Source organism: Nonomuraea sp. B1E8 (assembly GCF_039871515.1).
Lineage (GTDB): Bacteria > Actinomycetota > Actinomycetes > Streptosporangiales > Streptosporangiaceae > Nonomuraea.
The window spans coordinates 454,957-535,746 of sequence record NZ_JBDPLS010000006.1; the positions used below are offsets into that span (position 1 = coordinate 454,957).

Sequence of the window (80,790 nt, forward strand, 5' to 3'; positions counted from 1 at the left end):
ATGCACATCAACTTACCATTACCGGCCGTAATCATTTGATTGTCTTCATGGTTCGAGGGCGGCACGATGGGAGCCGAGCACCGACACCGAGAAAGGGAAGGGGTGCACGGCTCATGAAGGCCCTCGCCCTGAGCGCTAGCCCCCGCAAGGACGGCAACTCCCGCCTGCTGGCGGAGACCGTTCTCAAGGGTGCGGCGAACCGCGGGCACGAGGTCGAGCTCGCCGATCTGACCGACGCGGTCGCGGCGCCGCTGCGCGACTGCCGCACGTGCCGGCAGGCGGACGGAGCATGCTCGATCGGAGACGGCTACGAACCCCTGCTGCGGCAGGTCCTCGCGGCCGACGCGCTCGTCCTCGCCACCCCGCTCTACTGGTACGGCATCGCCGGACAGCTGAAGATCTTCATCGACCGCCTCTTCTGCTACATCAAGGCCGACTATCCCGGCAGCGCGGAAGTCACGCGGCGACTGGTCGGCAAGCGGATGGCCGTCGTGGTGAGCTCTGAGGAGACCTACCCGGGCTCGATGGTCGGCGCCACCGCGCAACTGCAGGAACTCGCCCGCTATCTCCACCACGACCTGGTCGGCGTCGTGCGCGGCGTCGCCAACTCGCGCGGGGAGGTGGCGCGCGACCCTGCCGATCCGCTGGCCCAGGCGTACGGTCTCGGGACACGCCTGTTCGAAGGACACGTGAGCGACCACCGCATCGACACCGTGCGCAACGGTGTGGTGTGGCCCTGACCGCAAGGGAGTCACGATGCTCATCCGGACACTCGGCGACGTGCTGGGATCCGCGCAGGACGTCGACTGGACCAACGGCACGAGCCGCCGCCTCCTCGTCGCGGCGGACGGACGCGGCTACACGCTCACCGACACCCGCGTGCGTCCGGGCACGACCACCCTCCTCCGCTACGACCGGCATCTCGAAGCCTGCTACTGCGTCGAGGGCGAGGGCCGGGTCGAGACGGCCGGCGGGCTGTTCACCATCACCCCGGGCACGCTCTACGCACCGGACCCTGGCGAGGAACACCGCCTGACCTCGACCGGCGGGATGCGGCTCATCTGCGTGTTCAACCCCCCGCTCAAGGGTGACGAGAACCACGATCTCGCTCCGGGACGCCCCTCCGGATTCTGACGCTCGCTAGGCCATGCCGTTGGCCCGCAGGGTCCGCACGGCGCCGACCGTGGCGTCCCCGCGCCAGTCGAGTGCGCCGGCGGGCGAGATGCGCGCGAAGTCGACGACCCACCCGCCGTCGTCCTGCTGCTCCCCCGCCAGCCGTACGAGATCGGCGGCGATCACCTCGGGCTCGAACAGGCCGCGGACCGGCCTGCCGGGGAGGGGCGCGAAGTCGAGGGGCCGCAGCGCCTCATTCTCGGTGCCGCCCTCGACCGGCACCCGCCCGTCCGCGGGGATGTGGCCGCCCAGCCGCTTGAGCAGCCCGGCCGCCTCCGGCCGGCTGTCGTGGACGGCGTCGAGGAAGTGCACGGAGAACAGCAGCACGTACGCGTGCGGCATGCCCTCCAGCCGCTGGATCGCGTCGAGGCAGTAGCGGGTGGCCCGCTCCAGCCACGGATGCGCGGCGACGGCCGGGTCGTACGCGGCGACCCGGTGGGCCGCGGCCGCGGTCACGGAGGTGATCTGCAGGGACGAGACGGCCGGGTCGCCGCTCCGCCACCAGGGCGCGCTGGCCTCGGAGACCGTGAGCGGCAACGAGAACGGCAGCCCGCCGTCGGGCAGCGTCACCGAGTGCAGCCAGTCGCACAACGCCGCGGCGTGCGGAGAGGTGTGGGGCGCGACGTGCGGGGCGACGTCCCCGAACACCGCGAAGGCGTGCAGCGCCGCTCCCGGCTGGCTCTCGGGGGTGCGCAGGTCGGGCTCCAGGCCCCAGCCGTAACCGCCGTCGGGATTGCGGTAGGCGTCGAGGGCGGCCAGCACGGAGGCGGCGTCGCCCCCGCCCATCATCAGGTCGTAGCGGCGGCGGTCAAGGACACGCGCGTGCCCGGCCAGAAAGCCGGGGATCGCGGAGAGATTCACGTTCATACCGTCATCGTGCCCGGATCGCCGCCCTTGGTCTTGTAGCTTCCGGACACGTCACTCGCGGATCGTGACCGGCCGTTTGAGCAGCCACAACGCCGCCCGCTGGAGCAGCGTGCGGTGGATCTCGTTGTCGTAGGACCTGGTGTCGTGGCCCAGCGCGTCGTAGAGGACCCGGCCACGCCGGACCGGCCGCGCCCAGACGAGCGGCTGGCCGTTCGACGAGGCCAGCGGCCTGACGTCGGGCAGCACGTCGAGGTCGCTGTAGACCTCGTCGACCACGTCGAAGTCGCGCAGGCCCTCGACCACCGGATGCCCGCCGTGCACCCGCACCCCCGTCCACCCCAGCGGCGGATGGTGGGACTTGGGCCAGCTCCAGCAGCCGCCCAGGACCCGCGGCCAGCCCTGCCAGTCGTCGAAGCAGATCGACGCGGTGTGCATGCACAGCAGCCCGCCGCCCCGGTCGAGGTGGTCGAGAAGGGTGGTGCGGGCCTCGGCCGGTAACGAGAAGGCCCAGGCGGCCCGCTGGTCGGCGAAACGGTCGTGACCCATCTGCCAGCGCAGCGCGTTGACGGTGATGAGCTGGACCTCCGACGGCTCGCTCAGCGCGCCCGCGATGTCCTCGGTGATCTCCGACTCGACCCCGACCTCGGAGAGCACTCCGGCGAGCGCTTCCGACGTGGCGGCGAAGTCGTGGAACAGGCCTCCTGAGAGGATCAGATTTCTCGCCACCCGTCCAGCTCATCATGCTTGCCGCGGCATTACCACCCGTGAACCGTCACGTCCCCGCGCAGACGGCCCCCCGGCGCACCCCCCGCCGGGGCGACGGGGCATGATGCCACCGTGGACTTCGAGGAGCACCGGCCCATGTTGCTCGGGCTGGCCTACCGCCTGCTCGGCAGCATGTGGGACGCCGAGGACGTCGTACAGGAGGCGTGGCTGCGCTGGCAGGGCACCGACCACGACGCGGTCAGGGAACCGCGGGCGTTCCTCGTGACCGTGGTCTCGCGGCTGGCCCTCGACCAGCTCCGCTCCGCGCGGGTCAAGCGGGAGGCCTACACCGGGCCGTGGCTGCCCGAGCCGGTGCTGACGTCGGAGGCCGGCCCGCTGGACACCGCCGAGCTGCGCGACACCGTCTCTTTCGCCACCCTGCACATGATGGAGCGGCTCTCGCCGCCGGAGCGGGCGGTGTTCGTGTTGCGGGAGGCGTTCGAGCTGCCGTACGCCGAGATCGCCGAGATCGTCGAATCCTCCGTGGCCAACGCCAGGCAGCTGCACCACCGGGCGTCCACGCGGCTCGCCCAGGGGCGCGACAGGTTCCAGCCGTCGACGGCGGACCACACCGAGCTGCTGGTGAAGTTCATGGAGGCGGCGAAGGGCGGCGACATGGACGCGCTCACCGAGCTGTTCCACGAGGACGTGGTCTCGTGGAACGACGGCGGCGGCAAGGTCAGGGCGGCGCTGCGGCCGGTCGCCGGCCGGCGCAAGGTGCTGGCCTTCCTGTCCGCGCTGGTGAACCGCTACGCGTTCACGGACGTGCGGCTGCTGGACGTCAACGGCAGTCCGGCGTTCTGGACGCGGTCGGAGGAAGGCGACCAGATCGTGTTGGTGAACGTCCACGACGGCCGCATCAAGGACATCTACACCGTCCTGAACCCGGACAAGCTCGTACGCGTGCACAGGATGTGACGCCCGGCCTTGCCGGTCCGGGCGCCCGCACGACCTATAGTCACGCTTGTGACTCGTCCGCTTCCTCGGGCCCTGGCGGCCCTCCCGCTCCCGATTCCCCGATCGCCTGAAGGCGACGGTCCCCTCAGGAGGCTCTGATGGATCTCGGCATCTCGGGCAAGGTCGCCCTCGTCACCGGAGGCAGCGCGGGCATCGGGCTCGCCGCGGCCAAGAGCCTCGCACGCGAAGGCTGCGACGTCTGCGTCAGCGCCCGCAGCCCGGAACGGCTCGCGGACGCGGTGGTGGAGCTGCAGGAATACGGCAAGGTCGTGCACGCCGTGCTGGCCGACGTGGAGGACCCGGCGACCGCCAGGCGGGTGGTCGAGGAGACCCGCGACGTGCTCGGCCCGATCGACATCCTCGTGGCCAACGCGGGCGGCCCGCCGGCCGGCCGGTTCGACGAGGTGGGGCTGGAGGAGTGGGACGTCGCGATCCAGCGCAACCTGCTCGGCACCGTACGCCTCATCCACGCCGTCCTGCCGGAGATGCGCGCCCGCGGCTGGGGCCGGATCATCACGGTCACCAGCAGGTCGGCCCGCGAGGCGATCGACGGCCTGGCGCTGTCCAACGCCACCCGCTCAGCCGTGGCCGGCGTCGTTCGCACGCTCGCCCGCGAGGCCGGCCGCGACGGCGTGCTGGTCAACAACGTGATGCCGGGCCCGATCGAGACCGACCGGCTGCGGGAGCTGGCGGGCGGCGACGAGGCGCTGCGGCGGCGGGGCGAGTCCGTGCCCGTCGGCCGCATCGGGCGCGCCGAGGAGGTCGGCGACGTGGTGGCGTTCCTGGCCGGCGAGCGGGCGTCGTTCGTGAACGGGGTGTCGCTGCTGGTCGACGGCGGGGAGAGCCACGTCATCGCCTGACCGCCGTGGCCGTGGAAGGCCTGCTCGAAGGCCCTGACGCGGACTGGCGGAGCGGGTGCTCAGGCAGCGCTCAGCACATGACATCCTTCCCTTAAGGGACGGAGTGCGACAAGGCAGGGGCGTAACGGCATGGAGAAGCCGGTCATCGTGACGGTGGACGACGACCCGGGCGTCTCGCGGGCGGTCGCCCGTGACCTGAGACGCCGCTATGGCCAGGACTACCGGGTCGTCCGCGCCGAAGCGGCCAGGGACGGCATCGAGGCGGTCAAGGAGATGCGGCTGCGCGGCGTCGAGGTGGCGGCCATCCTGGCCGACTACCGCATGCCGCAGATGAACGGCGTGCAGTTCCTCGAGGCCGCGATGGACCTGTATCCGTACGCGCGCCGGGTGTTGCTGACGGCCTACGCCGACACCGACGCCGCGATCCAGGCGATCAACGTGGTCGACCTCGACCACTACCTGCTCAAGCCGTGGGATCCGCCGGAGGAGAAGTTCTACCCGGTGATCGACGGGCAGCTCGACGCCTGGCTGCGCACCGACAGGATCGAGCGGTCGGAGCTGCGCGTGGTGGGCGACCGGTGGTCCGCGCCGTCCTACAAGGTGCGCGACTTCCTGGCCCGCAACCACGTCCCGTACCAGTGGATGCTGGCCGAGGACCCGGAGGGCGCGCAGCTGGTGAGCGCGGCCGGCGAGGGCTGCCACCTGCCGCTGGTGGTGACCGCCGACGGCACCACGCTGGAGTCGCCCGACCAGTCCGAGCTGGCCACGGCGGTGGGGCTGTCCACCACTCCGGCCACCGACTTCTACGACCTCATCGTGGTGGGCGGCGGGCCGGCCGGGCTCGGCGCGGCCGTCTACGGCGCGTCGGAGGGGCTCAACACGGTGCTGGTCGAGGCGTACTCGTCGGGCGGCCAGGCGGGCCAGAGCTCCCGCATCGAGAACTACCTGGGTTTCCCCGACGGCGTCTCCGGCCAGCAGCTGGCCGACCGGGCGCGCAGGCAGGCGCTCAAGTTCGGGGCGGAGCTGCTGACCGCGCGGAAGGTGACCATGCTGGAGCCGCGCGGGCAGGCGCGGGTGATCGGGTTCAGGGACGGCGGGGAGATCGCGGCCCACGCGGTGATCCTGGCGACCGGCGTCACCTACCGCCGGCTGGAGGCGCCCGGGCTGGACGAGTTCGTGAGCCGGGGCGTGTTCTACGGCGCGGCCCTGACCGAGGCCCCGTCGTGCAAGGGCACCGAGGTCTACATCGTGGGCGCGGCCAACTCGGCCGGGCAGGCGGCCGTCTACCTGTCGGGATTCGCGAGCAAGGTCCACTTGTTGGTGAGGAGTGATGGTCTGGAGAAGTCCATGTCTCACTACCTCATCGAGCAGATCGCCGCGCTGCCCAACGTCGAGGTGCACCTCCAGACGGAGGTCGTCGGCGGTGGCGGCAGCGACCACCTGGAGCGGCTGACGCTGTCGTCCAAGGGCGAGGAGCGCGACGTCGACGCCCAGTGGTTGTTCGTGTTCATCGGCGCCGAGCCGTACACGTCCTGGCTCGGGGAGACGATCGAGCGGGACGCGCGGGGGTTCGTGCTGACCGGGCCCGACCTGGTGCAGGGCGGACGGCGGCCGCGCAACTGGCCGTTGCGGCGCGAGCCGTACTACCTGGAGACGAACGTGCCGGGGGTGCTGGCCGCGGGCGACGTACGCGCCGAATCGATCAAGAGAGTGGCCTCCGCCGTCGGGGAGGGCGCGATGGCCGTCGCGCTCGTGCACCGCTACCTGGAGAAGCAATGAGCTCGCAGACGAGCATCGACATCGACGAGCTGCGCAAACTCTTCCTGTTCGAGCGGCTGACCGACGAGCAGCTCACCAAGCTCGCCGGCAGCGGCGCGGTGCAGACGTACGCGCAGGACGAGGACATCGTGCGGCAGGGCGAGCCGGCGGAGTGCTTCGCGGTGCTGATCGAGGGGGAGGTGCAGATGATCAGCGAGACGGTCAGCGCCGGCACCGTCGCCATGCCCCGCACCTCGCAGCCCGGCGTCTACGGCGGCGCCACCTCGGCCTACCTCGGCGAGCGGGCGCCGCAGACCTACCAGCACACGCTGCGGGCCACGGCCCCCTCGCGGATCTTCATGCTGCCGGCCAAGAAGTTCGCCTACATCGTGGCCGAATGGTTCCCCATGGCGATGCACCTGCTCGACGGCCTGCTGTCGGGCGGCAGGATGCAGCGGGAGATCATCGACCGGCGGCAGCGGCTCACCGCGCTCGGCACGATCACGGCCGGGCTCACCCATGAGCTGAACAACCCGGCCGCGGCCGCCGTACGCGCGGTCAGCGAGCTGCGCACGCTGCTGCGGACCTCGCGGTTGCAGCTCGCCCAGCTCGCCCAGGACGGCATCGCTCCCGACAAGCTCCGCACGCTGGTCGAGGTCCAGGAAAGCTGCACCGAGGCCCTGGGCAGGCAGCAGCGCTCGCCGATGGAGATCTCCGACGCCGAGGACGCGCTCGGCGAGGAGCTGGACGAGGCGGGCGTCGAGGACGCGTGGGACCTGGCGCCGTCGCTGGTCAACGCCGGGTTCTCCAGCGACGACCTGAGGAAGATCCGCGGCAAGGTGGGCGAGGAGCACACCCCGGCCGCGCTGCGCTGGCTGGCCGACGCGATCGAGATCTCGCAGATGCTGAGCGAGGTGACCGAGGCGACCGAGCGCATCACCTCGCTGATCCGCTCGGCCAAGCAGTACTCCCAGATGGACCGGGCGCCGTTCCAGATGGTCGACGTGCACGACCTGCTCGACAGCACGGTCGCGATCTTCCGCGGCAAGATCGCGCCGGGCGTCACGGTGGTCACCGACTACGACCGCACGCTGCCGCTGATCCCCTGCTACGCGGGCGAGCTCAACCAGGTGTGGACCAACCTGATGCACAACGCGCTCGACGCCATGGGCGAGTCGGGCACGCTGACCATCCGCACCGCGTACGACGAGGACGAGGCGATCGTCGAGGTCGGCGACACCGGGCCCGGCGTGCCCGAGGCGATCAGGGATCGCATCTTCGAGCCGTTCTTCACCACGAAGACCGTGGGCGAGGGTACCGGGCTGGGTCTCGACATCTCCTACCGGATCGTGGCCGGGCGGCACGGCGGGGAGATCAAGGTGCGCTCGAAGCCGGGCGACACCTGGTTCGAGGTACGGCTGCCGTTGCGCGAGCCCGCGGCGGTCCCCGAGCCGTCCGTATGAGCCGGAGGATGCGGCCTACGCGGTGAACCACCGGCAATCTCGACTTGTCATGATGAGTCGTGACCCCGTGTAATGGTTGACCGTAATGCGCAGCCTTCGGAAGGACTTTTATCTTGATCATCGACTGGACCCGGCAGGCCCTACCGGCCATGCTCGACGACCTGAAGGCCGTGGTCGAGCTGGAGACCCACAGCTACGACAAGGCCATGCTGGTCAAGGGTCTGCGCGAGATCAGGGCCAGAGCCGTCGGGCTGCTCGGGACACCCGACGACGAGATCCTGCACGAGGGCGGGCAGCACGGCGACGTCCTGGAGCTCACCTACCAGGGCACCGCCCCGGGCACGGTGCTCATGCTCTGCCACTACGACACCGTCTGGCCGACGGGGACGCTGCGGTCCTGGCCGTTCGCGGTGGTGGACGGCAAGGCCACGGGGCCTGGCGTGTTCGACATGAAGACGGGGCTCGTGCAGTCGATCTGGACGCTGCGCGGGCTGCGGGAGCTGGGCCTGCCGCACCCGAGCGTGCGCTACCTGTTCAACGGGGACGAGGAGATCGGCAGCCCGGCCTCGCGCGAGCACATCGAGGCGGCCGGCATCGACGCGCTGGCCACCCTGGTCTTCGAGGCGTCCATGGACGGCGCGCTCAAGACCGCGCGCAAGGGCGTGGGGCTGTTCAACGTGAGCGCCACCGGGGTCGAGGCGCACGCGGGGCTCGACCCGTACGCGGGGGCGAGCGCGATCCACGCGCTGGCCGAGGTCGTCACCACGCTGGCCGCGGCGGGTTCACCCGAGCGCGGCACCACGGTCAACGTCGGCCTGATCGGCGGCGGCACCGGCCGCAACGTCGCTGCCGGGCGGGCGACCTGCGGCGTGGACGTACGCGTGAGCGACCCCGCGGAGATGGACCGGATCGACGAGGTGTTCGCCCGGCTGAGGGCATCGGACCCGAGGGTGTCGATCTCGGCGACCGGCGAGTGGAACCGGCCGCCCATGACGCCCAACCCGGCTTCCCAGCAGCTGTTCAAGGAGGCGCAGGAGGTGGCGGCCGGCTTCGGATGGCTGCTGGACGAGGCGGCGGTCGGCGGCGCCAGCGACGGCAACTTCGTCTCCGCGCTCGGGCGCCCGGTGCTGGACGGCATGGGGGCGATCGGCGACGGGGCGCACGCGCGGCACGAGCACGTGCTGGTGGAGCACGTCCCCGACCGCACGGCACTGGCGATCGGCCTGGTCAGCGCCCTGGCGTGACCGCGCTGAAAACGTTGTCACGGGCGCGGTCGAGCGCTGTGAGCACGGCTCCGTGCAGCACGGCGCCGCCCTCGACCGTGGTGGCGCGGATCTCGGTGGGCGCCGGTGAGCTGGACCGCAGGTGCTCGGCCACCTGCTCGGCCAGCGCATCACCTCCGTGCTGTCCCAGCTCGCCGCCGAGCACGATCAGCCCGGGGTCGAGGATGGTGACGAAGGCGAAGGCGCCCCTTGCGATGCGCGTGGCCAGCTCGGCGCGGTCGAGCCCCTGGACGGCCTCGGCCGACACGAGGTGGCAGAAGTCGGTGCCCCCCACGTCCAGGAAGCCGATCTCTCCCGCGCCGCCCGACGCCCCCCGCCGCAGCCTGCCGCCGAGCACGACCGCCGCGCCCGTGGCGTCGCCCAGCCAGAGCAGGACGAAGTCCTCGCTGCCCTGCGCCGCCCCCATGCGGAGCTCGGCGACGGCGGCGAGGTTGACCTCGTTCTCCAGGAGCACCGGTGCGCCCAGGCGCCGGGACAGCGAGGAGATCAGCCCCGGCCGCCACCCCGGCACTTCATTGCCGGACACCAGTTCCGCGGTGCGCGGGTCGACCAGCCCCGGCGCGCCCACCACGACCGTGTCAAGCGTGCGGCCGGCCGCCGCCTCCCCGACCGCTGCGGCGACGACGTCGACAAGCTCGCCGGTGAGCTCAGCGGTGAGCGCTCTCGAAGCCGCGCCGACCGGCCGGCCCGCGAGGTCGGCGACCGTGACGTGCACGGCCGAACGCCGCAGGTCGACGCCCGCCACGTGGGCGCGGCCGGCGACGAGGCCGTAGAGCCGGGCGTTCGGCCCGCGTCGTTCGGCGCCGGATTCGCCGGTGACCTCGATGAGGCCGTTGCCGGTCAGCCGCTCGATCAGGTCGGACACGGTCGGCCTGGACAGGCCGGTCAGCGCGCGTAGCTGGGGCGCGGTCAGCGGGCCGCGTTCGAGCAGCAGGTCGAGCGCCAGCCGGTCGTTGATCGTGCGGGCCATGGACGGGGTCGCGGTCTTCACCCCTCCATATTAATCAGGAAGGCTGCCTAAAACTTCTTTTCATCAGGAACCCTGCCTGATAGTTTCCTCGGCATGAGACCCCAACGGGCCATCGCCGCCGTCTTCGCCATTCACGGTGCCGTCGGCGGCAGTCTGGCCACCCGCATCCCGTGGCTCCAGGACCACCTGGACCTCGGCCCCGGCCTCCTCGGCCTCGCGCTGCTGTTCCCGTCGATCGGCGCCATCGCCGGCCTGCCGCTCGCCGCCCGCCTGGCCCACCGCTTCGGCGGGCGCGCCGCCACCCGCGCGCTGCTCGCCGCGTGGTGCGCGAGCGTGATCCTGCCCGTGCTCTCGCCCGCGCCCGGGTGGTTGTTCGCGGCGTTCCTGCTGTACGGCGGCGCCGCCGGCATGTGCGACGTGGTGATGAACGCCCACGCCGTCGTGCTCGAACGCCAGCTCGGCCGCTCGATCATGTCCGGCCTGCACGGAATGTGGAGCGTAGGCAGTCTCACCGCGGGCGGCGTCGGAGCCCTGGCCGCGCAGGCCGGCATCGACGCCAGAATCCACCTGCCGGCGGTCTCCCTCGTCCTGATCGCCCTGGGCGCGGCGGCCGGGCGGAGCCTGCCGCCCGGCGAGGCGTCCGCGCACGCGGCCGCGCCCCGCCGCCTCGTCCTCCCCTCCCGCGGCATACTGGCCATCGGCGCCGTCGGGTTCTGCGCCACGTTCGCGGAAGGCGCCGGCGCCGGCTGGGCCGCCGTCTACCTCTCCGAGATCGCCTCCGCCGGCCCGGGGGCGGCCGCCGCCGGATACACCGTGCTCATGGTCTCCATGGCGGGCGCCAGGCTGGCCGGCGACCGGGTCATCCGCCTGCTCGGGCCCGCGACCGCCGTCAGGGCGGGCGGCGTCGTGGCGACCGCCGGCTGCGTCATGGTGGTCGCGGCGCGCTCACCCGCCCTGGGCATCACCGGGTTCGCCCTGCTCGGGCTGGGTGTGGCTGTGGTGGTACCGCTGGTGTTCGCGGCGGCGGGCAACGCGGGGACGACCCCCGGAGCGGGCGTCGCGGGCGTGGCCACGATCACGTACGTGTCGGGGCTGTCGGCGCCCGCCGTGATCGGGTGGGTCGCGGACTGGCTGTCCTATCCGGCCGCGTTCGTCATGATCACTGGCGTGGTGGCGCTGCTCATCCTGCTGGCCCCCGTTCTGCGACCCGCGCCCGCGTCCACCCCGTCGCGGGAAGAAGCGCTCAGCGCCCACTGACCGGAGACCCGGCTCCGGGACGCGGGCCGGAAGGCTTTGTGTCCCGGCGCCGGGATTCGCCGGCAGGTCCCGGCCTGGACGGTGGCGGCCTGTCGCGTATACGCTCCCAAGCGAGCGCTTGGTTTATCACTGAGGGGCCGCCGCAATGAAGTTCTCGACCTTCCACCTCTTCCACCGCTTCGACGGCCAGAGCTTCAAGGACGTCTACGACCACCACCTGGAGCTCATCGAGCTGGCCGAGGAGCTGGGGTTCGACGGGGTGCGGCTGGCCGAGCACCACTTCCGCGACTACGGGGTCGTCCCGAACCTGTTCACCATGCTCGCCCACGCCGCCGCCCGCACCACCCGCCTCAGGCTGGGCACCGGCATCGTGGTGCTGCCCCTGCACGACCCGATCCACGTGGCCGAGGAGGCCGCGCAGGTGGACGTGCTCTCCGGAGGGCGGCTGGACCTGGGCATCGGGCGCGGATACCAGAGCGCCGAGTTCGAGGGGTTCGGGATCGACCTGGCCGAGGCCCGCGACCGCTTCAACGAGGCGCTCGAGGTGATCGTCGGCCTCTGGACGCGGGAGGCGTACCAGCACGAGGGGAAGTTCTACCGGACCGGCGCCGAGGTCTCGCTCGTGCCCAGGCCGCTGCAGACGCCCCACCCGCCGCTGCACGTCGCGGCCGTCTCGCCCGAGACCGTCACCATGTACGCCGAGCGCGGGCTGCCCATCCTGGCCGACCCGGCGGCGACGTTCCGCAAGGTCTGCGCGGCGGCGGGCACCTGGCGGGAGACGGCCGCGCGGGCCGGCCACCCGGACGGAGCCGAGCTGGTGGTGGCGCGCAGCGTGTACGTGGCCCCGACCCTGGAGCAGGCCCGCGCGGACCAGGAACGCTTCGAGGCGTCGTTCGACCGGTCGCGCATCTTCAACGAGCGCAGCGCCCCCATCGACCCGAAGACCGGCCGCGCCGCGCAGGGCTTCGAGTACTACCAGGACCGCTACCTCAAGGGCGGCTCCGTGTCGGCCGGATTCCGGTGGGAGCAGCTGGAGGTCATCGGGGATCCGGCACGGGTGATCGAGCAGATCACGCTGCTCGGGGACGCCGGCTTCACGAACCTGCTGTGCGACTTCGGCAGCACCCGGCCGATGCCCCTGGAGGAGATGAAGCGGGTCATGCGCTTCTTCGCCGCCGAAGTGATGCCCGCGTTCCGGAGGTCCTCATGATCCACAGCCTGTCCCTGTCGGACGTCCTCGCCGACCACGCCCGCAGCCGCCCGGGAATCACCGCGGTGGTGGACGGCCCGACGCGGCTGACGTACCCGGAGCTCGACGCCCGCGTGACCCGCCTGGCCGGCGCCCTGGCCGGGCTGGGGGTGGGGAGCGGTGACCGGGTGTTGTGGCTGGGCCAGAACTCCCACGCGGTACTGGAGCTGCTGCTGGCCTGCTCGCGCCTGGGCGCGGTGTGCTGCCCGGCCAACTGGCGGCAGTCGGAGGACGAGCTCCGGTTCGTGCTGACCGACCTGGCGCCGTCGGCCGTCGTCTGGGAGCCGTCGGACACGACGGCCGCGCTGTGCGGCTCGGGCCCGGGGACGTGGGTGCGGGCAGGCGACGAGTACGAGGGGCTGATCGCGGACGCGAGCCCCCGGGAGTTCCCCCAGGTGGCCGACACCGAGCCGGTGCTGGCCCTCTACACCGCCGCGTTCGGCGGCCGGCCGTGCGCCGCCCTGCTCGGCAGCGCCGCTCTCATCGCCCACGCGACGTCGTTGCTCGTTGTCCGGCAGATGGAGCCGGGCTTCACCTTCCTCAGCAGCGGCCCGCTCTACCACGTGGGCACGATGATGTTCTGCCTGGCCACGTTCCAGATCGGCGGCACGAACGTCTTCACCCCCGCGTTCGACGCCGAGGAGGTGTGCCGGCTGGTCGACGCCGAGCGGGTGACGCAGGCGTTCCTGTTCGGGCCGATGATCGACGCCGTCACGAAGGCGAACGCGGACGGCGCGTACGACCTGTCGTCCCTGCGCTTCGTCGCCCACTCGGCCGAGTGGGACGACATGATCACCGTGGACGGCTCGCCCTGGTGCCGGTCGAAGATGGGCGGGTACGGGCAGACGGAGGTGGGCGGGATGCTCACGTTCCTGGGGCTGGCCGAGGGCGGCGCGGGGTTCGCGGGGCGGCCGAATCCGCTGGTCCAGGTACGGTTGCTGGCGCCGGACGGCGTCGAGGTGCCGGTGGGCGAGGTGGGGGAGATCTGCGCGCGGGGCAAGACCCTCTTTTCCGGATATTTCGCCCGACCCGACTTAAATGCAGTTAAGTCGGCGTACGGCTGGCACCACACCGGCGACCTCGGCCGCCGCGAACTCGACGGCACCATCACCTTCATCGGCCCCAAGCTGCGCATGATCAAGTCAGGGGCCGAGAACATCTACCCCGCCGAGGTGGAACGGGCGCTCGCGTCACATCCCGCGGTGGCCGGCGCCGCCGTCATCGGGGTGCCCGACCCCGTCTGGCACCAGGCGGTCAAGGCCGTCGTCGCGCTCCACCCCGGCGGAACGGCGACGGCCGGGGAGCTGATCGAGCACGTCAAGGCGTCACTGGCGTCGTACAAGAAGCCACGGGAGGTCGTCTTCGTGGACGAGATCCCCAAGCGCGGCCCCGGCCCCGACTACGACGCCCTGGACGCCGCGCACGGCGGCGGAGGCTACCCGGGCGACTGAATATGCGAGCCAACTATCTACTGATGGTCCACTCTCATATTTATGAAACTTCCCATCGAACGTCACCCGGACCGGCCCTTCGACCCTCCCGCCGGGCTCCGCGGGCTCCCGGCGATGAGCCGGCTGGAGTTCGCCGACGGCCACCTCGGCTGGCTGGCCACCACCACCGTCGCGGCCCGCGCCGTGCTGGGCGACCCGAGGTTCAGCGCCCGCCAGGAGATCAAGCACGTCGTCATGCACTCCTCACGTCCCGGCGAGCCCGGCCAGGAAGCCCCGCCAGGTTTCTTCGGCAGCATGGACCCGCCCGAGCACACCCGCTACCGACGGCTGCTCACCGGCCAGTTCACCGTGCGCAGGATGCGCCTGCTGGAGCCGCGCGTCGAGCAGATCGCCGCCGGCCTCCTCGACGCCATGGCCGCGGCCGGGCCGCCCGCCGACCTCGTAACGGCGTACGCGCTGCCGATCCCGTCCACGGTGATCTGCGAGCTGCTCGGAGTCCCGTACGCCGACCACGAGTTCTTCCAGGAACGCAGCTCCCAGCTCGTCATCCCCGGCGGCGACCCCGCGGCGATCGGCGACCTGACCGCCTACCTGCGCGAGCAGGTACGGCGCAAGCGCCAGGCGCCCGGCGACGACCTGATCAGCGGCCTCATCGCCGAACTGACGGACGAGGAGCTGGCCAACGTCGCCCTGCTCCTGCTCGTCGCCGGCCACGAGACCACCGCCAACATGCTGACCCTCGGCGTGTTCGCGCTCCTGGAGCACGGCGCTCCCCTCGACGAGGTCTCGGACGATGCCGTCGAGGAGTTGCTGCGCTGGTTGTCGATCCTGCACCTGGGCGCGCCCCTCCGTACGGCGCTGGAGGACGTCGAGGTCGCGGGCGAGCTGGTCAGGAAGGGCGAGACCGTCGCCGTGTCCCTCCCCGTCGTCAACCGCGACCCGTCCGTCCACGACGACCCGGAAACGCTCCGCTTCGACCGGGGAGCCTCGAGCCGGCACCTGGCGTTCGGCCACGGCGTGCACCAGTGTCTCGGGCAGCAGCTGGCCAGGATCGAGCTGCGCATCGGCTACCGCGCCCTGTTCGAGCGATTCCCGGGGCTGCGGCTGGCCGTCCCCGCGTCCGCGGTGCCGCTGAAACCCGACGCCACGGTGTACGGCGTCACGAGCCTGCCCGTGACCTGGTCCACGGGCTGACGCAGGGCGCTCACAGGATGGCCAGCGGGGTGAGAGGGCTGCCGGTGCCGCCCTCGATCCTGAGCGGCGCCGCCACGAACACGAACTCCGTACGCCCGGTCGCGCCCAGCTCCTCCAGCCAGAGCATCTCGATCAGGTGGATGCCGTGCCGGTGCAGGAGAACGAGGTGCAGGTCGTCGGCGAGGCTCTCCTCCGCGCGCCCGCGCGCGTCGAGCCCGCCGATCGCGGCGTTGTCCGCGGCGACCGCCGCGACGTCGTGCGCGGCCAGCCACCGGCCCGCCGCGGCCGACAGTCCCGGCTGGCCCGACCAGTAGTCCTCGCGCGACCGTTCCCACACCCGGGGCCAGCCCGTACGGATGACCGCGACGTCCCCCGGCCGCGGGGTGGCGATGTCCGCCAGCAGGCCGGCCGTGATGCGATGATCGGCCGGCAGATGGTCCAGGCCGAGGTGACCCGGCACGTCGAACAGCACGCCCCTGGCGACCACCCCGCCCACCCGTTCGATGCCGCACCGGGTCGCGCCGTAGGAGCGCACCCTGGCCGCGGGGTGGCCGTTGTAGAGCTCGTCGCCCGACCACATGTGGCACAGCGCGTCCATGTGGGTGGTGGTGCCGTGGTGGGTGACGAGCAGCGCGTCGTCGGCCACCCGCAGGCCCTCGCCGATCGGCCGCGCCCCGGCCGCGTAGTCGCCGCCGTCCACGGACATGAAGTGCTGCGGCAGCGGGCGGCCGGGCAGATGCGGGACGGTCGTGGGCGCGGGCGAGGAGGTGGCGCCCCTGATCGGCATGGCCAGGCTCAGCACCTCGCCCGTGGTGGCGCTGCGCAGCGCGTCGAGCACCACGGCGGGGGTGAGGAGGTTGAGAGTGCCACGCTGATCATCTGGGCCGAATCGTCCCCAGTTGTTAGGCTCGTCTACCACTGAGCTCCCCTTTCTCCGCGGAGGTCTGATGCACTGCGATCCCCGGTTCTCCGGCGTACGCGAGGTCTTCGAACGGCACTTCTCCGACGGCGAGGAACTGGGCGGCGCCCTGGCCGTCTACCTGGACGGCGAGCTGGTCGTCGACCTGTGGGGCGGGGTCGCCGACCGGCACACCGGGCGGTCCTGGCAGCAGGACACGCCCGCGTTCGTCTACTCCTGCACGAAGGCGGTCACCGCCACCGTGCTGCTGCAGCTGGCGGAGCGGGGCCAGGTGGACCTCACCGCGCCGGTCGCCGACGTGTGGCCCGAGTTCGCCGCCGAGGGCAAGGCGGCCATCACCGTCGAGCAGGTGCTCACCCACCAGAGCGGGCTGCCGGTGATCGAGGAGCCGGTGCCGGTGGAGGAGTTCGAGGACCACGCGGCGATCGCGGCCAGGCTCGCCTCCCAGGCGCCCCTCTGGGAGCCGGGGAAGGCGCACGGCTACCACGCGCTGACCTACGGTTTCCTGCTGGGCGAGGTGATCAGGCGGGTGACGGGCAAGAGCGTCGGGGAGCTGGCCGCCGCCGAGATCGCCCGCCCGCTGGGGCTGGAGCTCTGGGTGGGGGCGCCGGACACCGTGATCGCGCGTACGGCCCGGCTCCAGGCAGGCGAACGCGCCCGGCCTCCCGCACCCACCGAGGCCGTGCCCGAGGGCGGGCGGGCACGGGACGTGCTGGCCGAGGTGGCCAGGGCGGCCCAGGACCCGCGGAGCCTGATGAACCGGGCGCTCGGCAACCCCGGCATGCACCTGCTCAAGGGCGGCGCGAACCATCCGGTCATCCTGCGCGCCGGATGGCCGGCGGCCGGGGCCGTCGCCACCGCGCGGGGGCTGGCCGGGTTCTACCGGGCGCTGATCGCGGGCGAGCTCCTGCCCTCCGGCGCGCTGCGCGAGGCCGTACGCCCGCGCGTGAGCGGCCCCGACCGCGTGCTGCTCCTGGACACCTCGTTCGGGCTCGGCTTCATGCGGCCGTCGCTGACGTTCTTCGTGCCGTCGGAGACCGCCTTCGGCCACACGGGCCTGGGAGGGTTCATCGGCTTGGGCGACCCCGAGCGCGGCCTGGCCGTCGGCTACGTCATGAACCGGATGGCCGCCGCGCTCTCCGGCAACCTGCGCGGCATCCGCCTGGTGGAGGCCGTCTACCGGGCCCTGTGACCGCATCGGAGCTCAGTGCATGGTCACGCCGCCGCTCACCGACAGGATCTGCCCGGTGATGTAGGCGGCGCGATCCGTGCACAGGTAGGCGACCAGGCCCGCCACGTCGGCGGGCGTGCCGAGGCGGCGCAGCGGGATGCCGCGCGCGATCTTGCCGACGAGCCCCGGCTCGGCCTCCGACACCCTTCGCAACATGGGCGTGTCGGTGGGTCCCGGGCAGACGACGTTGGAGGTGACCCGGGCTCTGGCGGCCTCGCGGGCGAGCGTCTTGGCCAGCCCGAACAGCCCGGCCTTCGTGGCCGCGTACGCGCCTTCGCCTCCTGAGCCGGCCCTGGCGCCGTCGGAGGAGACGAACACCAGCCGTCCCCAGCCTCGCTCCAGCATGCCGGGCAGCAGGAGCTTGGTGAGCAGCATCGGCCCGCGCAGGTTGACCTGCCACATGAGGTCCCAGCTCGCCGGGTCGCTCTCGGTGAACGGCCGCACCACCGACACCCCGGCGTTGTGCACCAGGATGTCCACCGGCCCCACGGCGCCGGCGAACGCCTCGACGGACGGGGGCGCGGCCAGGTCGACGCCCAGTGCCCGCGCGCCGGGCAGGCCTGAGGCGACCTTCCCGGCGTTCGGCAGGTCCACGTCGGCGATCACCACGCGGGCGCCCAGCGCGGTCAGGTCGGCGGCGATGGCCGCGCCGATCGCGCCCGCTCCCCCGGTCACGACCGCCGCGCGCCCGTCCAGGCGCAGCCCGTCCATCATGCCGCGCCCTTCATCCGGGTGCTCGCCTCGTCCACGCCCGGGCCAGGTCCGCCGCGGCGGTGCGGGTGGCGAGCAGGCCGATCGTGTGCTTCAGCACGGCCCGCGCGTAGTCGTCGGGGATGCCCGCCACCGCGTCCTTGACCACCGTCACCCGGTAGCCCAGGTTGACCGCCTCCAGGGCCAGCCCGGGGATGCCCAGGTTGAGCGAGACCCCGGCCGCGACGACGGCGGTGACGCCCATCGAGCGCAGCGTCATGTCGAGCGAGGTGCCGGTGAACGGGGAGAAGCCGTGGTAGCGCCGGCTCTCCAGGTCGCCGCCGTCCCGCAGCTCGGGGATGACCTCGGTGGCGGGCGTGCCGTCCAGCATGTGCCCGGGATCGTTGAGCAGCGAGATGATGAACGGGCAGTTGCCCGTGTGGGAGCCGGCCCGGTCGGGGCGGAAGGCGGCCGTGCAGTGGATGACCGGGAGCGCCGCGGCCCTGGCCGCGTGGAGGACACGGGCGGCGTTGGCCACGACGTCGTGCCGGACGCACGCATCCACCAATTCTGGAAATTTCGTGAGATCGCCGACGACGCCCCGCTGCATCTCCATCACCAGCACGGCTACCCGCTCCACCGGCGACCTCCGCCTTCCTATTAGCCGAGCGCTTGCTTGGTAACGTCGATCAGCATAACACCTGCCATCAGCCGTCATCCCCGATTGACGCTGGGCGAAATTTCTGGACTCGTGACAACCGGAACCCCGGGTGAGACCGTCCAATCGAAGACGGCTGCCTGATGGGGGTAGGACTTGGTCCCTGGTTACCGTGAAGTACGCCAGCTCGGCGCCGGCCGTACCGGCCGCGTGTTCCTCGCCACCTACCAGCAGACCGGCGCCTACGTCGCGATCAAATACCTGAACGCCACGCTGCGCCGGGACGCCGAGTTCATGGACCGCTACCGGACGGACACCCACGAACTCGTCGAGATCGACGACCCGAACGTGGTCAAGCTCTACGAGTACGTCGAGACGCAGAGCAGGGCCGCCATCGTCATGGAGCTGGTGGACGGCGTCACGCTGCGCACCCTGCTTGCCGAGCACCACAGGATCAGCACCGAGGCGGCCCTGGCCGTGGTGAAGAGCACGCTGCTGGCCCTGGCCGCCGCCCACGAGCGGGGCGTGCCGCACCGCGACGTCAAGCCGGACAACATCCTCGTCCAGGCCGACGGCACCACCAAGCTGGCGGACTTCGGCGTCGTGGTGCACGCCGAGGAGCCGGGCGTGCCCGCCGGAAGTCCCGAGTACATGGCGCCCGAGCTGTGGACCCAGGGCAGGACGGGCCCGCCCGCGGACGTGTACGCGGCCGCGTGCGTCCTGTTCGAGGCGGCCAGAGGGCGGCCTCCCTACCGGGCGTACAAGGAGGGCGAGGACGGCGGGCCGGACGTGCCCGCGCTGCGCGACAAGCACCTGGTGGAGCCGGTGCCCGTGGAGGTCGCCCCCGACACGCTGCGCGACCTGCTCAGGCGGGGGCTCGCCAAGGACCCCGCGCTCCGGTACGCCTCCGCCCGGCAGTTCGCGGCGGAGCTGGAGGAGGACGCCGTCGCCGCGTACGGCCCCGACTGGGAGAAGCGCGGGCGCCGCCACCTCGCCGAGCTGGCCACGCTGCTCGCCCTCCGTTTCCCGCTGGCCAGGACCGGCCACGCCGCGACGACCGCCTCCCGCATCCGCGACCGCGTGCCGAGGGTGCCCCGGCTGCCTCCGCACCTGTGGGTGGCCGGCGCGACGGTGGTCGCCGTGTCGATCACGCTCATGATGTCGGGCGGCCGGCTGCCCCCCGGACCGGGGGCCATCCTCATGCCGCCGCCCGAGACGCAGAGCGAGCCGGAACCGACCCAGGCCGACGCCCGCACACCCGGCCCGACCAGGACGGCGGCCACACCCCGGCGCACGACCGCCGAGCCGGCGCCCACGCCTCCCGCCCGCAGCGCCTCACAGTCCCTCCCCACCGCCCGGCGGCCCTCCGCCCCGGCCCTCACCGTCCAGGAGGTCGGCATCGTGCGGTGGAGCGGCACGGCCGGCGCGATCAGGGTGTCGGCGAACGGCACCGGGCCCGTGCGGCTGCGGATCTCGTACACGCGGAGGGACGGGGACGCCGGCGCGGCCAGGACGGTCCGCCAGGAGTTCCGCACCTTGCGCGGTCAGACCGCCTACACCAGCGTCGTCACGCACGATCCCGGGGGCGTGGCGTGCGGGCGGCGGGCGTACGTAGGAATCCTCGTGATGACGGAGCCGGCGGCGGGCAACGGGCCGCAGGTGAGCGAGGTGCTCGTGGACGGCCCGAGCTGCGCCGCCCCGACGCCGACCTCGTCCGGGTCCGCCGTCCCGACGCCCACCCGGGAACCGACCGCCTCGGCCCGCACCACCCCCGCGCCCTCTACGGCCCGCACCACCTCGTCCCCGCCCGCCCGCATCGCGTCGCCGACCTCCACCACCGACGGGTCTTCACGCCTCGCACCGCCACATCCGGCCACGGACCCCGGCACAGCACCAGCCACCGTGGAACCCGGCACCACGCCGCCTCCCACCATCGACCACGACGCCGCCACTTCCGCCACTTCCGCCACTTCCGCCACGGAGCCCGGCCGGCGGGGTCTTGTGGGGCAACCAAGCGTTCGCTAGCTTGGCTAGCGATGAGCGGTGACACCTGTGCCCACCGGGCCGCCCACGGCGAACTGGTCATCCAGCGCTGCACCGGCTGCGACCGCCGCAGCCACCTCCCGGAACCGGCCTGCCCCCGGTGCGGCGGCCGGGACCTCCGCGCCGAGCCGGCCTCCGGCGAGGGCGTGGTGCACACGTTCACGATCGTGCACCGCTCCTTCGCCCCCGGCTACCAGGGCCGCGAGCCCTACGTCGCGGCCTGGGTGGATCTGCGGGAAGGCCCCAGGGCGTTCGGGCACGTGGTGGGGTGCGCGCCAGAAGAGGTACGCGTCGGCATGCCGGTACGCGTGACGTTCATAGACGATCTCCCCCATTGGAGGCCCGCGTGAAGCTGGGCAACGTGCTGATTCCCGTGGCCGACCTGGACGAGGCGATCGCCTTCTACGGGCTGCCGGTGAAGTTCCGCGACGGCGACAGGTTCGCGGCGCTCGACGGGGGCGGGGTCACCGTGGCGCTGGCCGGGCCCGCCGAGCACGTCACCGCCTCGGCCGCGCCGTCGTACAAGGTGGACGACGTGGTGCGGGTCGTGCGGGAGATGGAGGGACGCGGCGCCGAGGTGGTGCGGGCGCCGGAGGACGGGCCGCACGAGAGGCGGGCCGTGCTGCGCGATCCCTCAGGCAACGTCTTCGTGCTCTATTCGCCCCTCTGATGTGGAGGCACCCCCCATGGCACGATCACCCTACGGCAACTACGGCCACGCGGTCCTGACCGCGGGAGCGCTGCGCACGCCCGGCCGGGTGGCGCTGACGTACTGCGGCGAGCGGAGCTTCACCTACGACGAGCTCAACAGGAGCGTCAACCGCCGCGCGAACGTCCTGATCGCGGCCGGGATCACGCCCGGGCGGCGGGTGGCGGTGCTGCTCAACGAGACGTTGCGGGTGGCCGAGGTCTACCTCGCGCAGGCCAAGATCGGGGCGGTGACGGCGGCGCTGAACCCGTACTGGCCGGTGGAGACGGTGCGGGACGTGGTGGCCGCCTCGGGGTGCACGGCGCTGGTGCACGACGCGACGGTCGAGGGAGTGGTCGAGCAGATCAGGGACGACCTGCCGGCGGTGACCACGTGGATCGACGTACGCGAGCCGGCGGAGGGTCCGGACGCCGAGCCGCCGCTCGGCGGGTTCCACGACGATCCGGTGGCCCTCTACTACACCTCGGGGACGACAGGGCTGCCCAAGGCCGTCGTGCACACGCACGCGTCGTCGCTGGCCACGGCGCGGATCTGGCTGGACGTCCCGCGCGGGCCCGACGCGGTGTTCGGCACGGGCGCGATCATCTGGGGCATCGGCTTCCCCGCCATCGCCGGGCCCGCCCTGTACGCCGGGATGCGCCTGGTGCTGGAGCAGGACTGGGGCCCGGCGAACTTCCTGCGCGTCGTCCCCCGCGAACGGGTCACGCACGTGTCGCAGATCCCCTCGTTCTACGCGGCGCTGCTGGGGTCGCCCGACCACGAGGGTGTGGACCTGTCGTCCATCCGGGTGATCATGCTGGGCGGGGAGCCGCTGACCGCGACCATGCTCGACCGGATCAGGGCCAGGCTGCCGCAGGCGGCGGTGTTCTCGTACTACGGCCAGACCGAGGCGCCGTACACGTGCATGGGGCGGGTGGACGACGGCTCGATCCCCCTCGGGTCGTCCGGGCGCGCCCGCACGGGCAACGCGGTACGGATCACGAACCAGCGCGGCCACCGCGTGGTCGACGAGGTCGGCGAGATCAACCTGGCCGGGCCGCACCGGATGGCCGGTTACGACGGCCTGCCGGACCGCACGGCGGAGGTGCTGCGCGGCGAGTGGTACGTCGGGGGCGACCTCGGGACGCTCTCGGCCGACGGCGTGCTGCGCGTGCTCGGCCGGCGGGAGGACGCGATCATCAAGGGCGGCGTCTGGACGCAGCCGGCCGTGATCGAGGAGGCCGTTTCGGCCCTCGACGGCGTGGCCGAGGCGGGCGCGGTGGGCGTGCCGGAGGGCGCGGCGGACCAGCGGGTCCTGCTGGCCGTCGTGCCGCGCGCCGGGCACTCGCTGGACGCCTCCAAGATCGCGCTGTCGCTGGCCGACACGCTCCCCGCCCACCAGCGCCCCGACCACATCGTGGTGGCCGCCGAACTCCCGCACGCGCAGGACGCCTCCGGCGGCCCCGGCAAGCTGCTGCGCAGGAAGATCCGCGAGCTGTACGGGTGAGCGCGTACGAGCACGAGGTCAAGGCGCTGCTGCGCGAGGCGGGAGTGCCGGTGCCGCGCGGGGTGGTGGTGGGCGACGGCGACTTCGGCGCGGCCGGCGAGCTGGCCGCGCCGCTGGTGCTGAAGGCGTTCGGGCCGGGGCTGGTGCACAAGTCCGAGGCCGGGGCCGTGGCGCTGGGCCTGCGGCACGGCGAGCTCGCAGCGGCGGCCGCCGCGATGGCCTCCCGGCTGGACGTCGCGGGGTTCCTCGTGGAGGAGCAGGCGCAGGCCGGGGTCGAGCTCATCGTGGGCCTGGTGCGCGACCCGGGGTTCGGGCCGGTGGTGCTGGCCGGCCTCGGCGGGGTGTGGGCGGAGGCGCTGGGTGACACGGCGCTGCGGCTCTGCCCGATCACGGAGGAGGACGCCCGGAGCATGCTGGCCTCGCTGCGCGGGGCCGCGCTCCTGCGCGGGTGGCGCGGCGGCCCGCCGGTGGACGTGGACGCGGTGGTCGAGCTGCTCGTGACGGTCGCCGGCCCCGGCGGGCTGTGGGAGCGGCTGGAGCTGGGCGAGTTCGAGCTGAACCCGGTCATCGCGGGACCGTCGGGCGTGGTGGCCGTCGACGCCCGCCACCTGCCCGCCGCGGCCCCCGCACGGTCGGCGGCGGGACCGCCCGCGGACTTCCTGCCGCTCTTCGAGCCCAGGGCCGTGGCGGTCGCCGGCGCGTCCACGACCCGGCCGAACTTCGGCAACATGTTCCTCGGCTTCTACCGCGAGGCGGGCGTCCCGCTGGTGGCGGTGCACCCCGAGGCGGACGAGGTGTCGGGCGTGCCGGCCGTACGCTCCCCCGCGCTGGCGGAGGTGGACTACGCGCTGGTCGCCGTGCCGGCCGGGCGGTGCGCCGACGTGGTGCGGCAGGCGGCGGGGATCCCATTCGTGCAGGTGATGAGCGGCGGGTTCGGGGAGGCCGGGCAGCACGGGCTGGAGCGGGAGCTGGTCGCGGCGGCCCGGGCGGCGGGCACGCGGCTGCTGGGGCCCAACTGCATGGGCGTCTACTGCCCGCGCGGCCGGCAGACGTTCGTCGGCGGCGGGCTCGGGCCCGCGGGGTCCGTGGCCCTGATCTCGCAGAGCGGCGGCCTGGCGGGCGAGGTGATCAAGGTAGGGGAACGGCGGGGGCTGGCGTTCAGCCGGGTCGCCACGGTCGGCAACGCGGCCGACGTGACCCCGGCCGAGCTGCTGCGCTGGCTCTCGGGCGACGAGGAGACGCGCGCGGTCGGGCTGTACCTGGAGGATCCGCGCGGCGGGCGGGAGCTGTACGAGGCGCTGCGGGCGACGGACCTGCCCGTGGTGCTGCTCGTCGGCGGGCGCAGCGGGCAGGGGCGGCGGGCGGCGGCCTCCCATACGGGCGGCATGGTGAGCGACCGGCGGATCTGGGAGGCGGTGGCCGAGCAGGCGGGCGTGGCGCTGGTGTCCGGCCAGGACGACCTGATCGGGGTTCTGGCGTACTTCCAGGCGCACGGCTCGCGGGTCACCTCCGGGGACGGCGTGCTGGTGGTGGGGCCGAGCGGGGGCGCGAGCGTGCTGGCCGCCGACGCGTTCGACGGCGCGGGTGTGCGGCTCGATCCGCTGCCGGACGACGCGCTCGACGCGCTGCGCGGGCTCGGGGTGGCCGCGGCGGGCAATCCGCTCGAGGTGCCCGTCGGGCCGCTCGGTCGTGCCGGGCTCGTGCCCGAGGTGATCGACACGATCATGTCGCGGCGGCCGTACCGGGACGTCGTGGCGCACGTGAACGTGCAGGCCTTCTTCACGTACGGCGACGCGGCGGAGCCCCTTCACGCCTACGCCAGGGCGGTCGCGGGAGCCCAGGACGCGCTGCCGGGCACCCGGATCACCCTTGTCACCAGGAACGGCGACTGCGCCCCCGAGGGCGTCGAGGACGAGGTGGGACGGATCGCGGCGGCTGCGGGTATCCCCGTCTACCGCTCCATGGAGGCGGCCGCAGCGGCCATCGCCGGAGGAGGACGTCATGAGGTTGCTTGACGGCAGGGTCGCGCTGATCACGGGCGGGGCCCGGGGCATGGGGGCGGCGCACGTGCGGCTCTTCCTGGAGGAGGGCGCGCGGGTGGTGTTCGGCGACGTGCTGGACGACGAGGGCAAGGCGCTGGCGGAGGAGACGGGCGCGGTCTATGTCCGGCACGACGTGACGAGCGCGCGGGAGTGGGAGCGCGCGGTGTCGATGTCCACCGACCTGTACGGCAAGCTCGACGTCCTGGTCAACAACGCAGGGATCCTGAAATATCGGCGCATTGATGAGATGTCACCCGAGGACTTCGACCGGGTGATCGACGTCAACCTCAAGGGAGCCTGGCTCGGGATCAAGTCGGTGATCGACCCCATGAAGGCGGCCGGGCGCGGCGCCATCGTGAACATCTCCTCGATCGAGGGCTTCATCGGCGCCGAAGGGCTGTCGGCGTACTCGGCCTCGAAGTTCGGGCTGCGCGGGATCACCAAGTCGGCGGCGCGGGAGCTGGCCAGGTTCAGGATCCGGGTCAACTCGGTGCATCCTGGCGCGATCAACACCGCGATGGCCATGAACCCCGACATGGCGAACGAGGTGGACGCCGACACGTTCGTGAAGTCCATGGTCATCAAGCGGTTCGCCAAGCCGGTCGAGGTGTCGCACGTGGTGGCGTTCCTGGCCTCCGACCGGGCGAGCTACTGCACGGGCAGCGAGTTCACGGTGGACGGAGGGCTGCTGACCGGGGCGGGATACTAAGATCTCACCCCAAGGTAGATCTTTTAGGTTTAAACCACCTGGATCGGACATTTCTGGCAGCATCCTGACCTGCGGATCTCTCCCAAGAAGAGTCGACTCTCTCTTGGGGCGTGCTTGACCTGGGGTTACCAGACGGTAACCTCGCTCATCGCAGGAGATGACAAGCCGCCGGTTTCGTCACACCAGTCACAGGGGTATACCCAGGTCTGCGTGGACAAAACCGGTCTTGCCCGGAAGGTTTCCCCACGCCTCCATGACGCCAGAGATGAAGAAGTTCATCGAGCTGCTCGAGCGCCAGCTCGGCTACTCGGAGAAGGCCGGCGCGTACACCAAGTTCGGCTCCTGGTACGGCAAGAACGTCGAGTTCGACGCCGACTACACCTCTGCCCCGTGGTGCGACATGATGTTGTCCTGGGCGGCGCACAAGCTCGGCTACGAGGAGTGGATCGGCCAGTTCGCCTGGACGGTCGCCCACGCCAAGTGGTTCAAGGAGCAGGGCACGTGGGGGAAGAAGCCCAAGCCCGGCGCGATCGTCTTCTACGACTGGAGCGGATCCAACAAGATCAGCAGGATCGACCACGTCGGCGTCGTGACGCGGGTCGAGGGCGACACGATTTACACGATCGAGGGCAACATCGACGGCGGCGTCGCCAAGCGCAAGGAACGCGACACGGGCAAGGTCGTCGGCTACGGCTACCCGGAGGAGATCAAGGCCCGCCTGGACGAGGAGGCCGCCCAGCAGGCCAAGGAGGCCAGGAAGAAGGCGGAGGAGCGGGCGGAGGAGCCGTCGAGGCCCGGCAACGACGTCGGCGTGCTCGAGCTTCCCGCGGACGAGGCGCTGTCCGGCATGATCCCCCGCGCAAAACGCGACGAGCCCGCCCGCGCCCCGCACTCCGGCGGCCGCGACGCCGCCGCACCCGCCCCGTCGAAGAAGGCCGAGCAGGAGGCCACGGTCCACGCCTCCGCGAGCGCCACCGGCAAGGAGCCCGCCAAGAAGGCCAAGCACGCCAAGCCGTCCACCGCCGACACCACGGCCGCGACCGCCGACCCGGTCCCCACCCACATCGACGCCGCGGCCACCGCCCCGATGCCCGCCGTGTCGACGCCGACGCTGGTCGGATCGGCGCTGGTGGCCGCGCTGGCGCTGCTCGCCGTCGCCAAGACCCGCCGGCTGCGGGCCGCCGCGTCTTCGGCGTCCGCCGCGTCCGGCACGCCCGCCCGCCCGGCCCGCTCGAACGCCGGCCGCCGTCGCCGCCGCAACGCCGCCCCCGCGCCCCTGCGCCGGCTCGCCACCCGGCCCTTCGACCTCGCCACCGACGCCCCCGAACTCCGTACCACGGACACCGCCGTCCTCCGCTCCCCGCGCCACACCACGGCGCTCGCCTCCGCCCGGGACGCCTCCGACACCACCGTGCTCCGATCGCCGTACGCCGCCGAACTCCTTCCCTCTCGTCTCCGCGCGAGTGCCCAGGACCGCCGCGCGGCGGACACCGGGCCCTTCACGCCCGCCTTCGACGACACGGCTCCCGCCGAGACGGGGCCGCTGGAGATCGTCCTCGACACCGGCCCGCTCGATCGGGTCGTGGACACGGGACCGTTCGAACGCATCGTCATCCCCGGCGCGTCGAGCAGCTTCGACGCCTTCGCACCCACCCGCACCACCGGCGCGGACGCCTTCGGCCCGCTCGTCACCGTCGACCACCCCTCCGGCGGCCCTTACCGCGGACGGCGGCGGCGGCACGAGCGGCTGGCCGAAGAGCCCGCGTTCGCGTCCGACCTGCCGTCGCGCGGCCGCCGCCACCGCCGCGCCCAGCCCGGCTCGCCCGACGTCCAGGGGCCTCGCCCCGGCAACGCGCCCCAACCCGCCGGAGCACCGCACGCGGGCCGCCAGGAGCCCGGACAGCCCGCGGGACGCGCGCAGTCCAGGCGGTCCGGCGAGGGGCGCGGTGCCGAGGGGTTCGTCCAGGACCTCCCGCTGAAGGGCCGCAGGCACCGCAGGACGACCCGCCCCGACGACGGCCGCCGGCTCGCCGGCGCAGCCACCACCCGGCCAGGAAGGGGACGCCACCGCGCCTGACCGGCCTCCCGGCCCGTGCCGACCGCATCGCGACGCCACCGCGCCCGACCGGCGACCCCCACCCACCACGCCCGACCGGTCTCGGGCCCTTGGGCGCGACGCCGGGGGCGTTCGGAGGGGCGTCCCTAGCCGAGCCCGTGCTCGGCGGCGAAGGCGGCCAGCCGGGAGACGGCGTCCCGTCCGCGCGTCCACGGCCGTACGATGAGCCGTTCCACGCCGAGCGCCTCCCACGCGGCCACCTCGTCAGGGGAGACCGGCGCGTAGGCGTGCACCGTCACGGGAACCCCAGGCCCGAGCCGGTCGAGCTGCGGCCTGATCGACTCGATCGTGTGCGGCATGCTGATCCACCCGTCGCAGAGCCGGGCCGCCCTGCGCAGCGCGGCGCCCGACTCCCCACCCGCGAGCACGGGCAGCCGCCGCTGCACCGGCTTGGGTTCGAACGCGACCTCGGGGAACGAGTAGAACCTCCCGGAATGGGCCACCACCGGCTCGCTCCAGAGCCGCCTGACCACCTCGATCGCCTCGTCCAGCCGCGCCCCGCGCGTGCCGAACGGGATGCCGGCCGCCTCCCACTCCCCCCGGTACCAGCCCGCGCCGACCCCGCAGATGGCCCGTCCCGACGAGACGACGTCCAGCGTGGCGAACGCGCGGGCCGACACGAAGGGATGTCGCAGAGCGAGGAGCTGCACCGCCGTGCCGAGCCTGACACGGGAGGTGAAGGCGGCGAGCCAGCACAGGTACGCGGGCGCGTCGAACAGCGGCGTGCCGGGCTTGATCCCCGGGCCGGTGGCGCCCGGGTAGCCGGCGAGCGACAGGTCGGTGGTGAACACCAGGTGCTCGGGCAGCCACACCGACTCGAACCCCAGCTCGTCCGCGGCCACCGCCACGTCCTTCCACGCGGCGGGATGCAACAGCCCGAGCGGCACTCCGAACTTCACGGATACCGTCCCGGGCCGCCGTCGATGACGGCGGCGCAGAGGCGTTCGCGGTGAGCGGCCGCGGTGCCGTACGCGGACGAGAGCGACCAGGCCCGCGCGAGCCAGAACCGCAGATCCAGCTCCTCGGTGTACCCGATCGCCCCGTGCACCTGCAGCGCCGCCCGCGCCGCGAGGTCGGCGGCCTCCCCCGCGGCGGCCTTGGCGGCGCTGGCGTCTCGTCCGGCGCTGGGCAGCGGCCGGCTCCTGGGCCCGCCCACCGACAGGGCCGCCCGGTGGACGAGGGGCGCCGCGAACTCGACGGCCACGGCGACGTCCGCGAGCCGGTGCTTGACCGCCTGGAACGACCCGATGGCCGCCCCGAACTGCGTCCTGGCCCGCGCGTACGCGACGGTGGCCGCGAGCAGTTCCCTGGCGACCCCGACGAGCTGCGCCGCCGTGGCGACGGTGGCCGCGAGCACCACGGCGTCCATCGCCGGCTCGACGGCCCCGCCCAGATCCTCGGACACGTCGAAGCCCACCTCGAACAGCGGCCGGCACGGATCGACGCCGGGGCGGGGCGCGAGGCGTACGGACTCCTTGCGGACCAGGTGCCAGCCGCCCGCCCGCGCCACCACCAGCAGGTCGGCCAGGTCGGCGTCCGGCGCGTACGCCTGCCCCGGCGGCAGCACGCTCACGCACACCGCGCCGGAGGCCAGCCCGGGCAGGCCGGCCGGCAGGTACGCCGCCGCCACGGCGGTCTCGACGACCGGCCCTGGCAGGCACGCCCGCCCGGTCTCCTCCAGCGCCGGCAGGATGTCGGCCGGCGACAACCCCAGGCCGCCGGACCCGGCGGGCAGCAACGATCCGAAGAGGCCCAGGCCGGCGAGCTGCTTCCAGGCGGGCCGCCGCTCGGTGCGCAGCGCGGCCGGCGGGCAGTGCGCCCGCAGCACGTCGCGCACGGTCGCGCCCAGGGCGAGCTGGTCGGAGGTGAAGCCGAAGTTCACGGCCGCACCCCCGCCCTGGGCAGCCCGAGGACGCGTTCGGCGATGATGGTGCGCTGGATCTCGTTCGTGCCCGCGTAGATCGGGCCCGCCAGCGCGAAGAGGAACCCGTCCAGCCAGCCCGTGTCCCCCGCCCGGTCTCCGAGCAGTTCCATGGCGAGGGCGTGCATGCGCAGGTCCAGCTCGGACCAGAACACCTTGCCCATGCTGGCCTCGGGCCCGAGCTCCTCGCCGGTCATGAGCCGCCGCACGGTGGCGTACGTGTGCAGCCGGTACGCCTCCGCGTCGGCCCAGCATCGGGCGGCCCGGTCGGCGAGGGCCGGGCCGGCGTCGCGGGCGAGCGCGACGAGCCGGTCGGCGGTGGCGAGGAACCGTCCCGGGCTGCGCAGGGTCAGCCCGCGTTCGGACGAGGTGGTGGCCATCGCGATCCGCCATCCGTCGCCCGGCTCGCCGACCACCATCGACTCCGGCACGAACACCCCGTCGACGTGCAGCTCCGCGAACCCGGGCAGCCCGTCGAGCTGAGCGATCGGCCGGACGGCGACGTCGTCCATGGGGAACATGACGTACGTGAGGCCGTGGTGGCGCATGCCGGAGGTGCGGAAGAGGCCGAACCCGTGGGTGGCGTGGGCGGCGCGCGAGCTCCACGTCTTGTGGCCGTACAGCCGCCAGCCTCCGGGGGCGGGCTCGGCCCTGGAGGTCAGCGCGGCCAGGTCGCTGCCCGCCTCGGGCTCCGACCAGGCCTGCGCCCACACGTCGTCGCCCCGGGCCATCCGCGGCAGCCAGCGGTCGCGCTGTTCCGGCGTGCCGAACCTCATGAGTGACGGCGCCAGCAGGAAGATGCCGTTCTGCGTCACCCGGGCGGGGGCGCCGGCGGCCCAGTACTCCTCCTCGAAGATCAGCCACTCGACGAGGGAGGCGCCGCGCCCGCCGTAGTGCTCGGGCCAGGAGACGACGGACAGCCGCGCGCCGGCGAGCAGTGCCTCCCAGGCGCGGTGCGCCGCGAAGCCCTCCGCGGTGTCCATGGGCGGGAGCGGTCGCGGCACGTGCGCGCGCAGCCAGTCACGAACCTCGGCTCGGAAGTCCCGCTCGGCCGGGGAGAAGTCGAGATCCACGCAACCAACCTAGCGCACGCTTGGTTCACGCACCATAGGGTCCCGGCGCCGGAGCGGCCGCTCCGCCCCGCGCGACCATCGCCGCCGCCGAGCACGTGGATATCCGGGAACGCCCCGGGCAGGTTCTCCGGCATGTGCCATTCCACCGACAGCAGACCGCCCGCCCCGCCCGTCCAGGGGGAGGTGGCCTGGCATGAGCAGATCGAGCTGACCGCCGCCGACGGCAACCGCTTCCTCGCCTACCGGGCCGAGCCCGCCGAGCCGAACGGCCGCAGCGTGGTGATCCTGCCCGACGTACGCGGCCTGCACCCCTTCTACCGCGACCTCGCCGTGCGCTTCGCCGAGGCGGGATTCTCCACGATCGCGATCGACTACTTCGGCCGTACGGCGGGCCGCGGCGAGCGCGGCGACGACTTCGACTTCATGACGCACGTCAACCAGCTCACCAACGAGGGGATCAGAGCCGACGCGAGGGCGGCGACCGAGGCGCTGTCGGGCGGAGGGCCGGTGTTCACGGTGGGCTTCTGCATGGGCGGCGCACAGTCCTGGCGGCAGGCCGCCGAGGGCAACGGCCTGGCCGGCGGCATCGGCTTCTACGGCGCGCTGCGCTTCATCGAGCCGCCGGGCTCAGGCCCGGGAGCGCCGCTCCTCCTGCTCAGGGGCGGGGCCGACACGGTCTCGACGCCGGAGCAGTTCGAGGCGTACGAGGCCGCTCTCGACCAGGTGGGCACAGAGCACGAGACGCACGTCTACGAGGGCGCGCCGCACTCGTTCTTCGACCGCGCCTACGGCGAGTGGGCCGAGGCGTGCCAGGACGCCTGGAGGCGCATCCTGTCCTTCACCGAGCGCCACGCTCAGCCCAGATAGGCGGCCCTGACGACCGGGTCCTGCCTGATCTCGGCGGGCGTGCCGTTGTGGCGAGCGTGAATTCGCCTGGGAGGGGTGTCAACGGGGTCCCTAACAACCGCTTGCTCACGATTTCGGCACCGGGTTACCGTTGGGCGCATGCTGATGCGCGCGGCCGTCCTGACCAGGTTCCACGCCCCCCTGGAGGTCCGCGAGGTCGAGATCGCCGACCCCGGCCCCGGCGAGGCACGCGTGCGGATCATGGCGTCCGGCGTGTGCGGCTCCGACCTCAAGGCCATCGACGGCAAGAGCCCCGTGGCGAGCCGGCCACCGTTCATCCTCGGACACGAAAGCGCCGGAGTGGTGGAGAGCGTCGGCACGGGCGTGACCACCGTCAAGCCCGGCGACCACGTCATCATCGCCATGAACGGCCCCTGCGGCCGGTGCCGCCCGTGCGGCGCGGGCCAGTTCCACCTGTGCTCCGGCCCCGCCAGGCTCCCCACCATCATGGGCGGCCCGCCGCGCGTCACCCTCGACGGGCAGGAGACCCGCCGCTTCATCGGCATCGGCTCGTTCGCCGAGTACACCGTCGTCTCCGAGGCGATGTGCGTACGGATCGCCGCGGACGCCCCCTTCGCCGCCATGTGCCTGCTGGCCTGCGGCGTCGTCACCGGCGTCGGCGCCGTCACGAACGTCGCCAGGGTGCCCCCCGGCGCCACCGTCCTCGTCGTGGGCTGCGGCGGCGTCGGACTCAACGTCATCCAGGGGGCGGTGCTCGCGGGCGCGACCACGATCGTCGCCGCCGACACGGCCGAGCCGAAACTCAAGCTGGCCGGACGCTTCGGCGCCACCCACACCCTCCTCGCCGCGGACCTGCCCCGGCAGGTGGGCGAACTCGTGAAGGGCGGCGTCGACTACGCCTTCGACGCCACCGGCGCGCCCGGCGTGCTCTCCCAGGCGTTCGCCGCCACCCGTCCCGGCGGGACCGCGGTCATGGTCGGCAGCCCGCCCCAAGGCCACCCCGCCGAGGTGGACACCGGCCTGCTGTTCGCCTCCCGCCGCCTCATGGGCACCCAGGGCGGAGACGCCGCACCGCACCGCGACCTGCCCATGCTGGCGGCGCAGTACCTCCGGGGCCGCCTCGACCTCGACGGCCTCATCACGGAACGCCTGCCCCTCGACCAGATCAACGAAGCCGTGAACCACGTCCGCCAGGGCACCGTCGCCCGCACGGTCATCACCTTCTAGAACCCATGGCCTTGTCAGGCCGCGTCAGGGCCACGCTGCGACCACCCGGCCGCAGGGCCCTCGCGTCGGCTCAGTCCTCGTCGAGATGAGCGCGATCGGCGCGGTGGGCGCGCAGCTCACGGCGCGCCTGGTGCCGGCTGCGACGGCGCTCCTCACGGCGGATGTAGTACCACTCCCGGTTGGCGCCTTTGGTGTCGCGAACGAGCACGTGGTAGCCGGGGGCGCCCCAGAAACAGCCGTCCCTGCGCCAGTTCGCGCTGTCGGCGGTGATCTCGTCCGGCAGCGTGCACGGCCCGAAACGATGATCATGCACGGGCACGGAGGTCATCGGCGGCGCGTCGGCCATCCGCACCCACCAGGGCCGGGTCCTGTCGGTCTTGCTCATACGGTCACCTTTCGGCTCCGTGACGCCCCTGGATGGGGCCGTCGCTAGACCGGGTGCACCGTGATCACCTCCGACTACGCACACAACAAAAAGGGACCGAAAGCGACGAAGCCGCCCAGAGACCCTGATCCACACTACCCACGACCGGCCGCCGGTGGCGGGTTTCGGTCTTCACGATCGAGACTCTGGGCCAGCCGCCCCAGCGGATGCCTTTCTCGTTTCGGGCTCGGGCGCGGTCGCGACGTCGTGCCCCTCGACGGACAGCCTTGCCTTCAGGAATCGTCCCAATTGAGGTCAGTTTTCGCCCCAAACGATGAGGTCGCCGACGAAGCCTTCCCCGGAAACTTCCTTCACGTGGAAGGCGTGAGCCAGGGCAAGGGTGTTCGCTAGTTCACGGCGGAGTAGCGCGACCGTGTCGCTCATGGCACCACCCTTCGAGCACCCCGCGGTGCTGGTGTCCTGCGGCCAGGTCGAGCCACGCTGTGACTGCCTGGCCGTAAGGCCCTCGTGCCGTCTCCTCATTGCTGCCGTCCTCGGACTGGCGGACGACAAGAAACTCCCCGCCCTCGGAGACAAGGTCGTACTCGCCGCAGCAGGACGTGTCATGAAAACGCGTGCGCGGAGTTCGGGGGATGTGTGGTCTCCAGGTACGCATGTCGCTCTTCTCAGGTGTGGTCCAGGCCCGCCAGGCCCTCTTGGATGCGCAGCCGAACGGTCAGAGCCATGGCGTCATCGGCGTCCACGGTCTGAGCGAGACCGACGGCTATCTCGGCGGCGCGGAGCCTGCGACGGCGTGTCGCGTAGCACGCACCCGTGTTGCTGCTCCAGATGGTCCAGTCGTCGCCGTACGCGGAGCGTAGGCTGGCCAGCGTTTCGGCGGTGATCCTGCTCATGCCACGCATCATCCTGCGTTACCAGAGGACAGCGCACCGTCACCCCAGGACACCTGAGGACATCTTGCAGACCACTAGATGGCCTCAAAAGTCCTGCGGAAGGATGCCGCCATGGTGAACGAACGCCTGCGCCGGACCATGCTCCGCGCCGGCCTCGATCCGCAGCAGCTCGCGGATTCGGCCGAGGTCAGCGTCAAGTCCGTCGAGCGCTGGCTTACCGGCAGGGTCATCCCCTACCCCAAAACTCGCTACCGGGTCGCAGCCATCCTCGAAGAGGACGAATCGTACCTGTGGCCCGATGCCATCGACAGGACGTCGCTTGGGGGCGCCGAGCTGGTCACCTCCTACCCGCGGCGCAACGACGTACCCCGCCATCTGTGGACGGAGGTGCTGCGCAACGCCGAACGCAACATCGACCTGCTCGCGTTCGCCGGTCTGTTCCTGACAGAGGAACACCCGGACTGGCTGCCGACGCTGGCCGGCAAGGCGAAGGCGGGGGCGCGGGTACGGCTCCTGATCGGCGACCCGAACGGCGCACAACTCGCGGCACGGGACGCCGAGTACGAGATCGGAGGTGGCGTCGCCGGGCGAGTCACGTCGGTGATGGCCTACTACGGCCAGCGCATGCCACCGTCCGTACAGATCAGGCTGCACGACACGCCCCTCTACAACAGCATCTACAGATTCGACGACGAGATGCTGGTGAACGTGCACGTGTACGGGCTGCTCGCCGCCTACACACCTACGTTCCACCTCCGGCGGATGGATGGGGCCTGGTTCAACACCTACCTGGAAAGCTACGAGCGAGTGTGGGCGTCAGCCCGGCCGTGGGATCGAGGGGCAGCGGCATGACGAAACGTGTCGATTATTGGCGAGATCCAGACGCACCCAAGCCGACCAGCCGTAAGGCGTCCGCGTCTGTGTTCGTCCGCGACGAGGCCGGGCGCCTGCTGCTGCTGCGCCGTACGGACAACGACCTGTGGACGATCCCCACAGGCGGCGTGAAGAGGGGAGAGACGGTCGCGCAGGCCGGGGCGCGGGAGTGCAGGGAGGAGACGGGTCTCGACGTCGAGGTGATCGGCCTCGTCGGCGTGTTCTCCACCCCGGATCACGTCATCGTGTATTTGCACGGCGACCAGGTGGACGAGGTACGACAACCCATCAATATCTGCTTGCGCGCCCGCGTCGTCGGAGGCGAGGTGCGGCCGGAGCCGTCCGAGGCGCGGGAGGTGCGGTGGGTCGAGTCCGCCGCCCTCGACGACTACCCGATCCACCCGGCGATCAGGTTGCGGATAGACCGGGGTCTTGAGAACGCGGAGCCGTACATCGGCTAGTGACCGTCTCTGCCGTCCGATGTTGTGGTGTCTCAGAGGTTCGGCAGGGTTTTCTAGACTTCCTCCAAAGATCAGAGGAGGCGGTATGTCCTATCCCGAGCCCCGCTACTTCGGCGAGACCGGTGAGCACAGCGGCACGTTCCAGCTGGCCGGCCGGGAGCCTGACCTGTCCATGGGCGTGGGAGGCACGCAGGTGCACTATCTCGCGACGGGCGGCTCCACGAACGGCGCGTACGGCCTCTACCGGTGGGAGATGGGCCCGCGCCCGGGCGGCCCTGATCCGCACTTCCACCGGACCATGACCGAGTCGTTCTACGTGTTGTCGGGCACGATCCGCCTCTACAACGGCGAGAAGTGGGCCGACGGCAAGCCGGGTGACTTCCTGTTCCTGCCCGAGGGCGGTGTGCACGCCTTCAAGAACGAGTCGGGCGAACCGGCCTCGATGTTGATCCTTTTCACGCCGGGCGCGCCCCGCGAGGCGTATTTCGAGGAGCTCGCCGGCATCGCCGCCACCGGCCGGCAGCTGAGCCCGGAGGAGTGGACGGAGCTGTACCTGCGCCACGACCAGTACATGGTCTGACGCCGCCGCTCCACAGGCACGCTGACCGGCTGAGGCCGACGACGTGAGCCGAACCACTGGAACGATGAGCGACCGATCTCTTACCGTGGGTTACCGACACCACGGGGAGGAGAGACGGTGCACATGAAGAACGTCACCATGGCCGGGGCGCTCACCGGGCTGGTCATGACGGGGGTCCAGGCCCAGTCCGCCGTGGCCGGAGACGTCCACGACTTCGGCGCCCTGGGCGTGGTCATCTGGAGCGAGCCCAGGGCGGGTTCGGGCCGCGCCGGCGTCGGCTACGCCGGTCAGGGGTTCGAGTCCGACCGGTCGGAGGAGCACGGCCTCTACCGCTGCGACTTCTTCGAGAGCACCCTGTGGCACCACGGCCGCAACGTGGCGACCGGGGTCGTCGGCTGGGTTCCCGCCTGCAACCTGACCGACTCCGACTGACCAGGCGTCCTTACACGCCGGCCTTGGCGGGCTCGCGGCGCGGCGGGGCCGGGGTCTCGTCCTCCTCGTGGCCCTCTACCGACAGGTTCGGCAGGATGCGGTCGAGCCAGCGCGGGCACCACCAGTTGAGCCGCCCCAGCAGCACCATGGTGGCGGGCACGAGGAAGCCCCTGATGATCGTGGCGTCCACCGCGATGGCCACCGCCAGCCCGACTCCGAACGTCTTGACCATCGGATCCGGGTACGCGATGAACGCCACGAACACCGCCACCATGATGAGGGCGGCCGACGTGATGACGCGGCCCGTCGACCCGAGCCCCTGCGCCACCGACCGGGCGTTGCCCCGGTGCCGCTGGTACGCCTGCCGCACCGCCGTCAGCAGGAACACCTCGTAGTCCATCGACAACCCGAACAGCACCGCGAACAACATCAACGGCACGTAGCTCTCGATCGGCACCGAGAAGAAGATGGTCTGCACGTACGATGCGCTGGCCGGCGGGTCCATGCCCACCAGCCCGCTGCCCACGCCGATGGAGAACACCAGCGCCAGCGCCCCGAACGCGGCCCCGAGCGAGACGAGGTTCATCACCGCGGCCTTGATCGCGACGATGGGCGCGCGGAAGGCGAGCAGCAGGAGCAGCGCGCTCAGCAGCACGACCACGCCGATGACCAGCGGGGTGCGCTCGGCCATGCGGTCTCCCGCGTCGGTGAGCCCCGCGACCTTCCCGCCGACGTGCACCTGCACGCCCGGCAGCGCGAGTTCCCTGATGTCCCTGACCACGTCGGCGGCCCGGGCGTCGCTCGGGGCGTAGTCGGTGACGACCTGGAGCAGGACCGACCGGCCGGAGGTGTTCACCTTGGGCTCGCCCACGTGGGCGGTGCCTTCGACGTCGTCGATCGCGCGGGTGAGGTGGTCGACGACCGGGTCTCCCGAGTCGGCTACCTTCGAGGGCAGCTCGGCGACCACGATCAGCGGCCCGTTGGCGCCGGGCCCGAAGCCGGTGGCCATCAGCTCGTACGCCCGCCGCGAATCCGAGCCCTGGGCGCCGTATCCCTCGTCGAGGGGCCCGAGCTTCAGCGCAAGCGCGGGCGCGGCCAGCGCTCCCAGCACGAGGGCGCTGGCGAACAACACCCGCCACGGGCGGCGGGCGACCCACGAGCCGAGCCCGGCCCATCCGGCGCCGGACCCGCCGGCGCCCTTCAGGAACGGCACCTTGAGCGCGTTGACGCGGTGGCCGAGCAGTCCGAGCAGGGCCGGGACGAGCGTGACGGAGGTCAGCACGGCGGCGACGACCGAGATGCCGGTGACCCAGCCGAGCGTGGCCAGCAGCGGGAAGCCGGCCAGCATCAGCGCGCTCAACGCGATGATCACGGTGCCGCCGGCGAACACGACGGCTCCGCCCGAACTCGACACGGTGCGGCGTACGGACTCCACGACCGGCACCCCGTCGGCCAGCAGCCGGCGGTGGCGGGACAGCAGGAACAGCGCGTAGTCGATGCCCACGCCGAGCCCGATCATCGTGGCCATGATGCCGGCCTGCTTGGGCATGTCGACCACCCACCCGAGCAGGCCGATCACGCCGAGCCCCGAGGCCACGCTGACCAGCGCGGCGAAGATCGGGATGAGCGCGGCCACCAGCGTCCCGAACGCGAACACCAGCACGAGCAGCGCGCAGAGCACGCCGATGATCTCGCTGGGCCCGGTCTTGATCTCCTTGTCGGCGGGCGTGGAACTGTCCGCGGGCACTACCTCGAGCCCGGCGGCCCGCGCCGGGTCCGCGGCCTTGGACAGGCTCTGCGTGAGTGCGGCGATCTCGTCGCTGTCGTGGCCCTCCATGCGGATGCCGATGAGCCCGATCCGCAGATTGGAGGCGATGCCGCCCACGCGGTACGGCGAGTCCACCTGCACGACGTGCGGCATGGTGCGCAGCCGGTCGACGGCCCGCTCCACGGCGCGCTTGGGCGCGTCGTCGGTGAGGGGGCCGTCGGCGGAGTAGACGACGAGCTGCACCGTGCCGCCCCCGGCGTAGCCGGGCCCGAAGCCGGTCTTCATCAGGTCGTGCGCGCGTTGCGCGTCGGTGCCGGGGATGCTCGCGTCGTTGCTGGTGGGAGCGGCGAACACGAGGCTGCCGCCCATCAGCGCGGCGGCCGCGACCACCCAGAGGACCAGCACGATCCGCCCGTGCCGCGCGCACCAGCCGCCCAGCCGTCCCAGCAACCGCGTCATCGCAAAGCCCCCACTCGACGGCCGTCCAGTACGGTCGTACAGGACATACGATAAAGCGGGAAATACTGGGAAGGCTGTCTCCTCTAGAGAATTGAGACGATGACCACAGCCGACGACACCCGCACCCGGATCCTGGCCGCCGCCCGCGAGTTGTTCGCCGAGCGCGGCTACGCGGCCACGTCGCTGGCCGACATCGCCGCCGCCGTCGGGCTGACCAAGACCGCCGTCGCCTACCACTTCCACCCCAAGGACCGCCTGGCGGCCGAGCTCCTCTCGCCGGCGGCCGGCGAGATGCTGGCGCTGCTCGACGCCGGCCACGAGAGCCGGGACGAGTTCGTCGAGGCCCTGGTCGGGTTCGCGGTGCGCTACCGCTCGGTGATCCGCCTGTTCATGGAGGACCTGGCCGGAGACGACTCCGTCTCCCCCGTCCCGCCCGGCTCGGAGCGCGCGGTGATCAGGACGTACAGGGACGAGATCTTCACCAAGCTCGTGGGCGAGGATCCGGGCCCGGAGACCCGGCTCAAGGGCTGGGCCCTGCTCGGCGCGCTGCAGTGGGGCACGGTCAAGACCATGGACCTGCCGGAGGAGCAGGTCAGAGCGGCCATGCTGGAGTCGGCCAGGGCGATCTGGCACGACCCGCGAGGCGGCTAGAGGCCGAGGATCTCGCGCTCGACGTGGGAGAGCGCGAGACGTACCGCGCCCAGCGCCACCCCCTCGTCCCCGAACGTGGACGCCACCACCTCGGGCACGCTCAGGCACAGCTCGGCCAGGTGCCGCCTGACCGGTTCGAGCAGCACGTCGCCGGCCCGCACGTAGCCGCCGCCCAGCACCAGCAGGTCGGGGTCGATGGCCAGCGCGAGCGCCGAGGCGCCGATGGCGAGGGTCTCGGCGTAACCGTCGACCCGGCGCCGGGCCTCGCGGTCGCCGCGCAGCGCCGCCTCGAACACCTCGGCCGCCGAGGCGTCCTTGACCAGGTCGCGGGCGGCGTCCTCCCAGCCGACCTGGCGCAGCGTGCCGATCTCGCCCGCGGCCCCGCCGCGCCCCGGGTGCAGCCGGCCGCCGATCAGGATGCCCGCGCCCACCCGGCGGCCCATCATGACGTACACGACGTCGGAGGCGTGCTGGGCGCTGCCGCGCCAGTGCTCGGCGAGCGCGGCGAGGTTGGCGTCGTTGGCCGCCAGCGCGGTGCAGCCGAACCAGTCTCCGGCCAGGCTCGCCAGGTCGACGCCCGTCCAGCCGGGCAGCGTGATCGACAACGACACGCGCCCGGTGCGGTCGACGATGCCCGAGGTGCCGGCCGCCACGGCCCACACGCGGGTGCGCGCCACGCCCGCGCCGTCCACGCAGGCCAGGCAGGTGCGGCGGGCGGCGGCCAGGCGTTCGTGGGCGGCGGCGTCGATGCCGACCTCGGCCCGCTCCCAGGCGATCACCTCGCCGCCGAGGTCGGCCAGCGCGGCCACGATGGTGTCGCCGCCGACCTCCACGCCCACCACGTAGCCGGCGTCCGCTCGGAACCCGAACCGCCGCGCGGGCCGCCCCATCGCGCCCTCGTCGGGCGGCACCTCCTTGACGTAGCCGCGCTCGCCCAGCTCGTCGAGGGCCGCCTCGACCGTCTGCCTGGACAGCCCGGTGATGCGGCCGAGCTGTGTCAGCGTGGCCACGCCCTCGCGGCGCAGGGCCCTGAGCGTGGCCTGGGTGTTCACCTTACGCAGCAGCGACGCGTCACCTGGCCGAAGCTCGGTCACTTATGAGACCTTTCCCCATAACTTCCCTATTGACGTCTACCAGCCCGGATCTTAGCATCAGCCGACATACGTGAATTGGTTACATAAGTAGAGGAGTTGGATGATCACGCTCGCCATCGTCGGCGCGGGCTCGCGGGGCGCCTCCTACGCCGACCACGCCGTCGAGACCGGCCGGGCCCGCGTGGTCGCGGTGGCCGACCCGCTCGCCGGCCGCCGCGCCAGGTTCCCCGACGCGACGCCGTACGCCGGCTGGCGCGAGCTGGCCGCGCTGCCCCGCCAGGCGGACGCGGTCGTCATCGCCACCCAGGACCGCGAGCACGTCGAGCCGGCCGTGCGCTTCGCCGAGCTGGGCTACGACATCCTGCTGGAGAAGCCCATGGCGGTGTCGGAGGACGACTGCCACGCGATCGTGGAAGCCGCCGAGCGCTCCGGCGCGGTGTTCGCCGTCTGCCACGTGCTGCGCTACACGCCGTACACCAAGGTGCTGAAAGAGCTGCTCGACGAGGGCCGGATCGGCGAGATCGTCAACATCCAGCACCTGGAACCGGTCGGCTGGTGGCACCAGGCGCACTCGTACGTGCGGGGCAACTGGCGGCGGGCCGACGAGTCCACGTTCATGCTGCTCGCCAAGTCGTGCCACGACCTCGACTGGCTGGTGCACCTGACGGGCCGGCAGGTCACCCGCGTGTCGTCGTTCGGCGGCCTCCAGCACTTCCGCCCGGAGAACCGGCCGGAGGGCGCCGCCGACCGCTGCCTCGACTGCCGGGTCGAGCCCGGCTGCCCCTACTCCGCCCGGCGCATCTACCTGCCGCTGGCGGGCACGGACGAGTGGCCGCTGTCCGTGCTCACCGACGACGTCTCCGAGCAGGGGGTGCTGGAGGCGCTGAGGACCGGCCCGTACGGCAGGTGCGTGTACGCCTGCGACAACGACGTGGTCGACCACCAGGTCGTGAACCTGGAGTTCGAGGGAGGAGCGACCGCCTCGTTCACGATGACGGCCTTCACGCCCGCGCTCCACCGCCAGACCCGGATCTTCGGCACCCGAGGCTCCATCGAGGGCGACGGCGACCGCCTGACCGTGACCGACTTCGTCACGGGCCGATCCGAGACCGTCGACACCAGTCCGACCGGCGACGCGACGGCGAGAGGCGGCCACGGCGGCGGCGACCAGGCGCTGGTCGAGGCGTTCCTGACCGCTGTGGCCACGAGAGACCGCGCCCCGATCCTCTCCTCCCCCGGCGAGAGCCTGCACAGCCACCTCATCGCCTGGGCGGCCGAGCGGTCGCGGCTGCGCGGCGAGACCGTAACCCTGGAAGGAACCCCCCGATGAAGGCAATCCACATCGCCGCCGCGCTGGCGCTCGGCGCGGGACTGGCCGGCTGCGGCTCGACGACCCCCGCGAGCGCGCCGGCCGCGCAGGAGAACGGCGGGCGCGGGCCGATCACGTTCCTCGGCGGCAAGTTCGAGGCCGAGTCGGTGCAGAAGATCGTCGACGCCTGGAACGCCGCGCACCCCGACGAGAAGGCGACCGTCGTGCTGCTCCCGGAGAGCGCCGACGAGCAGCGCCGCAAGCTCATCCAGAGCGCGCAGACCAAGTCGGACACCGGCGACGTCATCCTCATCGACGCGGTGTGGACCAGCGAGTTCGCCGCGAACCGGTGGGTGGACGAGCTGAAGCTGGACACGACCGGCCTCCTCCCCACCACCATCGAAACGGCGAAATATCGCGACAAGCTCTATGCGATGCCGCTGTTCACCGGCACCGGCCTGCTCTACTACCGCACCGACCTGGTCAAGGAGCCGCCCAAGACCTGGGACGAGATGAAGAAGATCTGCGCGGACGTCCTGCCCGAGCAGAAGGGCATGAGCTGCTACGCCGGCCAGTTCGACAAGTACGAGGGCCTGACCGTGAACTTCGCCGAGGCCGTCTCCTCCGCCGGCGGCCGGCTGCTCGACGAATCCGGCAAGCCCCAGGTCACCAGCGAGGCGGCGAAGCAGGCCGCGCGGTTCCTCGCCGACGGGTTCGACAGCGGCATGATCCCGAAAGAGGCGATCACGTACAAGGAGGAAGAGGGACGGGTCGCCTTCCAGGAGGGCAAACTGCTCTTCTACCGCAACTGGGCCTACGGCTACGAGGCCGCGCAGAAGACCGACGGCTCCAGCAAGGTCGCCGGCAAGGTCGACGTGGCGCCCATCCCCGGGCTGACCGGCCCGGGCGCGGGCACGCTGGGCGGCAACAACCTGGCCGTCTCCGCCTTCTCCAAGCACAAGCAGAGCGCCAGGGACTTCGTCGCGTTCATGACCAGCGCCGCGCAGATCAAGGCGTTCGCGCAGACCAGCTCGATGCCGGTGGCGCGGGCCGCGATCTACGAGGATCCCGAGCTGATCAAGAAGTACCCGTACCTGCCGGCGCTCAAGGAGGGCATCCTCGCCGCCGTGCCGCGCCCCGCGGCCGTCAAGTACGGCGACGTGACCGCCGCCGTCCAGGAGTCCGCCTACGCCATCGTCACCGGCGCCAAGCCCGTCGACCAGGCGCTGACCGAGCTGCAGTCAGCCCTCGGCCCGCTGCTCACGTGAGAGTGCGCCCGGCCGCCCCGCGCGGCCAGTCGTGGACGGCCGCGGCCATGTTGTCGCCCACCATGATCGTGCTGGCGCTCGTCGTCTTCTACCCGCTGGTCGCGGCCATGCGAGAGTCGTTCTACGAGAGCGGGCAGCGGCTCGACGCGGACGGGTTCGTGGTGGAGGGCGAATGGTTCGCCGGGCTCGCCAACTACGCGGGCGTGGTGGAGCAGCGCTTCGTGAACGCCGCGTTCAACACCACCCTGTTCACCGTGGTGACGGTGGCGCTGGAGGTCGTGCTCGGTGTGGCCATGGCGCTGGTCATGCGGCGGGCCTTCAGGGGACAGGCGTTCCTGCGGGCCAGCATCCTGATCCCGTGGGCGGTCCCGACCGCGGTCGCGGGCCTGATGTGGAAGTGGATCTTCCAGGCGGACGGGGTGGCCAACGCCCTGCTCGGCACCGACATCCTCTGGACCGCGGACGGCCCCTGGGCCAAGCTCGCCGTGATCATCGCCGACACCTGGAAGACCGCCCCCTTCGTCGGCCTGCTCGTGCTGGCCGGCCTCCAGATCATCCCGTCCAGCGTGTACGAGGCCGCCAAGGTCGACGGCGCCACCCCCTGGCAGACGTTCTGGCGGATCACGTTGCCCCTCGTCAGACCCGCCCTGCTGGTGGCCGTGCTGTTCCGGCTGATGGACGCGCTGCGCATCTTCGACCTGCCGTACGTGCTGGTCGGGCCGCGCAAGCAGTCGGTGGAGACGTTGTCGGGGCTCATCTGGGACGAGGCGACACGGGTGCACTACGGGCCCGCGTCGGCGTACGGGACGGCGTTGTTCGCCTACATCGCGGTCATCGCGTTCGTGTTCGTCAGGCTGCTCGGAGCCGATCTGCTGAGCGACGTGCGCTCGCGCAGGAAGGAGGCCCGCGATGTGGCGTAGGGCCGCGATGACCGGCATCGCGCTGTACTGCCTGGTGCCGTTCTACTGGATGGTGGTGTCGAGTTTCCGCCGCACCGCCGACATCCACGACAAGTCGCCGCTGCCCGCCCCGTGGTCGCTGGAGAGCTACGACGCGGTCTTCGCCGAGGGCATGGGCTTCGGCCGGTCGCTGGTCAACAGCCTCGTCGTCGCGGGCACCACCACGGCGGTCACCCTCCTGGTCGGCACCATGGCCGCGTACGCGCTGGCCCGGCTGGCCTTCCGCGGCAAGAACGCCGTCCTGGCCCTCGTGATCGCCGTGTCCATGTTCCCCGGCGCACTTTTGATCGTGCCGCTGCTCAAGTTGTTCACGACGATCGGCTGGATCAACAGCTACCAGGCGATGATCGTCCCGTCGATGTCCTTCGCCCTGCCGCTGACCATCTGGAACCTGACGACGTTCTTCCGGCAGCTGCCGTACGAGCTGGAGCAGGCCGCCATGATCGACGGCTGCACCGCCTTCGCCGCCTTCCGCCGCGTCATGCTCCCCCTGGCGGCGCCGGGAGTCTTCACCACGGCGATCCTGGCCTTCATCGCGACCTGGAACGAGTTCATCATCGCCGTCACCATGGTCAACGACCAGTCCCGCCAGACGGCCACGGTCCGGATCGCCCAGTTCACCGGCGCGGCCAAGTTCGACACCCCGTTCGGCACGCAGATGGCGGCGGGCGTGCTGGTGACGATCCCGCTGGTGCTACTGGTGCTGTTCTTCCAGCGCCGCATCGTCGCCGGGCTGACGGCGGGAGCCCTCAAGTGACCACGCCACCGCGCGGGTGCCGGACAGTGGCGATGATGTCGCGGCGGTGGACCAGTCCCAGCTGGCGGGAGTCCTGGGAGCGCGGGTTGTCTCCGGCCACCGCGACATATCCGGCCGGCACGTGGGGCACGTCCGGCATCGAGGGGGCGAGCCAGTCGGGCAGCGGGTCGCCGGCGATGGCGGATACCCGCTTGATCCGGTGTGGCAGTTGATCGTCCGCGACCCGGAAGACGATGATGTCGTCGCGCCGGGGGTCGCGGCGTAAGCGCCGCGCGAGCAGGCGCTGGCCGTTCCGCAGGGTGGGCGCCATGCTGTGGCCGCGCACGGTCACCCTGATCCAGCCGATCATCGCACCCTCGCGTCCTGGTAGCCGCCGGCCTGGAGGCGGAACAGCCGGGCGTACTCGCCGTCCGCGTCCATCAGCTCGTCGTGGCTGCCCCGTTCGGAGGTCCGCCCGTCGACGAGGGTGACGATCAGGTCGGCGCCGCGCAGCGCGGACATGCGATGGGAGATCAGCAGCCGGGTACGGCCCTGCGCGTGCCGGCGCAGGGTGGCGTGCACACGGTGCTCGCCCTCGGCGTCCAGTCCCGAGGTGGGCTCGTCGAGCACGATCAGCTCGGCGTCGGCGCGCATCAGGCAGCGAGCCAGGGCCATCCGCTGCCACTGCCCGCCGGACAGCGTCACGCCGGCCCGCTCACCGTCGTCGTCGGTGTGCGTCCGGGACAGTACGGTGTCGTAGCCGCTGGGCAGGGCCGCCACCGTGTCGTCGGCGCCTGCCGCCCGCGCGGCCGCGACGATCCGCGACCGGTCGCCGAGACGCTGGACCTGCCCGATGCCGATGTTCTCGGCCGCGGTCAGGTCGTAGGTCATGAAATCCTGGAACACCACGCCGATCCGCGCGCGCAGGGCCGCGACGTCCAGCTCGCGGATGTCCACACCACCCCAGGTGATCGTGCCGCGCTGCGGGTCGTAGTACCGGCACAGCAGTTTCACCAGCGTGCTCTTGCCCGCCCCGTTGACACCGGCCAGCCCCACGGCGGCCCCGGCGGGAATGGTCAGGTTCACCCCGCGCAGCACCCACGGGCCTTCCTCGCCATACCGGAACCAGACGTCCCGTACCTCGATGGTCGCCGACGGAGGTGGCGTGCCCATGCCGTCCGGCAGGTCGTCACCGGTGTCGAGGACGTCGAGGTAGTGCACGAACAGCCGCGCCGCGCGGATGGCCTCGCCGAGTTGGAGCACCACGCCGGACAGCCCGGTCTGCACTCCGGCCACCGCACCGAGGAACAGCACCAGGTCGCCGACCGGCGCGCCACCGGTGGCGACATTCGTGGCGACCACGACCGTGCCCACCCCTGTGACGGCGGCGCCGAGCAACGCGAGCCCGCTCTGCACCAGCGCGCCGCGGCGTGCCACGGACAGCCGTGCGTGCGTTACCGCCGCCAGTGAGTCGATCATTCTGGTGTGCAGCAGCGTGCCGAGGCCGAACAGCCTGATCTCCTTGGCGGCGCGCACATCGGTGAGCAGTGCCCGGTAGAACAGGCGGCGCCGGTCGGTGGCCACCCACGCCTCCTCGACGGCCACCTCGCGCCGCGCGGTCGCCAGCCTGGCGAGCACGGCGGTCAGCACGGACGCGAGCAGCAGCAGGGTCATCGGCGGCCACACCGCCAGGAGCACGCCCGCGAAGCCGGTGAGCACGATCACCGAGTGGACCAGTTCCTGCGCGAACTGCGAAACCGTGCCGGGCGCTTCCTGCGCGGCCTCCTCGGCGAGCCGCAACCGGTTGTGGAACGCGGGATCCTCGATGTGTCGCAGCCCCGGCAGAGTGGCGACCCGCTGGAACAACCGGCTCTCCACGGTCAGCGTGACCCGGTGCCGGACCACCTCGCCGAGATAGCCGGCGAGATAGAGAAGAGCGATGGCCAGCCCTCCTGCGAGCGCCGAAGCGATGGCGAGGAACACCGCCCGGCCCGTGCTCGCTGTACCCGTGGTGAGCTCGTTGACCAGCAGCATCGTCAGCCATGCCCCGCTCGCGGGCGCGGCGCCCGCGAGCACGGTCAGCCCCAGTGCGGTGGTGGCGGTCACCGGCACGGACCGGAACGGCAACGCGAGCGCCACCACGCCGGCACGAGCGGCGGACCGGGTCATGCCACCTTCGCCGGAGCGCCGGTGACCTCCGCGAAGTCGTCGAGCCGGGTGCCGGACGCGGTCACCACGCCGCTGTGCGTGTGCAGCAGCGTCGGGAACGCGACGATCTCGAACGCGCTCAGCACGGGATCGTCGACCCCGATGAGCGCGACCCGGCCCAGCACGCCGAGCTTGGCGACCAACCGCTCCGTCGCCTCAGGAGCATCCGCATCACCTTGCACCATCGACACGAACCGCGCCTCCGGCGGAGCGGCGACCAGCGCGTCCGACAACATCCGGCACGGCCCGCAACCGACCTGGAAGAACCCCACCTGGACCGGGCCGTCCAGATCGGCCTGGGAGATCGTGACGCCGTCCACGCCGGTCACCGAGAACGGGCCGACGACCGTACCGGGACTCGGCACGCTCGTGTGTCGGGCGGGCGCGCCGCCGTGCTGCTGCAACTCGCGGACCCTGGCCACCAACCCGAACGTGAACAGCAGATGCACCACGACCACGGCAGCGAGCAGCACGACGGCGGTGGTGAGCAGGGTCAACGGTTCCTCCCGGCGGGAACGAGGAGGAACGCGACGTCCTCCCAGCGGATCGTGAGCAGACCGGCGAACGCTCCGGCGACCACGGCGACCAGCACGCCCGGAGCGGACGCGGGCACGCCACCGGCGAACGCACCGGCCACGGCGACAGCCACCAGCAGACCGTTACGGACCAGATGCCGCGGGCCGAGCAGACCACCACCGGCGCCGAAGCACTGACAACGCACTGGGCGCCTGGCCAGAACCGCACGCGCGATCCCAGCGCAGAACACCACGAGAAGCACGGCCGCCGCGGCATAGCCGGCCGGCCGCATGCCGGGAACAGCGAGCAGCACCACAGTGGCGGCCTCCCCCGCCACGACCACGCCGGCGACCGGAGTGGCGGGCAGCCATCGCGGCCCGACCGCCGCGACCAGGTCACGGAACTCAGCCAGTCCCTGCCGGGAACGCACCTTCCCCACGACCGCCGCAGAGAAGACAACGGCGAGCAACACGCGAGCGAACAGGTCAAGCACCTCGGCCTCCGGGTGGGCACGGTTGCCTGCGGGGGCACGCGGAAGCGTCCCCCGCCGGCCGCTCCGGTGGTTAGTTGTTCACTTGCAGGTGGACGACTTGCTGGTGCAGCTGCCCAGGCAGCTGAAGCGGTAGCCCTTCTTGCAGCACTGGCCGTGCTCCGGCACACACGCACCGGCTTCCACTCTCGGCAACACCGCTCCGACGAGCCGCTCGCCCGCCCGCCGCATGAGTCCCTTCATGACAACCCCTTCCGTGACCAACGACGCGGACGCCGACCAGAAGATGTGCGTGCGATGCCTCCCCTGGCGGTGCCGACCAGATTGCCCCGATTCCCACGCGATGTCCTTAGCAGGCAGTCCACATTTCTTCGCGCCGCGTCCACTGAATCGCGGAACCTAGCGATGGGCCGTCACCGGCCGCCGCTCCGGGGGCCGGGCGCCCTCCTGTCGCTGCCTGCGCCGCCTGCTCAGGAACCAGCCCAGCCCCAGCACGGCGAGTCCGAGCGGCGTCCGGGTCAGCCACTTCGCGGCGAAGAACATGAAGAGCTTTTTCATGAGCTGCACCTGCCCCGGGAACGGCGCGGCACGCGTGGGTCCGTGCGAGGCGCCCGAGCGGTCACTCGCCGGGGATCTGGCCGCTCGGGGTCGGCGAAGGCTGCTCGCCGCCGGGGTCCGGAGGGCCTGACTGGCCGGCCACGCCGACGACGATCAGGACCGTGGCTCCCGGCTTGGCGCAGCTGCCCGCCTGGAGACTCTGGCGCAGGATCGTGCCCGCCCGCGACTCGTCCTCCACCACCTGCCCGCGCTGCCGCACCCTGAGGCCGGCGGCCTCCAGCGCCGCCCGCCCGTCCGCCCTGTCCCGGCCGACGACAGGCGGCACGGCCGTGCCGTGGCGGGACAGGGTGAGGTTCACCGAGGTGCCGCCGGCGACGCGGCTGCCCGCTTCGGGGTCGCTGCCGAGCACCCGGCCGCCGGGCTGGTCGGAGCAGGTGTGGCTGATCGTGCCGACCTCGAGGCCCGCGCCGGTCAGGGCGTTCTCGGCGGCCTGGCGCGGCTTGCCCGTGACCGCGGGCACCGCCACCCCCTTCGACACCTGGAGCGCGACCTTGCTGCCCTTGGCCGCCTCCGCGCCGGAGGCGGGCTCGCTGCCGAGCACCTGGCCGATCTTCTCCGGCGAGTCGGCCTCGGTGACCGCGCCCAGTGCCAGCCCGGCCTTCTTGAGCACCTTGGTCGCCGCGCCCTTGCTCATCCCGACCAGGGAGGGCACCGGCACGGTGACCGGGCGGGTCGCCGGGGGTGGCTTCGCGGTGGGCTCGCGCTGCTCCTGCGTCTCCTTCCTGGTCCTGATCGGGATGGACTCGCCGATCGGCGACTGGGTGATCACGGGCGGGTACGGGTCCGGCAGCCGCGGTCCCGCCTGCGCGCCCCGTTGCTCGTCGAACGTGGGGATGAGCACCGTGAGCAGCACGGCGGCGGTCACCGTGAGCGCCGCGCAGACGGCGATGGCCGCCCTCGGCCAGCCCCGTTCCGGGGGCTGCGTCAGCTGCGTGCCGGGGTGGGGCCCCGACGTCTCAGGCGGGCGCCCCACCCGCCCCCACCCGGTGGCCCCCGACCCGCCGCCCACGCCTGCGGGGGAATCCACCGAGGCGTGACCTCCGGACGTGCCCCGCTCCCTGCCGGGCTCTCCAAGAGCGGACCCGGACCCCGCCGGCTCCCGCGACTCGGGCAGCACGTAACCGCAGGACGCCCCCGTCTCCTCCGGCTCGGCCATCGGGGGCCGCGGCTCGGGGATCAGCGGCGGCGTGGCCCGCAGGATGGGGGCGGGTGGCGAGCTCAGCACACCGTCCGGCACGTCGCCCGCGTCACCCAGGAGCGCGAGCAGCAGGTCCCTGCTGGTGGGCCGGTTGCGGGCGTCCTTGTCCAGGCACGACTCCACCAGCGTGCGCAGCCGGCCGTCCAGCAGCCCGAGTTCGGGCGCCGCGGTCAGGATGCGGTGCAGCACCGGCGCGACGGAGTCCTGCCCGAACGGCGCGCTCGCGTTGGCCGCGAAACACATCGTCGCACCCCACGAGAACACGTCCGCCGCCCCGGTGACCGCCGACGCGGTGATCTGCTCGGGCGCCATGTACGCGGGCGTCCCCACGCCTCTGCCGCTCACCGTGGCCGCCGCGTCCAGCGCCTTGGCCAGGCCGAAGTCGATCACGCGCGGCCCGTCGGGGCCGAGCAGCACGTTCTGGGGCTTGAAGTCGCGGTGCACGATCCCGGCCCGGTGGATCGCCGCGAGCGCGGTCGCGGTGCCAACCGCGAGCCGCTCCAGTGCGCCGCCCCGCCGCGGCCCGGTGAGCGCGACCTCCCGCTGCAGCGAGGGCCCTTCGACGTATTCGCTCACGATGTAGGGCCGGCCCTCGTCGAACCCCGCGTCGATCACCTGCGCCGTGCAGAACCGCGCCACGTGCTTGGCCAGCTCGACTTCCCGCAGGAACGCCCCCCGCTCGTCGCCGACCGGCCCATGCAGCAGCTTGACCGCGTATCTTTCCCCGCCCCTCGTGCCGAGGAACACCGCACCCTGACCACCCTCGCCCAGGCGCCCGGAGAGCGTGTACTCCCCGAGCCGCTGCGGGTCCCCCGTCCTGAGCGGCTGCGCCGTTGGCACGGGCACCCTCCCCTCGCCGCCTGCTACCTACTGAAGGCAACGGGCCGCCCGCAGTCAACCGTGCGCAGGCCAATCGCTGCCTGACCGTGATACAGCAGGTCAGGAGGTACGGGCGACCTTGCCCGAATACGTAACCTGGTCCTCACCGTGGCGGGTGACCTTGATGGCCATCTGGTTAGTGTCGGCGGTCGGGAGCATCCTCAGCGTCCCCGGATAACACTCCTCGCCCTCGACCTGATCGAGAGTGAACACCAGCTGGGTGCCGGTCTGCCCGATCTGTCCGGAACAGTGCAGATCCGCTCCCCATCGCATGGCGCCGCCGCCGTCGGGGTGCACGTGCAGTTCGATGGGGAAGACGCGCTCGGCGGTGAAGTGCTCGGCCGACCCGGTCCACGTGCCTTCGAGGCCGGGGCCCTGGGCGCCGCGCAGCCAGAACACGAACCCGGCCACCCCCATGGCGAGCCCGGCCACCGCCACGACGACCTGCCAGGGCCGCACCCGCTCCCGCGCCGGCCGCGTTCCGGGGAGCCGCCCGTCACCGTCCGCGCCCTCGCCAGCCGTGCTTCCGCCGGCCTCCCGGCCCGCGCCTTCCGACGTGCTTCCGGTCCTTTCCGGCCCGGCCGCACCGGAGGGGGTGCCGGCGTGCCGGTGCGCGGAGGTGGCGGCCGTCTCGCGGACGCGTACGACGGGGAAGCTCGTCGTCGGGTCAGGGTCGGTGATCACGATCTCGTCCCGCTCGGCGGCGCCGACGGCGGCCATGGCGCCGGACGTCAGCACGTCCTGCTCGCCGGCCGCCTGCTGCCCCAGGAGCCGCAGCAGCACCTCCTCGGCGCTCGGCCGGTCGCCGGGCTCGGGTGCCAGGCACGCCTGCACGATCTCGCGCAGCGGCCCGCGCAGCGGTCCCAGGTCCGGCTTGCCGTACAGGATCCTGGCCAGCACCTCCCGGTGCGTCTCCGCCGTGAACGCGTGCCGGCCGCTGGCGGTGTACGCGACGGTCAGCCCCCACGCCCACAGGTCGGCGGACGGCCCGGCGGGCTCTCCGTGGATGCGCTCGGGCGCCATGTAGGCCGGGGTGCCCACGGGGATGTGGCCGGTGGTCGCCTCGGTGTTCACGAGCCTGGACACGCCGAAGTCGATCACGCGCGGCCCGTCGAGCCCGAGCAGCACGTTGCCCGGCTTGAAGTCGCGGTGCACGACGCCGGCGCGGTGGATGGCGCCGAGGGCGGTGGCGGTGCCGATGGCCAGGCGGTCGAGCGAGCCGCCCTGGCGGGGCCCCTCCGCGACGATGTGCTCGCGCAGCGAGGGGCCTTCGACGTATTCGCTGACGAGGTAGGGCCGGTCGCCTTCGAGGTCGGCCTCGATCAGCTGGGCCGTGCAGAAGGCCGCCACCCGGCGCACGGCCTCGACCTCGCCGAGGAACCTGCGCCGCACGTCGGGGTCGCTCGACAGGCTGGCGCGCAGGAGCTTGACCGCGACTTTGGCGCCTTGCGGGGACTCGCCGAGGTACACGACGCCCTGGCCGCCCTGGCCGAGCCTGCGTGTCAGCCGGTACGGCCCAAGTCGCAGCGGATCATCGGCACGAAGCTCGGACATATACCGCCATTATGCCCGTCGTCAGTGAAGGGCCGCGTACTGATCAAGAAAGCGCAGCACCTCGTCCGCGGGCCCGCTCGGCAGCGTGGCCACGGCTTCCTCGATGCCGAGACCGGCGAAGTAGTCGAGCTTCTCCTTCGTCGGCCGTGTCCCGAACGGTATCACTTGGGCCATCGGCCGCCCGGCCTTTTCGCACGCTTCGCGCAGCGCGGGCAGCGCCGCCCTGATCCCGTGGCCGCCGATCGGCATCCAGCCGTCGGCGTACTCGGCGACGTGCGCGAACACCTTCGGCCCGGCGGCGCCGCCCACGTACACAGGCGGGACCCGCACCGGCTTGGGCCAGGACCAGGACGGCTCGAACCCGTCGAACGCGGCCACCTCGTCGCGCCACAGGGCCCGCATCGCCAGCACGTTGCGCCTGGCGACCTCGCGGCGGCGGCCGTACGGGACTCCGTGGTTCTCGATCTCCTCGACGTTCCAGCCGAACCCGACGCCGACCACCACGCGCCCGCCGGAGAGGTGGTCGAGGGTGGCGACGGCCTTGGCGGTCACGATGGGGTCGCGTTGAGCGGCGAGCAGGATGCCGGTGCCCAGGCACAGCCGCTCGGTCGCGGCGGCGGCGAAGGAGAGGGCGACGAGGGGGTCGAGGGTGCGCTTGTACTCCTCGGGCAGTTCCCGCTGCCCGCCCGCGGGTGGGGTGCGGCGCGAGACCGGGATGTGGGTGTGCTCGGGCAGGTAGAGCGAGGAGAAGCCGCGTTCCTCCGCCGCTCTGGCGAGGTCGTGGACCGGCATGGCCAGGTCCGTCGCGAACATCGTGACCCCGAGCCTCATGGGGACCTCCCATCATGACCAAGCGATTGCTCGGTTAAGATTTCCAGAGTACCTTGCAGAAGACCATCCGCGGAGAGAGGCCCAACGGTGAAGTTCTCTATCTTCCTGAATCCGCAGATTCCCGGCTCTGGCTACGCGGCCGAGGAGAACGCCAAGGCCAGGCGGCCCATCGGGCGTGACACGGAGTCGTACCAGAGGTTGCTGCACGAGGTGCGGGAGATAGCCGTCCACGCCGACCAGGTCGGGTTCGACGCGCTGATGATGACCGAGCACCATTTCCATTCGGAGGGCATGGAGTTCTCGGTCAACCCGCTCATGTTCCTCACCGACCTGGCCGCCAGGACCGAGCGCATCCTGCTGGCGCCGCTCGGCCTGGTCCTGCCCGCCTGGGATCCGATCAGAGCCGCCGAGGACGTGGCGCTGCTCGACCAGTTCTGCAAGGGACGGCTGCGCCTCGGCGTCGCCCGCGGCTACCAGAACCGCTGGATGAACGTGCTGGGCCAGCGCTGGCACGCCGCCGCTGCCCGCTCCGACGGCTCGGCCTCCGACACCCGCAACTTCGACGTCTTCGGCGAGGTGCTGAAGATCATGAAGCTGGCGTGGACCCAGGAAACGTTGCGCTACAAGTCCGACGTGCTGGACTACCAGGTGCCCTTTCCGTACGAGGGCATCGAGGGCTGGCCGGCACAGGAGTGGACCAGGACGTTCGGCGCGCCCGGCGAGCTCGCCGACGACGGCACGGTGCGGGCCGTCTCCGTCTGCCCCAGGCCGTACCAGAACCCGCACCCCGAGCTGTGGCAGCCGTTCACGATCTCCGACCGGTCGGTCATCAGGGCCGCCCAGGAGGACATCATGCCGTGGATGTTCACCCCCAACCCCGACGACCACGCCCAGAAGGCCAGGCTCTACCAGGAGGAGTCCGCCAAGCAGGGTCGCCACTACAAGCTGGGCGAGCACACCGGCATCCTCAAGATCGTCGGCATCGCCGACACCACCGAGGAGGCCATCAACACCTTCGGCCGCGGCATCCCGAAGGACTTCGCCGCCTTCTTCGGCCCGTTCGGCTACCTCGAGGTGCTGCGGAAGAAGGAGGACGAGAAACACCAGCCCATCTCCCCGGAGAAGGGCGACGCCAAGCGCATGAACGACGTGGAGATGGCGCTCTTCGGCACCCCGGACGACGTCAAGCGCGGCATCCAGCGCATGCTCGACCGGATGCCCGACCTGGAGTGGTTCGGCCTCTACATGCAGGGCCAGCAGGGCGTGCTGCCGCTCGACACGGTCAAGCGCAACCTGGAGATGTTCGCCACCAAGGTCGCCCCGGAGTTCCGATGAAGATGTGGCTGGGGGCCTCGTTCTCCGACACGGACCAGTTCGTGGAGCTGGCACGGGCCGCCGAACGGTGCGGCTTCGACACGCTGACGCTCTCCGACCATCTCTTCTACGCCGATTATTTCGGGACGCCGTACCCGTACTCGAAGTCGGGGCGGCCGCGCTGGAACGCGCGGACGCACTGGCCGGACGTGTGGGTGACGATCGGGGCCATGGCGGCGGTGACCACGTCGCTGCGGTTCGCCCCCAACGTCTACGTCGCCCCGGTCCGCGACCTGTTCACCGTGGCCAAGCAGGTGTCCACGGCGGCGGTGTTGTCGCGGGATCGGGTGACGTTCGGGGTGGGGGTGGGCTGGTGCAAGGAGGAGTTCGTCGCGACCGGCCAGGACTTCCACACGCGGGGGCGGCGACTGGACGCGATGCTGCCCGTGCTGCGCTCGTTGTGGGCGGGCGAGACGGTCACCCTTGACGGCCTGCCCGCCCTGTCGATCTCCCCGGTCCCCGCCGGGCGCATCCCCGTCCATGTGGGCGGTGACAGCGAGGCCGCCCTGCGCCGGGCGGCCCGGCTGGGCGACGGCTGGATCGGCAACCGCATCTACACCGAGGAGCAGCTCGACCCCGTGCTCGACACGCTCCGCCGGCACCTCGACGCCAACGGCAGGAGCGGGCAGCCGTTCGACATCATCGCGCCGCTCGCGGTGCTGCCGGACGCCGGCACGTACCGGCGCTTCGCCGCCAAGGGCGTGACGGGAACGCTGGCCGCGCCCTGGTGGCTGGCCACTCCGGAGGAGAAGGCCCGGTACGGCGAGGACACCCTGGAGCTCAAGATCGCCACCATGGAGCGCTTCGCCGAGGAGGTCATCGCCAAGCTCTGACCCGCCCGCCAGGCCGCCCGGCCCGGGGTGGCGGGAGAGGGCGATAACCTCGTCACGTGCTGGAAAGGATCGCGGCCACGCGCTACGTGACCCCGCTGCGCGAGGGCGGGTCGCTGCCGGGCGTCGTCGAGGCCGACGACCTGGGCACCTACGTCGTGAAGTTCCGTGAGGCGGGCCAGGGCCGGCGGGTGCTCGTCGCCGAGATCATCGCGGCCGAGCTGGGCCGCCGGCTGGGCCTGCGGACACCCGAGCTCAAGCTCATCGACCTCGACCCCCAGCTCGGCGTCAGAGAGCCGGACGAGGAGGTGCAGGACCTCCTCAAGGCCAGCACCGGCCTCAACCTGGCGGTCGACTTCCTGCCGGGCGCGCTCGGGTTCGACCCGCTGGCCTGGTCGGCCGATCCGGTGTTCGCGTCGAGGGTGGTGTGGTTCGACGGCCTCATCCACAACATCGACCGGAGCTGGCGCAACCCCAACCTGCTGGTCTGGCACGGCGACACCTGGCTGATCGACCACGGCGCGGCGCTCTGGTTCCACCACAACTGGAAGACGGCCGACCCGCGGCGGCCGTTCGACGCCGGCGACCACGTGCTCGCGCCGTTCGCCGGCGACGTGGCGGCGGCGGGCACCGAGCTGGCCGCGAGGATCACCCCTGGGCTGCTGGAGGCCGTGACGGCGCTGGTGCCCGGCGAGTGGCTCGACGGCGAGCCCGGGTTCGGCTCGGCCGGCGCCGTCCGCGAGGCCTATGCCGATCACCTGCTCCGGCGGGCCCGCGAGCCGCACGACTGGCTGGTGTCCACCGAGCAGAGGGCGCCCAGGCAGGGGCCGGGGTCCGTCGGCGAGTTCTGGCGGGGAGGCGGCCGGTGACCAGGGACGTCTACGAATACGCGGTGATCCGCGTCGTGCCCAGGGTCGAGCGGGGCGAGCTGATCAACGCGGGCGTGCTGCTCTACTGCCAGCCGCGCGCCTACCTGTGCGCGCGGGTCGAGCTCGACGCCGGCCGGCTGAGGGCCGTCGATCCCGGCGCCGACCTCGACGGCGTACGCCGGGCGCTGAGCGCGTACGAGCTGGCCTGCGGCGAGGAGGCCGGTCCGCTGGAGGGCGAGTCGCTCGGCGGCAGGTTCCGCTGGCTGACGGCCCCGCGCAGCACGATCGTGCAGGCCGGGCCGGTGCACGCGGGGCTGACGAGCGACCCCGACACCGAGCTGGCCAGGCTCTTCGACAAGCTCGTACGCCTCTGACCGGGGGCGGGCTCCCGCGCGCTAGAACAGCACCGACATGAAGGTGTCGACCTCGTGGAAGCCGACCTTGCGATAGACCGCGCGCGCCGATCGGTTGTAGTCGTTGACGTAGAGCGTGACCACGGGGGCGAAGCAGCTCAGCGCGGCCTCCACCGTCGCGGCCATGCCCGCCACGGCGTGACCCCTTCCCCGCAGCTCGGGGGCGACCCAGACACCCTGGATCTGGCAGGCGTGCGGCGTGACCGCGCCGATCTCCGCCTTGAACACCACCCGCCCGTCCTCGATGCGGGCGTAGGAGCGGCCGATCCTGATGAGCTCGGCGACCCTGGTGCGGTAGAGGGCGCCGCCGTCGCCGATGTTCGGCGACACCCCGACCTCTTCGGTGAACATGGCCACGCACGCGGGCAGCAGAATGTCGAACTCCTCCGGCCGCACCCGGCGGACGAGCGGGTCGGCGGGCACCGGCGCCTTGTGCGAGGTGGCCATGACCGGCTGCGCCCAGCGGATCGCGCGGGCCCGGCCCCAGTGCGGCTCCAGCCGCTCCCACAACAAGGAGACAGCGTCGGCGGGACCCACGATGGACGAACACCGGCGCCCCTGCTTGCGGGCGCGGTCGGCGAACGCGTGCACGGCCTCAGGACCGGCGTTGACCGGCACCATGTTGGCCCCGGCGTAACAGAGTGACACGAGGCCACCGCGCGGCCCGAACCCCCACATCTGCCCGCCCAGCCTCGCCGGATTGAGTCCGACGGCCCGCACCCGGGAGGAGACGAAGACGTTGGCGACCGGATCGGAGTCAAGCATGGCGAGAACTTCGTCCCGGTCGCTGTCATCGAGCACGCGCGACGCCGATGTACGCAGCATCACACGGTCAGACTACGCGAAGGGTTACCGATTAGCTCATCTGGCGATGCCCGCGGTAACCGATTCTTGACGTCATCCTCCGCCGAGCAGCCCCAGCAGCCCGAGAGCGCCCAGCAGATCGTGCCGCTCCGGCGGGTTCGCGGCCATGCGGGCGGACGCGTTCGGCTCGGGCAGCGCGCGGCACCCGGCGTCCCGCGCCGGCAGCGAGCCGTCACGCAGGTACGCCGCCAGGTGCCCGTCCACGCACTGGTTGCCCCCCAGGGACACGCCGTGGTTGCCCCCCTGCTCCACCACCAGGCGGGAGCGCGGGAAGAGGCGGTGCACCGTCAGCGCCCCCCGGTAGGGTGTCGCGGCGTCGTCACGGGACTGCAGGATGAGGATGGGCGGCAACTTCGGCGACCCGTGCACCTTGACCGGCTCGCCGCCACGCACGCGCCAGAACGCGCACGGGGCGTTGTACCACGCGTTCGGCCACGTCAGGAACGGCGCGCTGCGGTGCGACCTGGTCATGTCGGCCCGCCACCTGTCCCAGTCGCGCGGCCAGCGGGCGTCGCGGCACTGGACGCCCAGGTAGACGGCGTAGCTGTTCTCGTCCGCCGCGTCGACCTTGCCGTGCTTGTCGTAGAGGTCGACCAGGCCCTGCACCTCGCCCTTCCGGACGTAGGCGGACCAGGCCGCGGCGAACGCGGGCCAGAGCTTGTCGCTGTAGCCGGCGATGGTGAACGTGTCGTCGAGCTCGCTCGGCCCCACGATGCCGCCTGCCGGGCGATCGCGCAGCCTGTCACGCATCGCGTAGTAGGCGAACGACGTCTGCTTCGTGGTGGCGCCGAGCGCGTAGACGGAGTTGTGCTCGGCGACCCAGCCGAGGAAGAGGCGGTGGCGGCGTTCGAAGGCGGCGTTCTGCCTGAGGTTGGCCTCGTACCACACCGCGGTGGGGTCGACGACGCTGTCCAGGACCAGCCGCTTGACACGCTGCGGGAAGAGCGTGGCGTAGACGGCGCCGAGGTAGGTGCCGTACGAGTAGCCGAAGTAACTGATCTTCTGCTCTCCGAGGGCGGCGCGGATGGCGTCCATGTCCCTGGCGGAGTTCTCGGTGGTGAGGTGCGGCAGCAGCCAGGCCCAGCGGTTGCCGCACGCGTTCGCGTACGATGCCGCCCGGCTGAGCAGCACCCGCTCCTCGGCCCGCCCGCGCGGCACGGCGTCCGGCCGCGGCGCCTTGTAGTAGGCGTCGGGGTCGACGCAGCGCATCGCCGGCTCGCTCGCGCCGACGCCGCGGGGATCGAAGCCCACGATGTCGTAGCGGTCGCGCAGGTCGCCGGGCAGGTTCCTGGCGACGTACGAAGTGAGGTTGCGGCCGGACGCGCCAGGGCCGCCCGGGTTCACCAGGAGCGTGCCCAGGTGGTCGGCGTCCCGCGACGTCTTGGCCTTGATCCGGTTGATCGCCACCTTGATCGAATGTCCGAGCGGCTCGCGGTAGTCGAGCGGCACGCGCACGGTGGCGCACTCCAGGCCGGCCGGCGCCGGCTTACCCGACACCTGGGGACACGGCCCCCAGGCCACCGCGGACGGCGCGGCCGGCGCGCCCCTCGCTCCGCTGGCCACCGCCACCCCGTCCGCGCTGACGATTACGGCGACGAGCACCGCCGTTCCGGTGACAATCCCGACTACCCGTTTCACCCGGTCCCCTCCCATGTCATAGGCCTTGCGATGCTCCCGTACGTGACCAGGCCATGACGCTGGGTATGGGCAAATGCTTGCCATCATGTAATGGATCGGTTGCAAAGAGTGAACGGTGGCGGGCGGCCCGCGGACGCCGGAGGCCCCGGGCCGATGGCGGACCCGGGGCCTCCGTGTACGTCTAAGGGCAGGTCAGCCGACCGTGACCTGAGGGCCGGCGTCGTCGTCGAGACCGATCTCGACGCCCATCTCCTCGGCCAGCCGCATGGCCTCCTCGATCAGGGTCTCGACGATCTGCGACTCGGGCACGGTCTTGATGACCTCGCCCTTGACGAAGATCTGGCCCTTGCCGTTGCCCGAGGCCACCCCGAGGTCGGCCTCACGGGCCTCGCCCGGCCCGTTGACGACGCAGCCCATGACGGCCACCCGCAGCGGGACCTTCATGCCCTCCAGCCCGGCCTGCACCTGGTCGGCCAGCGTGTAGACGTCGACCTGGGCCCGCCCGCACGACGGGCAGGACACGATCTCGAGGCCGCGCTCGCGCAGCCCGAGCGACTCCAGGATCTGGGCGCCCACCTTGACCTCTTCGACCGGCGGCGCCGACAGGGACACCCTGATCGTGTCGCCGATGCCCTCGGCCAGCAGCGCGCCGAAGGCGACGGAGGACTTGATCGTGCCCTGAAAGGCCGGCCCCGCCTCCGTGACGCCCAGGTGCAGCGGGTAGTCGCACTGGGCGGCCAGCAGGCGGTACGCGTTGATCATCACGACCGGGTCGTTGTGCTTGACCGAGATCTTGATGTCCCTGAACCCGTGCTCCTCGAACAGCGAGCACTCCCACAGGGCCGACTCCACCAGCGCCTCGGGCGTGGCCTTGCCGTATTTCTGCAGCAGCCGCGGGTCGAGGGAGCCGGCGTTGACGCCGATCCTGATCGGCACGCCGTGCTCGGAGGCGGCCCGGGCGATCTCACCGACCTTGTCGTCGAACTTCTTGATGTTGCCCGGGTTGACGCGCACGGCAGCGCAGCCCGCCTCGATGGCCGCGAACACGTATTTCGGCTGGAAGTGGATGTCGGCGATGACGGGGATCTGCGATTTCCTGGCGATGACGGGCAGCGCGTCGGCGTCGTCCTGGGACGGCACCGCGACACGCACGATCTGGCAGCCGGAGGCCGTCAGCTCGGCGATCTGCTGCAGGGTGGCGTTGACGTCGGCGGTCACCGTGGTCGTCATCGACTGCACCGAGACGGGGGCGTCGCCGCCCACCGGCACGCTGCCGACCATGAGCTGGCGGGAGTGGCGGCGTTCGGCGAGCGGCTTGGGGCGCACCGCCGGAATGCCGAGAGCTACAGATGACATTTCAACCCTTACTGTGACGACGCTTTCAGTCTAGGTAGTCAGCGGGACTGCCCCGCTGTGAGTTCGGCCGCACGGGCACGGGCCCAGGCGTCGGCCGCCAGCACCTCGTCGACCGAGCCGGCCGGGGTGACGTCGTGCTCCTCGACGACCTGGGCGACGGTGTCGACGATCGCCAGGAACGGCAGGTCGCCGCGCATGAACGCGTCGAGGCAGGCTTCGTTGGCGGCGTTGTAGACGGCCGGCGCGGTGCCGCCAGCGCCGCCGACGTGCCTGGCGAGCGCGACGGAGGGAAACGCCTCGTCGTCGAGCGGCTCGAACGTCCACGTGTGCGCCTTGGACCAGTCGATGGGCCGGGCCGCGCCGGGGATGCGGTGCGGGTGGCCGAGCGCCAGCGCGATGGGCAGCCGCATGTCGGGCGGGCTGGCCTGGGCGATGGTGGAGCCGTCGACGTATTCGACCATGGAGTGGATGATCGACTGCGGGTGCACCACGACCTCGATGCGGTCGAAGCCGAGGTCGAAGAGCAGGTGCGCCTCGATCACCTCCAGCCCTTTGTTGACCAGGGTCGCGGAGTTGATCGTGATGACCGGCCCCATCGACCAGGTCGGGTGGGCCAGTGCCATCTCGGGGGTGACGTCGGCCATCTCGGCGCGCTTCATGCCACGGAACGGGCCGCCGCTGGCGGTGACCACGAGCTGCTTGACCTGGGCGGGGTCGTAGCCCTCGGGCCCCGAGGCCCACAGGCACTGCTGCAGCGCCGAGTGCTCGGAGTCGACCGGCAGGATCTGCCCCGGCTTGGCCAGCCGTTTGACCAGGGGACCGCCGATGATGAGGGACTCCTTGTTGGCCAGCGCGAGCGTCCTGCCCGACTCCAGGGCGACCAGCGTGGAGGTCAGGCCGAGCGCGCCGGTGATGCCGTTGAGCACGGTGTCGCACGGCCACGCCGCCACCTCGGCGACTCCTTCAGGGCCTGCCAGCACCGTGGGCTGCGCGCCGTGCGCGGCCAGCGCCTCCTTCAGCGCCGGCACGGCCGAGGCGTCGGCCACCGCCACGACCTCGACGCCGAACTCGGCCGCCTGCCTGGCCAGCAGGTCGACTTTGCCGCCCCCCGCCGCCAGCCCTGAAACCGTGAAGCCGCCGGGGTCGGCGGCGATGACGTCGAGTGCCTGGGTGCCGACCGAGCCGGTGGAGCCGAGCACGACGACGGAGCGGAGGGTCTGTTCATGCACCCGTCCATTGTCCCCGCTGCGTGGCGTACTCGGGCACGAGACCCCGGTCAGCCGCAAAGTGCCTTACGTATGTGACGCGAGATAACACAGTAGATTCGTGCCGGAATGTCGTCATATCGGATCGCGCAAATCTTGAGAAAGCGGGATATCGATGCCACTACCTTCCGAAGCTCACGTTCACTTTCGGGAGGTACGTAATGCATCGCAAAGTTGCTCTGATTTCCGCCCTGGCCCTCGCCGCGGGGAGCGCCGCCCTGCTCCCGGCGAGCGGGGCGCAGGCCCACGTACGGGTGCGGCCGGAGCCCGCGCCCGCGCAGAAGGCGGCGGCGGATTCGGCGTCCGAGCGGCGCCAGGTCCTGACGTACTGGACGGAGCGGCGCATGGAGGCAGCCAAGCCGCTGAACGCCCCCGGACCCGAGACCGGGGCGAAGAAGACCATGGCGGAGCCCGCCGAAGGCACCCCGTGGACCGCCCCGCCCAGCGGCGCGCGGAAGAACGGCGCCACGTTGCAGGCGGCCAGGTCGTCCGGCACGCCCTGGACGCGCGGCGGCTCCGTCGTGAAGACCACGGGCCGGGTCTTCTTCACCACGCAGGGGCGCAACGCCTCATGCTCGGGCTCGGCCGTGACCAGTGCGAACAAGAGCGTGGTGCTGACCGCCGGCCACTGCGTGAAGATGAACGGCGCCTTCCACACCAACTGGGTCTTCGTGCCCGGCTACGACAACGGCAAGCGCCCCTTCGGCACCTGGGCCGCCACCCGGCTGCTGACCACACCCCAGTGGAACGCCCGCGAGGACATCAACTTCGACATCGCCGCCGCGGTGGTCGCGCCGCTGGAGGGCAGGACGCTGGTGGACGTCGTGGGCGGCCAGGGCGTGGCCTTCAACCAGCCCAGACGGCAGCAGATGTACGCCTTCGGCTACCCGGCGGCGGCGCCGTACGACGGCTCGAAGCTCATCCACTGCAGCGGCCGGACCTTCGACGACCTCGCGATGTCGAAGGACCACGGCCTGACCTGCAACATGACCGGCGGTTCGAGCGGCGGTCCGTGGATGCTGAACTTCAACGAGTCGACCGGCCTCGGCACGCAGAATTCGGTCAACAGCTTCAAATACAACTTCGCCCCGAACTGGATGTTCGGCCCATATTTCGGAAATGAGGCTCAGGCCGTCTACCAGACGGCACAAAACACCAACGCCCTCTGAGCAACTCACCGAAAGTAGTCACAAGAACACATCTCGTGGTGCAGACTCGGGGGGCATGACCCTGAGCACCCCCATGCTCGCGGGGGCCCCGCTCCTCGCGGGGCTGATCGGCTCCGCGCTCGTCGGCGCGGCCCCGGCACCGCAGCAGGCCGCGCCCCCCGTCACCGCACCCGTCACCGCACCCGTCACCGGGTCCATCAGCAGGTCCGGCACCGGGTCCCTCTCCGGGACCGCCTCCGTGGCACGGCTGGGCGGGATAGTCGAGCACGTGGCCGCGCGCACGCCCGCCGACCAGCAGCGCGTGCTCGACTACTGGACGCCGCGGCGCATGGCCAAGGCCCTGCCGATCGGGCTGCTCGGCCTCGTCACGCGCGACAAGGGCCTGCTGGGCGATCTGCCCGGCGGGCGGTCGCTTCCCGCCCTCACCGGCCAGGCCGCCGGTCAGGCCCCTCCCGGCCACGCGGCGAGCACCGTCGTGCGCCGCCACCACGCGGCCGCCGCGCCGAGCACCAGCACCGTCGGCACCCGCTGGGCTTCCGGCGGCCTCGTCGCCAGGACGACGGGCCGCGTGTTCCTGACCGTGGCCGGCGCCGACTTCGTCTGCTCGGCCAGCACGGTCAGGAGCGCCAACAAGGACCTCGTGGTCACCGCCGGCCACTGCGTCAAGGACGGCGCCGGCGAGTGGGCGGCGAACTGGACGTTCGTCCCGGGCTACGGGTCCGGCGGGCGGGCGCCGTTCGGGCAGTACGCCGCCCGCCGCATGTTCGTCGCCGGCCCGTGGGCGCGCGGCGGCGACGACAACTACGACGTCGGCATGGTCGCCCTGGCCACGTCACGCGGCAGGCACGTGGCCGACGTGGTCGGCACTCAGGAGATCGCCTTCAACGCGCCACGCGGCGGCCAGGCGTTCGGCTTCGGCTATCCCGCCGACCCGCCGTACAACGGCGGGCACCTGGTCTACTGCGCGGGACGGTTGCGGGACGACCCGCACAAGCAGACCCGCGACCAGGGCCTCGGCTGCGCCATGACCGCGGGCTCCAGCGGCGGCCCCTGGATGACCACGTTCAACGCCGCCACCGGCAGGGGCACGATCACCTCGCTGAGCAGCTTCAAGTACAGCGACGACCAGCGCACGATGTACGGCCCCTACCTCGGCGACGCCGCCAAGGCCCTCTACACCATGGCAGGACGCGCCTGACCGGCGTGCCGGCTCACTTCAGCTCCGACTCCAGCAGCCCCATCATGAGGAAGTCGTGCCGCTTCCCCTTGGTGCGGAACGACTCGCGCCGCCGCCCCTCCTCGACGAACCCCACCCTGGTGTACGCCCGCACCGCCGCCGTGTTGTCGGCCACCACCCAGAGCGTCACCCGGTGCAGGCCCATCTCCTCGAAGGCGTACCTGCAGATCACGCGCAGCGCGTCCGTCGCGTAGCCGCCTCCCTGGTGATCACGGTCACCGATGGCGATGCTCTGGAGGGTGGCCTCGCCCTGGATGAAGTCGGTGTCGCCGAGCGCGACATAGCCGATCAGCCTCCCGCCGTCGAGCGTCTCGATGCCCAGCAGCATCTGCTCGAAGGTGTTGCGCGGCCGGTTGGCGCCCTTCTCCATGTTCTGGGCGAGGGAGATGGGCGGCGAAGCGTCCATCCACCGCCCCACCTCCGGATCGTGATACCACCGCCACAGTGCTTCGCTGTCGGCGGGTTCGAGGGCGCGCAGGTGCACGCGGTCTCCGGTCAGCATGAGATCTCCCGATGAGTAGACCGGACACCTCTATCAGGGTGCCGACAGGCGGAGCAACGCCTTTTCCTGGCCCTCAGAGTGGCAGCCCGGTCAGCACCATGACCTTCTCGTACGTGTAGTCCGTCATCGCCGAGCGCAGCCCCTCACGCCCGACGCCCGAGTCCTTGACCCCGCCGTACGGCATCTGGTCGGCCCGGTAAGACGGCACGTCGCCGATGATCACGCCGCCCACCTTCAGCTGCCGGTTGGCCAGGAAGGCGGCGTCCAGCGACCGCGTGAACACCCCGGCCTGCAGGCCGTACGCGGAGTCGTTGACCATCGCGTAGGCCTCGTCGGCGGAGGCGGCGGGCTGGAGGATCATGACGGGCCCGAAGACCTCCTCGCGGGCCACCTTGGCGTCGTGGGGCACGCCGGCCAGCACCGTCGGGGCGTACGACGTCCCTTCGCGGACGCCGCCCGCGAGCACCTCGGCGCCGGCCGCGACGGCCTCGTCGACCCACCGCTCCACGCGCTCGGCGGCGGCCTCGGAGACGAGCGGGCCCACCTGGGTCTTCTCGTCCGCGGGGTCGCCGGTGACGAGCCCTTTGACCGCCGGGACCAGGCGCTCGACGAAGGCGTCGTAGACCGGCTGCTCGACGATCACCCGCTGCACGGCGATGCAGCTCTGGCCGCCCTGGTAGTTGGAGTAGAGGGCGATGCGCCGCGCCGCCCAGTCGAGGTCGGCGTCGGCCAGCACGACGGCCGCCGCGTTGCCGCCCAGTTCCAGCGTGACGTGCTTGCGCGGCACCTGGTCGGCGATGGCGTACCCGACGGGCGCCGAGCCGGTGAACGACACCACGGGCAGCCTCGCGTCCCGCACCAGGCCGGCGGCGCGCTCGTTCGGGACCGGCAGCACCGAGAACATGCCCGCGGGCAGGTCGGTCTCGGCCAGGATCTCGCCCAGCAGCAGCGACGACAGCGGCGTGGCGGGCGCGGGCTTGACGATGACGGGGGCGCCGACGGCGATGGCCGGGGCGACCTTGTGCGCGACGAGGTTCAGCGGGAAGTTGAACGGGGTGATCGCCAGCACAGGCCCGTACGGGACCCGCGACACGTACGCCAGGCGCCCGGCCGCGGCCGGCTCGGTGTCGAGCCGCTGCGCCTCGCCGGACCAGCGGCGGGTCTCCTCGGCGGCGAAGCGGAACGTGGCGACGGCCCTCGTGACCTCGCCGCGCGCCCAGAAGATCGGCTTGCCGTTCTCGGCGGTGATCAGGCGGGCGATCTCGTCGGCCCGCTCCTCGATGCGCCGCGAGACGTGGGCCAGCGCCTCGGCCCGCACGTGCACGGGCAGCGCGGCGGCCTGATCCGCGACCGCGTGCGCCGCGGCGACGGCCTCCTCGACCTGCGCGTCCGTGGGCACGGAATGCCTGCCGACCTCGCGGCCGTCGTGGGGGTTGGTGACAGTGAGCTCGGAGTCCCCGGTCGCTGGGCGGCCGGCCAGCCAGAAGGTACGCACGTCCATAGTTCAGACGTTATGCGAAGCGGACGTTCGGGGATTACACCACGGTGCACAAGACTCTCGCGGGACCCCACCGTTAAGTACAAGCTCTGTTGTATACCCATGATGTAACGGAACTAGACCCAATTCGGGATGTTTACCATGCGGAGTGGTTTGAGCAATCGTCGCTCTGGCTAAGTCATCGGATGCGGGTCTACAGCGTGGTGGGCCCCCGATCAGAAAGGCGTGGGCCCCGTGACCGAACACCGTGAGGTCACAAGGACACATAGCTCCTTGGCCGCTGAGGAGGTCTCATGACCTCGGCGCCGCTGGGGCTCCAGGGTGCTTACCTCAAGGGAGAGCGCGCCAGCCACGACGAACTCCGCTCCCACCTCCTCGACGTGGCCGTCAACCTGCTCGAGACCGACGGCCCCGACAGCCTCACCATGCGCAGGATCGCCGCGGAGGCGGGGTGCACGACGACCGTCATCTACACGATGTTCGGCAACCGGGAGGGCCTGGCGGAGGCGCTCTATCTGGAGGGGTTCGAGCGCTTCCGCCGCTGCCTGGAGTCGGTGCCGCAGCGGCGCAGCCCGTTCGAGCACCTGACCGCTCTCGGGCCCGCCTACCGTCAGGCGTGCCTGTCGGAGCCCGGCTACTACAGCCTGATGTTCGAGCGGGCGATCCCCGGCTTCGAACCCAGCGAGCGCGCGAGGACCCTCGCCCGCGCCGCACTCAACATCCTCGACCGCGTGATCGCCGACTGCATCTCCGCCGGCTACCTCATCCCGACCCAGCCCCGCAAGATCGCGGACGCGCTGTGGGCGGCGGCCCAGGGGGCGATCAGCCTGGAGCGCGCCGGACATCTGCGCGACGGGCGCACGTTCGAGGCGGTCACCATGGCCACCATCTGCTGCTACCAGGTCGACAAGCAGGCCTGACCGGTTCTCCTGCCCCGCCGCCGACACTCAACGGGCGCGCCGGGCTCCGCCTCTGACACGCAACGGCGCGCCGGGCTCCGCCGCCGACGCTCAGCGGCGGGCCGCTTCGAGCGCGAACCACAGCTCGGCGCGGACGCCCGGATCGTCGAGGTCGCGGCCGAGCAGCTCGGCCACACGTTTCATGCGGTAGCGCAGCGTGTGCCGGTGCACGCCGAGCCGCTGCGCCGCCGCGTCCCAGTGGCCGTTGTTCTCCAGGTACGCGCGCAGGGACTCCACGAGGCCGGCCCGGGAGCCGTAGCCGGTGAGCGGAGCCAGCAGCGCGGCCGAGAACGCCTGGGCGTCCGCCTGGTCGAGCAGGCCGAGCACGCCCTGCCCGGCCAGCTCCGCGAACCGCACCACCCGCCCCCCTTCCCTCCCCGGCCCCAGGCCCTCTTCCCCAGCCTCCGAACCACCCCCACCGCCGCTGCCGAGCACCCTGGATCCCGACGTTGCACCGCCCTTTCCCGCGCTCGACCCGGCTGCCTCAAGAGCTCGTCTCGCCTGGTCGAGCGCGCTTCGCAGGGCCGCAGGGTCATCACCGCACGGCAGGCTGATCCCCACGGGTGCGTCCGCCTCCAGGGCCACCCTCTCCGCCATGCGCATCGCGACGTCCTCCGCCGGACCTCCCGCCCGGCTGTCCACAGTGCCGGCCGCGACCAGCGCGATGGCCACCTGCCCCGTCGCCCGGGTGCGTGCCGCCCGGGCCTGGGAGCGGCTCCCGCGTGGCTGTCGCGCGCCCTCCCACGTGTCCGTGTCGTCGTGCAGGGCCGCGAAGGCGTACGTCTCCAGCACGTCCAGAGCCTCGGGACCTGTCGCGAGCACCGCCAGCGGCTCCTCGGGCAGCCGGCGGCCGAGCGGCTCCAGCACCACACGAGCCTGCTCCCGGGCACCCTCCAGCAGCAGCCGCAGCACCGCGGCGTGCACCCGGCGCTCGGCTTCCAGTTGGGACCTGCCCTGCTCCATGGCCAGCGTGAGCAGGGAGGCCGCCGCGTTGATCACCGTGTGGGTGATGGGCGAGTACGCCTCTTCCGCCCCCACGGTGAGGAACCCGCGCGGCCGCGCCCCGCCGCCCACCGGCTGCGCCACGATGTGTTCACCCGGCCCCGACAGAGCCAGGCTGGCGGGAAACCCGGTGGGCGGCTGGAGGGTGGCGGACGGGTCCTGGTGGCGGGGGCCACGGAGGCGGCCGAGCTCGGCGGTCACCGCGCCCGTCCTGGCGCCGCGCGTGGCGTGACGCACCTCGCCCGACTCGTCCAGCAGCGCGGCCCAGCCGCCGACCTCCTTGGCGAGCCGGTCGATGACCGCGTACATGCCCTCGGGTTGCAGCGCGGCCCGCGTGAGCCGTCCCTGGGCGTCGAAGGCGCGGGTGATCTCCTCGTACTGCTCGGCGGCCAGGAGTTCGCTGACGGCCTTGCCGATGGCGATGAACGGGGTCTCGCGTGGCACCTCCAGCAGGGGCAGCCCGTGCTCCTCCGCGGCGGCGACCAGGGCGGCGGGCACCTCCTCGTGCGAGACCCCGACGCCGAAGCCGAGGCCGGCCACGCCGCGAGCGACCAGTCGGGCGACATATCCGGATAGGTCGCCCGCCATCCGCATCCCCGTCGTGAGCAGCAGTTCCCCACCCTCCAAGTACGGAGTCGGGTCCGCAAGCTCGCTGACCGCCACCCACCGCACCGGCACGTCCAGGACGGAGCTCGGGCGGGTGGTGGTGCCGGCGAGGGGACGGAGGTGCATGCGGCGCACCACGGTCCGCAGTGAAGGCGGCATGCGGCTTTTGTCCATTCTGGCGAATACGACCTCCTTCAGTTTGACATATCGACATATCGGCGCAGGTGAGAGGCCGCCGTAGCGTCGGAGCATGAGCATTCCCCAAGAGCGACGCGTCGTGACCGCGATCCCAGGCCCCAAGTCGCAGGAGTTGCTGGCCCGCAAGCAGGCCGCAGTCCCGCCCGGCATCGGCACGACGCTGCCGGTCTTCGTCACCCGCGCGGGCGGCGGCGTGCTCCAGGACGCCGACGGGAACTCGCTGATCGACTTCGGCTCCGGCATCGCCGTGACCAGCGTGGGCAACGCCGCGCCCAAGGTCGTCGAACGCGTGCAGCGGCAGGTCGCCGACTTCACCCACACCTGTTTCATGGTCACCCCGTACGAGTCGTACGTGCGGGTGTGCGAGAAGCTCAACGAGCTGACCCCCGGCGACCACGACAAGCGCACCGTGCTGGTGAGCTCGGGCGCCGAGGCCGTGGAGAACGCCGTCAAGATCGCCCGGCACGCCACCGGCAGACCGGCCGTCGTGGTTTTCGACCACGGCTACCACGGCCGCACGCTGCTCACGATGACGCTGACGGCCAAGAACATGCCGTACAAGGAGGGGTTCGGCCCGTTCGCGCCTGAGGTCTACCGGGTGCCGCTGGCGTACCCGTTCCGCTGGCCGTCCGGGCCGGACAACTGCGCCGAGGAGGCCGCCGAGCAGGCCATCGACATGATCACCAAGCAGGTCGGCCCGGGCAACGTGGCCGCCGTGGTGATCGAGCCGATCGCGGGCGAGGGCGGCTTCATCGTTCCCGCCAGGGGTTTCCTGCCGCGCATCGCGGAGTTCTGCAAGGCCAACGGCATCCTGTTCGTGGCCGACGAGGTGCAGACCGGGTTCGCGCGCACCGGCACGCTGTTCGCCTGCGAGGACGAGGGCATCGTGCCCGACATCATCACCACCGCCAAGGGCATCGCGGGCGGCCTGCCGCTGGCGGGCGTGACCGGGCGCGCGGAGATCATGGACAAGGTGCACGCCGGCGGCCTCGGCGGCACGTACGGCGGCAACCCGCTCGCCTGCGAGGCCGCTCTGGGCGTCCTGGAGACCATCGAGGAGGAGGATCTGGTCGCCAGGGCCCGCCGCATCGGCGACATCATGCTGCCCCGGCTCAGGTCGCTCCAGGAGCGCTTCGACGTGATCGGCGACGTGCGCGGACGAGGCGCGATGATCGCCATCGAGCTGGTCGAGCCGGGCACCAAGGAGCCGAACCCGGCCGCCGTCCAGGAGATCGTCCGGCGCTGCCACGCCGAGGGCCTGCTGGTGCTCACGGCGGGCACGTACGGCAACGTGCTGCGCTTCCTGCCGCCGCTGGTCATTCCCGAGCACCTGCTCGAGGAAGGGCTCGGCATCCTGGAGAAGGCGATCGCCGAACTTTAGAGCAAACCCATCCGAATCGGGCATCCGGCTTGTGACTGGATGTCCGATTTGTTGGTGTAACAGCCGTCAACCGGGTAGAGAAATCACCCTGACTTGACGCTCTGCTAGACGATCACAGCCACGGTCAGGGTTATAACGGTTCCGGTATACGGATGGGCGATGGCTGCGGGAAGCGTAATGAACTGGGGTTCCAGCAAAACGGCGGCGCGAAGCATGGTGACGTTCGACCCTGAGGGACTGTCCTGGGCCCAGCGTGACGGCGACGCCTGCGTCGTCTGCCACAAACGCTGGCCCCGGCCGCGCGTGAGGGTCGGCCGGCTCCCCGACGACGCTCCGGTGCTGGCCTGCGGCGACTGCGCCGAAGCGCTCCTGCCCGCTCCCGCGGCCACCGTCGTGGCCTTCCCGTCCCGCTGAACTCTCGCCGGGCAGCGAGACGCCCCGGGACAGAGGGGGAAGGCCCAGGGCGTCTCTGCAGGTCACGCCCTGCGGGGGGAGGGGGCGCGCCCGCGGCACATCACGTCAGGTCCGGCGCCTGCGCTCCTCACTCGGCGAGCTCGCGCCACCGTTCGGTCCAGGCGTCATAGTCCGTACATTCCCCGCAAGCGGGCGGCCGTACCGCGAAGGCGATGTGGTCGAGCTTCTTGTCCTCGCCGGCGCCGTACGCCTCGCACATCTGCCTGGCCCGCCCCTTGCACGCCTTGTCGTTGGCCGGCGCCAGCCCCACCCACGCGGCGGCGTCGCGCTGCGCGTCGGGCGCGGTCACCCAGTTGAGCCACCGGTAGGCGCAGGTGGTGTCGGGCACGTTCGCGCCGAGCATCCAGGAATCGACCCATCCGGTGGTCTCGCGGGTGTGCACGGCCTTGATCGGCTTTCCGGCCTTCTGCAGCAACATCCGGTAGTAGGGGGTGGCCTGGGCGTAGTCGAGGGACCCGGTGGCGAACCCCTTGACCAGGTCGATCGGGTTACGCCAGTAGACGCGGTCCTTGTTGCGTTCCAGCATCGTCATCGTCTCGTCGAGCTGCTTCTCGGTCAGCTCGTACGGCTCGTCCGCGGAGCCGCCGGCCATGGCAGCGTCGGCGATCGTCAGCGGGGTGTCCCTGAGCGCGACCCGCTCGGAGGCGAACACCTGCCCGAGGTCACCGCCCTCGACCCGGCCCGAGTCGTAGATGAACTCGTGGTATCCCCACAGGTAGGGCACGCCGTAGACCTTGCCCGACACGGTGGACATGTCGCGGAAGCGCTCGTCGATGTCGTCGTAGCCGGCGACCTTGGCCGGGTCGATTGCCTGCACCTGCTTCTTCGCGATCAGGTCGGCCGCCAGCACCGGCCCGGCGGAGATCACATCGTAGGGCCGCTCGGTGACCTTCTCGGCCATCTCCTCGGAGGTCTGCACGGTGTCGAGCTTGGCGATCCGGCAGCCGGTCTCCTTCTCGAACGCGCCCGTCCAGTCGACCTTGGGGCTGGTGCCGCCGTACTCGGCGTAACCCCGGTAGGTGAGGATCTGCAGCGTGCCGTCGCTCTGTGTCGCCGTCGGGCTGGCGGTGGGGCTCGGCGAGGAGCTCGGCGCCGGTGTGGGCCTCGCCGCTCCCATGCCGACGACCAGCGCCGATGCGGCGATCGCCAGGGCATAAGTGCGACGACGATCCACGATGTCCCCCCTTGTCCGTCTGCTGGGAGCTTACCGGGGAGCGGGACGGGAGGGACGCGCATCCCTCCCGTCCGGAATCGCGGGTTACCGGTTCGTGGGGAAGCCCAGGTTCACGCCGCCGTGCGACGGGTCGAGCCAGCGGGACGTGACGACCTTGCCGCGGGTGTAGAAGTGCACACCCTCGGTGCCGTGCACGTGCGTGTCGCCGAACAGCGACGACTTCCAGCCGCCGAAGCTGTAGAAGGCCATCGGCACCGGGATGGGCACGTTGATGCCGACCATGCCGACCTCGACCTCGTTCTGGAAACGCCGGGCGGCGCCGCCGTCGTTGGTGAAGATCGCGGTGCCGTTGCCGTACTCGCCGCCGTTGATCAGCTCCAGGCCCTCCTCGTACGAGCCGACGCGCACGATCGACAACACCGGGCCGAAGATCTCGTCGTGGTGCGTACGCGAGCCCGGAGGCACGTGGTCGAGCACCGTCGGGCCGAGCCAGAAGCCGGGCGTCTCAGCGGCCCTGCCGCCGCCGAGCACCGCCGTCTCGCGGCCGTCGACGACCAGCTTGGCGCCCTCCTCGACGCCCAGGTCGAGGTAGGAGGCGACCTTGTCGCGGTGCGCCTCGGTGACCAGCGGCCCCATCTGCGACTTCGGGTCGTCGCCTGGGCCGATCACCAGCCGGCCGACCCGTTCGACGATCTTCTCCACCAGCTCGTCGCCGACCGGGTCGACCGCCAGCACGACCGAGATCGCCATGCAGCGCTCCCCCGCCGAGCCGAACCCGGCCGACACCGCCGAGTCGGCCACCAGGTCGAGGTCGGCGTCGGGGAGCACGAGCATGTGGTTCTTGGCGCCGCCGAGCGCCTGCACCCGCTTGCCGTGCGCGGTGCCCGTCTCGTAGACGTAGCGCGCGATCGGGGTGGAGCCGACGAAGGAGACGCCGCGCACGCCGGGGTGCTCCAGCAGCCGGTCCACGGCCACCTTGTCGCCCTGCACGACGTTGAACGCGCCGTCGGGCAACCCCGCCTCCTGCCAGAGCCTGGCCATCAGCAGCGACGCCGAGGGGTCCTTCTCCGACGGCTTGAGCACGAACGTGTTCCCGCACGCGATCGCGATCGGGTACATCCACATCGGCACCATGGCGGGGAAGTTGAACGGCGTGATCCCGGCCACCACGCCCAGCGGCTGGCGGATGGAGTAGGAGTCGACCCGGGTCGAGACGCCCTCGGAGAAGCCGCCCTTGAGCAGGTGCGGGATGCCGCAGGCGAACTCCACGACCTCCAGGCCCCTCGCCACCTCGCCGAGCGCGTCGGAGTGCACCTTGCCGTGCTCGGACGAGATCAGCGCCGCCAGCTCGTCGCGGTGGGCGTACATGAGCTCACGGAAGCGGAACAACACCTGCGACCGTTTCATGAGCGACGCGTCCCGCCAGGCGGGGAACGCGGCCGCGGCGGCCGCCACGGCCGCGTCCACGTCGGCCGCCGACGCCAGCGCCACGTGCCCGCTGACCTCGCCGGTGGCGGGGTCGAAGAGCTCGGCGGTACGGTCGTCGCCGTCCGCGAGCACCCCGTTGATCCAGTGCTTGACCGACTTCACTGAGCTGCTGCCTCCGCGTTGATGGTTTCCAGTGCGGTGACGATGATGCCGAGCCCTTCGACGGCCTCGTCCACCGTGAGGGTGAGGGGCGGCGCCATGCGGATGGCGTTGCCGTACAAACCGCCCTTGCCCGCCAGCAGGCCCGCCCTCTTGGTCTCCTCCATGAAGCGCGACGCCTGCGCGGGGCTCTCGAGCTCGACGGCGAACATCAGGCCCTTGCCCCGCACCTCCTTGACCACGGGCAGCCGCTCGGCCGCCTCCTTGAGCCCCTTGATGATGATGGCGCCGGTACGCGCCGCGTTGGCCTGCAGGTCGTGATCGAGCACGAAGTCGAGGGTGGCGTTGGCGGCGGCCATGGAGATCGGGTTGCCGCCGAACGTCGACAGGCCCACCGCGTGCGGGGCGTCCATCAGGTCGCCGCGCGCCACGACGCCGCCGACGGCGAAGCCGTTGCCCAGCCCCTTGGCGAACGTGAGCATGTCGGGGGTGACGCCGTGGTTCTGGATGCCGAAGAACGCGCTGCCGGTGCGGCCCCACCCGGTCTGCACCTCGTCCGAGATGAACAGGATGCCCTGCTCGTCGAGCACCTCCTTGTACGCGGCGAACAGCCCGTCGGGGGCCATCGTGAACCCGCCCACGCCCTGGATCGGCTCGGCGATCAGCGCGGCCACGTCGTTGGAGACGGAGGTGGCCAGCACGTGGCGCAGGTCGTCGACGCACGCCTTGACGTAGTCGGCGTCCGACAGGCCCGCGAACTGGGTGAGGTGCCGGTCGGCGCCGTGCAGGAAGTGCACGTTGAGCGGGGAGAGCGAGTTGTTCTTCCACGCCCGGTTGGCGGTGACGCTGATCGCGCCGAAGCTGCGCCCGTGGTAGCTCTGCCGCATCGCGAACACCTGGTCGCTCTTGCGCGCGTACGTGGCCAGCAGCAGGGCGGTCTCGTTGGCCTCGGTGCCGGAGTTGGTGAAGAAGACCTTGGCGTCGGGGATGCCGGAGAGCCGCGCGATCTTCTCGGCCAGCTCGACCTGGCCCCGCAGCAGGTAGGCGGTGCTGGTGTGCACCACGCCCGTGGCGAGCTGGCGTTCGACGGCTTCGCGCACTTCGGGCACGTCGTACCCGATCATGTTGGTCAGGATGCCGGCGAAGAAGTCGAGATAGCTCTTGCCGTCGCCGTCGATGACGCGGTTGCCCTTGCCGCTGACGATCTCGATGGGCTCGGTGTAGTTGAGCGCCAGCCAGGCAGGCATCACTGCCCGATGGCGCGCGAGAAGCTCCGACATGCTCCCGAGTATTCCTTTTTCGCCCTCATCCTCCTATCTCCAGAGTGTCGGCGTAGGAGAAAATCGAGTTACACAGTGTAACCGCGAGCAGCCGATGGAGGCAGAGGCGGGCCGGCCCCTGCCTCCGCGCGGGTCAGCGGCCCAGCAGGAGCGGCAGGCTGCCCCAGCCGTGCGCGATGAAGGACGGGACGTGGGGCACCTCGCTCTCCTTCACGGCCAGCCGGAGGTCCGGGAACCGGGCGAACAGCGCGGGCAGGGCGGCGAGCGCCTCCTGGCGGGCGAGCGGCGCCCCGATGCAGCGGTGCACGCCGATGCCGAACGCCAGGTGCTCGCCGTGTTCCTTGGTCGGGTCGAACCGGTCGGCCTCCGGGCCGTGCTGGTCGGGGTCGTGCCCGGCCGCCATGTAGCTGGTGATGATCGCGTCGCCCGCCTCGATCCGTACCCCGCCGATCTCGATCGGCTCGATGGCGAACCGCAGCGGCAGGTTGGCGATCGACGGCGACCAGCGCAGCGTCTCCTCGATCACCGCCTCCCAGGAGATCTCTCCCGACAGGACCCGCTCCAGGTGGTCCGGATGGGTGAGCAGGGCGTGCACCGCGTTGCCGATCAGGTTGACGGTGGTCTCGTGCCCGGCGGCGATGAGGAGCAGCAGGGTGTCGCGCAACTCGTCGTCGCTGAGCGAGTCGCCGCTGTCGCGAACGTTGATCAGCTCGGTGGTCAGGTCGTCGCCCGGGTGCTCCCGCTTGTAGGCGACCAGGCCGGGGAGCACGGTGCCGATCTGGACGGCCGTGGCCTCAGCCTGCTCCGGGGTGGCGGTGGTGTCCATGATGGCCTCCATGATCCGGGCCATCTCCTCCCGCATGTGCGCGGGGACGCCGAACAGTTCACAGATCACCCGCATCGGCAGCGGGTGGGCGTAGGCGCCGCGGAGGTCGACGGGGCGGCCAGGCGGCTGCGCGGCCATGGCGTCCAGCAGCTCCGCCACGATGCCCTCGACGATCGGCTGCATGGCCTTGGTACGGCGCGCGGTGAAGCTCGGGGCGATCAGCTTGCGCAGCCGCCGGTGCTCCTCGCCATAGGCGCTGAGCATGTTCGACACGCCGATCCAGGTCATGATCCACCTCCAGCCGGGCTCGGAGAGCGCCTGGGGCAGCAGCCGCCAGTGCCGCTTGTCCTTGCTCACCAGCGGATCGAGGATCAGCTGCTTGAGCAGGTCGTGCCGGGTGACCGCCCAGGCCGGGATGCCTCCGGTGAGCTCTACGAGGACCAGGGGGCCGAGGTCACGTAGTCGGCGGACCTCGCCGGAGAGGTCGGTGCCGAAGGGGTCGAGGACGACAGGGGCTGCATTGCCCACGGAGAATCTCCTGGTTGGTCGGGGCGGATCGGGGTGAAGCTCACCGGCAGGTGCGCCAGCGCGCGATGGAACGGGCCGGGTCGCCACGACAGCTCCTCGCGGGGCACGGTCAGTTCGAGGTCGCACAGGTGAGAGGTCAGGCGTTCGATCGCGGTCATGGCGATGAGCACGGCCGGATCGCTGGCCGGGCAGCGGTGCGCCCCGGCGCCGAAGCCCAGGTACGCGCCACCGTCGGAACGCAGCTCCTCGGGAACGTTGGTGGGCTCGGTGTTGGCCGCGGCGTAGGAGACGAGGACCAGCTCGGCCGGCTGGATCCAGGTGCCGTGGAAGTGCACGGGCTGGCGCACGAAGTACGGGCCGTAGTTCGACATCGCCGGCTCGGCGCGCAGGGCCTCCATGAGGGCGTCGTACGTGCTGAGCGCGCCGTTGGTGAGCGAGCTGAAGTAGCGGTCGTCGCTGACCATCCGGGAGATCGTGTTGGAGATCAGGTTGGCCGTGGGCTCGTAGGCGGCGGCCACCACCAGCACGAGGGTCTCCCCCAGCTCGTCGGGCTGCAGCGCGGCCGGATGGTCGATGAGCCAGGAGGTCAGGTCGTCGCCCCGCTGGGCGTGCTTGGTCTGGATCAGCTCGCCGATGTAGCGGCTGAACGCCTCGCTGCCCCGCGCGCCCGTCTCTCCGTCGGCCTCCATCATGTCCGACAGGGCCTGGGTCAGGCCGGCGCTGTCCGCGTCGGGCCGCCCGAAGAGCCGGTTGAAGATGCGGACCGGGATGAGCCGGGCGAATTCGGCGACCAGGTCGGCCTCGCCCTTCGCGGCGAACTGGCTGATGAGCGAGTCCGACACCTCGCTCACCATCTGGCGCAGCTTGTGCGGCTGGATCTGCTCGAAGCAGTCGGAGATCACCTTCCGGTAACGGGCGTGCTCGGCGCCGTCGGAGAACAGCGCGTTCGGCCGGCGGCCGAGCATGGCGATCGCCCCCGCGGCCTCCGGGGTGTCGGGTAGGCGCGCCTGCCAGGCGCTGGAGTTCTTGCTCCAGACGCCGCCGACGTTGGTGAGCACGTCCAGGGCGGCCCGGTAGCCGATCACCAGGTGGGCCTCGATGCTCGGGGCTATCTCCACGGGCGCGACCGCGCCGTGCCGCACGCGCAGCTGCGCGTAGACCGCCTGCGGGTCTCTGGCGTACTCGGGCCCGTACAGGCGCCCGGCGTCGGGCATGTAGCGCAGGGTCATGACAACACCAGCTCTCTGACGTGCTCCACCAGTGCGATCAGCGAGGCACGGGCGGAGGCGGGGTCGCGGGCGTCGCACACCATCAGAGGCGTGCGCGGGTCGAGGTCGAGCGCCTTGCGCACGGACTCCAGCGGGTAGTCCGGCGAGTCGGGGAAATGGTTGACGGCCACCGCGTAACGGATGCCCGCCTTCTCCACCAGGTCGAGGACGGCGAAGCTCTCGTCGATGCGGCGGGTGTCGGCCAGCACCAGAACCCCCAGCGCGCCGCGTACCAGCTCGTCCCACAGGACCTGGAAGCGGGTCTGTCCCGGCGCACCGAACAGGTAGAGCACGGCCCCCGGCAGGGTGAGGCGCCCGAAGTCGATCGCGGTGGTCGTGGTGGTCTTCTCGTTCACGCCGGTGAGGTCGTCGACCAGCGTGCCCGCCTGGGTGAGCACCTCCTCCGTGTTGAGGGGCTTGATCTCCGAGAGCGCACTGACGATGGTCGTCTTGCCCACGCCGAACGGCCCTGCGACGACCAGCTTGACCGGGATGTGCTCGGCACTGACACGGCTGTCAGAGAGCGCGGAGGCCACTGAGTACCAACTCCAAGATCTCGATGTCGGGCAGACTGGTGGCCACCGGCGGATTGCGGGTCAGCAACGTTCCGCTGCCGACCAGTCCGGCGACCAGCAACCGCACCACGCAGTACGGGAGGCCGAGGTGCGCGGCGCACTCGTACACCGACAACGGCCCGTCCTGCAGCAGGGCCAGCAGATGCGACCCAGGCGGGTCCAGCCCGTTGGTGGCGGCGTCGGGTGCGATGTAGACCAGGGTCGTGCGCTCGACATCGATGTGTTCGGGCACGGTCAGCCTCGCGGCGGCCATGTAGTCCGGGACGACCCGCCGCCTTTGCCGTCCGGAGGTCACGTCCGGACGCCCGGCACCCTGGCCGCGCTGGCTTCGTCAAGAGCCTTGATCAGCTTCTGCACCTGCAGTTGCACCTCGTAGGCCAGCGCGCCGATGTTGACCGCTCCGGTGGCGGCGACCACGATGGCGGCGCGGTCCCCGGCCGGGGCGATGTAGTAGTAGCCGCTGCCGGCGGAGATGACGATGTCCTCCACCCCGACGTCGGTGCCGCCGCTGAGACCCTCGCACAGGGCGCGGGCGGCCCCCAGGACGGAGCTCGTCATGGCGGCGGCGCGCTCGCCGCTCTCCGTCGTCACATCGGCCGAGCCGCCGAGGATCAGCCCGTCACGGCTCAGCACCACACCTCGCGTGACTCCGGGCAGTGCCAGGAGAGGTGACAGGACCCAGGACACGTCGAGGGACAACGCGCGACCCTTGGTCGGAACACGGCTTGAAGCGCTGTGAGCGTCCATGGAACGGTCAATTCCCTTCGGTGGTGTCGTGCGGATCGGTCGGGAACGCTTCGCGGCGGCCCGCTTCGGCTCCGATCTGGAAGTCTCCCCACCGCTTCTGGGCTTCCTCCGGGGTGGTGAGCGTGCGGCCGTCAGGGCCCTGCGAGCCGCCTCCGGCGCGCCCGGAGCCGGACGTGGGGCGCGGCGACTGGCGGCGGCGCTGCGGGAGCGGCGCCAGGTCCTCCGCCGACCGTTGTTGCGGCGCCGTCACGAAGTCGGTTCCCGCGGCGGAGGAGACCGGCTCCAGCCGCGAAACCGCCGGCAGGGGCTCCGTCCGGCCGGCCGGGACCGAGGCGCGGACCGGCTCGGGCGCCAGCACCGACGGCCGGGTGTTCTCCGGCATCTCCACCAGCAGGGCGGCGGGGACGGTCAGCACGGCCTGTACGCCGCCGAAGGCGCTCTTCTTGACCGTGACCTGCAGGCCGTAGTGCGCGGCCTGGCGGCCGATGGCGGCCCAGCCGGTGCGGGGCGGGTTGCCGAGGTCGACCAGGCGGATCGGCTGGGTGCCGCTCAGCAGGCGGGTGGCGCGGGCGTACTGCTCCTCGTTGAGGCCGACACCGGCGTCGTCGATCACGATGGCGGCGCCGCTGTTGGTCTCGTGCACGGCGATGCTCACCTTGAGCGTGCCGTAGGAGTGGTGGACCGCGTTGGCCAGCAGTTCGGCGGTGATGAACAGGATCGACTCCGCGGCGCGGGCGGCGACCCCGATCCGGCGGCGCAGGTGGTTGGCCGGGCTCTCGATGCGCTGCTCGAAGTTCTCCACCCGGGAGACGGCGCCCACCACCAGGTCCACCAGATACGTGTCGTCACGCGACAGGCCGGGCGTGGCGCCGCACGCGATGCCGGTCACCTGCACGCGACGGATGATCAGTTCGTTGAACATGTCCAGTCCCAGCACCTCGCGCAGGAGCGTGGTGTGCTCGTCGCCGCTGTAGCGCTGCTGCACATCGGCGAGCAGGTCCTGGGCGCGCAGCGCCTGGGTCTGCACGCGGGACATCGCGCCTCTGATGACCGCCTGGGCCGCTTCGTCGATGCGTTCGCCTTCCTCTCTGATGCCGCGGGCGAACGCGTCGAGAAGGGCGCTGTGCTGCCTGTCGATGTCGGTGCCTGCGAGTGCCGGCTCCTGCACGCCGGGCACGACCACGTGGGGGGTGCGCAGGTGGGACAGCAGGGCGGGAATTCGCCTCGTGATCAGGTGCTCGGTCTCGGCGCGTACGAGGTCGTGCTGGGCGCGCGCTTCGCGCAGCTGCTCCGCGCTCTCCTGGATCTGGCGCTCCGCCTGGGCCAGCCGCTGCTGGCCGGCGCTGGACTCGTGCGTCCGATGCCGCTGTTCCTGACGGGCCTGACCGAGCTGCCCGCGGACATGGGCGAGATCGCGGCGTACGCGCAGGTGGAGGAGCACGACGCCCACGAGGGCGATGAGGAGGCCAAGGGCGATGAGCGTTATCGGGACGCTGAAGGAGTCTGGCGGCATGACAAGTCCTGAGGTCGAGGAGAGCCGGCGGAATTTGTCAACCGCCGAAGAGTCTGCTAGCGGCGCGTGGCGGAATCAGCACAACGTCCGGCATGGACCATGTCGGAATGGACCGCGCCTTTCCGCGACGTCGGCACGACTGCGTGCCTGGTGCGGCTCTGCCTGGGGTAGGGCGAGGCCAAGTGACATGGCATCCTCGGTCTCAGTCGAACGACGGTCAACGGGTAAACCAGTATTCCCGTTTAGTCATGATAGTCAACCTTATGTAAAGGCGTAATTGCGTTGAGTTCGTACATATTGTCCGATTTTCCGGTTCGGCGGGGACGAAGAATTTCCGCCGCGGTGCCACCGCAAGCCAGGCAGGCCCGCTGACATCCAGCGGCCTACCTCGTTGCCCGGGACCGCCGGGGAGCCACGTGCCCGCTAGACCCAATGCCGTGTAGTTAAGGTCTGCGCCAGTGCGTCAAGGCTCTGGGCTGGTGTGGATCTCCATGCTGATCGTGGCTTTGTAGCTGGTGCGATCGACGGTGCCTCGTGCGTTGTACTTGGAGATGGCG

The 80,790-nt window shown here is 71.6% G+C and carries 79 protein-coding genes (1 of these 79 only partly in view); 39 read left to right on the forward strand and 40 right to left on the reverse strand.

The window, feature by feature from the left end; translation table 11 throughout:
- On the reverse strand, nucleotides 1-2 hold a 2-nt sliver of the coding sequence (locus ABGA98_RS22770; RefSeq protein WP_347620379.1) for a LysR family transcriptional regulator. Its footprint begins 940 nt before the window's first position; just 2 of its 942 coding nucleotides fall inside the window; its start codon straddles the left edge of the window (only 2 of its three bases are visible, at nucleotides 1-2); its stop codon lies beyond the left edge, outside the window.
- Nucleotides 3-113: 111 nt separating this feature from the next.
- Here ABGA98_RS22770 and ABGA98_RS22775 point away from each other — a divergent pair, with 111 nt between their 5' ends.
- Both ABGA98_RS22775 and ABGA98_RS22780 read left to right on the forward strand, forming a co-directional pair.
- Nucleotides 114-740, forward strand: a complete 627-nt coding sequence (locus ABGA98_RS22775; protein ID WP_347620380.1) for a flavodoxin family protein — start codon at nucleotides 114-116, stop codon at nucleotides 738-740.
- 16 nt (nucleotides 741-756) lie between these two features.
- Entirely contained in the window at nucleotides 757-1,134 is a 378-nt protein-coding gene (locus tag ABGA98_RS22780) for an ectoine synthase (RefSeq protein ID WP_347620381.1), read from the forward strand.
- Between the two features lie 6 nt (nucleotides 1,135-1,140).
- Here ABGA98_RS22780 and ABGA98_RS22785 read toward each other — a convergent pair whose 3' ends face one another.
- On the reverse strand, nucleotides 1,141-2,040 hold the full coding sequence (locus ABGA98_RS22785) for a hypothetical protein (protein ID WP_347620382.1): 900 nt from the start codon (nucleotides 2,038-2,040) through the stop codon (nucleotides 1,141-1,143).
- Between the two features lie 51 nt (nucleotides 2,041-2,091).
- Nucleotides 2,092-2,766: a ThuA domain-containing protein gene (locus ABGA98_RS22790; RefSeq protein ID WP_132592679.1), complete on the reverse strand. Its 675-nt coding sequence runs from the start codon at nucleotides 2,764-2,766 to the stop codon at nucleotides 2,092-2,094.
- A 111-nt stretch (nucleotides 2,767-2,877) separates the two neighbouring features.
- Between ABGA98_RS22790 and ABGA98_RS22795 the strand changes: the two genes are divergently transcribed.
- From ABGA98_RS22795 to ABGA98_RS22815, 5 genes are all read left to right on the forward strand, one after another.
- The gene (locus ABGA98_RS22795; protein WP_347620383.1) at nucleotides 2,878-3,723 is read left to right on the forward strand and encodes an RNA polymerase sigma-70 factor; all 846 of its coding nucleotides are present in this window, start codon (nucleotides 2,878-2,880) and stop codon (nucleotides 3,721-3,723) included.
- Between the two features lie 137 nt (nucleotides 3,724-3,860).
- Nucleotides 3,861-4,622 carry an SDR family oxidoreductase gene (locus ABGA98_RS22800; RefSeq protein WP_347620384.1) on the forward strand — a complete coding sequence of 254 codons (762 nt, stop codon included), beginning with the start codon at nucleotides 3,861-3,863 and terminating at the stop codon, nucleotides 4,620-4,622.
- Between the two features lie 129 nt (nucleotides 4,623-4,751).
- Nucleotides 4,752-6,401 (forward strand): FAD-dependent oxidoreductase, encoded by a 1,650-nt coding sequence (locus ABGA98_RS22805; RefSeq protein ID WP_347620385.1) that lies wholly within the window; start codon nucleotides 4,752-4,754, stop codon nucleotides 6,399-6,401.
- A complete protein-coding gene (locus ABGA98_RS22810) occupies nucleotides 6,398-7,843 on the forward strand; it encodes an ATP-binding protein (RefSeq protein ID WP_347620386.1) in 1,446 nt (481 codons plus the stop codon). The genes ABGA98_RS22805 and ABGA98_RS22810 overlap by 4 nt, the downstream gene beginning before the upstream one ends.
- Before the next feature lie 113 nt (nucleotides 7,844-7,956).
- Nucleotides 7,957-9,087, forward strand: a complete 1,131-nt coding sequence (locus tag ABGA98_RS22815) for a M20 family metallopeptidase (RefSeq protein ID WP_347620387.1) — start codon at nucleotides 7,957-7,959, stop codon at nucleotides 9,085-9,087.
- Here the strand turns inward: ABGA98_RS22815 and ABGA98_RS22820 are convergent.
- Complete coding sequence (locus ABGA98_RS22820) at nucleotides 9,071-10,117, reverse strand: ROK family transcriptional regulator (RefSeq protein WP_347620388.1); 1,047 nt, start codon at nucleotides 10,115-10,117, stop codon at nucleotides 9,071-9,073. The two genes, ABGA98_RS22815 and ABGA98_RS22820, sit on opposite strands and share 17 nt — an antisense overlap.
- A 72-nt stretch (nucleotides 10,118-10,189) precedes the next feature.
- On the opposite strand from ABGA98_RS22820, the gene ABGA98_RS22825 reads away from it, so the two are divergent.
- The 4 genes from ABGA98_RS22825 to ABGA98_RS22840 all read left to right on the forward strand — a co-directional run bounded on the left by ABGA98_RS22825 (nucleotide 10,190) and on the right by ABGA98_RS22840 (nucleotide 15,247).
- Nucleotides 10,190-11,353 (forward strand): MFS transporter, encoded by a 1,164-nt coding sequence (locus ABGA98_RS22825; protein WP_347620389.1) that lies wholly within the window; start codon nucleotides 10,190-10,192, stop codon nucleotides 11,351-11,353.
- Between the two features lie 145 nt (nucleotides 11,354-11,498).
- Nucleotides 11,499-12,563 carry an LLM class flavin-dependent oxidoreductase gene (locus tag ABGA98_RS22830; RefSeq protein ID WP_347620390.1) on the forward strand — a complete coding sequence of 355 codons (1,065 nt, stop codon included), beginning with the start codon at nucleotides 11,499-11,501 and terminating at the stop codon, nucleotides 12,561-12,563.
- Nucleotides 12,560-14,053 carry an AMP-binding protein gene (locus tag ABGA98_RS22835; RefSeq protein ID WP_347620391.1) on the forward strand — a complete coding sequence of 498 codons (1,494 nt, stop codon included), beginning with the start codon at nucleotides 12,560-12,562 and terminating at the stop codon, nucleotides 14,051-14,053. Before ABGA98_RS22830 ends, ABGA98_RS22835 begins: the two co-directional genes overlap by 4 nt.
- A 42-nt stretch (nucleotides 14,054-14,095) precedes the next feature.
- Nucleotides 14,096-15,247, forward strand: a complete 1,152-nt coding sequence (locus ABGA98_RS22840) for a cytochrome P450 (RefSeq protein WP_347620392.1) — start codon at nucleotides 14,096-14,098, stop codon at nucleotides 15,245-15,247.
- A 10-nt stretch (nucleotides 15,248-15,257) separates the two neighbouring features.
- On the opposite strand, the gene ABGA98_RS22845 is transcribed toward ABGA98_RS22840, so the two are convergent.
- Entirely contained in the window at nucleotides 15,258-16,166 is a 909-nt protein-coding gene (locus tag ABGA98_RS22845; RefSeq protein WP_347620393.1) for a cyclase family protein, read from the reverse strand.
- 28 nt (nucleotides 16,167-16,194) lie between these two features.
- Here ABGA98_RS22845 and ABGA98_RS22850 point away from each other — a divergent pair, with 28 nt between their 5' ends.
- Complete coding sequence (locus ABGA98_RS22850; RefSeq protein WP_347620394.1) at nucleotides 16,195-17,358, forward strand: serine hydrolase domain-containing protein; 1,164 nt, start codon at nucleotides 16,195-16,197, stop codon at nucleotides 17,356-17,358.
- Between the two features lie 12 nt (nucleotides 17,359-17,370).
- Here ABGA98_RS22850 and ABGA98_RS22855 read toward each other — a convergent pair whose 3' ends face one another.
- Both ABGA98_RS22855 and ABGA98_RS22860 read right to left on the reverse strand, forming a co-directional pair.
- Entirely contained in the window at nucleotides 17,371-18,108 is a 738-nt protein-coding gene (locus ABGA98_RS22855; protein ID WP_347620471.1) for an SDR family NAD(P)-dependent oxidoreductase, read from the reverse strand.
- A gap of 13 nt (nucleotides 18,109-18,121) precedes the next feature.
- On the reverse strand, nucleotides 18,122-18,727 hold the full coding sequence (locus ABGA98_RS22860; protein WP_347620395.1) for an isochorismatase family cysteine hydrolase: 606 nt from the start codon (nucleotides 18,725-18,727) through the stop codon (nucleotides 18,122-18,124).
- Between the two features lie 174 nt (nucleotides 18,728-18,901).
- Between ABGA98_RS22860 and ABGA98_RS22865 the strand changes: the two genes are divergently transcribed.
- From ABGA98_RS22865 to ABGA98_RS22895, 7 genes are all read left to right on the forward strand, one after another.
- Entirely contained in the window at nucleotides 18,902-20,770 is a 1,869-nt protein-coding gene (locus tag ABGA98_RS22865; RefSeq protein ID WP_347620396.1) for a protein kinase, read from the forward strand.
- A gap of 11 nt (nucleotides 20,771-20,781) precedes the next feature.
- Complete coding sequence (locus ABGA98_RS22870) at nucleotides 20,782-21,138, forward strand: OB-fold domain-containing protein (protein ID WP_347620397.1); 357 nt, start codon at nucleotides 20,782-20,784, stop codon at nucleotides 21,136-21,138.
- Entirely contained in the window at nucleotides 21,135-21,458 is a 324-nt protein-coding gene (locus ABGA98_RS22875) for a VOC family protein (RefSeq protein ID WP_347620398.1), read from the forward strand. Before ABGA98_RS22870 ends, ABGA98_RS22875 begins: the two co-directional genes overlap by 4 nt.
- A gap of 16 nt (nucleotides 21,459-21,474) precedes the next feature.
- A complete protein-coding gene (locus ABGA98_RS22880) occupies nucleotides 21,475-22,983 on the forward strand; it encodes a class I adenylate-forming enzyme family protein (protein ID WP_347620399.1) in 1,509 nt (502 codons plus the stop codon).
- Nucleotides 22,980-24,998 (forward strand): acetate--CoA ligase family protein, encoded by a 2,019-nt coding sequence (locus tag ABGA98_RS22885; RefSeq protein WP_347620400.1) that lies wholly within the window; start codon nucleotides 22,980-22,982, stop codon nucleotides 24,996-24,998. Before ABGA98_RS22880 ends, ABGA98_RS22885 begins: the two co-directional genes overlap by 4 nt.
- Nucleotides 24,985-25,734: a glucose 1-dehydrogenase gene (locus ABGA98_RS22890; RefSeq protein WP_347620401.1), complete on the forward strand. Its 750-nt coding sequence runs from the start codon at nucleotides 24,985-24,987 to the stop codon at nucleotides 25,732-25,734. The genes ABGA98_RS22885 and ABGA98_RS22890 overlap by 14 nt, the downstream gene beginning before the upstream one ends.
- A 253-nt stretch (nucleotides 25,735-25,987) precedes the next feature.
- Nucleotides 25,988-27,811 carry a CHAP domain-containing protein gene (locus tag ABGA98_RS22895; RefSeq protein ID WP_347620402.1) on the forward strand — a complete coding sequence of 608 codons (1,824 nt, stop codon included), beginning with the start codon at nucleotides 25,988-25,990 and terminating at the stop codon, nucleotides 27,809-27,811.
- 125 nt (nucleotides 27,812-27,936) lie between these two features.
- Here ABGA98_RS22895 and ABGA98_RS22900 read toward each other — a convergent pair whose 3' ends face one another.
- Genes ABGA98_RS22900 through ABGA98_RS22910 form a run of 3 tightly spaced genes read right to left on the reverse strand, consistent with a single transcriptional unit; the run spans nucleotide 27,937 to nucleotide 30,844 of the window.
- Nucleotides 27,937-28,749 carry a TIGR03619 family F420-dependent LLM class oxidoreductase gene (locus tag ABGA98_RS22900; RefSeq protein WP_347620403.1) on the reverse strand — a complete coding sequence of 271 codons (813 nt, stop codon included), beginning with the start codon at nucleotides 28,747-28,749 and terminating at the stop codon, nucleotides 27,937-27,939.
- A complete protein-coding gene (locus ABGA98_RS22905; protein ID WP_347620404.1) occupies nucleotides 28,746-29,732 on the reverse strand; it encodes an acyl-CoA dehydrogenase family protein in 987 nt (328 codons plus the stop codon). The genes ABGA98_RS22900 and ABGA98_RS22905 overlap by 4 nt, the downstream gene beginning before the upstream one ends.
- Nucleotides 29,729-30,844 carry an acyl-CoA dehydrogenase family protein gene (locus ABGA98_RS22910; RefSeq protein WP_347620405.1) on the reverse strand — a complete coding sequence of 372 codons (1,116 nt, stop codon included), beginning with the start codon at nucleotides 30,842-30,844 and terminating at the stop codon, nucleotides 29,729-29,731. The genes ABGA98_RS22905 and ABGA98_RS22910 overlap by 4 nt, the downstream gene beginning before the upstream one ends.
- Nucleotides 30,845-30,976: 132 nt before the next feature.
- Between ABGA98_RS22910 and ABGA98_RS22915 the strand changes: the two genes are divergently transcribed.
- Together ABGA98_RS22915 and ABGA98_RS22920 are read left to right on the forward strand one after the other, a co-directional pair.
- A complete protein-coding gene (locus ABGA98_RS22915) occupies nucleotides 30,977-31,711 on the forward strand; it encodes a dienelactone hydrolase family protein (RefSeq protein ID WP_347620406.1) in 735 nt (244 codons plus the stop codon).
- A gap of 138 nt (nucleotides 31,712-31,849) precedes the next feature.
- Entirely contained in the window at nucleotides 31,850-32,938 is a 1,089-nt protein-coding gene (locus ABGA98_RS22920; RefSeq protein ID WP_347620407.1) for an alcohol dehydrogenase catalytic domain-containing protein, read from the forward strand.
- Between the two features lie 70 nt (nucleotides 32,939-33,008).
- On the opposite strand, the gene ABGA98_RS22925 is transcribed toward ABGA98_RS22920, so the two are convergent.
- The 3 genes from ABGA98_RS22925 to ABGA98_RS22935 all read right to left on the reverse strand — a co-directional run bounded on the left by ABGA98_RS22925 (nucleotide 33,009) and on the right by ABGA98_RS22935 (nucleotide 34,216).
- Nucleotides 33,009-33,323, reverse strand: a complete 315-nt coding sequence (locus ABGA98_RS22925; protein WP_347620408.1) for a hypothetical protein — start codon at nucleotides 33,321-33,323, stop codon at nucleotides 33,009-33,011.
- A gap of 294 nt (nucleotides 33,324-33,617) precedes the next feature.
- Nucleotides 33,618-33,746, reverse strand: a complete 129-nt coding sequence (locus tag ABGA98_RS22930; RefSeq protein WP_347620409.1) for a hypothetical protein — start codon at nucleotides 33,744-33,746, stop codon at nucleotides 33,618-33,620.
- A gap of 242 nt (nucleotides 33,747-33,988) precedes the next feature.
- Nucleotides 33,989-34,216 carry a hypothetical protein gene (locus ABGA98_RS22935; RefSeq protein WP_347620410.1) on the reverse strand — a complete coding sequence of 76 codons (228 nt, stop codon included), beginning with the start codon at nucleotides 34,214-34,216 and terminating at the stop codon, nucleotides 33,989-33,991.
- A 111-nt stretch (nucleotides 34,217-34,327) separates the two neighbouring features.
- Here ABGA98_RS22935 and ABGA98_RS22940 point away from each other — a divergent pair, with 111 nt between their 5' ends.
- The 4 genes from ABGA98_RS22940 (at nucleotide 34,328) to ABGA98_RS22955 (ending at nucleotide 36,562) form a co-directional block, all read left to right on the forward strand.
- Entirely contained in the window at nucleotides 34,328-35,068 is a 741-nt protein-coding gene (locus tag ABGA98_RS22940; RefSeq protein WP_347620411.1) for a helix-turn-helix transcriptional regulator, read from the forward strand.
- Nucleotides 35,065-35,550, forward strand: a complete 486-nt coding sequence (locus tag ABGA98_RS22945; protein WP_347620412.1) for an NUDIX domain-containing protein — start codon at nucleotides 35,065-35,067, stop codon at nucleotides 35,548-35,550. Before ABGA98_RS22940 ends, ABGA98_RS22945 begins: the two co-directional genes overlap by 4 nt.
- Nucleotides 35,551-35,635: 85 nt before the next feature.
- A complete protein-coding gene (locus tag ABGA98_RS22950) occupies nucleotides 35,636-36,130 on the forward strand; it encodes a cupin domain-containing protein (RefSeq protein ID WP_347620413.1) in 495 nt (164 codons plus the stop codon).
- 123 nt (nucleotides 36,131-36,253) lie between these two features.
- Nucleotides 36,254-36,562, forward strand: coding sequence for a hypothetical protein (locus ABGA98_RS22955; protein ID WP_347620414.1), 309 nt, complete (start codon nucleotides 36,254-36,256; stop codon nucleotides 36,560-36,562).
- Between the two features lie 10 nt (nucleotides 36,563-36,572).
- Here ABGA98_RS22955 and ABGA98_RS22960 read toward each other — a convergent pair whose 3' ends face one another.
- Complete coding sequence (locus tag ABGA98_RS22960; protein ID WP_347620415.1) at nucleotides 36,573-38,789, reverse strand: MMPL family transporter; 2,217 nt, start codon at nucleotides 38,787-38,789, stop codon at nucleotides 36,573-36,575.
- 99 nt (nucleotides 38,790-38,888) lie between these two features.
- Between ABGA98_RS22960 and ABGA98_RS22965 the strand changes: the two genes are divergently transcribed.
- The gene (locus tag ABGA98_RS22965) at nucleotides 38,889-39,440 is read left to right on the forward strand and encodes a TetR family transcriptional regulator (RefSeq protein WP_347620416.1); all 552 of its coding nucleotides are present in this window, start codon (nucleotides 38,889-38,891) and stop codon (nucleotides 39,438-39,440) included.
- On the opposite strand, the gene ABGA98_RS22970 is transcribed toward ABGA98_RS22965, so the two are convergent.
- Nucleotides 39,437-40,534 carry an ROK family transcriptional regulator gene (locus tag ABGA98_RS22970; RefSeq protein WP_347620417.1) on the reverse strand — a complete coding sequence of 366 codons (1,098 nt, stop codon included), beginning with the start codon at nucleotides 40,532-40,534 and terminating at the stop codon, nucleotides 39,437-39,439. The genes ABGA98_RS22965 and ABGA98_RS22970 overlap by 4 nt on opposite strands.
- 100 nt (nucleotides 40,535-40,634) lie before the next feature.
- Between ABGA98_RS22970 and ABGA98_RS22975 the strand changes: the two genes are divergently transcribed.
- Genes ABGA98_RS22975 through ABGA98_RS22990 form a run of 4 tightly spaced genes read left to right on the forward strand, consistent with a single transcriptional unit; the run spans nucleotide 40,635 to nucleotide 44,827 of the window.
- Nucleotides 40,635-41,864: a Gfo/Idh/MocA family oxidoreductase gene (locus tag ABGA98_RS22975; RefSeq protein WP_347620418.1), complete on the forward strand. Its 1,230-nt coding sequence runs from the start codon at nucleotides 40,635-40,637 to the stop codon at nucleotides 41,862-41,864.
- Entirely contained in the window at nucleotides 41,861-43,111 is a 1,251-nt protein-coding gene (locus ABGA98_RS22980; RefSeq protein WP_347620419.1) for an ABC transporter substrate-binding protein, read from the forward strand. The genes ABGA98_RS22975 and ABGA98_RS22980 overlap by 4 nt, the downstream gene beginning before the upstream one ends.
- Nucleotides 43,108-44,031, forward strand: a complete 924-nt coding sequence (locus tag ABGA98_RS22985) for a sugar ABC transporter permease (RefSeq protein WP_347620420.1) — start codon at nucleotides 43,108-43,110, stop codon at nucleotides 44,029-44,031. Before ABGA98_RS22980 ends, ABGA98_RS22985 begins: the two co-directional genes overlap by 4 nt.
- Nucleotides 44,021-44,827 (forward strand): carbohydrate ABC transporter permease, encoded by an 807-nt coding sequence (locus ABGA98_RS22990; RefSeq protein ID WP_347620421.1) that lies wholly within the window; start codon nucleotides 44,021-44,023, stop codon nucleotides 44,825-44,827. Before ABGA98_RS22985 ends, ABGA98_RS22990 begins: the two co-directional genes overlap by 11 nt.
- Here ABGA98_RS22990 and ABGA98_RS22995 read toward each other — a convergent pair.
- The 9 genes from ABGA98_RS22995 to ABGA98_RS23035 all read right to left on the reverse strand — a co-directional run bounded on the left by ABGA98_RS22995 (nucleotide 44,820) and on the right by ABGA98_RS23035 (nucleotide 53,100).
- Entirely contained in the window at nucleotides 44,820-45,176 is a 357-nt protein-coding gene (locus tag ABGA98_RS22995) for a S26 family signal peptidase (RefSeq protein ID WP_347620422.1), read from the reverse strand. The two genes, ABGA98_RS22990 and ABGA98_RS22995, sit on opposite strands and share 8 nt — an antisense overlap.
- Nucleotides 45,173-46,975 carry an ABC transporter ATP-binding protein gene (locus ABGA98_RS23000; RefSeq protein ID WP_347620423.1) on the reverse strand — a complete coding sequence of 601 codons (1,803 nt, stop codon included), beginning with the start codon at nucleotides 46,973-46,975 and terminating at the stop codon, nucleotides 45,173-45,175. The genes ABGA98_RS22995 and ABGA98_RS23000 overlap by 4 nt, the downstream gene beginning before the upstream one ends.
- On the reverse strand, nucleotides 46,972-47,511 hold the full coding sequence (locus ABGA98_RS23005; RefSeq protein WP_347620424.1) for a hypothetical protein: 540 nt from the start codon (nucleotides 47,509-47,511) through the stop codon (nucleotides 46,972-46,974). The genes ABGA98_RS23000 and ABGA98_RS23005 overlap by 4 nt, the downstream gene beginning before the upstream one ends.
- Complete coding sequence (locus ABGA98_RS23010) at nucleotides 47,508-48,023, reverse strand: MauE/DoxX family redox-associated membrane protein (protein WP_347620425.1); 516 nt, start codon at nucleotides 48,021-48,023, stop codon at nucleotides 47,508-47,510. Before ABGA98_RS23010 ends, ABGA98_RS23005 begins: the two co-directional genes overlap by 4 nt.
- Before the next feature lie 78 nt (nucleotides 48,024-48,101).
- Nucleotides 48,102-48,263: a hypothetical protein gene (locus ABGA98_RS23015; RefSeq protein WP_347620426.1), complete on the reverse strand. Its 162-nt coding sequence runs from the start codon at nucleotides 48,261-48,263 to the stop codon at nucleotides 48,102-48,104.
- A gap of 156 nt (nucleotides 48,264-48,419) precedes the next feature.
- Nucleotides 48,420-48,578, reverse strand: a complete 159-nt coding sequence (locus ABGA98_RS23020) for a DUF6203 family protein (RefSeq protein ID WP_347620427.1) — start codon at nucleotides 48,576-48,578, stop codon at nucleotides 48,420-48,422.
- A 61-nt stretch (nucleotides 48,579-48,639) separates the two neighbouring features.
- Entirely contained in the window at nucleotides 48,640-50,676 is a 2,037-nt protein-coding gene (locus ABGA98_RS23025) for a PASTA domain-containing protein (protein WP_347620428.1), read from the reverse strand.
- Between the two features lie 99 nt (nucleotides 50,677-50,775).
- Complete coding sequence (locus ABGA98_RS23030) at nucleotides 50,776-52,269, reverse strand: serine/threonine-protein kinase (protein WP_347620429.1); 1,494 nt, start codon at nucleotides 52,267-52,269, stop codon at nucleotides 50,776-50,778.
- Between the two features lie 21 nt (nucleotides 52,270-52,290).
- Entirely contained in the window at nucleotides 52,291-53,100 is an 810-nt protein-coding gene (locus ABGA98_RS23035) for a TIGR03619 family F420-dependent LLM class oxidoreductase (RefSeq protein ID WP_347620430.1), read from the reverse strand.
- A gap of 87 nt (nucleotides 53,101-53,187) precedes the next feature.
- Between ABGA98_RS23035 and ABGA98_RS23040 the strand changes: the two genes are divergently transcribed.
- From ABGA98_RS23040 to ABGA98_RS23055, 4 genes are read left to right on the forward strand one after another with little or no spacing between them, the layout of a single operon-like run.
- Nucleotides 53,188-54,435 (forward strand): LLM class flavin-dependent oxidoreductase, encoded by a 1,248-nt coding sequence (locus ABGA98_RS23040; protein ID WP_347620431.1) that lies wholly within the window; start codon nucleotides 53,188-53,190, stop codon nucleotides 54,433-54,435.
- Entirely contained in the window at nucleotides 54,432-55,307 is an 876-nt protein-coding gene (locus ABGA98_RS23045; protein WP_347620432.1) for a TIGR03619 family F420-dependent LLM class oxidoreductase, read from the forward strand. Before ABGA98_RS23040 ends, ABGA98_RS23045 begins: the two co-directional genes overlap by 4 nt.
- 56 nt (nucleotides 55,308-55,363) lie before the next feature.
- Nucleotides 55,364-56,173: a HipA family kinase gene (locus ABGA98_RS23050; protein ID WP_347620433.1), complete on the forward strand. Its 810-nt coding sequence runs from the start codon at nucleotides 55,364-55,366 to the stop codon at nucleotides 56,171-56,173.
- Nucleotides 56,170-56,547: a DUF3037 domain-containing protein gene (locus ABGA98_RS23055; protein WP_347620434.1), complete on the forward strand. Its 378-nt coding sequence runs from the start codon at nucleotides 56,170-56,172 to the stop codon at nucleotides 56,545-56,547. Before ABGA98_RS23050 ends, ABGA98_RS23055 begins: the two co-directional genes overlap by 4 nt.
- A gap of 21 nt (nucleotides 56,548-56,568) precedes the next feature.
- Here the strand turns inward: ABGA98_RS23055 and ABGA98_RS23060 are convergent, their stop codons facing one another.
- The 4 genes from ABGA98_RS23060 to dxr form a co-directional block, all read right to left on the reverse strand.
- Nucleotides 56,569-57,411 (reverse strand): GNAT family N-acetyltransferase, encoded by an 843-nt coding sequence (locus ABGA98_RS23060; RefSeq protein WP_347620472.1) that lies wholly within the window; start codon nucleotides 57,409-57,411, stop codon nucleotides 56,569-56,571.
- A gap of 72 nt (nucleotides 57,412-57,483) precedes the next feature.
- Nucleotides 57,484-59,052 (reverse strand): alpha/beta hydrolase, encoded by a 1,569-nt coding sequence (locus ABGA98_RS23065; protein WP_347620435.1) that lies wholly within the window; start codon nucleotides 59,050-59,052, stop codon nucleotides 57,484-57,486.
- A 228-nt stretch (nucleotides 59,053-59,280) separates the two neighbouring features.
- A complete protein-coding gene (ispG, locus tag ABGA98_RS23070) occupies nucleotides 59,281-60,444 on the reverse strand; it encodes a flavodoxin-dependent (E)-4-hydroxy-3-methylbut-2-enyl-diphosphate synthase (protein ID WP_347620436.1) in 1,164 nt (387 codons plus the stop codon).
- 38 nt (nucleotides 60,445-60,482) lie between these two features.
- Nucleotides 60,483-61,673, reverse strand: a complete 1,191-nt coding sequence (gene dxr, locus ABGA98_RS23075) for a 1-deoxy-D-xylulose-5-phosphate reductoisomerase (protein ID WP_347620437.1) — start codon at nucleotides 61,671-61,673, stop codon at nucleotides 60,483-60,485.
- 197 nt (nucleotides 61,674-61,870) lie between these two features.
- On the opposite strand from dxr, the gene ABGA98_RS23080 reads away from it, so the two are divergent.
- A complete protein-coding gene (locus ABGA98_RS23080) occupies nucleotides 61,871-62,878 on the forward strand; it encodes a peptidase (protein WP_347620438.1) in 1,008 nt (335 codons plus the stop codon).
- Nucleotides 62,879-62,933: 55 nt separating this feature from the next.
- Nucleotides 62,934-64,076: a trypsin-like serine protease gene (locus ABGA98_RS23085; protein ID WP_347620439.1), complete on the forward strand. Its 1,143-nt coding sequence runs from the start codon at nucleotides 62,934-62,936 to the stop codon at nucleotides 64,074-64,076.
- Between the two features lie 13 nt (nucleotides 64,077-64,089).
- Here ABGA98_RS23085 and ABGA98_RS23090 read toward each other — a convergent pair whose 3' ends face one another.
- Both ABGA98_RS23090 and ABGA98_RS23095 read right to left on the reverse strand, forming a co-directional pair.
- Nucleotides 64,090-64,617, reverse strand: a complete 528-nt coding sequence (locus ABGA98_RS23090) for a GNAT family protein (RefSeq protein WP_347620440.1) — start codon at nucleotides 64,615-64,617, stop codon at nucleotides 64,090-64,092.
- 73 nt (nucleotides 64,618-64,690) lie between these two features.
- Complete coding sequence (locus ABGA98_RS23095; protein ID WP_347620441.1) at nucleotides 64,691-66,118, reverse strand: aldehyde dehydrogenase family protein; 1,428 nt, start codon at nucleotides 66,116-66,118, stop codon at nucleotides 64,691-64,693.
- A 290-nt stretch (nucleotides 66,119-66,408) separates the two neighbouring features.
- Between ABGA98_RS23095 and ABGA98_RS23100 the strand changes: the two genes are divergently transcribed.
- A complete protein-coding gene (locus tag ABGA98_RS23100; RefSeq protein WP_347620442.1) occupies nucleotides 66,409-67,035 on the forward strand; it encodes a TetR/AcrR family transcriptional regulator in 627 nt (208 codons plus the stop codon).
- A gap of 90 nt (nucleotides 67,036-67,125) precedes the next feature.
- Here ABGA98_RS23100 and ABGA98_RS23105 read toward each other — a convergent pair whose 3' ends face one another.
- The gene (locus ABGA98_RS23105; protein ID WP_347620443.1) at nucleotides 67,126-68,808 is read right to left on the reverse strand and encodes a PucR family transcriptional regulator; all 1,683 of its coding nucleotides are present in this window, start codon (nucleotides 68,806-68,808) and stop codon (nucleotides 67,126-67,128) included.
- Between the two features lie 124 nt (nucleotides 68,809-68,932).
- On the opposite strand from ABGA98_RS23105, the gene gabT reads away from it, so the two are divergent.
- Together gabT and ABGA98_RS23115 are read left to right on the forward strand one after the other, a co-directional pair.
- Entirely contained in the window at nucleotides 68,933-70,261 is a 1,329-nt protein-coding gene (gene gabT / locus ABGA98_RS23110) for a 4-aminobutyrate--2-oxoglutarate transaminase (protein WP_347620444.1), read from the forward strand.
- 213 nt (nucleotides 70,262-70,474) lie between these two features.
- Complete coding sequence (locus tag ABGA98_RS23115) at nucleotides 70,475-70,675, forward strand: hypothetical protein (protein ID WP_347620445.1); 201 nt, start codon at nucleotides 70,475-70,477, stop codon at nucleotides 70,673-70,675.
- A 127-nt stretch (nucleotides 70,676-70,802) separates the two neighbouring features.
- Here ABGA98_RS23115 and ABGA98_RS23120 read toward each other — a convergent pair whose 3' ends face one another.
- The 9 genes from ABGA98_RS23120 to ABGA98_RS23160 all read right to left on the reverse strand — a co-directional run bounded on the left by ABGA98_RS23120 (nucleotide 70,803) and on the right by ABGA98_RS23160 (nucleotide 80,233).
- Nucleotides 70,803-71,909: an extracellular solute-binding protein gene (locus ABGA98_RS23120; protein WP_347620446.1), complete on the reverse strand. Its 1,107-nt coding sequence runs from the start codon at nucleotides 71,907-71,909 to the stop codon at nucleotides 70,803-70,805.
- An 84-nt stretch (nucleotides 71,910-71,993) separates the two neighbouring features.
- Nucleotides 71,994-73,499 (reverse strand): CoA-acylating methylmalonate-semialdehyde dehydrogenase, encoded by a 1,506-nt coding sequence (locus ABGA98_RS23125; RefSeq protein WP_347620447.1) that lies wholly within the window; start codon nucleotides 73,497-73,499, stop codon nucleotides 71,994-71,996.
- Nucleotides 73,496-74,776: an aspartate aminotransferase family protein gene (locus ABGA98_RS23130; RefSeq protein ID WP_347620448.1), complete on the reverse strand. Its 1,281-nt coding sequence runs from the start codon at nucleotides 74,774-74,776 to the stop codon at nucleotides 73,496-73,498. Before ABGA98_RS23130 ends, ABGA98_RS23125 begins: the two co-directional genes overlap by 4 nt.
- Nucleotides 74,777-74,909: 133 nt before the next feature.
- On the reverse strand, nucleotides 74,910-76,130 hold the full coding sequence (locus tag ABGA98_RS23135) for a cytochrome P450 (protein WP_347620449.1): 1,221 nt from the start codon (nucleotides 76,128-76,130) through the stop codon (nucleotides 74,910-74,912).
- Nucleotides 76,034-77,359 (reverse strand): cytochrome P450, encoded by a 1,326-nt coding sequence (locus tag ABGA98_RS23140; protein WP_347620450.1) that lies wholly within the window; start codon nucleotides 77,357-77,359, stop codon nucleotides 76,034-76,036. Before ABGA98_RS23140 ends, ABGA98_RS23135 begins: the two co-directional genes overlap by 97 nt.
- A complete protein-coding gene (locus tag ABGA98_RS23145) occupies nucleotides 77,356-77,934 on the reverse strand; it encodes an ATP/GTP-binding protein (RefSeq protein ID WP_347620451.1) in 579 nt (192 codons plus the stop codon). Before ABGA98_RS23145 ends, ABGA98_RS23140 begins: the two co-directional genes overlap by 4 nt.
- A complete protein-coding gene (locus ABGA98_RS23150; RefSeq protein WP_347620452.1) occupies nucleotides 77,915-78,268 on the reverse strand; it encodes a DUF742 domain-containing protein in 354 nt (117 codons plus the stop codon). Before ABGA98_RS23150 ends, ABGA98_RS23145 begins: the two co-directional genes overlap by 20 nt.
- The gene (locus ABGA98_RS23155; RefSeq protein WP_347620453.1) at nucleotides 78,265-78,720 is read right to left on the reverse strand and encodes a roadblock/LC7 domain-containing protein; all 456 of its coding nucleotides are present in this window, start codon (nucleotides 78,718-78,720) and stop codon (nucleotides 78,265-78,267) included. Before ABGA98_RS23155 ends, ABGA98_RS23150 begins: the two co-directional genes overlap by 4 nt.
- A gap of 7 nt (nucleotides 78,721-78,727) precedes the next feature.
- Nucleotides 78,728-80,233, reverse strand: a complete 1,506-nt coding sequence (locus ABGA98_RS23160) for a hypothetical protein (RefSeq protein ID WP_347620454.1) — start codon at nucleotides 80,231-80,233, stop codon at nucleotides 78,728-78,730.
- Between the last annotated feature and the right edge of the window lie 557 nt (nucleotides 80,234-80,790).

Coding starts and splice junctions, on each gene's coding strand:
- ABGA98_RS22775 (WP_347620380.1), top strand. CDS start 114: ATGAAGGCCCTCGCCCTGAGCGCTAGCCCCCGCAAGGACGGCAACTCC.
- ABGA98_RS22780 (WP_347620381.1), top strand. CDS start 757: ATGCTCATCCGGACACTCGGCGACGTGCTGGGATCCGCGCAGGACGTC.
- ABGA98_RS22785 (WP_347620382.1), bottom strand. CDS start 2,040: ATGAACGTGAATCTCTCCGCGATCCCCGGCTTTCTGGCCGGGCACGCG.
- ABGA98_RS22800 (WP_347620384.1), top strand. CDS start 3,861: ATGGATCTCGGCATCTCGGGCAAGGTCGCCCTCGTCACCGGAGGCAGC.
- ABGA98_RS22805 (WP_347620385.1), top strand. CDS start 4,752: ATGGAGAAGCCGGTCATCGTGACGGTGGACGACGACCCGGGCGTCTCG.
- ABGA98_RS22810 (WP_347620386.1), top strand. CDS start 6,398: ATGAGCTCGCAGACGAGCATCGACATCGACGAGCTGCGCAAACTCTTC.
- ABGA98_RS22825 (WP_347620389.1), top strand. CDS start 10,190: ATGAGACCCCAACGGGCCATCGCCGCCGTCTTCGCCATTCACGGTGCC.
- ABGA98_RS22830 (WP_347620390.1), top strand. CDS start 11,499: ATGAAGTTCTCGACCTTCCACCTCTTCCACCGCTTCGACGGCCAGAGC.
- ABGA98_RS22835 (WP_347620391.1), top strand. CDS start 12,560: ATGATCCACAGCCTGTCCCTGTCGGACGTCCTCGCCGACCACGCCCGC.
- ABGA98_RS22840 (WP_347620392.1), top strand. CDS start 14,096: ATGAAACTTCCCATCGAACGTCACCCGGACCGGCCCTTCGACCCTCCC.
- ABGA98_RS22850 (WP_347620394.1), top strand. CDS start 16,195: ATGCACTGCGATCCCCGGTTCTCCGGCGTACGCGAGGTCTTCGAACGG.
- ABGA98_RS22855 (WP_347620471.1), bottom strand. CDS start 18,108: ATGGACGGGCTGCGCCTGGACGGGCGCGCGGCGGTCGTGACCGGGGGA.
- ABGA98_RS22870 (WP_347620397.1), top strand. CDS start 20,782: ATGAGCGGTGACACCTGTGCCCACCGGGCCGCCCACGGCGAACTGGTC.
- ABGA98_RS22880 (WP_347620399.1), top strand. CDS start 21,475: ATGGCACGATCACCCTACGGCAACTACGGCCACGCGGTCCTGACCGCG.
- ABGA98_RS22890 (WP_347620401.1), top strand. CDS start 24,985: ATGAGGTTGCTTGACGGCAGGGTCGCGCTGATCACGGGCGGGGCCCGG.
- ABGA98_RS22895 (WP_347620402.1), top strand. CDS start 25,988: ATGACGCCAGAGATGAAGAAGTTCATCGAGCTGCTCGAGCGCCAGCTC.
- ABGA98_RS22915 (WP_347620406.1), top strand. CDS start 30,977: ATGTGCCATTCCACCGACAGCAGACCGCCCGCCCCGCCCGTCCAGGGG.
- ABGA98_RS22920 (WP_347620407.1), top strand. CDS start 31,850: ATGCTGATGCGCGCGGCCGTCCTGACCAGGTTCCACGCCCCCCTGGAG.
- ABGA98_RS22925 (WP_347620408.1), bottom strand. CDS start 33,323: ATGAGCAAGACCGACAGGACCCGGCCCTGGTGGGTGCGGATGGCCGAC.
- ABGA98_RS22930 (WP_347620409.1), bottom strand. CDS start 33,746: ATGAGCGACACGGTCGCGCTACTCCGCCGTGAACTAGCGAACACCCTT.
- ABGA98_RS22935 (WP_347620410.1), bottom strand. CDS start 34,216: ATGAGCAGGATCACCGCCGAAACGCTGGCCAGCCTACGCTCCGCGTAC.
- ABGA98_RS22940 (WP_347620411.1), top strand. CDS start 34,328: ATGGTGAACGAACGCCTGCGCCGGACCATGCTCCGCGCCGGCCTCGAT.
- ABGA98_RS22945 (WP_347620412.1), top strand. CDS start 35,065: ATGACGAAACGTGTCGATTATTGGCGAGATCCAGACGCACCCAAGCCG.
- ABGA98_RS22950 (WP_347620413.1), top strand. CDS start 35,636: ATGTCCTATCCCGAGCCCCGCTACTTCGGCGAGACCGGTGAGCACAGC.
- ABGA98_RS22955 (WP_347620414.1), top strand. CDS start 36,254: ATGAAGAACGTCACCATGGCCGGGGCGCTCACCGGGCTGGTCATGACG.
- ABGA98_RS22960 (WP_347620415.1), bottom strand. CDS start 38,789: ATGACGCGGTTGCTGGGACGGCTGGGCGGCTGGTGCGCGCGGCACGGG.
- ABGA98_RS22965 (WP_347620416.1), top strand. CDS start 38,889: ATGACCACAGCCGACGACACCCGCACCCGGATCCTGGCCGCCGCCCGC.
- ABGA98_RS22975 (WP_347620418.1), top strand. CDS start 40,635: ATGATCACGCTCGCCATCGTCGGCGCGGGCTCGCGGGGCGCCTCCTAC.
- ABGA98_RS22980 (WP_347620419.1), top strand. CDS start 41,861: ATGAAGGCAATCCACATCGCCGCCGCGCTGGCGCTCGGCGCGGGACTG.
- ABGA98_RS22990 (WP_347620421.1), top strand. CDS start 44,021: ATGTGGCGTAGGGCCGCGATGACCGGCATCGCGCTGTACTGCCTGGTG.
- ABGA98_RS22995 (WP_347620422.1), bottom strand. CDS start 45,176: ATGATCGGCTGGATCAGGGTGACCGTGCGCGGCCACAGCATGGCGCCC.
- ABGA98_RS23000 (WP_347620423.1), bottom strand. CDS start 46,975: ATGACCCGGTCCGCCGCTCGTGCCGGCGTGGTGGCGCTCGCGTTGCCG.
- ABGA98_RS23015 (WP_347620426.1), bottom strand. CDS start 48,263: ATGAAGGGACTCATGCGGCGGGCGGGCGAGCGGCTCGTCGGAGCGGTG.
- ABGA98_RS23020 (WP_347620427.1), bottom strand. CDS start 48,578: ATGAAAAAGCTCTTCATGTTCTTCGCCGCGAAGTGGCTGACCCGGACG.
- ABGA98_RS23030 (WP_347620429.1), bottom strand. CDS start 52,269: ATGTCCGAGCTTCGTGCCGATGATCCGCTGCGACTTGGGCCGTACCGG.
- ABGA98_RS23035 (WP_347620430.1), bottom strand. CDS start 53,100: ATGAGGCTCGGGGTCACGATGTTCGCGACGGACCTGGCCATGCCGGTC.
- ABGA98_RS23045 (WP_347620432.1), top strand. CDS start 54,432: ATGAAGATGTGGCTGGGGGCCTCGTTCTCCGACACGGACCAGTTCGTG.
- ABGA98_RS23060 (WP_347620472.1), bottom strand. CDS start 57,411: ATGCTGCGTACATCGGCGTCGCGCGTGCTCGATGACAGCGACCGGGAC.
- ispG (WP_347620436.1), bottom strand. CDS start 60,444: ATGTCATCTGTAGCTCTCGGCATTCCGGCGGTGCGCCCCAAGCCGCTC.
- ABGA98_RS23080 (WP_347620438.1), top strand. CDS start 61,871: ATGCATCGCAAAGTTGCTCTGATTTCCGCCCTGGCCCTCGCCGCGGGG.
- ABGA98_RS23085 (WP_347620439.1), top strand. CDS start 62,934: ATGACCCTGAGCACCCCCATGCTCGCGGGGGCCCCGCTCCTCGCGGGG.
- ABGA98_RS23090 (WP_347620440.1), bottom strand. CDS start 64,617: ATGCTGACCGGAGACCGCGTGCACCTGCGCGCCCTCGAACCCGCCGAC.
- ABGA98_RS23095 (WP_347620441.1), bottom strand. CDS start 66,118: ATGGACGTGCGTACCTTCTGGCTGGCCGGCCGCCCAGCGACCGGGGAC.
- ABGA98_RS23100 (WP_347620442.1), top strand. CDS start 66,409: ATGACCTCGGCGCCGCTGGGGCTCCAGGGTGCTTACCTCAAGGGAGAG.
- ABGA98_RS23105 (WP_347620443.1), bottom strand. CDS start 68,808: ATGCACCTCCGTCCCCTCGCCGGCACCACCACCCGCCCGAGCTCCGTC.
- gabT (WP_347620444.1), top strand. CDS start 68,933: ATGAGCATTCCCCAAGAGCGACGCGTCGTGACCGCGATCCCAGGCCCC.
- ABGA98_RS23115 (WP_347620445.1), top strand. CDS start 70,475: ATGGTGACGTTCGACCCTGAGGGACTGTCCTGGGCCCAGCGTGACGGC.
- ABGA98_RS23130 (WP_347620448.1), bottom strand. CDS start 74,776: ATGTCGGAGCTTCTCGCGCGCCATCGGGCAGTGATGCCTGCCTGGCTG.
- ABGA98_RS23140 (WP_347620450.1), bottom strand. CDS start 77,359: ATGACCCTGCGCTACATGCCCGACGCCGGGCGCCTGTACGGGCCCGAG.
- ABGA98_RS23155 (WP_347620453.1), bottom strand. CDS start 78,720: ATGGACGCTCACAGCGCTTCAAGCCGTGTTCCGACCAAGGGTCGCGCG.
- ABGA98_RS23160 (WP_347620454.1), bottom strand. CDS start 80,233: ATGCCGCCAGACTCCTTCAGCGTCCCGATAACGCTCATCGCCCTTGGC.